This window comes from Mesobacillus sp. QJM3NY_10 (assembly GCF_056173465.1).
On record NZ_CM149675.1, the window covers coordinates 4356687 to 4472029 of the forward strand.

Sequence of the window (115343 nt, forward strand, 5' to 3'; positions counted from 1 at the left end):
TCTGCAGCCGCGGCGTCATGCAGGACAGCTTTTAATTCCGCTACATTACCAGGCCAACGATATTGTTCTAAAAGGTCGAGAGCTTCCTCTTTAATCTTAATTGGTGATGTGCCAAAGCGCTGATTTGAATCCGCGATTAAATAAGCTGCAAGCACCCTTATGTCACCATTTCGTTTCCGCAAAGGCGGCAAGTAGATCCGGGCTACGTCTGGATCAAAGACTCCTTCGCTATCCGATTGAACAGAAAATAGGATGTTGATGCCTATGCTGCAATGATAATCAGCCACCTGCTGCAGTCTCTGTTGTTCAGGAACATCCAAAGCTTCTATGCCCTGAAGGTAAATCGTTTTGATATCCTCATCAACTTCAGATTTTTTTAAAAAGTCCCTGGCCACCGCGACTGCAAAAAGTCCCTGGCCACCATGCTTCATATAATGGATATACCTTGCAATCAAACCTTTGCCAGTACCATTTTCACCAATCAATGCCCATTTGGACTTTTTAATATTTGCTCCTATAGAAGAAATACAATTCTTCATCTGCTCGCTTTCCTGAATGATTAAAGGAAGCTGAGATACACGTTCCACTTTTATCAATGAATCATCCATTGATCGTTCAAGCTTTGAAAAAGAATATAAATAGTATTTCCTGCCCCCATTAGACAGCACAGACGGTTTCACCTTGTACATATCATCGCCGGTCGTGATAACCCCCTGGGCATTCAGACTCCCGTCTTCGGATAATGCAGTTACATCTATTAGTGATGATGGGATTGTTTTCCACTGTTCGTAAACAACCGCACCGGCAGAGTCAAGGACGACAAAGTCTGATGCTGCCGAGTCCAGCACTGCCTTCATCAAGTCGATTTCTGTCTGTTTCTTCTGGTAAAAAGAATAAATAGTTCTTGCTCGCTGGAAAGCATCAAAGATTGCCTCTCTACCTGACTGAATCAGGATCCCTTCCATCCCGTACCGGTCAGCATTATGGACAGTAACGACATCCCCCATAATGACACTATATCCCTGATCCTTGAGGTCCTTTATAAGCGGTCCGACTTCTTCTGCTCTCTCAACTGTAAATACTTCAATTGGAAACTCCAATATATCAGTAATTGTTTCCGCTCCCAAGGTGATGTTCGAAAAGCCAACTATCGCCTTCTTGCCTGGAAACTCATTCGCCAGTGTAAGTACACGAAGCATATCATAACCAGAAACATGAATATCAATAACCGGCAGATTGGTTACTTCTTCTATTAATTTAGCAGTCCCTCCGCGGCTGATGATTACATCAAAACCGTCCTGTTCCGCTCGTTTAGCCAGCGGGACGGCAGAGCCAAGGTTTCCGGTCTTTACCGTAACATCCAAATCCTCAGCATCTGTTTTACATTCATCGATCAATACAGCCATCGCAGGATATGGCGCAATAAACAACACCTTAATCATCATAATCACCCGTTCTTTCCTTCCCTTCATACATAGCATAACTAGAAGAAAAGCGCAATGAACAAAGCAGGAAAAGCAGGAAGAAGAACGTGGGCACCATAGCCTTCAAGATACCTAGACTGATTTAACATTTTTATATATAAGGTTTGAAGGAAAATCAGTCTAGTTTATAGAACATCTCATTTAATGAATTTTGAACTTACAGAAAGATGGGATATTAATGAGGAAAAAAATACTCTATTTGTCTCTAGGAGTTATCCTTGTTTTAATTGCTCTTGGTGTAGCAACTTTTTATTCTGGATAAGTTTTTAACTAAATTTTGAAACGCAGGAATCTCGGAATTGGTTATTTTTTCACCTCTACTTTAATGGATACAGCTCAACGTCACCTTAAAAAAGAAGAAGCGTAAAGCTACATCGCTCCACGCCTCTCCCGCTATTTCGACTACCGAATTTCTGTCTCTTAATTCAACTCTTTTACCTTGTATAAATAAAAATCATCCAAGCTTCCCCAGGCCCCTGCACCTGCTTTTATACTTGCCCCTATGGTAATTTCCCCATCGAGCACAAGTATTTCATTAATTTCAGGGTTACTCCAGTTCACCCAGCCATTAACCGAGGTATTCATTTTGTATTCTTGGTCACTGGTTTTAGCGTAAAGATACATTTCCGATTCCTCTGCATCTCCGCCTTGCAGGAACATAGAAAGATTATAATAGCCTGGTTCCAGGCCAGTAATTGTTTGTTCTACTTTGAAGTCAACTGCTTCGCTTGAGTAAAAGTGCAACGAGTAATTTCCTGTTTTAGCATCAGCCGCCTTCTCTTGATAATCAGTATGCGGAGCGATTCCTTCTGGATAAATGATGTTCCACACGCTTCTGTCACTACCCTCGAAGCCAGGGTTCTGCACAAAATTCTCTGGCTTTATCTGCAAGTTTGCTTTTACAGTGTAACCACCATCGACAACCCCTGTGATGACATAAGTTCCAACCCCAGAGTTAATGGCTTGATTTAGGGCAGCATCGTCCCATTCGACAGCGACAGAACCAGTGCTTCCATCGTTGTATGTCGCTGTCACCGTTACTGGTAACGTAACAGTTTCACCAGCATTGGCCTGTATGGAAAGATTTTTAATTTCATCAATCCTCAAAGGGGCAACAGCACCTGTATCCACATACTTGAATACATTTAAGGAAGGCAGCGGATGTCCATAAAAATCAAACAACGCCTGATTATCTACCGCGCTCCCCCCATACCAATGTCCCGCATCTTCAGGATCGTATTCTGCAGCAAAGCTCGTAGCCCAGCCTGATCCATACTTTTCCCACAGCTTTTGATTTTTCTTTAGCTTTTTATCAGGCGCCGCTGGAATCCATGCTGGTTCCCAATAAAAAACACCAATACCTGCTTCCCCGACGTTCGCAACCGCCTCTATTACATCTCTTACCGCAGCAGCCTGACCCTGGACAGTAACTGGGTAATTTAATGTTTGTCCAGAGCTTTTCGGCGCTGTATTTCCATGACCATCTCCGTCTTCAGCTGTGTAGGTATATGATGTTTCAGCCACCATCACTTTCTTGCCATATGTGTCTGCCACATTCTTCAAGGTGGAAGTTAAATTAGCCAGTGTACCATGCCAGAATGGATAATAGGAACTGGCGAATACATCATAGTCCACACCATTTTGATCGAGGGTCCTGGCGATTGATGCATATCTTCCTGCAGTTTCAGGGTTAGTAAAATGCAAAGCGACCAAAATACTTGAGTCCGTTTCTCTTACCGCTCTGCTTCCCTCACTAAATAACTCGCTCATTTTCCCCCAGTCTTTTTCCCCTGCCAATGCTCCATTTGTTTCATTGCCTACCTGCACCATCCCAATATCGATGCCCGCATCGAGCATAGCCTGCAGACTTCCTTTTGTATATTGGTATAATGCTGTTTTCTTATCTTCAAAGCTCAAATTCTCCCATTCCTTTGGAGCCTGCTGTTTCCCAGGGTCTGCCCAGAAATCGGAATAGTGGAAGTCTACCAACAGTTTCATTCCATTTGCAGTCGCCCTTTTGCCGATTTCTATCGCTTTTTCCACATCATTATTGCCGCCGCCATAACCATTTCCGACTGAATCATATGGGTCATTCCAGATACGGACGCGGACATAGTTCACGCCAGCTTCATTTAAGGTTTTGAAGATGTCCTGTTTCTTCCCAGCTTCGTTGTAAAATTTCACTCCGCTTTGTTCGAGTGCGATAATACTGGAAATATCAACGCCTTTGATAAAATTATCATCAATGCCTTCCACTCTTTTTACAAAAATGTCAGCTTCTACAGGTTCAGGTATTTCCACATTACCACCTCCCAATGAACTTAAGTTGAAGCTGTCCAGGTAGCCCCATGCATTCGCTGCTCCGGTAACGATGGCTCCCACTTTGAAATCAGCAGCCGCTTCAGCTAGATCGAATTTCAAAACGGCCGTTCCCCATGCATTATAACCAGTCGTCACTTCAGCACTCCCTGCTGTTTCTCCGGCAAACAGTTTCACATTCCCGGCTTCTGCTCCTGCTCCTGCTCCACCCATTGTCTTCACCGAGATCTCGTAGCTTCCCGCCGGAAGAGAAGGGATTGTTTGACTAATCGTAAAGGTCTGGTTTTCACCTGCAGAATCTTTGATCCAATATTTGAATGCATAGCTGCCCTCATCTGGCGTCATCCAGGTATCATTCGCATAGGGAAACTGCTGTACATCAATACCGTCCCAATTTGATGTTTCCACAGTCCATGACCCATCATCCCAGAAATTCGATTCAAACCCGCCATTTTCAATCAATTGCTCCTGAGCAAACCCTCGATCCTGATTTGAAAAAACCGAACCAAATACCATCATGAACACCATCAGCAAAGCTAAAACCTTCATTCTTTTCACCATTCTCCTATCTCCCTTCAACAATAAAAAGTTTTAAAAGACCAACTGAAAAAGTAAGCGCTTCCTATTACCTATGGAGAAACCATCCATTCCTATAGATAGAATGGATGGTTCAGAAAGCAAAGCTGCAAGGTTTTTATCGTTTTTTCTCCACAATTCTAACTTCATATTTCTCCAGGGTCAGCTCACCTGAAACCTCTTCTCCGGTCACCAAATCTCTCACTTGTGATTCAAAGGTTACTGGCTGCTGCTCTTCCGTGAAATTCATGACAAACAGATAGTCGCTTTCCGGAGACTTTCTTGTCTGGACCGATACGCCCTTCCCGTGTTTAACATCAGCTGCTGGTTCAATCCCTAAACGAGCGATGATTTCATTGTAAAAATCACGATGGAATTGATCCTCTAAACGGCCGCCGATATAATAGGTATGTCCTTTTTCATAATGGTGGCTGGTCACGGCCGGTGTACCTGCATAGAAATCCTTCTCATAAACTCCATCTGCAGTGGCTGAATTTAGTTCAATGACTGTTGCGTAGTCTTTCAACTCGTATGATTGATTACGATAGGAGACAGAATTATGATCTTTTGGATAATAGGTATCTGTTTCTAATGGCTTCATCCCGAAAATCTCTTGCAGGTCCTTGTGCCATCCCCCTAAATACGTTAAGTCATGTTCATTGACTAACCCACTTAAATAAGTTGTAACTAATGTGCCGCCACTAGCTACGAATGATTTCAGACGAGAAATCGTTTCTTCACTCACTAGATAAAGCATAGGTACAATCAATAATTTATAGTCTGAAAAATCCTGTTCCTTCGTTATGACATCCACAGGGATATCTTGTTCCCAGAATGCACGATAATGCTGCTGCAATGTCTGGGGATAACGCTTTGTTTCCTTTCCGAATCCCTGCGCATCATTCAATGCCCAATTGCTTTCCCAATCATAAAGGATCGCCACTTCAGATGGACGATTTGTCCCTACCACTTCAGAAAGCTTTTTAAGGGTTGTCCCAACCTTCGCTACTTCTTTAAAAACTCGGTTTTCTGCACTATTATCATGGTCAACGACAGCACCATGAAATTTTTCCGAAGAGCCGCGGGACTTCCGCCATTGGAAGTACATAACACTGTCTGACCCGTGAGCGACCATCTGCATCGATGACAATAAATGCATGCCCGGCCGCTTCGCTTTGTTCACTGGATGCCAGTTCACTCCACTTGGCGTGGACTCCAGCAATAAGAATGGTTGTTGTTTCAAACTCCGGTACAAGTCATTGATAAAGCCTACTTTCATCGCTAAATCAGCCGTGGTTTCCCAATCGTTATGCCAGGCCGGATAAGCATCCCAGCTAATCACATCAAGTTTTTCAGCAAATTTACTATAGTTCAGGCCCTGGAAAGGAATTAGATCATGAGTGTCAGCCATGAAATTAGTCGTAACCAGGATATCCGGTGTCAATTCCCTGATTGGAACAATTTCATTTTCAAAAAATGAGATTGTCTGGTCGGTGACAAACCTTTTCCAGTCCAGATTCAGCCCGTGAACCATGCTTTCGCCAATCGGAGATGGTGATTCAATCTGTGACCAGTCGTTGAATGTATGGCTCCAGAAAGGCCCCCACCATGCGTCATTCAAAGCTTGCAGGTCATTATTGTATTTGTCTTTCAACCAGCCTCTGAATGCAGTCTGGCATGCATTGCAGTGGCATTCGCCGCCATATTCATTCGATATATGCCACATTAACAGCGCAGGATGGTTTCCATACCTTTCAGCCAGCAGGCGGTTGAGCTGCCGGGTTTTTTCACGATACACCTCTGAAGTAAAGCAGTGATTATGCCTGCCACCATGAAGCTGTTTCACTCTGGAGCTATTTACGCGCAATACTTCAGGATATTTTTGTGACAGCCACGCCGGACGTGCTCCGCTTGGGGTAGCCAGGATGACCCGGCCGCCAATGCTATAGATATCTTCGAAGATTTTATCTAACCATTCAAAATTGTAGACTCCTTCTTCCGGCTCAAGAGTACTCCAGGCAAAAATCCCAACTGAAAAGGCATTGCTATGTGACTGCTTCATTAACTTTATATCCTCTGCCAGGATATCAGGCCGGTCCAGCCATTGGTCAGGATTGTAGTCTCCTCCATGAAGCATGAAGTCTGCTTTCGTTGTATAAGTTTTTTCATGTTTTGACATAAGACTCTCCTTCTAACCGTTATCAACAGTTTGTTCTTCCTGTTACCCCTTCGTTCCACCAGCGGTTAATCCTGATACAAAGTGCTTTTGCAGCATCAGGAAGATGATCGCAATCGGGATACTGATAAGAAGCGCACCTGCAGCAAAGGTCGTATAGCTCGCACCCATTACTTCATTTACCAGGTTGTATAATCCAATCGGCAAAGTATAGGCTTCAGGTGATCTTAAAATGGTTGATGACAAAACAAAATCACCAAGTGGTCCTGTAAAACCATTCATCGCCACTACTGCAAGCATCGGCCTGGATAATGGCATAATGATTTGTAAAAAGATCCTTGTATTGCTTGCCCCGTCAATCTTCGCACTCTCATCCAAATCCAATGGAATTGAGTCCATATAACCTTTCATCAAATAAGTATTCATTGGGATTTGTCCACCAATATACAGCAGGATCAACAGCCAATGGCTATTCATCATTCCAAGCATTTGGGCCAGTACAAACAGAGCGACCAGTGCTGAGAACTGCGGAATCATTTGCAGCAGTAAAAATAATGTCAAAGCATTTTTCCTGCCTTTGAAACGGAAGCGTGAAAAAGCATACGCGGTGAAAGAAACACTTATCATTGAACCAACCATTGTAAAAATACTGATTTTCAAAGAGTTGAAATACCACTTTCCATACTGCAGACTTTCTTTTCCGGCAAATAACTCACGATAGTGATCAAATGTCGGGTTTTTCGGGATGATACTTGTACTGATCAGACTATTACCCGGATTAAAACTTGCCCCCACTGTCCAGAGTAATGGGTAAATAATAATGACCGTCATAAAAGTCAGGAACGTATAGGATAAAAAGAGACGGAGGGTTTTATTTTTCTTCATATTCCCCTGCATTCTTTAAACCCCCTCTTTAAATGAATTTGTCCGCCTGAATTGCCACAGGGCAATCGCGATAACAAAGATTGAAAGCAAAATAGTCAAGGCTGCTGCCAGAGAGTATTGACTTGATTGCATCGTCAATTTATAAATCCAGGACACCAGTATGTCCGTTCCACCGGCAGTTGATCCAGGGACCGCCGGGCCGCCGCCATTAAATAGATAGATAATATTGAAGTTATTAAAGTTGAACGTAAACTGGGTAATGATGATCGGAGCCATGGCGAGCAGGATCATCGGCATAGTAATGAATCTGAACTTCGCAAACATCGATGCACCATCAATTGTCGCAGCTTCATAAAGATCATCGGGAATCGACTGCAGAACTCCTGTAGTAACAAGGAAAATATAAGGAAATCCAAGCCAGCCCTGCATCAGGATCAAGGCTACTCTCGTCCAGTTTTCATCTGTCAGCCAGGCGATTGAGTCAATGCCGAATGCTGCTAAAATATCATTGTTGATTGCGCCGAAACTATCATTAAATAAACCGGCAAATATAAGGATCGTTACAAAACCTGGTACTGCCCATGGTAAAACTAAAATAGTACGATAAAACTTTTTGAACCTTAAATCCTTTTGATTCACTAATACAGCCATGAAGATTCCAATACTAACCTGGAGAGTGGAAGCAACGAGCGTCCATATGACCGTCCAGGCCAATACATCAAAGAATGTTGAGCGCCAGATGTCAACTGTGAAAATCTCTAAAAACGTCTGGAACCCAACCCAGTCAGCCAAATTAGCCGGCGGTGAATGATATAAGTCGTAATTGGTGAATGCCAGCGCAAAACTGAACAGAATCGGAAAAATCACTGCAAAAATTAATATAAACAGCGACGGACCGCTAATAACATATGGATAACCCTGTGAAATTAAATTCTTATAATCGTCCTTAAGGGAGCTCAGCGCCTGGTTGTTATCACGCAAGGCTCCATTTTTATAAGCATCTCGTAAGTTGATGTAGTAGAATGCCAGGCCAAAAAACGTGACAATTAGCGCAATGATTCCTTCAGCGAGCAGAAAAACGGAGTTGTCACGGGGCACTACTTCCCCTAGTGTAAAGAGCCCCCAAAATCCCATATTCAACAGGTCTCCAAATACTAAAAAGAAGGATACCGCGAGGAAAAGAAACACTCCACCTTTGATCCATTGCTTATTGTAAATTTGGCCTAGCCCGGGAATTACAGATAAGAGAAGGGCTAATCTGCGATGTTGCATTTTTTTCACCTCATTATATAGAAAACTCGTCTTATAGAGTCGCTGTTTTCTTCACCATTACAATAAATGGTGTCAAACAGAATGTGCGTTTGACACCATTTTTAATTGATCTATTATTTATGCTTAGCTTCAATTTGCCCTTTAATTGTTTTAACCGCTTGATTCAAAGCTTCTTCAGGTTGAGCCTTCCCTGTAGCAATTGTTTGTAACGCCGCATCGGCAGGTGTCCAAACTTCGTTCATTTGCGGAATATTTGGCATTAATTCAGAGAACTGGGACTGTTCTGCGACAGCTTGTGCTGCTTCACTCTCTGTTACGACAGGGTCATCAGCTAAAGCCGCTACCGCAGGAACCTCTTGTGTTAGTTCATAACGCTTCTTGGAATTCTCTTCATTAGCCAGGAAAGTAACTAGCTTTTCTGCAAGTTCAGCATTCTTTGAATATCCGCTGACATTGTAGCTCTTCACACCAACAAACGCACTCATGTTCTTACCATTTGAAAGCTCAGGCAATTTAGTAACACCATAGTTTATACCAGCTTTTGCAAATGGCTCGATATTCCACGGACCGGAAATAACGGCCGCAGCTTTACCTTCAGTAAATAAAGACTCTAAAACGTTAATCCCCTGCTCGCCAATGATACCAGAAGGGAATAGTTTTTCTTTATAAAACTTCTGGATATATTGAGCACCTTCAATTGCTCCCTCATTGTTTAAACCGATATCTTCTGGATTATAATTACCTTCTGCATCTTGACCGAAAATATATCCGCCGTAACCACTCATGACACTATTCGCATAATAAATTTGATCAAATAAAGCCAGGAATCCAAAATTCTTGCCATCTGTCACTTTCTTGGAGTAGTCATACCATTCATCCAAAGTTTTTGGCAATTCATCCTCTGAAATAAGATCCTTATTATAGTAAAGTACTGTCGTTTCTACCGCTTTTGGCAATCCGTATACTTTACCATCAACCATTTGTGACTGCATTGCAGCTTCAGTATAGATGGAGGTAACATCATCACTAACATTCAATTGTTTAATTAAACCCTCTGTTTTCGCTGTTCCAATCTGATCACCAGGCATAGTTAGTACATCCGGGCCTGTCCCAGCAGGACCATCTAAACGTAAGTCTTCAATTTGCTGGGCATATGGCTTTTCAACCACTTTGATTGTTACGTTGTTATCCTTTTCAAATTGAGCAATAGCATCCTTAATGCCTTCGCCTTTTTGAATATCCTCCCAAACCAGTAACTCAACATTTTTATCTTTTGGTGCTTCCTTTGAGACATCTTCTGCATTGTCCTGTGGTCCGCATGCAGCAAGCGATAATGTTAATGCGATACCGCTCATAAGGCCCATATACTTTTTGAATTTCTTCATGGATTTACATCCTTTCAAAATTAGTTAGTTTTGTTTTCACTAAACTGAAAGCGCTTTAGTATTTAAAATATAGCACCGGCAAGAAAAGATGTAAACAACTTTTTTACTAAAATAAGTAAAACTTTTTACGAAAACTAATTTCTGCGATTTAATTCGTACTTTTGCGAATGACCATTTCTGACCCAATATATAAGGTTTTCACGAGTTTCCTTTTCTCCAACACCCGTTCCAGCAATAGCTCGATTGCGTTTTTACAGATTAACTTAATATCAATATTAAAAGTAGTCAGGGGCGGGGAAACATATTTTGCAACACTGATATTATTGATACTGACAATACTGACTCGATTTGGTATCGCTAGTCCATGTTCATTTAACGCTTGAAGACAGCCTACTGCTATAGGGTCGGCTGCAACAAGAAAAGCTGTCGGCAGGTCATCCCCGAGTTCCTGGATCGCTTTTGTCATCAGGAAATATCCGTTTTCAACAGAAAATCCTCGATGCGTGAAGATGTATTGATCCTTCAATAAGCCTTTCGCTTCCATATAGCGGCGGAAAACCCGTTCGCGTATGTCCCTTTCGTCCTCATCAGTGTTTGGGTTATGATAAGTGCCACCGATTAACCCAATTTCCGAATGGCCCTTTTCCATCAAAAAATTAACCGTCCTCCGGGTAATCTGTGGTAAATCAGGCCTTACAGAATCGTAATGATCGGGATCAGGTGTTGAATCAATAAAAACACCATTGGATGTCAGGCTCCTAAGATGGGCAAGTTCATTATCTGAAAAAGTTCCCACTGCAATGAAACCCTCAATACTATCCGGGATTTGATGGATGCCGTCACTGATTTTATAAGTGATGAGATCTACATTATAGAACCTGGCTAGTTTTTCGATCTCCTCCCTCATCGTCTTATAATAAACATCTTCAAGTTCTTCTTTATCCGTTAACCAGTATAAGAAAGCAATGTTTTTAACGAGAGTCCTTACAGCTTTCTTACGGTAATTCAATTGCTCTGCCACCTCATAAATTTTTTCCCTTGTATCGTCTGAAACAGATAGACTTTGGTCGTTGTTCAGGACCCTTGAAACTGTAGATAACGAATAGCCTGCTTTTTCAGCAATATCTTTAATTGTCGCCATGTTAATTCCTCCACGTTTTATCATTAAGAAAATATATTTTAGTAAAACTTTTTACTAAATTTTACTATGCGAAATATAGATTAGTCAAGTTACTTTCTTCTCGGCTAAAATACACTGGTCCATGTACTTAACTCGTCAGATTTCATAGTTGTTTCCTTAAAAACAATCGCAGTTTTTATATATTGCGTCCCTTGCGAAATTATAGTAAACTTTATTTAACTTAATTAAATTAATTAACTAAGTATATATGAAGGTCCATTATCACCTTACTTCAAGGTAAAACTATAGGAGGCCATTATGAGCATAACAGCCGATTTAAAAAGCAAATTCAAATCTATATTTGACTCAACCGAGAATCCGAGAGCCTTTTTTGCACCGGGAAGAATCAACCTGATTGGTGAACATACAGACTATAATGGAGGCCATGTCTTCCCTGCTTCCATTTCATATGGAACTTATGCTTTAGGAAGAAAACGGGATGACCAGAAATTGCGCTTTTATAGCATGAACTTTCCCGAAACAGGCATTATTGAGGCCGACCTGTCAGACTTGGCATTTGATGAATCAGATCACTGGGCAAATTACCCTAAGGGCGTCATTCTTTACTTAAAAGACGCTGGTTATGAGATTCACAATGGAGCTGACATCTTATATTACGGAAATATCCCAAATGGAGCCGGACTCTCTTCTTCCGCTTCCATCGAGCTTGCAACAGGAGTACTGATGACCGGTCTATTCAATTTAAATATGGAACGGATTCCCATGATCCAGCTGGGGCAAAAGGTCGAAAATGATTATATTGGTGTTAACAGCGGCATCATGGACCAGTTTGCCATCGGCATGGGAAAAAAGGATCATGCCATCCTTCTCGATTGCCAGACACTAGAGTACAAGTACGCGCCAATAGCATTGGATGACTACGCGATTATGATTATTAATACAAATAAACAGCGCACACTGGCCGGTTCAAAATATAATGAACGTCGTGCTCAATGTGAGCAGGCATTAAGCGACTTGCAGCAGGAGCTTTCGATTAGCAGTTTAGGAGAGCTGACTATTGAAGAATTCGAAAACCACAAACATCTGATTAAAGACGAGATCAATCAAAGACGAGCCAAACACGCTGTCTATGAAAACGCGCGAACCCTGGAAGCCCTGGAAAAGCTGCAACAAAGGGATCTCCAGCGCTTCGGATATTTAATGAATGAATCCCATGTCTCCTTAAGAGATGACTATGAGGTTACAGGGCTTGAACTGGATACGATTGTCCAGGCTGCCTGGGAACAGGATGGAGTAATAGGCGCCCGTATGACCGGAGCAGGTTTCGGCGGCTGTGCGATCGCCATTGTTGAGAAGGAAAAAGTTGCTGATTTCCAAGAAGCCATTAACTCCATTTACCGTGACACAGTCGGTTATGACGCATCATTTTATACCGCGGCAATCGGTGACGGAGCAAAAGAACTTACTGAGGAGTGAATTAAATGAGTGTATTAGTTTTAGGCGGAGCGGGTTATATTGGTTCACACGCAGTCTATCAATTAATCGACCAAAACGAAAAAGTTGTCATCATTGACAACCTGGAAACCGGCCATAGGGAAGCGATTCATCCCGAGGCGAAGTTTTATGAGGGAGATATAAGGAACATTGATTTCCTTCGCTCAGTCTTTGAAAAAGAATCGATTGATTCTGTGATTCACTTTGCTGCCAATTCACTTGTCGGTGAGTCGATGGAAAATCCAATAAAGTATTTTGATAACAATGTCTATGGAACGCAGGTCTTGCTTAAGGTAATGGTTGAACACAATGTGGATAAAATCGTCTTCTCTTCCACTGCGGCAACATATGGTGAGCCTGAAACGGTACCTATTACCGAAACAGTTCCAACAAACCCGACCAATGCTTACGGTGAAACGAAACTGACCATGGAAAAATTAATGAAGTGGACTGAGCATGCCCATGGCATAAAATATGTTTCTCTGCGTTACTTCAATGTGGCAGGAGCAAGGGAAACGGCAGAAATCGGCGAAGACCATCGCCCTGAAACCCATCTTATTCCTATTATCTTGCAGACAGCTTTAGGCCAAAGATCACATATCACCATATTCGGTGAAGATTATGATACTCCTGACGGATCTTGTATCCGCGATTATATCCATGTTGAAGATTTAATCGATGCTCATCTGCTCGCATTAAACTATTTAAAAAATGGCGGCAATAGCAATATCTTCAACCTTGGAAGCAGCCAGGGATTTTCGGTCAAAGAAATGATCGATACAGCAAGAAGCGTAACCGGCAAAGATATTCCGGCCAAAATCGGACCTCGCAGGGCTGGCGATCCGAGCATTTTAATTGCCAGTTCCGAGAAAGCAAAACAAATACTAAGCTGGGAGCCAACCCGTACCTCCATCAAGAAAATAATCGAGGATGCTTGGAAGTGGCACTCTTCCCATCCGGATGGCTATCGGAAGGAAGTGGAATCATGATCCAGCAGTATATAGCAGGACTCATTCAAAAAGCACTGGAGACTGAACTAATTGAACCAGCAGACCAGATATATGTTCGGAACCAGGTGATGAGCTTATTGAAATTAAAAGCTTTTCCGACCGATGGAATCGATGCGGACAATGACACGATTTCAAACCTTGTGGATAAAATAATCGCTTTTGCCATTGAAGAAGGACTCATAGAAGATGTTTTTGATGAAAAAGAGATTCTGGCCGCCAATATCATGAATTGCTTTGTACCGATGCCTTCTGTCGTCAATAAGACCTTTAATGAGAAATATCAAGAGTCTCCAAAAGCAGCGACTGATTACTTTTATAATCTCAGCAAAAATAATAACTATATCCAAATGAACCGAATCGCAAAAAACATTTCCTATAAGGTCGATACAATCTACGGTGAAATGGATATTACCATAAATTTATCAAAGCCCGAAAAGGATCCAGAACAAATCAAACGTGAACGGGCGATGAAACAGACCGGAAACTATCCAAAATGTCTATTGTGTATGGAGAATGAAGGATATGAAGGGCGAACTGGATATCCAGCACGTGCGAATCACAGGATCATCCATGTACCTCTTGAAGGTGAAAACTGGTATCTACAGTATTCTCCCTACGTTTATTACAACGAACACTCTATCCTGCTCTCCGAAGAGCATCGCACTATGAAAATAGATATGGCTGCATTCCAACGGCTGCTCAGCTTTACAGATCAATTCCCTCACTACTTCATTGGTTCAAATGCTGACCTTCCGATTGTTGGGGGTTCTATCCTGAGTCATGACCATTATCAGGGCGGCAATTATGAATTTGCGATGACCCGGGCGGAGGATGCATTCTCATTCCAGCTTAAGACTTACCCAGGAATAACAGCATCAGTAGTAAAATGGCCAATGTCGGTCATCCGTTTAAAAGGACCGGACAAAGACGCAATTGCCAGAGCTGCCGACCATATTCTTCAAACCTGGAAAGGTTACTCAGATGAAGCAGCAGATGTATTCGCTTTTACTGGGGATACTCCCCACAATACGATTACACCTATTGCCAGAAAACGGGGCGTGCTTTTCGAACTTGACCTCGTCTTGAGGAACAATCGAACATCTGATGAACACCCAATGGGCCTTTTCCACCCGCATGCTGATGTCCACCATATCAAAAAGGAAAATATCGGTTTGATTGAAGTTATGGGTCTGGCTGTTTTGCCTCCTAGGCTAAAGGAGGAACTAGCGGAAATCCAGGAATACCTATTAGACAATCGAAACACTGTTGAGGATTACCATCAACAGTGGGCAGAAGAGATAAAAGCCGCTTATGGAGAGATTACTGGACGCGAACAGGCGGAGTCCATCTTACAAGCTGAGCTTGGAAAGAAATTTGTCAGATGCCTTGAAGATGCAGGTGTATTAAAAGAACGTGCAGCATTTGAGAGATTCATTGACACATTAAATAATCAGGTGGAAATTACATGAATATAGTGACGAATGAAATACTCGGGAAATGGACGGAGTATACATTAACCAATGACAACGGGGTCAGCGTTAGTGTTCTGGATTTCGGGGGTATTATTACCAAAATCAAGGCCCCTGATAAAAATGGAGAGCTGGAGAATGTTGTCCTCTCCTATAAGGATTATCAGGAGTATGAGTCAAATCCCAATTATCTTGGTGCCATTATCGGCCGTGTTGCTGGCAGGATTGAGGGAGCTTCCTTTGAACTTGACGGCATAACCTATAACCTTGAAGCTAACAATGGGCATAACCATCTGCATGGCGGATCGGGAGGCTTTCATCAAGTTATCTGGAATGTCTCTCCTTTTGAAGAGGAGTCTGAGGCTGGTTTAAAGCTAACTTTGAGAAGCCCTGATGGAGATAGCGGGTATCCAGGCAACCTTGACGTTACCGTTACCTATACTCTGAATAACCAGAACGAGCTTACGATTGATTATCTGGCATCCAGTGACCAAACCACTCCACTTGCGTTAACCAATCATTCTTACTTTAATTTGAGCGGGAACTTAAAGAACACGATTCACGAACAACTTGTTACTCTTGACAGCAGCAGCTTTGTTGAACTTAACGAAGACTTGATTCCTACCGGAAAGCTTGCTGATGTAGAGGGAACTTCCTTTGATTTTCAAAATGGCCGCATCCTCGGCAACGGCTTGAATAACTGTTCTGAACAAAATACGATTGTCGGAAATGGATATGATCATTATTTCCTCTTTAATAATGCAGCAGAATTCCAGGCAATCATCGAAGACCCTGATAGCGGACGCGTCATGACAGTAAAAACAAACCAGCCAGGTATGGTTATGTATACCGCCAATGCTCTGGAAGACGGATTGCAGCTGACAGAAAGCATTTCGCGTAAACACCATGGGGTCTGCTTTGAAACACAGGGCTCACCCGCTTCATTGCACCATAACAATTTCCCGGACATCCTTTTAAAAGCCGGAGAACGTTATCAGAAACACACTGTGTTTACTTTTTCTGTACTAAAATAAGCAAAAAATAGGCTGAACCTTTAATGAAAAGGTTCAGCCTATTTTTGTAACTGGATCAAACAGTTCAACAAGCAGCAACGATACAGCACCTAATAATGTGGCATCATCTCCCAGTCTTGTGACCGATATATCAATTTCTTTTGCTTCATCTGTCAATACTCTTTGATGAATGGTTTCGAGCAGGATTGGCTTAATGAAGCTTTCGCTCTTCATTACCCCGCCGCCTAATACAATTTTCCCCGGATTAACGAGATGAATTAAATTTGTTATACCGATTCCAAGAATCCTGCCAGTTTCCTGAAGCAGCTCGATACATGATTCATTGCCTTCTTCAGCTAACTCTAATATTTCCTTGCCTGTCAGTGTTCCAGAAATCCCTTTTATCTGTTTTGCTGCCCGTTTCGCGATTGCTTCGCCACTCACTAATGTCTGAAGGCAACCACGGTTTCCGCATTCACAAATATCTCCGTTTATATCAATGGTCATATGCCCTAATTCACCGGCAATCCCCTGTGCACCATGATATAATTTACCGTTCATAACAACACCAGCGCCAACACCACGACCAACATTGACCGCGACCATACTGTCGACATCGCCATGACCGCCGAACCATGATTCTCCAAGAGCCATGGCGCGGGCATCATTTTCAACCTTTACAGTCAAATTAAACTCTTTCTCCAGAACTTCTTTAATAGGGATATTCCTTAAATTCAAGATTGGCGCTACTAGTGAAGTTCCTGTTTCAACATCCACTACCCCGTGCATAGCAATTCCAATCCCAATGATCTTTTCCTGATCAATATCTGATATCTCTAGAATTTTGAAGATGATTTCTTTTAACCCGGAAACAAACTGCTCTTCTGTTATCGGCTTTACAATTATATTCGAGGAACGCTGAATGATTTTACCTGTCAGATCACTGAATATGCATTCTACTCTTTCCGGTCCAGCATCAATGCCAATGACATAAAAAGCCTCAGCATTAATATGCAGCATTGTAGGTTTACGCCCCCCGCTTGAATGGCCCAGTGTACTTTCCCTAACCAAATCCTGCTCAATCAGTTCCTTAACTATGCTGCTTACTGTCGGAGGAGTCAAACTTGTTTCTTTCGCAATTTGAGCTCGGGATATAGGCTCAGATGTGCGGATTTTATTAAGAATGATTGATTTATTAACAGACTTCATTAATTGAAATGTACCTCTCTGCATTTCACAGCCTCCAAGAACCTTTTCATTATATATATAATACCACACAGATACTTAATTAACTTAATTAATATAATGAGTAATCCTCCAAACTCATTAACCTCATACTCACAACCCTTGAATCAATTTAATGATGAATGAACAAGTCATCTTTATTTGATATATTATCACTCACAAAAACAACCATCCGCCTTATATGGAGGATGGTTGTTTATTAGATATCTCTCTGTTTTTTTCACAAACTTTTGCTGTTCAGAGTCTCATAGAAAAGAGCTCTAGCCCTATTAAATACAGATATGAAAAAATACCTGAAGAGCAACAATTAACGAGAAAGCAGCCTTAAAAAAGGTTACACCGGTCTATCCTTTCGTCTCATCCGTACTCTTTAAGTAAAATACCTGGGACTGATAATCCCCGCCCCTTTTAGCCTTTTTGCCATTGACTCCATTAAACTCTGTTGGCAACGGCAATCCAATGGCCATCAATTCATCGCCATAGAATGATAAATTCTGGCCTTCTGCTTGATATATTTTTGCTTCATCCAATCCGAAGAGACGAAGGGTTTGCTGCTTTGGCGGGTTGGCGGTTGCCAATACCTTATACCAGCCAACCAAGGCTTCGGATTGATCTTCACTTACAACCATCCACGCGGTTTCGTTTTCGGAGAACGGGCTCACCAGACGGTAAAACTGGCCATCACGAATCAATTCACGGTGCTGTTTATAAAATCCGACCTGCTCTTTGATTTCAATTTTATCTTCTTCGGACAGCTTCAAAGGATCAAGCTCATAACCGAAAGTGCCAAAGTAAGCAACATTTGCCCTTGTCGAAATCGGAGTTTCTCTCAATGTTTGGTGATTTGGTACTGCCGAAACATGTGAGCCCATGCTGTATAAAGGATAGGCAAAGGATGTTCCATATTGGATCTTAAGTCGTTCAATCGCATCCGTATCATCACTGGCCCATGCTTGGGGCGCATAATGCATCATTCCAGGGTCAAAGCGCCCTCCCCCGCCGGCACAGGATTCAAACAGCACATTTGGGAATTCCTGAGTCAGACGCTCGTACAAGTGATAGACTCCAAGTATATAACGATGGAAGAACTCACCCTGATCATCCGCTGCCAGTTTGGATGAAAAAGCCTCGGTAATATTGCGGTTCATGTCCCACTTTATATAAAATAAACCAGTCTGTCTGATAATCCCTGACATTTTCCCGTAGATGTATTCAACAATTTCCGGCCTTGAAAAATCGAGCACTAGTTGATTCCGCCCAAGGATATGGTGCTGCCCGGGAACACCAACAGCCCAATCAGGATGCTCCCTGAATAGTTCGCTGTCCGGACTGATCATTTCCGGCTCGAACCAAAGGCCGAATTTCACTCCAGTATCAGTTATCTTTCTTGCTAAGCTTTCCAGACCATTAGGCAGTTTATTCAAATCAACCTGCCAGTCTCCAAGTGAGGAAGTGTCATCATTGCGCTTGCCGAACCAGCCATCATCGAGGACAAACAATTCAATTCCTAGTTCACTTGCAGCTTTCGCAATATTGACCAGTTTTTCCTCATTAAAATCAAAGTAAGTTGCTTCCCAATTATTAATCAAAATTGGGCGAATTTCCTTCTTCCATTGTGACGGAATCAGGTTTTCCCGATAGAGAGAATGGAAGGCCTGGCTCATTCCGTTCAAGCCCTGGCTGGAATAGACCATGACCACTTCCGGAGTCTGGAAGGTTTCCTGGGGTTTTAACCCCCACTTAAAGCCATAAGGGTGGATACCAACCGTCAATCTCGCCACATCATAGTGGTCGACTTCTACCTGCATGAGAAAATTGCTGCTGTAAACAAAATTAAAGCCGAATACTTCTCCTTGATGCTCCGTGGCATCTGGTCTTTTCAAGGCCAAAAATGGATTATGATGATGCGAGCTTGCCCCGCGGATGCTGGAAATCGACTGGATCCCCATCTCAAGCTCCCTCTCTTTTACATGCCTTTCACGTGACCATGTCCCGCCTAAGTGAATCATTGAAAAATCCTTATCAGGAAAATCAATGGATGCCCCCATTAAACGTTCGATTGAAAAGTTTGTCTCCCCTTCATTTTTCAAGGAAGCACTTCTAGTAATGACTGGCTTGTCAGCGAAAATAGTGTAGCTTAGTACAAGCTCTGCTTGCAGAAATTCATCCCTCAATACGATTTGCAGGGTGCTTGCTTCCTTTTCCTTTTCTGTATAGGTCGCAGGCAGCCCTTCTAGACGAGGCTTGCCATCCAGTATTCTGAAAGATTCGTATTTAAAATTTGCTATATGGTTTTGGCCGGCTTTACTGATACTGATCGCCGGCTCGCGGAAATCAGAACTCCCATAGACAGGGTATTCCTGGCGGATCGTTTCCAGGCTAAATGCCGGATCATCCTCATATATATGGCAGCTTGCTGCTGTAGGTACATCATAGGTTTGCAGGTGAGCAAAATCAGCACGGTTCCTGATCGCCTTTCCGTAATACAGATGTCCAAGCTGCCCATTTTTGATAACGTGAAAAATATAGCTAACCTTTCCATTTGTTAGATGGAATTGTCTTTTCTCCTCGTTCACTTTTATTAGCATAGCGGTTCTCCTTTATATAAAGCAAAGAGCCTGGAAACCTCAAGGCTCTTTGCTTGTATTAAATTCTCTCAATCTTAAATTCGAATTCCATGTCCTGGTCGGCAGGCATGAGGTATTCATCATGGACCGGAGCACCCCAGCTGTCGTCTCCGCCCACGCCCATTTGCTTTCCGGCCACTGTGATCACACTGTAATGGATTGGCGGAAGCTCATATACGTGCTGGGCACTTTCCAGCTCGAAGGCAGTGTACGGGGAAACATTGCAGTCAAGAGGCTCACCGATAGACGAAATCCTGATTCCCTGTCCCTTTTTATTCGTGACTCTAAGCCTGCGTACCCCTGTCCGGTTTCCTGATTCCTGAGGCAAGACATAGCCTGAAAGATTATCGGCTACCTGGTTCTTGAAAATTCCCAGCCTTGCTCCCATAGAACGGTCTGAATAGTTCTCTTCAGGTCCCATTGCATACCATTCAAGCTGATCGTAGTCGGCAGAAGTCTTGAATGACAATGCAAAAATCGGCAGCTGCGGAAGATTTTGCGCACCGTGGAAAGCAGACTTCACATGGACACTTCCGTCACCTAAAACTGTATATGTCACCTTTACCTCAACCTCAGAACTGATTGAAAACTTATAAGTAAAGCCGATGCTAATTTGATTGCTCTCTTCCTCAACAGTAATTCCGACACATTTACGCGCCAGGCTTGCGGCAAACCACAGTCCTGACTCAAATCCTTGAGCAAACCCCCGGTCATTATCAGTAGTGGCCCTCCAGAATAATGGTGCCGGTGGCAGGGCGATCATTTCTCTGCCAGCATAGTTCAGTGATACCAGTGTTCCAGCCTGCTTTGAGAAAATCACCGAGAAATCACGGCCATGAACACCGATATTGACATCTCCATGAACGACACGAAGCTCACCATCAACAGTTGGCTGTTCTTTAGCTTTTACCTCAAAAACATATTGCCCAAAAGAAACCTCATGGCCTGCATCTGCCCAAACCGTCTTCTCTTTCAATTTGAAAGCAGTTTGAATGGAATACTCACCAGGAGCAGCCGTAATATCAGCAGGAAATTTAAATTCTGCTCTTCCCTCGCTTTGCGGTTTAACATCCACCCCAAGCTGATCACGGTAAATCTCTTTCCCTTCAAGCAGCAAGCTATATTCGAGAACATAATCTGCTGTATCAGCAAAAAGGTTCTCATTGATAATCGTTACACCTTCAACGTCTGGAACCAGTTTAATATTTTGATACAGGAATTTGACTTCCTGCATTTTAGGAGAGAGCTCGCGGTTTGCGTAAACAATGCCGTTTGTACAGAAGCCGTAGTCGGTTGGCCTGTCGCCAAAGTCCCCACCGTAGGCTAAAAATTCTTTTCCATAGCGGTCCTTTTTAATCAGCGACTGGTCAATATAATCCCAAATGAAGCCGCCCTGATACATTGGGTATTTCTGTTCGAGCTCCGTGTATTTATGCATGCCGCCAAGCGAGTTGCCCATCGCATGCATATACTCACAGCTGATATAAGGCTTTTCTGGATTTTCATTCAGGTAATTCTCAATATCCGCAGGTTTCGCGTACATCCGGCTTTCCATATCACTCGTTTCACGGTAATCAGGTGTATAGAATACTCCTTCATAATGAACAAGACGCCCTGGGTCCACATTTTTAAAATAACGTGAAACATTCAGAATCACTTCACCGCCATAAGACTCGTTTCCACACGACCAAATCAGGATGGATGGGTGGTTCTTATCACGTTCGTACATCGATATCGCTCTGTCCAAGACAATGTCTTCCCATTCAGGCTTGTTTCCAGGAATGTTCCAGGAAGGCTCAACCTGGCCCATTTTCTGCCATGATCCATGTGTTTCAAGATTCATTTCATCGATGACATAAACGCCATACTCATCACACAATTGGTACCAATAGGTCTGGTTCGGATAATGAGAGGTCCTTACCGCATTGATATTGTTCTGCTTAAGCGTCTTGATATCCCACAGCATATCTTCCCGGGAAATCGTCCTTCCTGTATAACAGTTGAATTCATGGCGGTTGACGCCTTTAAACACAATCCGCTCTCCGTTCAGGTGCATGATTTTATTGATCATTTCAAAACGCCTGAAGCCGACTTTTTGCGGGACGACCTCTACCAGGTATCCCTTTTCATTAAAAACGTTAATAAATAATTGATAGAGATATGGATTTTCAGCACTCCAAAGCTCTGGGTGATTGATAGCAATCGAGATTGACGCAGCACCTTTGCTAATTTCGCCATCCTGTGAAGCCACCAGATTTCCTTTTGCATCAAAAAGTTCTGCTGTTACTTTTGAAGGATCAGGCTGACCTGATGAAAACTTAAGGTCTGCCACTAGAATTCCATTTGTATAGGTTTGATCCAGTTCTCCACGGATACTCGCGTCAAAAACATGTATTTCAGGAACGGTATACAGATACACATCCCGGAAGATTCCAGAGAAGCGCCAGAAATCCTGGTCCTCGAGCCAGCTGCCCGTACTGCGCTGATAAACCTCAACAGCCAGCTTATTCTCCCCTTCTGTAATGTATGGGGTCAGGTCAAAATCGGCAGGCGTAAAGGAATCCTCGCTATAGCCGACAAATTCTCCATTTAGCCAAACATAGAATGCGGACTCCACACCCTGGAAAGAAATGTAAACAGGTTTGTTTTGCATATTAGCTGGAACAGTAAACATTTTCACATAACTTCCGACTGGATTGTGGTCGGCTGGAATTTCCGGCGGACGGATATCGGCAATACCATCCCAGGGATACATCGTGTTCACATATTGTGGCTGGCCATGGCCCTGAAGTTGAATATGCCCAGGAACCGTGATGTCTCCCCACACAGAACTATCGAAGTCTTTTTTATAAAAATGCTCTGGACGATGAGCCGGATTAATAGAGTAATGGAATTTCCAATCACCATTCAAAACATGCCTCATTGACATAGGTTGACCGCTCTTCGCTTCTTCCACTGTTTCAAAGTACTCATGGTCTGAATGGGCAGGAACCCGATTTACGGCAAAAACTTGAACATCTGAAAGCCACTCTATTTTAGGAATTGTCATTCTAACAAGCTCCCTTTCTTTTCTTTTCTAAAGTTACTATTTCACTGAACCCATCATCCCTGCAACGAAATGCTTTTGCATGATGAAGAAAATGATCGCTACTGGCAGGGTTGCAATCACGATTGCAGTCATGATGACCCCGAAGTCTGGTGAATAACTGGATCCAAGGTTTGAGATCAGCAATGGAATTGTCATGTTTTCAGGTGACTGCAGGACAACAAGCGGCCAAAGATAGCTGTTCCAGCTTGCCATGAACGTAATAATAGCCGCCGCTGCATACGTTGTTTTCATTGTCGGAATATAGATCCTGAAGAACAGTCCAAGCTCTGAGAGTCCGTCAATCCTTCCAGCTTCAAGAATCTCCTTCGGGAACATCTTCGTGCTCTGGCGGAAAAAGAAAATCAGGAACGCCGTTGTTACCGTTGGCAGGACGACTGCTGTCAGCGTATCAATTCCTACCATAGGGAAAGTTTGTGAAACAGAACCAAACATCCTGAACAATGGCACCATTAAAGCCGCGAAAGGAATCATCATCGAAAGCAGAAGGAAGTTAAAAAGAAAGTCCTTCGCTTTGCTGCGGTAGATTTCGAAACCATAGCCAGCCAATGATGCAATGAGCATAGCAAGAATCGTTGTCGAAATCGAAATCTTTGCCGAGTTCATTAAAGCAGGGACTATATCAACTGTATTTAATAGATTCGTAAGGTTTTCTCCGAAATGTGTGCCTGGTAGCAGGCGTCCCTTCGTGACATCAACCGACTTATTTGTTGCACTGACAATCATCCAAATGAATGGAAAAACAGACACGATTGAAGCGATTGTGAGAATGATATAGGCAAATACTCTTTTAGTCATTTTTATCACCTGCCACTTTGAACTGAATGATTGCCAGGATCACAATCATGATCACGATTGCATATGAGACAGTCGCTGCATATCCGAAATCAGGAGTATATTTGAACGATAGATTATAGATGTACTGGGAAATCGACATCGTGGAGTTCCCTGGCCCACCCCTGGTAATATTCATAACCTCGTCGAATAATTGCAGCGTACCGATTGTAGACGTAATGGAAGTAAAAAGAATGATTGGCTTTAGCATTGGTACTGTGATTTTGAAAAAAGTCTGAAAAGCGTTTGCGCCATCCATTTTGGCCGCTTCATAGATTGATTGATCGATATTTTGCAATGCTGAAAGAAAGAAAATCATATTATAGCCAGTCCAGCGCCAGGTAATGGCGATGATAATGGTGACCTTTGCCCAGAAAGGGTCAGTTAAAAATTGAATAGGTGCATCAACCAAAGATGTTTTTACTAGCAAGATGTTAATGATGCCATCCTGGCCGAACAAATACTTGAAAATAACCGCATAGGCTACAAGGGAAGTGACAGCAGGCAAAAAGATCGCAGTACGGAAAACTCCCTTCAGTTTCAGCATTTTGTCATTTAATAAAACAGAAAGGAACATTGCAAGCAAAAGCATGACGGGAACTTGAATGACCAGATAGATCATCGTATTTTTCACTGTTGCAAGGAATGTAGGATCCTTGAATAAACGCGCGTAATTATCGAGGCCGACAAAGGAAAGATTGGCACCGGTTCCAGATTGGAATGACAGAATGAGTGCCTGGATCATTGGATAAAAGTAAAACAAACAGATCATGACGGCAGCAACAAGAACAAAGGACCAGCCGATCAACGTACTTTTCAGCCGCGGGTTCCGGCTCGTTTTTTGAATTTGAACACCAGGGTTAGCTTTTGCCGGTATCATGTAATAACACTCCTTACCTTGTTAATAAAATTAAAGTTCCAACTGCGGAGGTGGCTTCATCCCCTGCTGCCGGTTATAAAAAGTACAAGCGCACGAGCTCTTATAAAAAGATAGCCTCGGGAAATTTCGCCTGACAAATCAGTAGCTCCGCTGAACCTAGTGGAGAAGCCGGCGAATTCCCAAGGCTTTTTACTTATCAATTTCAGTATGTGAGGCTTGCTGTTTTATTATTTAAGTTGTGTTTCAGCTTGAGCCTGAGCGTCTTCTAGCACTTGATCAAGATCTTTCCCTTTGATGTAGTTCTGTGTTTCCACTACCAGAAGATCTTCAATTGCATAAGTGTGAAGGCCGTAGTTGACTTGAGGAATTTCCTCTGTCCACTTAGAGAAATCAGAGATGATTTTTTGTCCTGCGAAAAACTCATCTGCGCTCTGGTAAGCTTCTCCTTCTGCGGCTGGCTTATAGGTACCGATTGCACCAATTTCCGTATTCAAAGTTTGATAGAAATCAGAATTAGAACCGAAAGTTTTAGCTAAGAAATCGGCTGCTTTTTCCTTCCCAGGCACATTCAGGACATACCATGAGCTTCCGCCCAAGTTTGAAGCGTTAACTGAGTTTTCAACACCAGGAAGCTTAGGGAATGGGATCACGGCCCATTTGCCTGATTGTGAAGCTTCCGCTTTTACAGAAGGTGTAATCCAGTTTCCAGTTGGTACTGTTGCCACATCGCCACTGTTAAATCCAGCAAGGAATTGGCTCCAGTCAGACACTGGCTTTACAAGATCGGCTTCTAAAAGTTCTTTATAAACTTCCATCGCAACCTTTAATTCTTCGCTGTCTTTGATGTTAGGAGTTTTTCCATCTTCCTTTGTGTACCATGATCCAGCTGATTGGATCATCATGCGGATTAGTCCAAGGTCGTTAGGGTCTTGTGTCAGCATTTGCTTGCCTGTTGCTTCTTTCACTTTCTTACCGATTTCGATGTATTGATTCCAATCGATACCCTGTAAATCTTCGACTTTGTAACCTGCTTCTTCTAAGTAATCTGTTCTTACATATAGACCAGCAACACCTGTATCGAATGGCAGACCATAGTTCTTGCCATCAAGACTTGTTGGTGCAATTTTGTAATCAGCGAAATCTTCTGCTTTGAATGATCCAGTCAATTCATGGAACATATCAGGATATGCCTGAAGGAAGCTTTGTGCACGATAATCCTCGATCAAGACAATGTTAGGAAGCCCTTTAGTCGTACCAGAGCTTAAGCTCGTGTTCAATTTCTGGATGATGTCTGCTTGTGCATTTTCAACAATGTTGATCTGCACGTCCTTGTTTTCTGAAGCGTAAGTATCTTTTGCTATATTCATAGCTTTAATATTGAAGTTTGGATCCCATGCCCATACTGTAACTTTATTCGAATCTTTTGAATCCCCGGATGCTTGGTCCGATTTTGAACCGGAAGAACAAGCTGTCAATAGCAGCATACTCACTAAAAATAGTGCAAATACTTTTTTCATCGACCTATCCCCCTATGGATATAATATTTTTGAAAGCGTTATCGCCTTATAAAAACATGATAACACCGGTAAAAGCGTTTTCATTAGGAAGATATTCTTCTGTTTTTGTAGTATTTTTGGCAAATGAATGCGTTTACAATTTCAAACTTGGATTATTTTTAGATTCTGTGATTATTTTTAGCTAGTTATATGTTTAGGTCGATCTGTTTCGAGCCTTATATGGTTGGCTATATAAAAAACCTCCAGTCATTCTGGAGGCTTTGGTTCTAATCCTGTTTAATAGGCAAAATAATATGCACCTTTGTTCCTTCCCCTACTTCACTCGAAATGCTGACGCCATATTGACTGCCATAAATAAGCTGGATTCTTTCATGGACATTCTTGACACCAATACCTGAAAACAGCTGCTGTTTACGTCTTTTCGGAGGAAGCTTAGTATCAGATGTCACTTCCATTCCGTCACCGTTATCGGCCACTTCACAAACGAGACTTTTTCCATCCTGCCAGATCAGGACATTGATGGTTCCCTCAGGCTTATGGTTGAAGCCATGGAAGAAGGAGTTTTCCATGAAAGGCTGTAAAATCAGCTTCGGAATTTGATAGTTCAGGCAATCCGGTGAGACAAAATAATTCACCTTGATGCGGTCTCCATACCGCTTTTGATTAATCAGCACGTAATTTTTTAAATTATTGATTTCCTGTTCAACGGTAATCGTTTCGCTCACATTGCCGATTGTATTCTGAAGCAGGGAAATTAACGCATTGATGGTCGCTTCTGTTTCGGCCTTTTCTCCTTGCTGGACCATGAACTTGATGGATGTCAGGGTATTGTATAAGAAATGGGGATTGATTTGCTGCTGTAATGCGGCAAGCTCCGCATTCCGCTGCTGCTTCTGGGACTGCACCAGCTGGTCGACATACTCCTGAAGTTCATCGAGCATGGAATTAAAGGCATTTCCAATTTGCCTTGTCTCATATGTACCAGTGACAGAGACATATTGATGGAAATCGGTTTTCGATGCATTTTCAATTTGCTTCACAAGCCTTGAGAGCGAATTCGTCACTCTCCTGGTAGCGAGGAATACGACGAGCAAAGCCGCTATGACAATAAAGAGCGAGATAATCGCAATCTTCTTCTTATCAATTAAATCGCCAATCGCCGCTTCCTTGTCGATGACATTGAACATATACATATCGAAATACGGCAGATACTCGGCAAGAATGATATGCTCCTTGCCCAAAAAATTCCCGACTACATAGGCATTTGGGGTTTTCTTGATATCTCTGGCATAATTGAGGAGCCCCTTTGCCTCTTTGCCAATGAGATTCGTCTGGCTGCTGGAAACAATGATGCCGTCTCGATCGACGATGAACACATCATTGCCTGGACTTGTATAGTTGTTGTATGCCTTGTAGCGAAAATCACTTTCCTTGACCGCAAAGTACATAGCACCATACACGTTTCCTGAGCTGCGCTCCATTAAACCTCTCGATGCGACGATAAACCGTTCATCACCGGTATTTGCATTTCCCCTCGCCTGGTGGTCGTAATGGTACATCAATTTCTTAGGCTGGTTCAGAGTCTGTCTTGAGAGAAGACTGTCTTTCAATTCTGCATCCGTAATCGGCCAGTAGCTGCGGTCCGTTGCAAATACCAGATCGTTTTTGCCGCTGGCAATGACACTTACATTATAGGACACAAGATATGGCTGGATTCTTTTCATTTGCTGGCTCAGCAAATAATAAGCATCCATTTTTTCCATATTCGAACCATCCTCCGACAGCACCTCCCTGACGGTACCGTTTTGGAGTAGATTATTTGAAGCGAGGACAATCGCATAATTAAAGGTCTCAAGATTGTCTTTTACCTGGTTCATGACCTTGGCATTGGAAATACTGAATTTTTCAAAGAAGAATTCCTCCGCCATTCGCACAGTGGTCCAGGTAATCGTGATGGATACGATGCTAATCATTAAGAAGGTAATAAGAAACATGATAATAAATAGATTGTTATGTTTAAAACGCTTTAGGATATATTCCATAGGTCTCTGTCTCTTATCTCAAATTTTGTTTTCTTCTGTATTGGCTTGGAGATGAGCCTGTCGCTTTTTTAAATACCTTGCAAAAATAGCTGTGGTCAGAATAACCGACCATACTGCTGATTTCCGAAATTGGGGCATTGGCACTGGTTAACAGCTTCTCGGCTTCTTCAATCCTGATTCTGTTCAAGAACTCAATGAAGCCCTCATCATTATGGGCGGAAAAGTAGCTTGAAAGATAGGAGGGATTGAAATGAAAATGCTTAGCAACATCCTTAAGTGTAAGCGGCTCTGCGTAATGATCCCTCATATATTGCATGATTTCCCTGATATTCAGATCCTCTTGTGGAGCGGGAATTGAAAAAATACAATTTTTCGCCTCATCGATAAACTGCTCCATTAAAAGCACGGTCTGTTCAGCATTAGGTGCTTCCTCAATTGCCTGGAAATAAGTATATCTGGCATTTTCAAGCTGCTTTACCTCATAACCCATATTGGCAAGAAGAACCGTCATATTAAAAATAATGTTGCCTAAAAAGGATTTAAATTCAAATACATCCGTTGTATAGCAACCGGATAATGATTCCACATGGTTTTGTAAATAACCAAAAGCGGAGTCAAAATGCTTCCGCTTGAATTCACCAGTAAACCAATCAAGATCGAAGCTGTCACATTCAGGCACTTCAGTCCCGAGGCTCATATCTGTTAGAAGCGGTACATTCGGAAAATAGAATCGATATTGGAGCAGCTTTAATAGCCTTTCCTTCACAACCTTTCCCAACTGTGAGAAATCTTGAAAATCCTCGGTTAAGACGAAACCAATCAGGGGATGAGATATGGCAAATTGTTCTGCAGCTGCAGTAAGTTCCGGCAATGAAGGCTTGTTTTGATTCAAAAGGATCCCAAGCGTATTTGGATCATAATCGAAAGAATGCGGGACAACGCCGTTTGATATGAATAATTGCTCGAGTTTTTCTACTAGCTGTATTTTAAAGTCTGCCTTCCCTTTTTCAGGATGTTTTCTTAGGTCGAGGCCAAGAATACTATAATGATCATAAGGAAAAACGCTCAGCAATTGGCTTTTCTCATATTCTGCTTCATACCCGGAAATCATTTTGCTGATGATTTTCCCTATCGACTGATGCTCGTCCGAACCTTTTTCAACTGGTTCGAAGTCTGGAATCCGGCTAACCGCTCTTTTCAGTACACTTAACAGCCCCTCAGCATCAAGCTTCGGCTTAAGAATATAATCGACGACACCGCTTTGAAAGGTGGATCTTACATATTCAAAGTCGCCAAAGCTGCTTAGGATGATCACCTCAATTTGTGGGAATCTCTCCTTGACCGTTTTCGTTAATTCCTCTCCGTCCATAATAGGCATAACCATATCTGTAAGGATTATGTGCGGGTGTGTGCTCTCAACCAATTGGAGAGCTTCCTGGCCATTCGAAGCCTCCCCGACAACAGTGAAACCTTCCTGTTCCCAATTGAGATAATGCTTAATGCCTTGCCTGATCAATAACTCGTCATCCACAATAAGTACTTTGCAAAGCTCTCCCATGATTAACACCCCCAGCTAATTGATACTTTCTTATTGCTCATTTTACTATAGAACACTACGAGTCATACAAGGTTTTATTCTCTTCGCTAATTAGAGGATATAAAAATGCGGTTGGAGAAAGTAATGGACGAAGAGTTCATGTAACAAAAAATTGCGGATACCCTTTCATTTTTAAAATCAAGGACTAACATGCACGCCTGTGCCGGTGATTATACCCATTATCTTAGTCGATCCATTAGGAATATTGATTACAAACCATCAACTCTGAAATTGCGTAATGAGGCCAGGTATTAGTTTTTAGCAAAATAGAGCGGAGATAGGAATTCGATGCAATCTCGGTCAACACACAAAACCCATGAAGAGATGCAAGCACTTCAGATTTCCAACTAATTTTACTCTTCAATATGTTGCTCCAATTCAAAAACTCAGGAAAATAGTTATACCTTTCTACTCCCCTATTTATCTATCAAAACTACCATTCTCCCAAGGTCCACTAGTCCCTTCCTCTCATTTATTTCGATAATCGAAATATTCGACAAATTGCAGCAACATTTCACTATTATACCTATTAAAATAGCCGAGAAATTACTTTACTAGTTTAAGGAGTGATAGTCGATGAAGAAAAATAAAGTAATCACCGGACTAAGTGTATTGGCATTATGTACTGCCCTTGCCTCACCAACGCTGGCAACCAACTCGCCAAATGGGAATCTCTACAATGAAAATCAGGTTTATTCTGTCAATGGATATACCGATTATGCGGAAATGGTTAAGCGACTGCAGCAAATCGAAGCGAACAGTCAGGGAAAAGTCGCTTTGGAGGTTGTTGGCCAATCTAACCAGGGAAGGGATATTTACCAGGCGAGAGTCGGGACCGGCGAAAAGGTTGTCCTGATTGAAAGCGAGATCCATGGCAATGAAAACACTGGTACCGAGGCTCTGCTTAGCATGCTTCAATATCTTGGATCCAGCAACTCGCCTGAAGCACAAAAAATCCGCGAGGAAATCACTCTTGTCACTTTGCCAAAAATGAATCCTGATGCGTCAGAGCTCGACCGCCGCGGCAATGATATGTCATGGGAAGAGGTCGTCGAGGATTTCCCTCAGCTTGCAGATGCGGCAAAACCAGCCTGGAATTACTATAACAACCGTATTATCCAGGACAGAGACTACAATGGCAGACCAGGATTTGACGTAAACCGGGACTTCAACCCTGATCTTGATTATGTTCCAAAGGCAGAAGATTTCCCTGGCACATCAAGTCAAGCTGGCTGGTACATCACGCCTGAATCACAAACCGTGCGAGATGTTTATAAAAAGCTTCAAGCAGAGTTCGGTAAAGTAGATGTCTTCATCGACCTACACCACCAGGGTCAGTATTATGTTGAAGGAACAGATGACCTTGTCACCATGTCCCTATCAGCAGACTTCGTACCGGATCCTAATACGGCAGAAGGCGCCAAATACGCTGAGTACAAAGATAACTATAATTTCGAGTATTCCAAGCAACTGAATCTCGCTGCCTACAATGCGCTGCAATCACTTGGTGAAAGCTCACCATTCAACAATATCACCCTTTACCAGCAAAGCTTGGACCTTCCTGGAACTGCACTTGGAAGCTTCGCTTTGAACGGAAGCGGGACAGTCCTTTTCGAAGTAAGAGGCCAATCACACTCATTAGGACAAAAGAAAAAAGGCCAGCTGGTCAAAGCTGTAGAAACCGGACTATATGGAATCATCAACGGGGTTGTGGATGGTTCAGTAGAGACACTGGACGCGGATGAATATGATAACATCCCACAAACTGCCTATTCACCAAGTTTATAATAGAATGAAGAAAAGCGGAGGACTGAGACCTCCGCTTTTTGATGCATCCTAAAAACTAATCAACGCCGCCAGACACTCAGACTATTTCAGATTTCCATCAATCGCTTTCCAAAACTCTTTCGCGATTATTTTATACCCTTCCTCACTGAGATGTATATCAGCTGGATTAGGCAGGTATTCATCATAATGTTTAGCGATTATTTTCTCGGTTGGAACATAGGTGTCATCGTTAGCTTTGGCAGCTTCTTCAATCGTTTGGTTCAACGTCTCTAGCAAAGGTATCAATGCAGCTTGCTGCTCCCCCGGCAAGTAGGGATATGGATTGTAATACCCCATTACATAGACATCAACATTTGGATTTAGTTTATCTATTATTTCTAAAATCTGGTTTAAATTTTCCTGCACCCCTACCAGGGCCGTTTGGATTTTAACAAAATCGTTAGTTTTTAGTACCCCTAGAAGATCATTTGCCCCAATGTCCATCACGATGACTTCTGCATCTTCTATAGATTGCTTGACATCACTATTGGTAAGTACATCAATCAATAACTGACTGGAAACATATCCTGGGACACCTTTATTATTAAAATCCCCCTTGTATTGAGATTGTTCAAACCTTGCTTTTAAAAACTCCCCATATCCTGGACCAATTTTCCGATATGGAGTCTGTCCTGCAGCCAAAGAGTCACCCAGTATTGTTAAATCTGCAACTTTCTTTTCCGGCTTTGCTAATGCTCCTCCAGGCAAGCCTACAAGCAACGTTCCCGCCAGCAAAACACTAGCAATTTTTTTTGTAAAAATCATAGTATCCCCCTCTATTCGTTCTTAATAAAGCACAACATTATTTTAACAGAGAGAAGAAGTAAAAGATAGAATATTTAGTCAACTTAGTAATTTCGAAGCAAAAGAACGTATCCTATGCCTATGCCTCTTCCTCTCCATTATTTTAACTATTCATTCTTTCACCTTACCTCGACTTCGTCGCTTCCTTCATGGCTATATCCAATATGGGACACCGGCACATTGACCCGTGGCCCTCCCAACGGCAACCGATATCATGCCTTCCCTAAAATTTTTTCACCATTCTTTTCCTTTTCATCCTATAATAAGAAGGATTATATCATTTGATGGGAATGAGTTTTATGTCTGATATTATTTTAGCTATTGGAAAACTACTAATTAAAGGCCTATTGTGGCTTCTAAATTTGATCTTAGGTGATACTTACACTCTCCTTAAGGTACGGTTCACTAGATGGATCAGGCGCAAGCTTAAGCTTGATAAAAAGAAATATGAAACAGTAAAATCGGATGATGGCCTTGCATATATCGGCGGTCGCAAGACACAGTTCGTCATTGGCGGCGGCTCTGGTGAATTTGAATATGAACGAAAGGCAATCATTGCAAAATATGATGATTCGCTTTTAGAACTTCCTGAAGATCTCCAGACAATAAGGAATCAAATCATCCAACGGGAAGAAAAGAAAAAAGAAGATGGTTTGAAGCATATGTACAATACACACCAAGTGGCATTGATTAACGCTTTCCAAACAAATTCCGATATTTTTGAACAACCCTATCCGGTTTTTCACTTTAAAAGATCGGATTACTATAATTTCCAGGCAACAATCGGAAGTTTAGACAAACCAATGTCCGGAAACAGTGAAACAATTAGACAAAAGTATATAGATAGTCTTGAAGATATACATGTCCCGTCACCGATTCTTTCTCATGGGATCGGCATTATTCTAACTGTAGTGACATCTGATGAAAAGATAGTCTTCACTCGAAGGAAAAAAGATACTGGAATAAGACCTAATGAACTGGATGTAAGTGTTGTAGAAGCAATCGATCCTTATATGGATGCAAAAGACGATGCTAATGGAGCTGAGAACAGGAATAAACCAATAGACTTACATAAGGCTGCTCAACGAGGATTAAAACAGGAATTAGGTATTGAAGTGGAAGCAAACCAAGTGCATCTACTTGGATTTGGGATGGACCTCGAATACTATCAATGGAACATAATTGGAACAGTTAAAACTGAACTTACATCACAACAAGTCCTGGAATTAAAGTCATCAGGTATTCACGGAATCAATGAACTGGCAAAACTCGAGTTTGTTCCGTATGACACCATAAAAGTAGCTGAAATCCTTAACAAAGAATCTCTATGGAGTACAGCACAAATGGCTTTATATTGGACAATGGTCTATGATTTCGGGAATCCTAACAAAGCTTCTGCAGATCGAATCTTTAAGGCGGTCATGGAAAAGGGCGGTCAAATCGCTGGATAAGGATGTGAGCTAGTTGACTTGGAAAATTAACAATAGCAGGACGGAAAAGATTCATAGGCTTGAGATCGTCATTGATGACCTTACCCTGCCTAATACGGAACATACCCAATACTCTTATATTAAATTCGGGAAAGCAGTCTGCATCCTGCCGATTACAGAGGACAATAAAGTATTATGTCTCAGGCAATATCGGCACCCAATACGAAAATGGCAATGGGAGCTGCCCGCCGGATCAGTTGGTCAAGATGACTCCGACCCACTGGCAGCTGCCATGAGGGAATTAGAAGAAGAAACAGGTTATCAGGCAAACGATTGGACTCCACTTGAAAGCATCTACCCTTCAGCTGGCGCAATAACAGAGCATACCTATCTCTTTGCTGCCAGTGGATTAGTAAAGACAAAGCAAAATCTAGAAACAACTGAACAACTTGTATTACATGAACTCGATCAAAAAGAACTCTATGAACTCATCACAAAAGGACACTTCCAGCAAGGGGCAGGGACTGCAGCCATTTTACAGTATTTATTGCGGAAGCATGGGAATTCCTTATTTCTCTGAAGAATGTAAGTAGGCGGTTGTCTACGTACTCTTTGTTTGGGTTAGGAAATAGGTAGCCCAGGCATATTTCAATTCTATCAAAAGATAACAATCCTGAAATCGGGATACATTACACTATTGAAAACCTGCTGAAATAAGAGGAGTCAATAAAATGATGAAATCAATTGTCATACAAAATATCTCATCAACAAAAGAATGGGAAAAAATCTTTCAGTTTGCCTTAGTTAATTGTGACCAGTTTACCATTACATTTCCTGACGGAGAATATGACGCATATAACCCTTTAATGGGGGGATTGAAAGAATTCAAACTTTTGAAAGACATTGAGATTAATGCAGCGCCTGGGATGGATGAAGGAGTTATATTTAGCGGCAAACTTACAGGAGAAACGGTGGCATTGTTCGAAAATAACATAGCACCGTCTTATAGCGGGTTTAAACCCTCACTGTGGAGCTTCCAATTGTTGAAGGATCACGAACCATGGCTTGAAGTATCCGATTTTACGGTCTGCCTGCTGTACATGTCTATGGAAATGGAATACTTCTTAGAAAAAGAAAGTATAGATATCAATTCATTAATAAACTAAAAAATACAGTCCTCTCAACTGCTAAAATTTCGACACTTTCTAGATTTCCTGAATCGGGCGGTGATTTTTTTCTCTGGATGCAGCACCTTTCTTTTCTGGTTAACTATTTTACTGAATGAAGGAGCAATAACTAAACTCAAAAAAAGAAGAAGTGCAAGGTCCACATCCCTCACACTTCTACTTTCACTTTGACTCCCAAAGAAGAAACGAGAACCGCGTCTCTCGTTTAACGATTAAACTACCCTTCATAAATTTTATTACCATTCAAATTAATAGAATAGAATAATCGCTTATTATTTAAATCCTCGAGATAAATAAACTCCTCTATATTTACATACCAGCCAATATTATGACTATCGACATCAAGATCACCGGTTAGTTCGATACGAACTGTATAGTTGCCATACTTATTTCGATCGAGATTGACTGACTCCAATGTCAGATCCTTAAAAGCTTCGTCTGACTGGATAACTCGTTTAATTTCACTTGCAACACCCTGCTTAATTTCTAGAGCTTTTTGATCGCTCATGTAGTAATCAGGTGTTACACCATTGTATTCCTTCAAGTACTCTTCAATTAGATTTACTCTTTCATTTAATGAACTTAAATCTTGGCTTTGACCATTCTGACCTTCTAATGAGGCAATTTTCTCGTTTGCTTTTTCCAATTCCGCCTGCAAATTATTTATTGCAATTTGCTGTTCCATTACCATATCGGGCAATCCCTTTCCGTCATTACCAGCAATAACCCAAGTCGAACTTGCTGTTACCAAAGCTACTCCCACTACCAATCCTACTAATCTTTTACCCATCATACTCACCTTTTCTTATAAATTGTTCTATAAGTCATTATCAATTATAAACTCTTCAATCTAATTCATATATCTTTAATTTTTCATGCTAGGCGATATGACTCTGAACGTCTTGCTTCTCCATACATAAAGCAAGAGCTGCTCTAATCACATTTTATTAAATATGGAACATGGTGACGCTTCTTATGTCTTGCAACAAATTAACGCCCAAACCACAGACAACACGCAATCTTTCTTTTCTTGTTGCAAATGGATGTATTTGTTCGATCTTCACCATCAGATCAGGTTACATCCACCTGCTTCTCCAGCAGCTTGGAGATCGAGGTGCAGTGAAATAAAAACAGAATAAAATTAAATACAAGAAGAAGCATAGGTTCACCCCCCTTACTTCCACTTGGGGATGTCCCGATGCTTCTTCTTTCTATAATCCTACAAATCCTAAATATATTGGTATTATCAAAATCATAATGATTACATATTTTAAGTTCCACCGAATTGAGAGTTCAATGAGATCTACCTTTAATAAATTGGCTAATAGATTATTTACTGCTGTAGCAGGAGCTACTGGATTTGTGATTCCCCAGCTGGCTAAAAGCAGTACCGCAAAATATTCTGGGCTGAATCCAATTAATCCAGGTGTTAAACTGGTTACAAAAATGGTTACCACTACAATTGGATGAATTCCAATCAATGCAGTAATAAAAACAATGAATGAAAGAAAGTACGCTGTTCCTAGATGAAAGGATCCAAATACATTTTGAATGAAATTAATTAAAGAGGTACTTAAGTCAGCGTGGATAAAAGCGCCGCTAAAGAAGCCTGCTATTAAAAATAGTACGATTTCTTTTCTCATTCGAGGGATTCCAATATAGACATGTTGCCTTAATTCTTGAAAATATAGGGTTCCCTTCCCTGACAAAACACACCAAAGTAGCGGAAAAGCCAAAGAGACTAAGCAGATCATTAAGACGATAGAGTATCCAGTCATAAATTCAAGAAATAACACAGCAGCTGTTATAACAATTAAATATGTAAAAAGCTCAAATACCTTCTTCTTCGCTTGAAGCAGGGTCTCTCTGTCATGGTTTAGTCCCCTTTCTCCTTGTTCATCCGGAAAGCTAGTCTTAATTTGTTTCCGGTCGATTATCAAACTAACCAAAATCCCTATTATTGAAAGCCCAATTGAATAAAATACAATCGACGACCATTTGATAGGCAACTGGCTTAAGATTAGAGCCATGGCAGAGAAGTAAGGAGACCAAAAAATGCTCGTCACAAATCCTCGATTTATCGCATTTGCTACAAGGCGGGGAGCTTTTATATTAGAAGCAGCCGTTAATTGGTTAACGATTGAAACTGATCCTATATTTAAAACTACACCAAGAAGATGGGTCAAAAAAGTTGTCCCAAGATAAAAAAAGTATGGTTCATTCATTTTTTTATATAAAACGATTTTTAACGCTTCAACATATCCGCCTGTTTTTACAGGTATTCCAAGCAAAGGCACTACTAGAAATATAGCCACAAGAGTTATATTTATCCGCAGGGATTTAATCCACTCGTGCGCCGGGACATGATGATAAACCATTAGTGAAACAGCTGCAAACATTAGAAACACACTAATCACAAGCGTGGTTCCCCTTATCCTCGGCATTACCAATATTATAACGGCAAGTGCGATAAAGCTTACGAACCACTCTACCTCTGTAACCGGGAGCAATTGAAGAAGGATAAAACCGATGGCGAGAAAACCAATGAGAATGCCTTGTACCTTATCTCCACTCTTTATTGAAATACGGGCTTGGTGTTGGGCAGAAACAGACGATTGTCCTTTCACGGTAACTCCTTTCCATACGCACCACATTATTAAGTTGGTTCCCATCTATGTGAGTTGTTATTATCATTAATTTTTAATTAAAGCCGAATTTCTTATCTTTTAAAAACTCAGCCATATGAACTCTTCTAGGCTCCTTGTATAACTCCGAAACATAATTAGTCCATGTCTGACTTCGCTTTGCTGATGTTCTATTCTCATAATAATGTTTCATCGTATCATTGTATTCCTGAATTAATCCTGCTAATTTTACATTGTCATATTGTTCTGTATGAACCACAGCACTTAATGGCATTCTAGGCTTTTGCTCATTGACCTTTTCAGGGTATCCAAGGCACATCCCGAATAACGGGAAAACATGTTCAGGTATGTTTAATAGATCGCACACTTTTTGAGGATTATTACGTATACCACCTATAAATACACCACCCAAGCCGAGCGACTCTGCAGCAAGGAGGACGTTTTGCCCAAATAATGCCGTATCCACAGTGGCAACTAAAAGAGGTTCGACAAGATTAAGATTCATAGACTTTTTTTCAAATTCATGGCTTAGCTTAATACGGTTTAAATCTGCACAAAAGACCAAAAAGACAGGACATTCAGCAATATGGGCTTGATGACCACTCAATTCTGATAGAGACTTCTTTCTATCCTTTTCTCTTATAACGATGACTGAATAAGCTTGTAAGTGATTAGAAGTTGATGCCCATTGGCTGACTTCAAAAATCTGATTCATAAGATCAGAAGATATATCTTTATCTCTAAAATTTCGAACGGATCGGTGATTTTCCATAACATCCAATAAAAAATTCATAACGCCGCCTCCCTACTCTAGGTTAACCCTACATACATGAGAAGGAGAAAAAGCTACAGCAGCTCTTTCTCCTTCAGTTGGTCCTTTGATTACTTGATGATTCCCGCAGCCTTTAAGACCTCTTTATTAAGATCATAGTCTTTCTTCATAATCTTAGCGAACTCTTCTGGACCAGCATAGCTTGGCTGAACTCCAAGCTTAGCAAATGTATCGATAACTTTTTGATCTTCTAATGCTTTCTTAAAAGAGTCATGCAGTACATTTATGACATCTTCCGGGGTATCTGGCGGTGCGATAAGCCCTGTCCAAACGTCAGAAGCAACATCGACCCCTTTTTCCGTTAATAATGGAACATCTTCTAATCCAGACGATTTAAACGACCCTGTATTCACGAGAGCACGAATTTCACCTGATTCAATTTGGGGCATTGCTTCTACGGTCTGAATAACAGCACCCTGTACGTGTCCACCCAGCAATGCTGCTAGCGCTGGTGCTCCTCCTTCATAAGGAACGTGCTTTAACTTGGCGCCAGTCTTTGCAGAAAAAGCTTCCATCGTAATATGCTGTGTTAAACCCGCACCAGTTGTTGAATAAGTAAACTTGCTAGGATTAGCTTTCACATATTCAAACCACTCTTCATAGGTTTTCCATGGTGCATCTTTCTTTACGACTAAGACGTTAGGGGTTGCAACTACTTGAATGATTGGTTTTACTGTTTCTGGTGAATAGGCTGTTTTGTCTGTATGCGGTTTAATTGTCATTGGCCCTACCGTTGTCATGCCGATTTTATAGCCATCCGGTTTTGCATTAAATACCTCTGTTGTACCAATAACGCCAGCTCCGCCTTCTTTATTGACAACTGTTACATTGTAGTCGTTCGGAAGATATTCGGAAATAACTGATGAAAGGGCTCTGGATGCGGTATCAGTCGTACCTCCTGGTGCATAGGGAACGATGATCTCGATATCACGCTCAGGAAAACTTGCAGCAGCCTCCCCATTATTAGTTACATCACTTTTTGAACATCCTGCAGCGAGCAAGGCTGCAAATCCGACAACAGCTAATTTTTTAAATACTAATTTCATCAATTTCTCCCCCTTAAATGTTATCTTATTGGTGAATCATTAAATCTTAAGCAGGAATATCTTCTTCCAAACTGTCTTTACCTTTAGTTCTTCTCCAAAAGTCCTTGATCAGAGGATAAATAAAGCTCACAATTGCTATTCCTAAAAAGACTGCAGATATTGGTCTTGTAAACAAAACGGTAAGATCCCCACTTGATTCGATAATTGTCCTTCGTAGATTTGACTCAATGATAGGCCCCAGAATAATCCCAAGAATAAGCGGCGGCAGTGGATAATTGAATTTCTCAAGTAAGTAACCAATTACGCCAAAGACTAGTGCTATCCAGACATCGAATAGGTTATTGGATAGAGAGTAGCTGCCAATGAAACATAGAGTTACAACAATTGGTAGTAATATATTCTTCGGAACATCGACTATTTTCCCTACAAACCTGACAGCAAATAGCCCGATTAACAGCATGAATATGTTCGCAATAATTAATGTAATGAACAAGCTATAAACCAGCGGACCGTTATTTTGGAACAATAATGGGCCTGGTGTTACACCTTGAATCAATAGTCCCCCTAGGATAACAGCTGTTACCACATCACCAGGAATACCTAGTGTAAGAAGAGGGATAAGAGCTCCACCAGTTACCGCGTTGTTTGAAGTTTCTGTAGCAATAACCCCTTCAGGAATCCCAGTTCCATATTCCTTACGTCTTTCAGGCTTAGCAAAACGCTTAGATTCGTTATAACTTAAAAATGTTGCAATGGATGTCCCGGTACCAGGGATGATTCCTATAAAAGTACCGATAGCAGAAGCACGAAGGAATTCTTTCCAATAAGAGAACGTTTCTCTTAGCGAAATACGTTCACGCTTATATTTAATTTTCTTCTTAAGCCCTTCTGTAGCTTTTTCCTCTATTTCCTTAATGACCTGTGAAACGGCGAAAAGACCAATTAAAGCAGGAATGAAGGAAACTCCACTAGTCAAGTTCACACTACCGAATGTAAACCGGGCTACACCACCAATCGGATCCATTCCGACCGTTGCGATCATAAGACCTACAGCAGCTATCATCAAGCCCTTTACAACGTTTTTACCTGATATTGTACCGACAATACTTAAGCCAAACACTGCCAGGGCGAAAAATTCAGCAGGACCAAATTTCAAACCAAAAGCGGCGAGCTGGGGCGCAATCAGTATTAGAACGATGCAGCTTAAGATGCCGCCAACAAATGAACCTATAGTAGCATAATTTAGCGCCTTCCCTGCTTGTCCCTTTGCGGCCATCGGATACCCATCTAAAAGGGTAGCTGCGGCTGAAGGCGTTCCCGGCGTTCGAATCAGGATAGCTGTAATGGATCCTCCATACATTCCCCCAATATAAATACCAAGCAGCATACTTATAGCAGGGACCTGAGGCAAACTGAATGTATAAGGAATCAATAAGGCTATCCCCATGGTTGCCGTTAAACCTGGAATGGCACTAAATACAACTCCCAGGAAAACACCAGCAAACACCAGAAGCAAAGTTTGCACTTCGAATACTTGTGCTAGCACTTGTTCCATTTAACATACCTCCTTTCTTGTTAGATATGAACATTGAGAAGTATCTCAAAGAGCAGAAAAATCGTACCGACAGAAATGGCTGAAACTGAGAGTAGCAGCTTATAGCTTTTTACTCCGAGCAATAGCATAAGTGAGAAAATCAATAAAAATGTTCCAATTTTATAGTCAATATAAGAGAGACTCAGAACGTAACCCGTCATAATGGAAATCATTGTTATAAATCGGCCTAGCTGAAAATCGGAGTTGTCACTCGAGGCCTTCGATTTTGAAAAAAACAATAGTAACAGCTGCAGAACATTAAAGAATATGATCGTATATAAAATCAGCTTTGGATAGAATCCAGGACCCAACTCTTGTGTAGCATTCGGCTCCGGTAATTGATTCACCATATAGAGCATGAAAATGCTTAAAATTAGCATAATTAAATTGACTAGTCCTTCTTTTTTCATCAAAGTCACCTCCACGTCGTATCCATATTAATCAGTTCAACAATTAAACAGTATAGAAGGGCTGTTCTTTCTGCCAGCGAGTCAATCCACAAAAACTCTTCAGGAGAATGTGCACCTCCACCATAAGCTCCTAGACCATCAAGGACGGGAACTCCTGTCTCAGCCGCATAGTTCCCATCACTCCCACCGCCGACCATTGCTTCATCAATAGAAAAGCCAAGAATATCCGCTTTCCTTTGTACTATTTGAAGAAGTTGATCAGTAATTTCCGTTTTTATAAGAGGAGGCCGATAAACAGAACCCGAAACATTGAGTTTAGTACGTGGGTTTCGGGCTTTTAGGTTGCCGAAGGCCTGCTGGATTCTTTGGACTTCACTTGATTCCGAGACCCGTACATCAATTTCAGCTCTGGAAAATTCAGGTACTACATTGAATAAGTTACCGCCCTTTATTTCACCTGTATTAATGGTTGTTCCCTTTGAATGGTCCGCCAGGGTGACAATATTGGTGATTTGAAAGGCCAGTTCTTCTATCGCATTAGCTCCATCCTGCGGATTAAGTCCTGCATGCGCAGAGATTCCCTTGACTTCAATCGTATATTTCCCTCCGCCTTTTCTTGATGTTTTTACAGCTCCGGCATCGGTTGCTGGCTCAAGGACAAGGACTACTCTGCTTTTTGCCGCTTCCTTTTTCACTACATCCCTGCCAGCAGGGCTACCAATCTCTTCATCTGATGTTAATAGCCAAACGATTTGATAGTCTCTCAGATTGATATCTTGCAAGAGTTCAAAAAGATGATAAACCATGACATAGCTCGCCTTAATATCAATGACTCCCGGCCCTTTAACCTTGTTGCCTTCTATTCGAAAGGGCATTTTCTTGATTGATCCTTTGGGATATACGGTATCTAGATGACTTAGCAATAAGATTTGCTTTTCACCGGTACCACGCTGAAACCGCAGATGATTTCCATAATGCTCTTCTATCAAGCTTTCTGCTGTGATTGGATATTTCGAAAATATCTTTTTAAGATGAGCACCTAATTCATCAATTCCATCTTTGTCATGGGAAAATGACTCTCTCTCGACAAACTCCTTTAACAAGCGTAAGGATTCTTTTTGTTTTTCTTTTAGACGTTTTGAAATATCTAACATCCAATTCTCCTCTATATTATTTATGAGGTAACAAGATAATCAGCCCGCTTGCCTTCCAGCACGTCTATGACATTTTTGGCTGTCAGCATTCCAACCTCTCTTAATGCTTCTTCAGTATATCCAGCCATATGAGGAGTTGCGATGAAATTTGGCAGCTCTAGCAATGGGGAATCAAGCAATGGTTCTGTTTCAAATACATCCATTGCCGCACCTTTTATTAACCCTGCCTTGAGAGCTTGATACAAGGCATTCTCATCAATAATTCCCCCGCGTGCGGTATTAACAAGGAAAGCGTTATTCTTCATGTAAGAAAGTTCTTTCTCTCCGATCATTGCTTTGGTCCCTTGGTTTAAATCTGTATGAATAGTTATAAAGTCAGACTGCTTCAGCAATTCATGAATAGTTACATATTTTCCTATGCCTTGCTGTTCAAGCTGTTTATCCTGGTAGACATCATAACAGAGCACCTTCATATTAAAGCCCTGCGCGCGACGGATGACTTCCTTTCCAATCCTTCCAGTGCCAATAACACCAAGAGTCTTTTGAAATATTTCATTGCCTACAACACGAGGCCACTTTTTCTCTTTTACTTCTTGAACAGAAAAGGGAATCTGCCGGGCAATTGAAAGGAATAAACCAAATACCAGCTCCGCTACAGCATGCTTGTTAGCACCAGGGGCATTAGCCACAAGAATACCTCTCTTTGCTGCCTCATTAAGATCAATATTGTCCACTCCTGCCCCATGTTTAGCAATGACCTTTCATTTTGTCGCATACTTTAAGACTTCTTGGGTAATATTTTCTACTCCTACAACTAAGGCATCAGCATCTGAAAGAGCTTTTGCGAATTCCTCTTCATTTGAAGTAATATCTTTTGGCAGAATCTGAACCTGGCATCCTTTTGATTTGAGTAGGTCAATCGGATCCTTTGAATACAATCCAAATGTAGGGGATGAAGATACGACTTTAAACAATATTACTACCTCCCTGGTCGGCTTTAGGCAAAAGTCTAGCGGAAAAATTATAAGCACGTTCGAAATAGTTATAACTGATTAGACTTTCGCGCTCCCATTGTTATCCCATGAACCTTCCGCCATTGACGTCAAGTACAGCACCAGTCATATAGCGTGAGTCATCTGAAGCAAGAAAAACAGCGGCCTTAGCGATATCTTCCTTTTCCCCCAGAGTTTTTAACGGGATTTCCGATAAAGTTTGTTTCCTTTGTTCCTCTGAGTTTTCTTCATAAAATAAGTGATGCATTCGTTCTCCACTTATGATTAATCCAGGGGCTATGACGTTAACATTGATTCCAAACTCCCCTACTTCTTTTGCCAGCCTCCTTGAAAAGTTGATGACTCCTCCTTTGGCTGCTGCATAAGCTACACCTGTAATTAAACTGGCTGTTCTTCCACCAATGGACGACATATTGATGATTTTCCCACCGCCGCGTTCTTTCGTGTACTTGACAAAAGCCTGTGAGGTCAGGAAAGTACCCTTTAAATTCACACCGAGCACCTTATCCCAGTGCTCTTCTTCGATTTCCTCAAGAACACGAGGGGTGTGCAGGCTTCCTCCTGCATTATTTACCAAAACATCAATTTTGCCGAATGCATCAATAATTTGAGCAAACATCCTCGTGACGTCAGCCTTATTGGAGACATCGCCAACAACGTAACCAACTTCGTATTCCGCTTCCAATTTTGATGCTGATTCCTTCACTAGCGTTTCATTCACGTCGTTCAGGATGATTTTCGCCCCTTCTTCCGCTAGATGAATAGCAATCTGCAATCCTAGTCCACCGGCAGAACCAGTTACTAGGGCTACTTTGCCGTCTAGTTTCCCCATGTAATCACCTCTTCCAGCCTGTTAATAGAGAGCATTGCACCTTCTGACACTTTAATAGTGATAGGTGGTATTTATTAAACCTGGACAAAAACAGTTCCTTCTTCCTCTAGGACCTCAAAGGTTTTAACGCGCACATTTTCTGGATCAAACAGTGAGCATCCGGTTTTAATGTCAAATTCCCAATTGTGCCAAGGACACTTGATCACTTCTCCGACTTTTTCCAAGTTGTACTCGCCAGGTTCTGATGCCATACACGTTCCATCAAGCGAACCGTCAGAAAGGGCAGGTCCTTTATGCGGGCAAACATTTCGCAGTGCGTATATTTCACCATCCTGTGACCGAATGACAACAATGGATTTCCTTTCAACTGTAAAGGCTTTCATTTGTCCTGTCTTTAATTCCTCTGCTTTACAAACGGTATATTTCAAAGAGACTCCCTCCTTTTAAAATGAATTGTCAACACTACAGCTTATATAACTCTCTAGCATTTTCATAAAGTATTTTATTTTTTAAATCATCAGAAATCTTAGGAGGCAATGTACGTTTTGGGGCATCGAAATCCCAATGCGGATAATCAGTTGAGAACATCAGCATTTTATCCGTCCCCATCATGTCAATGATATCTAAGAAATGCTTGGCAGAAATATCATGCCATGGCTGGGTACTGAATCTCATGTTATCCCGGAAATAATCGCTTGGCATACGCTTGACCCAAGGCGTTTCCTGTCTGAGTCCCTTATAAGCTGCATCCATCCTATTCATCATAAATGGAACCCATTCAAACCCACCCTCAATAAGAGCAACCTTCAAATCTGGATATTTATCAAAAACTCCATTTGTAATAAGGCTGATGACTTGTGTCATATAGGCTTGAGGATGTGCGGCACGCCAAGCAACATAGTACCTGAGGAAATCTCCGCCCTGGAAATTAATATCTGCTGACAAATGCATACCAATTGCCAGCCCATGGCGATTAGCAGCTTCAAAGATTGGATGATAGTAAGGATCTCCCCAGGCAAAGTTCCCGATGGACAACATGACCTGTACCATTTGCGGATGCGAGCCGACTCGCTCAATTTCACGGACAGCTGCTGTCGGATCAGCCGGAATCGTTATTGAACCCAGTAATCGTTTATCCTTATTAAGCCATTGTTCAATTGTATAGTCATTGTAAGCAGATGCTCTCGCTGCCGCAAACTCAAACCAGCCTGTGGCAACAGTCGCTTCATGAAACCATCCGCCAAGAACAGCATAGGTAATTTCGTGGTCATCCAACAGTTGCTTTTTTAATAGGTCAAAATCGGATCCTGGCGGTTTTTTATTTTCACCGAATGAATCTCCTCTATATTTCGTACCGCTGCGGACTTGGTGGAAAGGAGTAGTTTTAATCGGCTTCCAATTGTATTCTGTGATATAACGCTTCCAATGATCTGATAAATAGGGAACCAAATCCTGTACAGATGCTATATCATGATGGACGTCTGTATCAATGACTTTAAACTTAGTCTCTTCTTTGGTGTTTTGCTGAGACAATACTGTATCATTCATTGTCATCCTCTTCCTCCTTATAAAAATTTCATCGACTCTATACGTTAAGTCCTTCAACTCCAAGATTCTTAGCTAATTCATTTAAGTTATGGAAGGTTTGCTCCTCCATTGGAACTCCAGCCTCCAAATTCTTCTTCTCCTTCAAAAACTCTATTTCACCGGGCAGGTATATTTGGTCCGTTCCAGCTGCTTTTTTCGAGTTTTTAATGTAAGAAACGAGTTGTTTTATCCCGCTATAGTAAATCTCTAAAGGGACCAGCTGTTTGATATCAATTGTCAGCATGAAATGCGAAATAGATTGTTTCTGGTTCAAATCGTACATTGAAGGAATCATTTTCGAAAAATGCCCGCCGGAAAGAACTCCAGTTAAAATCTCTGCCATAAGTGCTAAACCAAAGCCTTTTGGCCCGCCAACAGGAGAAAGGAAACCACCATTTATGACATCATCCGGATCAGTAGTAGGTAAGCCCTTGGCATCTACACCCCAGCCTTCAGGGATTGACTGATTCTTTTCTTTTGCAAACAAAACTTTGCCAAAAGCAGTATTGCTTAACGCCATATCCAAAACGATAGGATCTCCCTCAGCAGATGGTGCTGCAATTGAAATCGGGTTATTGCCGATTACCTTTTCTGCTCCCCCAATCGCAGGCATTAGCGGTGAAACATTGCTGATGACAATCCCAATTTTATCTTTCTTAGCCGCCATCAAAGAATAATAAGCCGTGATTCCAAAATGGTTGCTATTTTTAACAGCGACTAATCCAATACCGGATTCTTCTGCCTTTTCAATCGATTTTTCCATAGCTTTGTATGCAACAACTTGCCCAGCCCCATAATTTCCGTCCAGAAGAGCCAGTACAGGGTTTTCCTGCTCTACGTTTATATCAACCTTATTAGTAATCATCCCTTTTTGGATCCGCTCTATATAGATGGGAAGCCTTAAAAAACCATGGCTATGTATCTCTCTTAAATCTGCTTCCAGTAAAACTTCAGTAATGATTTCTTCCTCTTCTTGAGGTACATCCACACTCATTAATAATTGATTGGAAAAATGCCTTACCTTTTCTGGATTGATATTCATTTTGATCCCCTTTGCCAAATGATTTCTTTACGCTGAATGAGTCTCCTCTGCCTGAAGGCCTGCTTCTTTTGTTCCATCCACAACTTTATTTCTTAACTTTCCAATTCCTTCAATCTCAAGCACTACCTCATCCTCAGGCTTAAGCGGTCCAACTCCAGATGGTGTACCAGTTATGATAATGTCACCTGGATTCAATGTCATAACATCAGAAACTTTCACAATAAGAGATTCTATATCGTGGATTAAGTCATCAGTATTTGAATGCTGTCTAACTTCACCGTTTACCGTTAATTTAATTTCAACATTATTTGGATTTAATTCTGTTTCAATTACAGGACCTAGCGGTTTAAAGGTGGCAAATGACTTAGCTCTCGTAAATTGTCCATCCTTCTTTTGCAAATTACGATCTGACACATCATTGCAGGCAGTATAGCCGAACACATAATCCAGTGCTTCTTCTTTTTTAACACCCTTTGCCTGCTTGCCGATTACGACAGCCAGTTCTGCTTCATAGTCAATTCGGTGGTCAAGATTAGGCAGAATAATTTCCTCTCCATCCGGTACGATAGCCGTTGGAGAAACCATAAAAATCATTGGTTCATCAGGAATTGCTTTTCCGCTTTCTTCCGCATGGAGTGCATAATTCAGGCCAATGGCAATAACTTGACCTGGATTTACTGGTGGAAGCAGTTTCACGTCCGAGAGCTGGAATACCTCTCCTGTAAACTTTGCTGATTCATTCAGAAAGTCTGAATCTAGTTGTCTAATACTTTCTCCCTCTAACACTCCAAATAAATTCTGACCATTTTTAACAAAACGTAAATACCTCATTTAACCTTCCTCCTTAAGAAGTAAATCATCTACTGTGATTTGGGATAAGACTATTGATCTTGTCATAGTAATCTCTTTGATTGCGCCTGAGGATTTCTCTTCCAGCCCTTGTCTTATGCTTAATCATATAGCTTTCGGCAAGCATACTATCTTTCTCCAACAATGCATTGTAAATCAACTCATGCTCTTCAACTGACGCCTGAATGTGTTCGTCATTCCCTTTGAATAACGATGGGTAGCGTTTAGTGTTTGCCCAAAGGTCGTCAATCGTTCGGATCAATAGCTGGTTATTACAAGCAGAGTAAATCTTATTGTGGAACTTAACATTCAAGGATTCATATTCGCTGTAGTCCTTCTCTCCGAATGCCACAACTGAATCGTCTAAAATCTCCCTCAACTCCACTAAGTGGTCTTCCTTCAAACCTTCTACTGCCAATCGGGTTGCAAGCCCTTCCAATTCTACCCGCAATTCAAAAATCTCCTGAATATCCTTAGACGATAACGTGCTGACAACCGCACCAACATGAGGTTTAAACTCGATCAGCTTATCAGAATCCAATTGACTAATCGCTTCCCTAACTGGAATTTCACTACTTTCGAATCTAATAGCTAGACGACTGATAACAAGCTTTTCACCAAATTCGTATTGACCATTAAGTATTTCTTCTTTAAGCGTTTGATAAATCATTTCTTTTTTTGTTCTGTACATACGAGACTCGCCGCTCCTTAAAATTCAAATCATATATGATATATGATATATGATACACATTAACATTTATTCAGTCAACAGTGAATATTTAGAATATTATTTAAATTAAAAAGATACATTTGCATTGCCCAATTGTATAGCTAATATAGGTAACGGTAAAAACGTGAAGTTTCTACAGTTATGCAAAATAAAAATAGATTGGAATAAGAACCAAAAATTAAAAGGCACGATGAGCTAATAAACACCGCTCAACGTGCCTTTTTTCGTGAAAACCTTCCGATTGTCCCGTTTGAGACATAGGGACTCATGTGTCTCATTCCTGTATCTCATTGTCTCATTTGATATATAACTGCAGAAACAAAAACGCAAATCAAACAGAGAAACTCTTAATTATAAAATGAGAATATTGTTTAGCTAAAAACCAACAGTCAAATTGGAGGCTGTAGCTTTGATCTATTTAATTCTTCCATTGCGAAAGTAATTTCTTCTATGGTATTTACCAATGGATTGTTTTGAGTATAGACATACTTCGTCCTTCCTCATCAATCTTAGTTGATGGCCTTAAATTAAAAAGCTTTATCTCTATACCAAGAATCTGCTTGCTTGCATCAGCATATATCATGGATGGTTTCATATAGTAATAAAACCATCAATACCAGGACAACCTAACCGTCAGCAAACTATTTTGACATCCACAAATACCTAGAAATCGTCCATTTTATTAGAAATCACGTAAGACGAAAGAAGCAAAAGGTACGTCCCCACGCTTCATTTGTTGTAATTGAAAATTGATTGTTATAGTCTAATCACTATGTTGGTTCTTACAGGAATCGACCTTTTCTCAGAAATTTCGTAAGGCGAAAGAAGCAAAAGGTACGTCCCCACGCTTCTCTTCATAAGTCAGGAGGGAAATAATGAAGATTTTTTCTAGAATACATAAGCTTTTTCTTTTATTATGCCTTATGGTATTTGGTACCATGGTTAGTGTTTTACCTGTATTTGCTGATGATTTCGGTCCTTCAGAATGGAGCCAATACAGATTGAACCCTGAGAATAATCCAGTTTACCACAGTGAGTTCGATTCTATATTAAAAGATATTATTAATACCAGTGATGAAGTTCGTTCAACTCCAGTTGTTGTTGGAAATAATGTTTTCATAGGAAATCATAATTCTGGAGACATATACTCTTATAATTTAATTAATAAAAAAATGAACTGGCAAACAAAAGCACCCAATTGGATTCATTCTGAAATTATATATGTAAACAATCAATTATTTGTTGGTTTCGGAAATCGTTTCTATCAAGAAGATGGGACGAGAGGTACAGGGAAAAGTGGGCTGATGAGTCTAGATCCTAAATCAGGAGAGATTTTATGGACTTTTGAAACAAAAGGTGAAGTAATGCCAACCCCTGCGTATTATGATGGTACTGTTTTTATAACTACAGGTGATAAGCATCTATATGCTGTTGACCCCAAAAGTGGTACGGAAAAATGGAAATTAAAATTAGGTCATGTAGTTAGCATGTCTTCACCTAACATAAAGGATGGAATATTATATGTTGGTGGCGGTCTTCCCCATCCATACAGTTTCTTTGGGATTGATTTAACTACTAAGCAAATATTATGGGAGACTGAATTTAATAATGTATATGCGGGCTTAGATGATGTACCACCGGCTATTTTTGAAAATTTAGTAATAACAACAGCACTAGAACGAACTGATAAAATATTAAGTGTGAGAGAAGTATACGAAAGAAAAGGAACAATCCAAGCCTATAAACAAATGATTAAACTTGCAATAGGAGACTTCATTAACAAACCTCCTCTGTCATTACCGAATCATGTAATCTATGCTATGGATATTAAATCTGGAGAAGTTGTTTGGAAAGATAGTCTCGGTATTGGTCCTATGGTTTCCAATAACAAATCTGGTGCACCTATTGTATATGAAGGAAAAATATTCGTTGGGAGCCCAATTAACGAAACTTTTTATTCCTATGATGCTAAAACAGGAGAAAAGCTTTGGGCCTATAAAAGTAATGTAAACAAGGTACCACCAGTAGCAGATAAAGGAGTAGTATATTTTACAGATACCAAAGGTCTGGTTTATGCTTTTAATGTGGAAAATGGTGAGTTACTAGGAAAGAAATATTTAGGCGGAAAGCTGTCGCCCTCTGGACCTGTCCTTATGAATGACCATTTAATTGTGGGGAGCCAAAATTCAAATGTCTATGTTTTACCTACTAATGAGATCATTGGTGAAAATGATAGTACTCCTGAGCATCCTAATGTCAATGAGCAGACAAAGAAAAGTATATATTCATTTATCTTTTTAGTATATATCGTTCCAATCATAGCTCTCATAATCTTCCTGGGAATAACCATCTTTGTTATTAAAAAACTTAGAAAATAAATATAAGAAAACACCAAGTTGTTCTGTTAACACTGAATAACTTGGTGTTTTTCAAATTTTATAATTCTTACCTGCTTTTAGCTTAAACTCAGGAATATAGGAGATTGATCTTTCAGATAAAACAGGCACTTATTCCTTGGGTAAAACTATCTTTTAGACTATCCCATATGTCACGAGAAACAGCCCTACCTATGAAAAATCAAAAAGAAGCAAAGGGTACGCCCTTATACATCTTTCGTAACACGAAAGAAGCAAAAGGTACGTCCCTATGCCCCGTCATTCGTCCCAATACCAATCAGCAGGTTAGAGAAAAAGGCTGCTCGTTCAGGGATTTGACTGATGATTATGTGTTCGTTTCTTGCATGGATTCCATCTCCAATGGTACCTAGGCCGTCTAAGGTTGGGACTCCCATACTGGCTGTGAGGTTTCCATCACTTCCTCCCCCAACAGAAGCTTCTTTTAACTTGATGCCTTCTTCTTTTGCTGCTTCTTTGGCGGTCTGGAATAGATCTTTCGTATCTTGATTTCGTTCCATCGGCGGGCGGGAGACGCCTCCTCTAACGTCGAGACTTGTCCCCTCTGTGAAAGGTGTCAGCCCATGAATTATTTCATCGATTCTTTCTTGTTCTTCACTTGTTCCCGCTCGGACATCGATGCCAATCTCTGCATGGTCAGCCACGACATTAAGCTTGCCTCCGCCTTTAACAAATCCCACATTGACGGTGGTTCCAACTTCGTAATCTGTTAATGACTCTAAAAAATCGATGGCCTTGGCAGCCTCTTGAATAGCACTAGCTCCTTCATGATGGTTGTTGCCAGCGTGGGCAGCCTTGCCTGTAATATCAATATAATAGCGCGCTGAACCCTTTCTTTCCGTCTTTAAGGCGCCCGTCCGAACAACAGGTGGTTCCGTAACTAATGCATAATCACAATCCTTCGCTATCTCTTCAATGACATAGCGTGATTTCGGACTGCTCACCTCTTCATCACTGGTAAAAAGGAAAACAATCTTCTTTGAGAACGGAATTTTCAGTTCCTTAATGGCTATTATTGCCCAAATCGCTTGTACAAGGCCTCCCTTCATATCCAGGATGCCAGGCCCGTATGCACGATCGCCCTGGATTTTAAACTCTAAATCTCCAGGCTCCCATACTGTATCAAAATGGGAAAGGATTAAGATTGTTTCGCCTCCTTCCCCGTATTCAAATTTTAAATGATCTCCGTATTTCTCTTCTTCAATCACCTCTGCCCGTTTACCAAAGTAGCGGGATAAAAGCTCCTGGATCCTCTCTCCACACTGGTCTACGAGTTTTTTATTTAATGATGGAGAATCACATTCGACCAGAAACTTGATATCCTCTAAAATCTCTTGCAAATGGTCCTCCATAAACTGCCTTATGGAATCCATTATTATCACTCTGCTTTCCTATATTAATAATAAGGATGCATAATATCTATGCAGCCCCAGAATATAACTATTTTACTATTATATCATTCACATTATTAGTTTGTAGCCTGTCATCATAGCGTTTCTAATCATAATCGTAGAAACATCGGGACGGTGTTTCATCCAAACTAATAATCCAAATAGGGTGCGCCCTATTTGGATTTCATATTTCTAGGAGTAGCCACTTTTTATTCTGGGTAAGTTCTTCTAAATGGAAGTGAATCCTTGTGCCTCCCCCATTGTATATTCAACCCAGTCCCTCCCAGAAACTAACTCCTGGGACTCATACTTTATTTAAATCTTTTTCTCATGACTTGAGAAACCTTCCCACCTATGAAAATCAAAAAGAAGCAAAGGGTACGCCCTTATACATCTTTCGCAACACGAAAGAAGCAAAAGGTCGTCCCTACGCTTCCCTTAAATATAACAATTATGGGAATTTTGTAGAAAAATGGCGAATTTATGTTTAACATAGGTATTAAGTATTGCGGAGGTTTTTTACTATAAATAAAAGGAGGAGAGAGTTTTATATGTTAGGAAGGATTTCCGCCTTTATTCCTTGATTTAAGGCTGGGTGTAATACCATCCTTTTTTCATCAGGCCTTTGTGGGTTCTGGCGAATGATATTTTTCAACACCATTTTACTAGTAACATTTTTACAGACTTGTGGGAAGTAACAAACTGCTTACCTACTATTTATTAAAGTATTTAATTTGAGGGGGAACAAATTTTGAACAGGGTATTTTTCTTATTTTTAGCATTTTTAGCATTGTCCATATTCCCAACAGACGCATCTGCTCAGGAATTGGATCGTATTGCCGGGGACAATCGTTATGACACGAGCTTGGAATTTTCAATGCGTATTCCAGCTAATAGACTGGATTATGTGATTGTTTCAAGCGGGAATAACTTTCCTGATTCGTTGGCGGGAGGAGTATTAAGCAATACTTTAAATGGAAATGTTATTTTAGTAGATGATAGTAAAGTAAGTAAGGTCATTACCGAAGCTGAACGGGTGTTGAAGAGTAACGGAAAAGTCCTCATCCTTGGTGGAGAGATGGCTGTTTCAAAAAATGTAGAAAATGCACTAAAAAAACATTTTAGTGTAGAACGTATTGGCGGGGTTAATCGAGTTGATACTTCGATAAAAATCGCTGATCGCGTAAGCACAAGTCCACCTGAAGTTATCTTAGCGAGCGGCAATAATTTCGCAGATGCATTATCAATCGTACCATATGCAGCTATACGCCATACTCCTATTCTATTAAATACAAATTCAAACGATTTGAACCAAGAAATAAAAGATTACATAGAAGCACATTCTATTTCAAAAGTAACCATTATTGGTGGTGACGCTGCGGTACCAAATCAAGCACAAAAGTATTTAGAAAATAAAGATATTGTCGTGGAGAGGGTAGCGGGCAGCAATCGATATGATACATCTTTAGCAATTGCAAATACCTACTTCCCTGGAGTGAAAAAAACAGGAATAGCAAGTGGGACCAATTTTCCAGATGCACTTAGTGGAAGTGGACTAGCGTTAAAAGAACTCATGCCTATTTTATTGACTCATCCTGTTGATAGTAATAACGCTGTACTTAACTATATGATAAAGATGGATAGTTTATATGTGTTTGGAGGAGAAGCGGCCTTACCAAATAAGGCGGTCGGCCGTTATACAGTGTTAGACATTCCGTTTAATGCCAGAACGGAGTTAACTTATTTTCATAAAGACCTTGGAAATTTGACAATGGTTTTTGACCCGAAGTTTGCCAAAGATAAACCTACTCTAGAAGGTAGAGGAATCAAGACTATAGGAGTCAAAGGAAATGGAGTAGCAAAGAGCTATTATGAATTAGATGATAAATTAATAAGACGTGAGGTTTTTATTACTCTTGAAGGGACCTTAGAAAAAGGTGATTTTGGAGTTGGAATTGATGCCCAAATAAATGCAAGCAGGAAAAGGGAAATAAGAACTGATGGCAAGCTAACTCATATAGATAATGCTACCATGAAAATGCAAAGTGTCTTTTGGGATATAGTATACTTACAGAAAACGACTCGAAATGGTACGACTGTATATACGGGTACGATCAATAACCATCCAGATTTTATTTTAAACTAAATTAAAACTTTATCTTTTGTGTAAAATCAAGATCTTGGTAACCTTCGTTTTAAGCATGAAAAGCTTGAGGAGCTCTGGATAAGTTGTGGACCTTTTCATGAAAAATTGGTACTCGAACTCCCAATAGGGCGAACCCTATTGGGATTTTATTTATTACAGCAATTAAGTTTTCCATACACGAGTATACACCAATGAAGAGATACAACACCAAAGGATTCTTTTTAGACTCAATGTCGTATGCTGCGGCGTTCGCTCTAAAGCTGGTCCTATTCCACATCATCCGTCTCATCAAAAAATTTCATCTGGAAATGAAATCCTTCATAGCTCTTAACCATCTCCCCTAATTGCTCCCATGGGGAGACGTAGGGACGGTGGTCCCGTCCCTACCTGTTTTCACCTTTGAAAAGAGTTATCTTTTCTTACAGTTTTACTTACATCAGTTAGTAATCCAATAAATGGAATTAAATTTATTATAGAGAATATTGCTAATATGCTATATAAAATTATTAACCATGTAGGCTTATGTAACTCCCTTGAGAGCATGTATGCTACTACACCATTGGTCAATAATAGTATTAATATGAACACCTTGGATAGCATAGGGTCCAATCCAAAAATAAGCATAATTATATAAGGGGTTAAAGTAGAGAATATAAAGCACCCTTTTAAAAAATTCAACTCTTCATTATCAGTGCCTTTAGTTACTGTATTGTCCTCGCTTAATACCATTTTTTCCGAATCTAATACGGTTCTTTTATTGATCTTCTTACCGCAATTAAAGCAAAAGTTTGCAGTCTGTTCATTCTGTTCTCCACATTCAGTACAATACACTCCATATCACCTACCAATAAAATACTATTTAAATTGTATCATATCTGTAATAGACCTGAGACAGATCTTTCTTTTAACAAGAATAATTCATCCCAATTGCCGAATAAAACAAAAGAAGCAAAGGCTACGTTCTACTATCAACGTCCCCTTGCTTCAACCCTACCTCTCTACCCTCTCCAAACCAGTAAACGTATAATCAGGCAGTCCCTCTGCTTCAACAGTTAGCTTTTCTTGAAATTCCTCAATGAACAACTGGATTTCAGAATTTTTGTCGATTAGCCTCGTAATCAGTTCGCTAAAATGGGGATGTATTTCTTTCTCTAAAGAATAGATTACTTCTTCATCTAGCTTCATTAATAAATCCGTGAATTTTTCTTCACTCTCTCCAAGTTCCTTAAGAGTTAACAACGCTTTTAACCTTTGCTTCGTAGCCAATTCATTAACTGCATTCGTATACTCTACCGAATCTTTGACCATATTCAATGTTGCTTGTTTTTTTAGCTTCAATAATTGATGCATGTACTCTATACGATTGCGTGGATTGTCTATAATCTCACTATGTTGCAACCCAGCAGTAAACTTTTTCATTTCTTCTGATAAGGAAACAAGATAGGTTTCGTAAGACTGCATCTTTCTATACAAACTCATAAATAAAAGATGGGACTTGCTATTATCAAAGAGATCAAGAGAAATATTTATTAATGGTAAAGCGAATTGTTCTAAATAGTATTGATAAATAGTTAAGCGTTCAGGATAACTAAGCTTAGAGAATATCACCTCATCAGTTATGTAAACAGGCCCAGTTACCTTTGCAACGTCCTCATAAAACGAGCGTGTGTATTTCTTTATAAATTCCCAGTCTTCTGCCGCCTGTCTTTCATCTTTTAAAAACTTCTTTTGGAGAAGAAATACCTTATCAATTTCATCTTGTTGAGCTTTTCGATAATACCAGCGGAAATCGTAAAGTAAAATTTCATTTCCACTTTTAATCAGTGTGTCCATCCTGGTCATAAGCCGAATGCTAGCCGGATAGCGATCATAAAATCTTTCTATTTGTTCAGTTAAGAGTTGGGCAGAAGCAAGGTTCACTTCCTTCTCTGTGTTCAGAGCAGATTTTTCGGCAGCTAGGGCACTCTTTTCAGCAATATTTGTAGCAGTGTCCGCTGTTTCCTCAGCCCTCTTGGAAATTTGATAAACCCGGTCACTAAAGAAGTACGTGACATAAACTCCGATTCCTGCTATGAGCAAACTGCTCAATGCTATGGCCGCTGCTATGAAACTTATAGTTGCTTCTGGGTTCGTCAGTTCAGTCTTTGGGGCGTCTTTCCCTTTTTCATCAATATTCTCGTTTGTTAGAAAGAGGTTATTAAAATCTTCCTTAATCGTTCCTTCTGAAAGAATAAAATATGGGACAGTGGCTAGAATCGTAATAGCAACAGCAATTAAAGTAAAAATAATAATCCATCTTCGTAAATTGGGATCCTTAAAATCCCTTGAAACATGCTCCTGCTTACTTCCGCTTAGAGTCTGATCCGACAAATTCAACACCTACTAATCTTAATAAACTTAAATTGTACTCTTTTAGAAACTATTAAATCCTTCTCTAATCCCATATAACTTGGTAACGAGGACAGAGTGAATTTAAGAACACAACAAACGAGACATCACTACGAGTGTATAATCTATACAGTACAGTCTCCTTTATTCTAAAGTAGCTAAGGGTACGTCCCCCATCCTTGCTTCAGTTTCCACTCTCGAAGAAGACACGAGAACCGTCTACGGTGTCGTCCCTTGTATGTGATTACTTAAATTGAACTCCGTGCGTCTAACTTTATCTTGTAACATATATTCACCCGAAACCCAGGGTAATAGCACATTACCATCTACTCCTAAACCTAAAGACTGCATAAGATTCTCCAAAGATACCAAGAATCGTCCATCTTCTCAAAAACTTCGTAACACGAAGGGAGCAAAAGGTACGTCCCCATGCTCCCTCCTCCCTAGGAGGTATGATATTAATTACATACTCCTTTTATATGTCTGTAGATGAAACCAAATAAGCCCGCCAAGCCTCTGGCTCAGCGGGTATATTTTCACTAATCCCTACTAAATAAATCCCTAGTATATACTTTATCCTCTACTTCACGTAGATCATCAGATAATCGATTCGCAACAATTACATCTGATACTCTCTTAAATTCCTCAAAATTATTTATTACTCTAGAATTAAAGAAAGTATCTTCATGAAGTGCTGGTTCATACACAACAACTTCAATTCCCTTTGCTTTAATGCGCTTCATAACACCTTGAATTGCTGACTGCCTAAAATTATCAGAATCCATTTTCATTGTAAGTCGGTATATGCCTACAATTTTAGGACTCCTTTGAATAATCATTTCCGCGATATGATCTTTTCTTGTACTATTCGAATCTACTATTGCTGCCATGATATTATTGGGCACATCTTCATAGTTAGCCAGTAATTGCTTTGTATCTTTAGGAAGACAATACCCTCCGTAACCGAAGGATGGATTATTATAATGACCACCTATTCTCGGATCTAGACCCACACCATCAATAATTTGTTTAGTATTAAGGCCTCTAATTTCTGCATATGAGTCTAACTCATTGAAAAATGCCACTCTCATTGCAAGATAAGTATTTGCAAATAGCTTTATAGCTTCAGCTTCTGTAGAATTCGTAAATAACACATCTATTTTTTCTTTAAGAGCGCCTTCAACTAATAAATCAGCAAACACTTTAGCTCTTTCAGACTGTTCTCCAACAACAATTCTTGAAGGGTATAAGTTATCATATAATGCTTTACCTTCTCTTAAAAACTCTGGAGAAAAGATAATGTTTTCAGTATCGAATTTTTCTCGTACTTTTTCTGTATAACCTACCGGAACTGTAGACTTAATAACCATCACTGCATTTGGATTAATGGATAGAACGTTAGCAATAACAGCTTCAACAGTTTGTGTATTAAAATAATTCTTTTCTGGATCATAATTGGTAGGTGTAGAGATAATTACATATTGAGCATCTTTAAATGCTTTATAATTATCAGTTGTTGCGGTTAAGTTCAATTCTTTTGTTGATAGAAACTCTTCTATTTCATTATCTATAATTGGAGATCTCTTATTATTGATCATATCTACTTTCTCTTGGATAACATCTAATGCAATTACTTCGTTGTGTTGAGCCAGTAATATAGCATTTGATAATCCTACATAACCTGTTCCAGCGATCGTAATTTTCATCTTAACAATACCTCTTCCAAATTAGAAAACTTTAATCAATTTCACTTTCTCGTCTATTTATCAATGCTGTATTGCTTCTCAAAATAATTCTGATAATCGCCACTAATAATCTGCTCCCACCATTCTTTGTTATCAAGATACCATTGAATAGTTTGAGCAATTCCTGTTTCAAAATTATACGTAGGTCTCCAACCTAAATTCACCAACTTGGTAGGATCAATTGCATAACGCTTATCATGTCCTAAACGATCCTTAACAAACTCAATTAATTCTTCTGATTTCCCTAAAGTTTTAATTATTGTCTTAACAACCTCTAAATTTGTTCGTTCATTATGTCCACCAACATTGTACACTTCTCCATTTACACCTTCATGCATAACTAAATCAATCGCAGCACAATGGTCAATTACATGTAACCAATCACGAATGTTTTTTCCATCCCCATAAACTGGTACCTTTTGGTCGTTTAAGACACGAGAAATTGTTAATGGAATTAATTTTTCTGGAAAGTGATATGGCCCATAATTATTGGAACAACGAGTGATATTTATAGGTAAACCATATGTTTCGTGATATGCCCTAACTAATAAGTCAGATGATGCCTTGCTTGCACTATATGGGCTATTCGGTTGTAACGGTGTTTCTTCTGTAAAAAATGTATCTAGATCAAAATCTAATTCACCATATACTTCATCTGTTGATACATGCACAAATTTCGTTACTTCAATCGCTCTTGATGCATCTAATAAAACCTGTGTTCCAAGTACATTCGTTTGAACGAAGATTCCTGGGTCAGTAATTGAACGATCAACATGACTTTCGGCTGCAAAATGAACAACATAATCAAATTTTTCTTTTTCAAAAAGAGCTGTGATTGTTTCTCGGTCACGAATGTCAGCTTTTAAAAAATAATAATTATCTTTCTTCTCAATATGTTTATGTTTAGTTAAATCCCCCGCATATGTTAACGAATCTAAATTGTAAATATCATATTGAGGATATTTATCGACCATAAATTGAACGAAGTTCCCACCAATAAAACCTGCCCCACCGGTAACTAAAATTTTCATTGGGATAAGTTCACCTCTTTTTTACCTGCCGAACTAGCGATTTCTCTTAAATATTGCCCATACTCTGTTTTCAGTAAAGGTTCAGCTAATTTTCCCAATTGTTTTTGATCGATGTATCCTTTACGAAAAGCAATTTCTTCAATACAAGAGATATAAAGACCTTGTCGTTTCTGTACAGCCTCTACAAAATTTGAAGCTTCAAGTAACGATTCATGTGTCCCAGTATCTAACCATGCTAGTCCTCGCCCAGCAAGCTCAACGTTTAGTAATCCACTTTCAAGATAATGATTTAAAACTGATGTAATTTCTTTCTCTCCTCTAGGTGAAGGTTTTACATTTTTTGCAATGTTTACAACATTATTATCAAAGAAATATAATCCTGGAACAGCAAATGACGATTTAGGATTCACTGGCTTTTCCTCAATGGAAATCGCTTTTGATTTTTCGTCAACTTCAACAACTCCATAAGCTCTTGGATCTTTCACGAAGCATCCTAATATGGATGCTCCTTCTTTTAATTTCGACATTTCTTTTAGACGATTACCAAAATTTGACCCATAAAAAATATTATCTCCTAATACAAGCGCAACCGGAGAGTTGCCAATAAATTCTTCACCAATAATAAACGCTTCTGCAAGACCATTGGGCCTTTCCTGAGCAGCATACTTAAAATCCATACCAATTCCACTACCATCTCCTAAAAGTCCCTCAAATACTCCTAAATCTCTAGGAGTAGAAATAATCAACACTTCCTTTATCCCTGCTAGCATTAAAACAGATAAGGGATAATATATCATTGGCTTATCATAAATAGGTAGAATTTGTTTTGAAATAGCCTTTGTGAGTGGATAAAGGCGCGTACCAGAGCCACCAGCTAATATTATTCCTTTCATCAAGACACTCCTTTTCTTAAGCTAATCAATCTTTTTATATCTTTTAGATAAATAATTGTAGTCAACCCCATTGCCGCCAAACCAACAATCTGCACATTTATCAATTGGTAAGGAAATATCGTATAGCTAGCAAAAGAAATTAAAACTGCAATAGATGCATAAATTTTTCTTAATCCATAAGCTACTTTGAAATAATGTAAAGAAATTGATGTTCTAAGTGAAAAAAATAAAATGTAGGAAATTCCAGTGGATATTGATGCTCCCATCCCACCATATTTCGGAACTAGCAAATAATTCCCAATAATATTTGCTATACAAACAATAAAAGCTATAACCACATGCCACTTAACTTTTTTGTGGAAATTTATACCAATAACTGTAGTTTCTGAGATAGTGTACATAATAGGAATGAACACCAAAAAAGGTAGCATAGTACTTGCACTTTCATAATCAACGCCTAATAACATAATAATTACATCTTTCATCATGATTACAACGATACCCACAAATATCATTAAAAAACTAACTATCCTTGAAATGTTAGCATAAAATGCAGTATTATTAGAATCCTTCTGGTATGCTTCATAAGCAACTGGGGTCCAAAAAGTAGCAAAAGCAGCTTGAATTATTAAAAGAAGACCTACAACTTTAAATGCTGCTGCATATAGCCCTAATTCATTAAAAGTAGCCCATTTTCGAATAGCAAATTTATCAAAACCCTCAAAAATCCACATAATTGCAGTTGTAAAAACTAATGGATAACTGTAAGTGAATATTTCCAATTTAGAATGGTGAGTTGATCTATTACGGTTATTAAAGTTCCAAAAATCTTTTTGTGTCTTAATAAGAAAGATACTAAGAATAAGAAAGCTAATTACTGTTGCATAGATGATTATTTTGTATGTGTTACCGATTATACTAAAAAAAATTAAGACTCCAATTAATATGGTTGATTTATTTAGGATTTCAAGTATAGAAAAAAGATTTCCTTTTTGTTGCATTCGAATGAGTAAAGTTCCAAAACGAAACACGACTTGGATTACAATGGACATTAGAAGAGCTATAAAAATCAATACATTATACTCAGAAAATAAAAAAATCAGTAATTCAACTCGAAATAAAAGTAATATAATCAATAAAGGAATAAGTATTATTAATGATACTTTTAAACAATTATATAATAGAGCTCCTCTTCTATTTTCTTTCTCTTCATAGAAAAAGCGAACGAATGCCTGATCTGTCCCAAATACAGCTATGATCATTGCTATACCAACAAACATGGTGAACATGGAGAATTTGCCAAATTCATCAGGTGATAAGATTCTTGTGGTCAACATTGTTGTAAGGAATGCAATTGCGGCTCCAAATACACTTCCATATGAAAAGGAAAGAAATTTTTTCAAAAGTTTATTTTGCAAGACTATCACTCTTTATCATGAAAATAAAATTGCTTCACTAATTTACATACCATTATAATTTCTGACTCTTTTAATCCATAGTATAAAGGTAGCCTTAATAACCTTTCGCTCTCAACAGTTGTATAACGGTCTTCTCCATGAAAATGTCCATTTTGCAGGCCTGCAAGAGAAGAATGTAGTGGGACATAATGAAATACAGATAAGACCCCATGTAACTTTAAATAATCAATTAAATTGGATCGCTCCTCTATATCACGGCATTTAATATAAAACATATGTGCATTATGATTACATTCTTCTGGAATAAAGGGAAGATCAATGAAACCTTCGTTAGCTAAGTTCTTCAAACTTTTATAGTAAAATTCCCAGCTTTTTAACCTGTCATTATTAATGGTATGTGCCTCTTCTAATTGTGAATATAAATATGCAGCATTTAATTCACTTGGAAGATAAGAGCTACCAATATCCACCCATGTATATTTGTCTACTTGTCCTCGAATAAATTTACTTCGATTGGTGCCTTTTTCTCGAATTATCTCAGCACGTTCTTTGAATTTATCATTTTGAATAAGAATAGCTCCACCCTCACCCATAGAATAGTTCTTTGTTTCATGAAAACTAAAGCAGCCAATATCACCTATAGTTCCAAGTGCTTTTCCTTTATAAGTAGACATTACACCCTGAGCTGCATCTTCTATCACATATAGATTATAACGCCTTGCAATATTCATTATTGTATCCATCTCACATGATACTCCTGCGTAGTGAACTGGAACAATTGCTTTCGTCTTGTTTGTAACTGCCTCTTCTATTAATTTTTCATCAATGTTCATGGTATCCGGACGAATATCAACAAAGACAATCTTTGCACCACGAAGAACAAAAGCATTAACTGTTGATACAAAAGTGTAAGATGGCACAATCACCTCATCTCCTGGTTTAATATCAATAAGAATTGCTGCCATTTCTAGTGCATGTGTACAGGAAGTCGTTAGAAGTGCTTGTGGTGTATCAAAGTTCATTTTAAACCATTCATGGCATTTCTTCGTAAAGGGACCATCACCACTATGTTTTTGGTTTTCGATAACTTTTTGAATATAATACAACTCTTTTCCTATTACAGGTGGCATATTAAAAGGAATCACGATTTATTACACTCCAAATCTGCTTCTAAATTTTTTAAAGGGAATAACACTATTTTTACTATTATCAAAAGCACATTTAACTTTTATTAACCCTTCCCCACAAACAACTATAGGTAAGCCCTCTTCTATAAAAATAACTTTTCCTGGATTTCTATTTTCGATCATAACATCTTGCACTACTTCAACTTCAGTAATTGTAATTAGTTCACCATTTAAATATGATTTCGAGCTCAAGAAAGGAAAGCCTAATGCATCGACGGTTCGTTTTATGGTTGATGAATCTAAAGACCAATCTAGAAGATAGTCCATTTCATCACGCCACAAACTATAAGTAGCTTGGTTATGGTCTTGTGGAATACCAATCAGAATTCCCTTTTCTATTAATCTTTGATATATCGAATTGACCAATTCTGAATACAAGAATGATACTTTATTGATCGCCTCATGTATTTTAATAGGATACTCTATTTCAATTACTCTTTGATCAATAATGTCTCCCTCGTCATAAGATTCAGATGCAAATAGAGCAGTAACACCAAGTTTTTTCTCGCCATTTATAAGCATATTGACCAGTGGAGCAAATCCCCGATACTTTGGGAGAATAGAGTCATGCATAACTATTAATTTTGATGTATCTCGCAATAACCATCTCCATCCAATTGCAATTTTATACCCAGCAAAGTTTGGAATGTTATCTACTCTATCAAAAAACGTAACGTTATTATCATTACAAACTTTTTTGATTTCGTTATAGTAATCTTTTTCTACATCCTTATCTTGAGACACAACAACATATTCAATTGAAGAAGCATTATACTTATTTAGAAAATCCTTTAATACCGTATAACCTTTATGATTCATTAAATAAAAAACCAGTTTCATATTCACTCAATTCCCTTCAAATATCAACTTCCAATCTCTCATAAGTTTCTCTTCAGAGAACTGTTCTTTCATTCTATCTCTATTCTTCTCCTTAACCTCTTGAGAAATTGGCTTAAATACTGTATGAATATTACTATTTGTACTATAAACTTGTAACCCATGATCTTTACAAAATCTCCATGTTGTTATATCGTCACGAACATATACTTTCTTACCAAAGCTAAGCAACGTTGTTATATTACCTACAGCCTGCTGCCTTTTATGGTTGAAGATTGCAACATCAATTTCAGATAATACCTCTAGATATTTATCGAATGATAAAAAATCTGTTAAAGGAATGAAGTCCTTCCCAAATAACTCTTGTCCTTTTTCAATTACATACTGTGCATAGCTTGAATCACCATAAGATAAGGGACAGATAATTTGAAAATCCTCATCAATAAACTCTATTAATTTGTTAAATATTTCAACATGGTTATTAGAAGGATCTGCAGAATTACCTACTTGAATATAAGTCTTGCTTGTATGATCAGACTTTTTTAACAGATTGTAATTTTTATACATGTTACTTGGATACATAAAGGAATAATAGTACTTACCTTTAGTACCATACCACGATTGTGCCAACTCGTAGTCACCCTTTATATGCGTAATTAATCCTCCTAAATTCCTAATCACAACACGCCGCATAATTTCTTGAACTTTTTCTTTCAGGGTCGTTCTCCTCTCTCGGTAGCAATAAAGATCTCCTCCCCAAATAACCCAATAACATTTTTTTAATAGCATTGGCTGAGTGAATAATAATGTAATAATAGGTTTCAAGAATAGGCCATGAAGAATTATCTTATCATGTTTGTGCATTTCTTTAATTATTAACCAGAGGCTTTGTATATCTTTTTTTATATTTATAGCATTAGAAATATTTTTATAACTATCTTCTTCTTTATCGTTAGAGCCAACTACTATAAATAGATGCTCTTTAGAAGGAAAGTGGTCATTTATAAATTTGATAAAAGGCATGGTAAATTTACCATTTACCATGACGTGTAATTTTTTCAAAAACATCACCTGTATTATGAATTAAAATTATAAATAGACTTTTATTGAACTACTTTTGCAGGAACCCCAACAGCGACTGCTTCACTAGGAACATTATGAACAACGACAGAACCAGCACCTATTCTTGAATTATTACCAATAACAACTGAACCAATTATATTGCATCCTGCACCAATTTCAACATTTTCACCTATTATAGGATAAGATATTATTGTTCCATTCTCTGATCTTTTTTTACCATTTCCACCTATTGTTACATTTTGAAATATAATGGTATTTGCTCCAATTTTAGCTTTATTATGAATAACAATGCCTAACCCGTTATGTGCAAAAGTAACTGTTGGATGTATATCAGCTGTGTATGGAATGTCATTAGAAAAAAGAACTCTGTTAATACCCCAAAGCAACTTAGGGATAACAGGAATTTTCTTCAAATAAAGACTTCTGGATAAATTAAAGATTAGTCCAGCCTTATTTTGTTTCATAACTAAATGAACTCCTATCTAATTAATTCAAAAATTCACCTAATATAAGAATTACTGAAGTAATATGACTTAAATACTTCTACTTATATAGAAGTTTTCTAAAAATTCAGCGGTGCTTTTGACATCAAAACCTTTTGCTACAACTACCTCCTCCATACTTTTTCTCTCATATCCATCTACATACTGTAATATATTTTCAGCCCAAAAAACTGCACTTTTAGATAATGATATATGTTCAATATTATTTGTTACGTCGACAGATACAGGGACACCTTCTGAAACAACACATTTTAACCCTGATGTTTGTGCTTCCACTGCTACTGTACCAAATCCCTCAAAATGAGATGGAAATAAAAATACATCCATACATTGAAGATAATCTTGTACATTTTCTTTTCTCCCTAAGAAAATAACTCTTTCTGTTAAATTCATATTTTCGACTTTTTTTCTAATATCATCTTCGGTGGATCCTTCACCAATTAAGAGTAGTTTCGATGCATTATGTTTTTTACATATTTCGTTGAATATGTCAATTAAAAAAGAATGGTTTTTTTGTGAAGAAAACCTACCAACATTTCCTATGACAAAATCGTTATTTAGATTTAATTCATCTCTTAGTTGGTTCCTAATATTAACATTCAATTTAAACTTATTTGTTTCAATACCATTATCAACTACTATAATTTTTCTGTCTGCTTCAGAGCTTTCTCCAAATAGCCATTCCCCAGCTTCAACTGAACATGCAAAATAATCTGTAGCATAATTAGGTGAAGCCTTCTTCAAATAGTTCCTTAGAGTCATAAAGGAGCTATCTGTATTAAATTGAGTTGTCCTAGAGTGTAGAACTCTCGTAGCAATACCAAATTTTTTTGCATTTTTCAAGATAAAATATCCCGTATCAGGGGAATGACAATGAACCACATTATAATCTTTATGTTCTAAAAAGAATTCTTTTAATCCTTTATAAAATAGTAATAATGTTTGCATTGAAAAAGGAGGAATTGTGTAAACATTTCCTCCTAGCTCTTTAAATTCTTCGATAAGTGGGTTATCTTCCTCTTGAGTTAGCTTAAGAATATCAAATTGTACTCTTTCCCTATCAATATTTTTATACCAATCTATTAACCTAGACTCAATTCCTCCAAAACTAAAACCAGGAATATAATGTAAAACCTTTATCTTTTCTTTCATTATCTATCTCCTCATATTTATTTAAATTGGATGATAGGATGCCTTGATAGAATCCATCTCAAATAATAGTTTTTGTTGTTTTATTATCTACTACATATGATACTATAGATAAAATGATTAAAACTGAAAAAAAACGGGAACTAGGCAAATCTGGTATAAACATTGCTCCAATTAATACAGTTAATAATATCCAAAAATACTGATTTTGAACTCTTACATACTTATAGTAAATAACTAGTAAATTCGAGAAAAAAATGATTGAACCTATTAATCCAAATTGAGCTAAATATTGTGCTATTAAATTATGAGGAACATACATTCCCGTTGTTGTGTACAGATTTTTCAAGCCAAACCCAACCCCTATTAATGGGTGTTCAAGAAAGACTTGAAACGCACTATTAAGTAACTCTATTCTTCCAGAGCTATCAAACAAAGACTGGCCCCCTCTACTTTCAATTATATATGAAAGTATGCTTGGAATAGGTACTAATAATGCTATGGAGATAATTATTGATTTCAAATTTCCTTTTATCACGTTTAAAAATAAATATACCAAGGATGTGAGCGCGAAAGCTACCAATCCTGTTCTTGAGTTAACAATTAACATCGCAGTTACTAAAAGAGTTTCAATCCCAATAAAATAAAAAATATTAAAACTTTTACTATTAATATATTCAATAACTAACATAATCGCACCAGTTGCGATATATAAAGTTGCAAAGCTATAATCATTCATTAACCCAGCATATACAGTTCTTCCCATACCCAATATATCCTGGTAACCAACTACAATATTTAATAGGCTACATACTTTTTGTATCAAAATGACAATTGAAAAAGAAATAACACTAATCAAATAAAATGACCTTAACTTAGTATTGTATTCTATACTTGCGTATTTGCGTAGAAACTCTCCAATAAAAGGAGCGATTAAAAACAATATTATTGTTAATAACTGTTTTATAGAATCCACTAAATCTAAACTTTTAGTAAGTGTAAGTAATCCAAAAATCATCATTAATATTGGCGAAAAAAAGAAAAAATTCATTTTAAAACCTTTAAGTAAAATTAATACAAATAGTGTGATCGTTATAAGATTAAACCATGTGATTGGGAAAGTACTATAACTTGTTCCAATAATTGAAACAAAGGAAGTTGGTATATAAATACATAGCAAGAAGGACATAATTTGGAAAATATTCCACTGTCTCTTAAACCAATGAAAAAACAAAAATAAGAATATCACTCCTATTAGCATTACAATTATTGGACCGACTGTTTCATAAAAGAGCATAAGAATGTTATAGATAATTATCCAAAAGTAACTGGTAACATCCCTGTTTTTTTCTAATTTAATCTTCATTTTTCAACACCTAATGTACTATATACATTAATAATTCTCTTTTGATATTCCTCAATATTTTGTAAAAATTCCGATCTACTAATAGAATGTTCTACCTTCTTTAACCAATATTGTTCATTAGTTAATAGTTTATTAATTTCTTCAACAAAATCTTCGTCAGAGAAACACAATTCCCCACAATTGTTACTTACAATATTAGGAAGCCCACCCACTGAAGTAGATACTACTGGCAACCCTAAAGATAACGCTTCTACTGCGGCAAGGCCATAGCCTTCCCACCTTGAAGTTATACATAATACTTTCGCCTTTGATAGTAAATGATAAGGGTTGTCCAGGAAGCCCGTGATCTTAATATTATCTTTTAAACCTAAATTTATAATATGTTTTTCACATTCAGTTCTTAATTCTCCATCACCAATCATTATAGCTGAAATATTTTCCAGCTTAGTTTTTAAACTACCTATTAAGTTAATAAATCTTATTGGATTTTTTGGATATGCCAACCTTCCAAGGAAAACAATATCATACGATCTTTCTTCTGTATTTATATCCATTAAGTTAGCTTTTACTTTTATACTTTGTATATCAATTGGATTATCTATTGTAACAGTTTTCTCTCTTAGCTTATTTCCGTAAACGTATTCGTTCATTATTGACTCAGACACCGTCAGTATTTTATTAAACCTAAATGAAGACAAGTAATATACAATTGAATTAAAACTATTTTTTTTTATCCAAGGTGGATTTGAATGTAAATGACTAATAATACGATAATTTCTACTTAACAAAGCACTAATCACACTTGCACTAGCATCATGTGCATGTATAATATCAGGCTTATATTCCTTAATTACTCTCTTTACCTCTTTAAATGAAAGCTTGGACATAGGATAGAAAGGAATATTGTATTTTTTTATACTTTCACGTATTGGGCCGTCTTTACTACTGTAAGCCATTTCTATCTGTTCATCATTTTTAAACATATCTACTATTTGGCATACTACATTTTCCGCTCCAGAAAATCTGTCGCTCTGTAATAGATGTAGCACCTTTATTTTGTTATCCATTTTTACTCCTCATTCAATTCTTTATCAATTCACGAGATGTTTTATCTAAAACTTTGTCTAAAGTTCTTTTTGTATCCAGGCCAGCAAAATGGAGATGTTTTCATATCTTCTAATTAGCTTGTCATAAAGAATTCGTTCACAACTATTTATAATCTCAATATGCTCGCCTAATTGCTAATATTTAAAACTTTACAGTAAATTTTTTTCATCTCTTCCTTAATATTATCTAATGAATATTTTGTTACTAACTTTAAATTCCTTTCCCTATAGCTTTCTCTTAAACTTTCTGACTTATAAAGGTTAATAATTGCTTCTGAGAAACCAATATGATCGTCTAAGCTGACAATATTACCATTAAAGCTTTCTTGAACTAAATCCCTATTTCCTCTACAGTTTGTTACCACTAGCGGTAATCCTGTAGCCATAGCTTCCATCACATTAACCGGTAGCCCTTCTTGTCTTGAGGCTGAAACAGCGATATCTGATAATATCATTAAATTTGGCACATCATTACGATAGCCTAAAAATAATACAATGTCTTCAAGTCCTAATTCTTTCACCATTTGTTTATATTCATCCTCTAAAGCGCCCGTACCAACAAGAAGAATCTTTAGATTATCAATCTTATCCTTAAGAATCGCTGCTGATTTTATAATAAGATCTTGTTGTTTTCTATAACTTAATTCGCCAGCATATATTAAGATAAAATCCTCTTCCCTAAAACTATATTTCTTTCTCATTTCATTTTTTTTATGAATTGTTTGTGGTGGAAATTTAGTTAAATCAATTCCAACACCATAAACATGCTCAACTTCTTTTGCTTTTAACTTTCTTTTAGCATTATCAAAATCTTCATTATTTATAGCAACGATAACATCGGTATAGTTACTTAATAACTTTTCAATAGAATAGTATAGCAGCCAATTTTTCTTTGATGAACCATTAAAAAAATGAAATCCATGGGCTGTATAAATAACTTTTGTATTCACTACTCTCGACCTTTTTGCTGCCAATCTGGTTACTGCCCCTCCAGAAGGTGATTGTGTATGAATTAAATCGTAATTTTGTTCTTCTATTAATTTTTTCAGTTGATAATAGGCTTTTACATTTTCCGTGCTGTATGGATTTCTAGCAAAATTAATTTGATGTTTAATAACCATTGGATCTTCAAAATTATCTACCTGGTCTTCAAAGTTGGCTGCAATATGCACTTCGTGACCAAGTTCAAGCAAAACTTTATAATCGTAATGTCCGAAAATCCTAAAATGTCTACCCAAATGAGCAGTTACCAAAACTTTAGCCAAGATCTAAATCCCCTTCATTAAGTTTATTATTATTCTTCTATTTCTATTGAGATTTGTGATAATATATGTTCGGCTTCCCTATTGAGAGCTTTACGATTTTCACCTGTTAAAATAAAGTAACCAATTCTTTCTGAACTTGACGTAACCTGGCCATGAATTTCACCGATTGTTTTTGAAATCATTAAATCAACAAAAAACGGAGAATTTCTTATACTTTCTAGACCTTTTATATTAGTGATCAATCCATGTTTTTCTTTATTTAAGTACTTAATTAAGGAGTATTTGTTAAACAATTTTCTTTCTTTATTTTCCCTATTAATTGTACAATTTATTGATGCTTTAACCATATTATATCCAGTTGAAAGGGGAACTAAGTGTGTTGTAATATTATCTCCACCTAACCTAGCCCCAATTTCAATTATTTTAGGTCCTGAACTGGTTAACATGACTTCACAATGTGATGGCCCAGTATTTATATCCAAAGCTAAAATGGTAGATTTTACTAGATTGACTATTTCTTGTTCTTCTTTTTCCGAAATGTTAGCTGGAACTGTATGTCCCATTTCTACAAAATATGGGGCTCCTGTTGTTTCTTTTTCAGTTATTGCGATTATTTGTGGATTCCCATTTTGTGAGATTGATTCAACACTAAATTCTCTACCTTGCAAAAATTCCTCAATAATTACTTCTCCAGTCCTAGAATGCTTACTTGAATATAAATATGCCTCTTCTAGATTATAAAAATCTGTTTTTAATTGTACCCCCCGACTGCCTGAGCTATTGGTTGGCTTAATTATACAAGGAAAATTAACTTCTTTAATAAAAGTTTCAAATTCATTATAATTATTTGCAACAGAAAATTTTGGTATTGGAATATTATTCTTTTGTAGGATATTCCGCATAATACCTTTATTTGTTGTGCTAGTGGCCACTTTTTCAGAAATTACATTTAATCCTAATTTATTGCCAACATATGCAACTGTATTCATGGGCTGATCACTTGCTAAAGTCATAATCCCATCAACATTTAATGATGTCGCAATTTTAAGAATATTTTCTTTATCTAGCGTACTTATTTTAAAAAATTTATCAGCGTAATCCTTCCCAATAGCATTGTCATCCATATCTATAGAAATAGTATATAAACCCATTTCCTTAGCTGTAACAATTGCAGGCAATTGAAGATTACTTGCACCAAGAATAATTATTTTTCCCAAAGCTATTTACTCCTTATTTTTCCCATAATAAATTTATTGTGAAATTTACCATGACGATAAACAGTATCAATTAGTTCTCCTTCTATAGTAAATCCTATTTTCTTATACATATTTATTGCTTTTTTATTATATTCAAATACATAAAGATAAACTTTATGTAGATTTAGCGTATTAAAAGCAAAATTAACCACCTCTAAAGTCGCTTTACTCCCAATTCCTTTTCCCCAATAATCTTTCTCCCCAATATAAATAAATAACTCTACATTACTATTTATATAATCAAAATTCTTTAACCCCACCGTTCCAATAGGTTGATTATTTGCAGTGGAATAAATGATCCACATTCTTTCCGTAGTACTAAGAGCTTTAGTCTCAAACCATTTGTCATGTTCAATATGAGAAGCAGGGAAAATAGCACCAGTTAAATCTCTAATTTCCTCATCCCTGTTCCACTTTAACAAGTATTCTTTATGGCATGAGTCTAATGCTTTTAAACAGTAAGTACTTTGGCTCATTTAACTTCTCCTTTAAAAACATTCTTTCGTAATAATACAGTTTCTATAGTTTTTAAAATAATTTTTAAATCTATATTTATCGAAATGTTTTTCGCATAATATACATCTTGGTTTAATTTGTCCGATTGTGTAACTGAATTCCTATAGTATGCTTGAGAATAACCTGTTATCCCTGGACGTATAGATAACTTGATTTTCTCTTCTGCAGTGTATAAATGTTTTAATTCAGGTAAATCTGGTCTAGGGCCTATAATACTCATATCGCCTTTAATAATGTTTAACAACTGTGGTGTTTCATCAAGGCTTGTTTTACGTATAAACTTTCCGATCTTAGTCAATCTAGGATCATCTTCTGCATTAAAAGTTGATCCATCTTCATTTCTAAGGTCTGGAGCATTCATTTTCATTGAACGAAACTTATACATCTTAAATACTTTACCATCCTTGCCAAGCCGTGGTGCATTATAAAAAATAGAACCTTTATCTTGAAGATAAATAATTGGTCCAATAATTCCTAGGATAATAAACCATACTGGTAGAGCCACTATAGCTATTAATAAATCAAATACTCTTTTAAAAAAGTGTTTATACATCTTGTAACCCACCTGAAATTTCGTTAATTATCTTTTTTAACTTCTCAACTACGTAATCTACATCCTCATCACTTAATAAAGTGTGAAGTGGAAGGGTAACTTCATTTGCATATTGTTCGTAAGCATTAGGATAATCCTTTATATCAAACCCTAAATTCTTGTATGCTGTAAACATAGGTAACGGCTTGTAGTGAACATTGCATGCTACACCCACTTCAGCCATTTTAATGATGATTTCATTTCTATTTTCTTCAGTGATTTCAGGAATTCTTAATAAGTAGAGATGCCCTGAAGAAGAAAATTCTTTACCGTAATGCTGAAGGCTTTGAGCACCTAATGGTAAAAGTGCTCTATCATACATTTTTATAATCTCTCTACGTCTTTCTAGTAATCCTTCATATCTATCTAATTGTTTTAATCCAATACTAGCCATAATATCTGTCATATTACATTTATAGGCAGGGTAAACAATATCATATTCCCATGCACCTTTTTGAGTTTTGGCAAGCGCATCTTTTGATTGACCATGAAGGCTATATAACATGAACTGCTTATAAAGCCATTCATCATCTAAACTACCATCATTACGCCATACAACAGCTCCACCTTCAGCAGTTGTAAAATTCTTTACAGCATGGAAAGAAAAGCAAGTAAAATCAGCAACTTGTCCACAATTCATTCCTTGTCTTCTTGCTCCAAAAGCATGTGCACCATCCGTCATAACAATTACTCTATTAAATAACCACTGCAAAGCATTTTTGGGCTTGAATAGCTCTTTCTTGCTTTCTACTATTTCAAAGATAGTATCGTAGTCACACATCTTCCCTGCAATATCAACTGGAATTATAGCTTTGGTCTTTTCAGTTATTGCATCTGCTAATTTAGAATAATCCATCTCAAAAGAATCTGGTGCCGTATCAACTAAAATTATTTTCGCGCCAACATGCTCTATAACTGAAGCAGATGCAGTATAGGTATACGCTGATGTAATAACTTCATCGCCAGGTCCAATACCTAAGATCCGAAGGGTTAGCTCCATAGCTGCGGTTGCTGAATTTAAGCAGACAGCTTTGTTTGTGCCAACATATTTAGCGATTCTTGATTCTAGTTCTTTAGTTCTCGGTCCAGTCGTAATCCAGCCCGACTTCATTGCTTTTATTACTTCTTCAATCTCCGCTTCTTTTATATCCGGTGGAGAGAATGGAATATTTCTCAAATCAGTATAATTCATTTGAATTTCCCTCACTTCATTTTGTTTAATTTAAAGCATATAATTTATATTTAGTTTGTTAGGAATCATCTGGAAATCAACCCCTCTCCAACTAACTACTAACAAACCAAATCCAATCTACTTAAGATAATCATCTGAAGACCGAATTAACCTTGACATATCTATTACTCTCATCCTTGAAGTGCCCAAAGCAGGAATTGCGATGAAAGTCCCTAAAGTTACAACAGCCGAAAATTCAACTATTGTGCAACCTCTAGAATCTCCATACTAACTCTCAGGTAAATTCTTTAGAGTCTCAAAAAACACCCCAGGCCCATAATAAACTCTACATGAACCCGGGTACCATAAAATTATCTAACTTTCTCCTTATCCATAACTTCATCAAGATAAGCCAGCAACTCAGATCTCAATCCTTCATCCTGCAGTGCAAACTCCACAGTAGTCTTCACAAACCCAATCTTCTCACCAACATCATACCGCTTGCCCTCAAAGTCATAAGCAAAGACACGCTGTATCTGATTTAGCTTCTGAATCGCATCCGTCAGCTGAATCTCTCCGCCAGCACCAGTCTCCATCTGATCCAAAAACATAAAAATTTCAGGAGTAAGAATATACCTACCCATGATCGCAAGATTAGATGGCGAAGTACCAGGAGCAGGCTTCTCCATGAAATTCTCAACCTGATACCTTCTTTCACTCTGAACTGAAGGTTCAACGATCCCATAACGATGTGTCTCCTCATCCGGCACCGTTTGCACACCGATCACAGAAGAATGCGTTTCTTCATATTGCTCAATCAACTGACGTAGACACGGAGTTTCACTCTGCACAATATCATCACCAAGCAGCACTGCAAAAGGCTCATCCCCTATAAAGTTACGCGCACACCATACCGCATGCCCCAATCCCTTTGGTTCCTTCTGCCTGATATAATGAATATCAGCAAGATTAGTTGAATAACGAACCTTCTCAAGGATATCCAGCTTTCCTTTTTCCAAAAGATTTTGCTCAAGCTCATGTGCGAAATCAAAATGGTCCTCAATTGCACGTTTACCCTTACCAGTAACAATGATAATATCCTCAATACCTGAAGCAACTGCCTCTTCAACTATGTATTGGATCGTCGGTTTATCTACTATCGGCAACATTTCTTTTGGCATTGCCTTCGTTGCTGGAAGGAAACGTGTTCCTAATCCTGCTGCTGGAATAATTGCTTTTCTAACTTTTCTCATCTGTTTTTGCCCCCAATTACTTTGCAACAAGGAAAATTTTATTTTTCTTTCTATTTGCTAGATTAATCACATACTCTTTCAGCTGCGGAGAAGTGAAATTCTCAAATCGCTCTAAAAGATAACTGATTTCCTCTTCCTGATCCAGCACAGCTTTCCCAATGAAAATTTTAGGGAAAATCGGCTCTGGATGAATCTCTTTTTCATTCAACAGCTCTTCGTACATTTTCTCGCCAGGTCTTAACCCAGAGTACTTGATTCCGATTTCTTCTATTGTATAACCAGATAGTCTGATTAAATTTTTAGCCAGGTCTGTGATCTTTACAGGTTCGCCCATATCTAGTACAAATATCTCCCCGCCGCGAGCTAGTGATCCAGCTTGAATTACCAACCTGGACGCTTCAGGGATGGTCATAAAGTACCTTGTCATATCAGGATGGGTAACCGTAACCGGACCACCTGCCTGAATTTGCTTCTTGAATAGAGGAATAACACTTCCACGGCTTCCAAGTACATTTCCAAAACGGACAGCGACGAATTTTGTCTTGCTGTGCTGGTCCAGTTTTTGGATATTCATCTCAGCGATCCGCTTTGTTGATCCCATGACATTTGTAGGGTTTACTGCTTTATCTGTAGACACAAGGACAAATGTTCCGACCCCAAATGTATCCGCTGCTTCGGCAACATTCTTCGTTCCAAATACATTGTTCTTTACTGCTTCTCTAGGGTTGTACTCCATTAAAGGCACATGCTTATGCGCAGCTGCATGATAGACGACATCCGGTTTATGCTCTTCCATTACTTCAAACATCCGGTCACGGTCTTGAACATCACCGATGACTGGAATGATTTCGATTGCTTGTCCATACTGATTTCTTAGTTCCATATCAATTGAATAGATACTGTTCTCACCATGGCCAACAAGCACGAGCTTACCAGGATTAAATCGGCAAATCTGGCGGCAGATTTCTGATCCGATCGAGCCGCCTGCACCGGTAACAAGGACTGTTTTACCTGAAACATATTCAGAAATGCCCTCGATGTCCAGCTTGATTGGTTCACGCCCAAGCAGATCTTCAACCTCTACATCACGGAACTGGCTAACTGCTACCTTGCCAAGCATGACGTCTTCGATTTTCGGCATGATTTGTGTCTTTATATTAGTTTTTGCACACTCTGCAAAGATACGATTTAACTCTTCTTTCTTTAATGAAGGAATCGCAATGACAATTCGATCAATTTGGTACTTTTCGACTGCCTCTACGATATTCTTTGAAGTTCCTGCTACCGGAACCCCTAATACCTGAAGCTTGTATTTCCTTGAATCATCATCTATAAATGCAGCTGTTATCATCCCAAGTTCAGGGTTGTTCTTCAGCTGCCTTGCCAGTAAAGAACCAGCTTGACCGGCACCGACGATCAATACTCGCTTCGTATTATCATCAGGCTTGATATAACGGTCACGATAGACTCTCCAAAGAAAGCGAGATCCGCCAATTGTCAATATAAGAACGGACCAGGCACTAAACAGCACTCTTCCGTAGAAAGGAACATTGAATGCGAACTGGAACAGAGCTACTGTAAGAATTGCCAGTGTTACTGCCCTGAAGATTCCGACCAATTCTCCAATGCTCGCATACTCCCATGCTTTGTTATAAAGCTGAAGAAATGATGCAAATAAATGATAGCTGCTGACCAAAACAATCGCACTCAAAAAAAGATGTTCATAACTAAAGGTTTCAAGTGACGGATGAAGTGGTATGTAACTTAAGTAAATCGCAGATAAAACAATGATCGAATCGAGACCTGCTAAAAAAAGCAGACGTTTATGGTAACTCATCGTATTCCCCCTCTATTATTAACGCTCTACAACACTAAAGGCTAACTGACAAAAATAAATATCTAATGAAAACCCACGTCCAGACATGTACTTTCATCAGATATCTATTAAGCTTGCTTCCAATTAAATTTGACTCACAATACTTTTAATAACTTATAGGGAGAAAGTCTCCCCATAAGCAAACAATGGGCATCTAACCCGCCCTCACATCATGCTATTGACAACGTGCGCGTCTAAGGCTACCCATCTCAGGGTTCCCACAGCATGATCGAGTGCCCCCATGGGTAACGGGCAGGAGGCATCGCCGGTCAGTCTCACTGACATTTAATATGTTGATTCTGGATGTAGGCTAAAAAATCCCGAGGAACTTTTTCTTTTTTATTGGTTCCGGAGTTTCCTGGTAGACATGATTCCCTTGAACCAATAACTCAGCATTTTCTTGAAAGTAGTAGACTAGGTCGATTCCATATTTTGATTCAATCAAATCCATCGTTTCGGCCATTTTGAATCCCCGGTTCCCGACATTATGGGCATCAGAAGCAATGAAGTGGGTAAGGTTGGCTTCTATCAATTGATAGGAGAAATTCCTGATTTTCTTCCCGAAGTGACCGCTCACGCTCGATGCTGTCACTTGTGTCAACGCGCCTTTTTTGACGAGATTGTATAAAACCTCTGGACGCTCGATGATTTCCTGATTCCTTTCAGGATGGACAATGATCGGTGTGATTTCTTTCAATTGCAGATCGAACAAGAGTGTTTCGGCGTATCGTGGCACATGGTTCGAAGGAAATTCAATGAATAAGTACTGAGTATGATTCAAGCTCAATATTTCATCTTTTTCAATTCCCTCGATGACGTCACCATAGAGCCGCACTTCCTGTCCAGGAAGGACCTTCAAATCGACTCCCTCGTTCTTTAAGACAGTATTCACTTCGTCCACTCTAGGAATAATGAACTCTTTCGGATTATCATACTTGCTATTTTTATGGTGAGGAGTGGCGATGATTGTATGAATACCTTCGCCGACTGCAGCACGGGCCATTTTGATGGTATCTTCCATACTCTGTGCACCGTCGTCAATTCCTGGCAATATGTGACAATGTATGTCAATCATCGCTATTCTCCTTCCTTTTAACTGTAAATTTTCTATGACTTTTCTAATACTAGCATTCTATTGATATACCTACAAGGGGATGTTTTTGTCGAATCGTGTCAGTTTGCCCCGTAATAATAATATTGTTCTTTTCCATCCATCTTTTTATTGTTAAGAACAACTCCCAGCAGCTTACCCTTTGCGGAAGTCAGCATATCTTTCGCTCTTAGCGCCTGATCTTGTTCAGTTACCCCAGAGCTAACAACAAGAATCGTCCCATCACACTGGTTCGCAAGGATTTGTGCATCCGTCACCGCTAATACAGGCGGAGTGTCGAAGATGATCACCGAAAAATCTTTTGATGCTTCTTCAATAAACTGCTTCATTGCCCGCGAAGACAATAACTCTGACGGATTTGGAGGAATTGGACCACTTGAAAGCACCATCAAATTCGCAACATCCGTCAGTTTGACAGCATCCATCAAAGGAGTCTGATTTGTCAGCACACTTGTCAAGCCGACAGAATTCGTTTGATTAAAGGTATAATGCACTGTTGGCTTCCTCATATCCGCATCGACAATAAGGACCTGCTTTCCTTGCTGTGCAAAGGTAACGGCAAGGTTTGCAGCGGTAGTCGATTTCCCTTCTCCTGGTCCAGTTGAGGTCACCATGAGAGTATTGATCTCTTTATCAATAGAAGAAAAATGGATATTCGTCCTGATTGTCCTGTACTGCTCAGAGATTGGGGACTTAGGATCCAGCTTCGTAACCAACTTCCTTTTATTATCCATAAGTTTTTTCTTCGTGTTTTTTTTATTTACCATGCGACTCACCTCTTACCCTGCTATTGCTTTCCTGACGGCTAACTCTTTCCTTCGTATCGCTGATTGTAGCGACAACTCCGAGCACTGGCATGCCAAGAACTTTTTCTATATCTTGTTCTGTCTTGATTGTGTTATCGAGATATTCGATCAGGAACGCGATTCCTACACCAGCCATTAAACCAACAACCAATGCAATCGCGATGTTAAGCAGCGGCTTAGGTTTGATTGGGGATTGGTTATCAACGATTGTTGCTTTTGCCAGAATGCTTACATTATCGACATTCATGATTTTCACGATTTCTCTTTGGAATACTTCAGCTGTTTTATTCGCGATATCAGCAGCCTTTTTCGCATCCGGGTCTTGAACTGTGATATTTACAACCTGTGAATTTTGCTCACTCTGAACATTTATTTTCCCATTCAATTCGCTCGCAGCCATGTCTAAATCCAACTCTTTGCTTACCAATTCCAAAATAGCCGGGCTCTTAATGATGACGTTATACGTATTGATTAACTGAAGATTTGTCTGTACCTCGGCGACATTATAGGAAGCCTGGTCATTCTTTGTCTGGTTGACTAATATTTGTGTAGATGCCTGATATATAGGTGTCAGGAAAAAGAAACTGATGATCCCGCTGATCAGTACTGCAATCAATGTCACTACTAAAATCAAATTCAATCTTTTCCTTAATGTCTGCATTAATTCCTTTAAGCTGATAGTCTCTTCCATTTGCTCCTCCATTAATTCTGAATTAAACCTCAGTATTATATCATAAATTGTTGTTTTTTTTGGATTTTCTTGTCATAATTTTAATGATATTGTAATTTTATTAATCTACTTCTTAATTTAACAGGATATGTAAGTAACGTGAAGAGGTATTTTGTCATTGGAATTATTTTCAAATTTTAATGTTTCGAGATATGGTTAAATAAATATTTTTGGAGGCTGTTATGAAATCATTTCTTACTACTTTACTGGCAATCATATGCGGAGCAATCTTGCTGTGGGGAAATATCCACTGGAGCAACAAGACTGCTGTCAAGGTGGACGGAGCTAGTGTAACGAAGGCGGTTGAAAAACCTGCTGAGAAAAGTACAGAAAAGAGCGAAGATATACCAGGGCAGGAAGATGGGCTCCTGTCTCTAACTAAAAACTGGCCTGCAGAGGCTGTAGAAACCTTCAAGAAGGCTCAAGAAGATGGACAAGCATATAAGGTGCTGATTGTCGGATCTGACGCTTTAGGAGACGAACCAAACGGCTGGGCTTACCAGACGAAGAACGGACTGACAGAAGCATACGGTGATGAGAACCTGATTGTTGAAATTTTGAAATATGATACCACCTCCCTGAATTTTGTTCAGGAAAACCATCAGGAAGATCTGGCAGCGGCTGAAGCAGACTTAATCATTTTCGAACCATTCACTTTGAATGATAATACGAATGGTGTCGGTGCGGAAAATTCACTGATCAATGTCCAGCGGGTTTTAGATCATATTGAAGAGGTAAATGCCAATACAGTGGTGATCCTGAATCCTCCTAATCCATTATATAATGCTAAATATTATCCGCTTCAGGTGGATGCATTGAAGGAATATGCTGAGGAAAACGACATTCCATACCTGGACCACTGGACAGCATGGCCAGAGCTGGATTCACAAGAAATGAATGACTACTTGACCAACGGTTCGCCAAATGAAAAGGGACATGAACTTTGGGCTCAGTATATGCTGGATTATTTGGTTGCTAAGAATTAATTATATCGGAGAACAATGCTCTTCCATTTGGAAGGGCATTTTTTATTTAAGTTTTCTTCATACGTGTCGATAAAAGGAATGTTATGGAAGAAAAATAAATAAAATGGGGGTCTTTTTTTGTCGAAATTTAAGTTTTCTGCCTTACTTGTCTTTTTACTTACACTGACTGGATTTGTCGCCGCTTCCTCTCAAGCGTCTGCGGCAGCAAATTATGAGAGGATTGCAGGTTCAAACCGGGTCGATACTTCTGTACAGATTTCTAATATGGGCTGGGAGCAGGCGGATGCTGTCATCATTGCCCGTGCTGATAACCCAGCGGATGCTTTATCATCAGCTTCTCTGTCAGGGGCTGCTGATGCGCCAATCCTGCTGACATATCCTAATAAAATTTCTCAATCCGTCATCGATGAGATTGAACGATTAGGTGCTACGAAAGTTTATATTTTGGGAGGCACCGCGGCCATCAGCACTACGGTTGAAAGCACACTGAGGAAGCTTGATATTAAAATCATCAGAGTTAGCGGAAAAAATCGTTTCGAGACTGCAGCTAATATTAATAAGACAGCTGGAAGTTCATTAGGAACCAAAGCAATCGTCGTTAACGGCATGGCCGTAGCGGATGCACTATCCGCTTCAAGCAACTCTGCTATTAACCAGATTCCAATTTATCTTGCGAACAAAACGAGTCTGCCAGTCAATTTGCCAGCCAATATTAAAGAAGTCCTGATCTATGGCGGAGAAGGCGTAGTCGGAAAACAGGTTGCTCAGTACTTGCAAAACCAAGGAAAAAAGGTGACCAGGATCGCTGGCAGCAACCGATATATGACCAATCTTGCAGCGGCTGATCCTGCCTTAGGTAATCATGTCATTATCGTTCGTGGAATCAGCACAAGCCCAACAAGTGAGGAATATCCTGATGCAGTCGCTGGAGCTGGGTTATCCCACAAGATTGACGCGAATATCATCCTAACCCACCCTGATACTCCTGTATCGGCTACATTAGATTATTTTAAGAAGAACCGTTACTGGGGATATTTCATTCTTGGCGGCGAAAAGGCTGTATCTACTAAAACCGCAATCGACTTGAGCTTTCATCCGGATTCAAAGGTATTGAAAACCTTTGGGCACAATATCATTGCTTCTGCGATGCACCCGACAAGACCAGTTTTATATTCTTTAAGCGATGACGATAATAGCCTGCACTCCTATAACTATGTAACTGGAGAGCAGAAATCGGTAAGATTCAAAAATATGCCGGAGCAGCTATATGTTGCGAACAACAAAGTCTATGTTACGCTCGTTCATGGAGAGCATGACGATTATTGGTTCGATGACCAATCAGGCGGAATAGCCGTCGTTGATGCAGAGCAATTCAAGCTGGAGAAAGAATTCGAAATTGCACTTGATCCATTTGATATAGTTGTCGACCAGCAAGGTTTCATCTATGTTTCCGGTGGGTCCGGCCAGTGGACTGAGCTAAAAAGCTACTCAGGAGTAACGGGAGAAGAACTATCGGGAAAAAGGATCTACCAGCAGGGTTATCTTGAGTTAAGCCCTAACCAGAGCAAAATATATTCTATTGATACAGGTTTATCTCCTCGTGATATAAGCGAATATTATATTTCAGAAGGAATGATCACAGGGGAAAAAGATTCTCCATATCATGGTGATTATGATTTAGGAGATTTTGATACTATTACAAACATCAAAGTTTCTCCTGATGGCAAATATATATTTAATAATATGGGCCATGTATTCAAAGGGAATTTAGACTATGCTGCAGAGCTGTTTTTCCCATACGATGATCTGGCATTCGACCTTGATCGGAATAGATTTTTCACAGGCATCAGCAGCTTTATCTTCAAGCATGATTACTCTGACTTTATGTTTAACCGTTATTACCAGCTTCATGGAGAACTAGAAGCGATATATCAGAAAGACGGAAAGCTATATGTCCTTTCTTTACTTGAAGTCAGCAGCACAGGACTTCAAAAACATGCACTTGAACAGCTTGATCCCGCCAAAGGTGTGCAACTTAAAATCAACACACAATCAACAGAGTCTGCAGAAAAGACGCTTCAGAGCCTTATGAAATAGGCTCTTTTCTCAAACTTTGTTGCTATTCAATACAAAATTGGATTGAATCACCTATATTCCTTCTTAAAGTTGCCGCTTCTTATGAGAAAAGAGCATGAAAACTAATACCGAACTAAAAATGGGGATACATTACGTTAAAATCGGGTTTAGGATTTTAACAACAATCTCTACGAAAATAGCAATGAAATAAAACAAAAAAATGAGTGTGAGGGTGACCTCGCACTCATTTTTTCATTAACCGCCTAAGAAAAGATAGGATATGGAAATAAGTATGTACCGCTATCCCGAAAACAAGCCAGCCTTGATACTCAATAGTAAACATAGTTGATGAAACAATTACAGCGGATATACTATATAGAACGAATTGTAGTATATAAGCATACTTATTTATTTTTGCTTCTTTAATAATCAAGTCAATCAATAACGTTGTAGGAATGCCGAGTATTAAATAGAAAGGAATCTGATAGACCGTTAGGATCAGAATGGTGTCCAAATAGGGGTTATAAACATAATACCCTGTCTCCTGGCTTGCACCAAATGTTAAATAGCCGTAGAAGGTGATCAGTGCAGCAGATGTGGGAGCAGCTAATATAATGGACAGCAGTATTTTTTTCACCCTCTCCCTCCTTTCTGTGCATGTTAAACCTACTCACTCTATTATATACTCATCAAACGATGGAGCAATTACAGGGTTAGTTTTGTCTATGATAATGCAGAGGGAAAACTGAAAAGTGAGGGATTACTAGCGAGAGAAATCAATGAATACAAGTCACATATGAAGAATTAGTATAGAGGGAATATTCATATAAAAACGTCGTGCCAACCCTGTTGGCACGACGTTTCCACTGATAGCTTCTACCCTGGATATTTTCTCTATTAACTTCTAAGCACTCCTCTATATAGAGCCAAAATTATTCAGATCAATGCTGATTTGGAAGATCTTGAAGAATTTCAATAATTTGAGTAACCAATTCTCCATTTATAGTTACAGCAGCCATTAGTCCCATTGCTAGAAACATACTAACTATCTTTTTCATAATTCATCACTCCCCGTTGTTCTTATATAACAATAATATATCATTAGGATATTTTTCTGATTCCCCATTTTAAGAAGTTAATAATGAAATACCACTGTAAAACCCTAATATTTGTAATTATTCTGGTAAAATATAATCATAGTTATATTTGAGGGAGGGAATAGTCAGTGGACAGGGCAGACATAATCGGCAAGCAAATCAAATACCTTCGTAATCAAGCTCAAATCACTCAAAGCCAGCTAGCAGAGGGAATCGGTACCCAAGCGCAAATAAGTAAGATCGAGAGCGGCGAGGTTATTCCTTTATGCACTACCTTATATGAAATCGCATATAAGTTAGGGGTAGATGTTAACTATTTCTATAATCAAGCCTATCATCCAAGGTTTGATTACGTTAATGAAATAAAATATCAAATCAGAAAATCAATTCGGGAACGTAATTATGAAGAAGTAGAACAACTCATAAGAACAGAGGAAGCTCACCTGTCGTTTAAGATGCCGATCAACCATCAATTTATGCTCTGGCATAAGGGAGTAGTAGAGTATTATATAAGAAAAGATGTTAATAAATCATTAAGTCTATTAGAAACAGCTTTTATGATTGGAAAAGGGAAGAATAGCAACCTTCCCATTTCCATACAGGACATTGAAATCTTGAACAGTCAAGCGATCATTTATAATGAAATTTCCGACTTCAATCATTCTGTAAAAATATATAAGAATGCCCTGAACTACTTAAAAAACATGCCGGAAATACCCGATAAAAGAGTAGTCATTCGTCTATATTACGGAATCGCTAAGTCCCTTTTTAAATTAGAATTATTCAAAGAATCCATTTCATATTGTAACAAAGGAATTAATCTTTGCTTGAATGAAGAGTTGCTGTACTTATTAGGAGAACTTCATTATGAAGCTGGCCAGAATTATCAGGCTTTAGACAACAACATAAAAGCCTTAGAACATTATAGTCAGGCCAAGGAAACATTTTATATTTCTAAAAGAAAAAAGTTTCTTGAGGCTACGGAAAGAAAACTAATCCAAATTCAAAATTCAGGACGGTAATGTCTTTCAAGTATTTTTTTAACATATAACGGGACAGCAAAATGATTTGCTGTCCCATTCATTAATTTATATTTGATGTGCTTAATAGCCCTCTACTGTGCCTGAATATCTTGTTGATTTCGCCCTGTAAAGAGGTGGCTTATCGTACCCTGTCGGCACTGCAAGTTCGGTTACAACAATTCTCCAATCTCCACTTCCTGCACTACTGTTCATAGTTACCTGTGATGTAGAAGTAACTGTCTTACTCACTTTAGTAGACCACCAAAGTCCATTACTTCTTTGTAATTTCACTGTTACTCCTTGTTTACCTGCGGTTTGAATGAATTCATCAACCTTAAATTTCACACTTACGCCTTCCTTCATGGAGTAAAAGTGATGATAGTTTGAAGGTACAGAAGTAGTACTAGGGGTGGTAGTACCACTGAAATTCGTTATAAACATATTAGCAGATGCTGGACTTACAACCGAAAAGATTACTAGAAATGCTATAAGCAGAGAAGACAGTTTAATAGACATTTTTTTGACCAACTTTAACAACTCCTCATTGAAAATTATGATGTGATTTTTGCAGTTACAATTCTATAGTCGCGATTAGGAGCATTGACATCAACTACTAGAGTAGTGTAATAGCTAATAGGTAAGTATTTTAGAGCGGTAAATTTGCCATTGCTAGTGACTCTTGCCACTTTCGCTGAAGTCCCATTAATTATTCCATCTAATCCTGTCACGCCCGTTGATTCAGATCTAGAATACATAGTACCCGTTGTTTCTGCGCGCGCGGAGACCGCTGTTAAATAATCACCACTCCACGAGAAGGTTCCACCAACTGCATGAGAGAAATTCCACCCATTTGTATTAGCTACATATGCCTGATACTCTTTAGAGCCAACTGAAGCTATTGCCATTGCAGAATAGTTTAATTGACCTTCTTTCACACTAGCAGGAACCACGTTCTTTTCCTTAAAACCAACTTTTAGATTTTTGCCTTTTACTTCAAAGTTCTTTTCACCATTAGCCAACTTTTTGTTAGCTTTATCTACTAGTACTTGAAGTTCTTGGTTTAAGACATCAATCTCCTTGGCCGTAGGATAATAATTTTTTTCAGCAGCACTTGCACCATTGGCTGATATAAGTAAGATCAATCCAAAAGTTAAGAGAAACAGAATCTTCTTCACTATATTTCCTCCCCATTCTTTTCAAAGGTATACCTTTATTAAGTTTTGAGCTCATTACCATTATCTAGTGTATTCTAGTAAATTGTCACCGCAATTTGGTCCAGGTTCTCCGCAAGTTTTGCATGTGGAGTTTTCTAATTTTGTTGAGTACACCAATATAAATATAGTTATATTTCTTTTATATATAGGGTGAAAAACAGATATTTTATCTCGTTGCTTTTAACATAAAGCCCAAAAGTCTAAATTTGCGGATTTCACTAAATTACAATGTTCTATTAAGATTAAAGTGAGTAAAGGGGCAATTAACAAATCTATTAAGGGGATGTGAAATGTGACGAGGGTATTAATCATTAATGAAAACGAACTTTTCGGGCAAGGAATAAAACAGCTTTTGGAAAAAGAATCAGATTTTATAGTTACTTTTTTACAAGAGTGTAATAACACGAAAGTCATTTCTGGATATGATGTTTATCTATTAGAAAGCACTGCCTTAAGCCTGGAAATAGTGAATAGAATTTTTAAAATAAATGTTAAAGCTAGAATCGTTATGTTCTATGATAAATCCATCTCACATCTTAAGCAGCTTGCCAGCTTAGGCATAAGTGGATTTATAAAAAAATCAACCTCCATTACCGAACTTGTATTAACATTACAGCTTGTGAAACATGGCAATGCTTCGTTCCCTCTACCACTACTGGAACAACTTATTGCCACCCAAAGGCATACTAGCCCGGATGGATATAACGTGGATAATGTCTTGTCAAAAAGAGAATTGGAAATTCTAAATTATATATCTGCTGGTAAAAATAATCGGGAAATCTCTGAAGAATTATTTATGAGTGTCCGCACCGTTGAATACCATTTATCAAAAATATTTAAAAAGTTGAATGTAAGTTCACGTTTAGAAGCTCTATCGAAAGCTATAAGTCTCAATATAATTTGTATTAAATAAAAGGAAACTAAACTGAAAGTATATATCTAGGAGGAAAAAACCATGGAATTATATATGATTATATTTGTATTCTTTGCATGCTTTATCATTAGTGCCGTTTTAAATGTTCTCCTCAAAATGACCGGAAAAATTAATTGGGTAATGTCATTTCTTCTAAGTCTATTTCTGTCGATTGTTTTCGTTGCAGTACTAGGGGTTAAATAGGTCTGTCTCTAAAAGCCTTTCAGTTGCTTCAAGATCCAAAAATGCTAACTTTAAAATATGTTTAAAGTTTTACAAACGAAAAGTCCTTCCCAAATAGAGAAGGACTTTTGTGTTATTTAATGAATCGATTTAATTGTTTCTCTACATCTGGTGAAACCGCACCTGTACCACCAAGAATATATATATTATCGATTTCACTGCTTTTTGCTGTTAAGAATGCACTCACTTTACTATGCATTTTATTTGCAGGGGTAAGGATTACCGGCGCATAGAACATGTTTGCCAGAGGTGCCCCCGAAAGTGCATCCGGGAATAGATCCCCGCGGGCGAACGTCAGCGTACTAGCGTCCATTCCAAGGTGTTTTATACCGTAATTCGCCACATTCACAGACACCTCATAACGGTCACTGCCTCCAATACGTTCGACCTCTGCACCTGGACGTATACGTTTCAATTTTGTAGCCACTGATTCATTTACTGCAGCAGGACCACCTATGATAATAAAGTTCTCTATGTTTGGATTATTTTTGATGAACGTTTCAATAGGTGCCGGCACGCCGTCCTTCTTTACCAGCAGGATTGGCATTCCTGATGGGCCTGCAATCGTTGAGGCTGAGAGCGCATCCGGGAATGCTTCGCCGCTGGCAATGATGGCTGTCCCTTCATTCCATTGATCTGACACTCTTTCTGCAATGCTGGCAGAAACAGCATAACGATCATTTCCTCCGATTCGATCTACCTCTATCCCAAGGGTTTCCAACTGTTCTTCTACATCAGGAGATACGGAAGCTGGTCCCCCAAGAATGATCGCCCGTTCAGGCTGGATATTTTCAAGTTCTGTCACCACTGAGTACGGAAGGGACTTAGGATTCGTCAGCAGGATTGGAGCGTCCTCTGTAAACGCAAGAGGACCGCCTGAAACCGCATCAGGATATAAGTCGCCCCTTGTTATAACTACTGTCCCGCTTCCATAACCCCAATATCTAAGCGTACTGCTAACATTGCTTGACACATGGTAGCGGTCATTCCCCTGGATTCTTGATACTCCCGGCAGAGTAACAGAATAAAATGAAATAACCTTATTTCCACCTAACTTCATCGCTTCGAAGGTAATGAAATTATATCCCTGGGCCAGGACTAAATGATCCCACTTAAATAAACCAGGTGCTTTTAAAGCGACTTCCTGCTCAAAATTGAGTGTAACATTCAAAGAGACGGCATCTGAACTACCGGATATTGGATAATTGGGCGCAGAATTCTTAGGAAGTCTGGTATCTGCAGACGCTGGATTGTTCACTGTCAATTTTGGCAATACAGAGTCCGGTGCAGTAGAGAACGCACCCTTAACACGGTATTGATAGCTTCTCTTTTCTTCGGAATAGCCCATCACCACAAGATAATAAGCTCCCTCAGGCAATTCGAATGTAGCATCATTTATAGGTTCAATTATTTCCTCTGAGTTCATTTCGTAGATAAAATAATCAGGACCAAAAGGGTCATCAGCATTTCCATGAAGTGCTTCTACAGTGAATTCTCCGCCTTTTGTCGTAAAAAAGTACTCGTGAATCTGGTTATAGTCAATCTGCTGTTTATACTCCGTCTCAGTCACGACGGTTTGCGAGGATACGGACTGGCTTTGGAATTGATATGATTGGGAATTTTCCTGCTCTAGCTGCTGAATCACAAAGCTTTTTCTCTCTTCCATTCGGTCTTTCAAGAGACTTTCCTCGGCACTTACGAATGGAATCGATAACGAAGTGGACACCATTGCAACGACTGTGGCTGTAGATAACACTTTTAAAAACGCCTTCAATATTAACGCCCCTTTTTTTCAATTAAGTTAACAAGCTAATATTATTTGATTTTACAATATTTGTAACGGGTCTATTCTACTATTAATAATGAATTTCACTAAAACCCTAATAAACGATTGTTTTCCTTCGAATAATCTGGGGTATATAAAGATACCAATACTTCCAGGAGGTAAGCTGACATGAAAAAGCTTATTTACCGCGTTAAGTACCATTGGCATTCTTATCAGCATGGCTATAATAAAGCTCTTATTAAAGATTGTATCTGCCCTAAACTGCGCAATAAACTTGCGATGAAATTAGAATTCCACGAGAAAATGGCTATCGAACACCATCGCCAGCTTCAAAGCTTACAAACTACTTTTTCATAAGAAAAAGGAGGCGGAAATCCGCCTCCTGAAATTTTATATAGTGATGATATTCTTTAAGTCGATCTTTAATTCTTCCAAGATTTTTTCAACAGTCATCTCTTTGTCATTCAAGCCTTTTTCATAAGCGTTCTTTAACACTTCGACAAAATCAAGATTACTAGCCTCTTCCACTTTCATATCTCTCAATGAATAAATCCTCCGCGTTCGCTAAAATATGACATTATTCTATTAAACTTCCAGACATTTGTAAATATCTTTCCAGTAACATTTTGTTACATTTTAGTTAAATTTGTGTTTTTTTCACAAAAAAGACAATGAGTGCTACACTCATTGTCTCGAATTACTTGCTCTACTTGATAAGTTCAGCTAGTTCATACTGGATATTCATGACGTTGTCTCCACCCAGCAGCGTGTAATGCTTGTAATCCTGTTGGATAATCGTGTTACGAACAGCCCATGGAATGTTGTCTGAGTTTGATAGCAACAGCGGGGCATTATTTTTTGCCGCCAAAACCGCACCTGTCAACGCATCCGCGAAGCCCATTCCATTGGCAATGTACGCCTTCTCTTTTCCAAGTGGAAGCCTGCTTACAATATCAGCATTCGTTGCGTAGCGATCACTGCCGCCATAACGTGTTTTATTAGGGATGCCACTGAGAATCTTGCTGTTAATTACATCTTCGCTTCCTACTACTATGGTGCGCGTATATTTCCTTAATTCGTTAAAGGTAGCAGTATTAAGCGTCGATTTATCAGTCAGGAAGATCGGGTAGTTATTTCTTGCCGCATAAGCAGCAATCGATAAAGCATCCGGGAAATTGAATCCGTAAGCAAGTATTGCCGTATCCCCCTTCACTGGAAGTTTCTCTGCGATTGTAATCGCCGTAGCGAAACGGTGACTTCCACCATAGCGTTCTACCTTCAGATCCATTTTTCTAAGTTCTTCTTCAACCTCAGGACCGATCGCCGCTGAGCTTCCGAGCAGAATCGCTCTCTTCGCCCCCAGGTTAATGATCTCTTTCTTTGTCGCAGAAGGTAGTTCATTGGTTGCTGTTAAAAGCATCGGGGCATCTAGCTGGTATGCCAGCGGAGTTCCTGCCAATGCATCCGGGAAATCAAATCCCTTTGCCAGGACAACTGTATCCGCTCCGTCTTCCCAGCCCTCCTGTGAAATGGCAGCAGCTGTCTCATAACGGCCAGAACCTGATAGCCTGCTGGCAATGTGCTTGAGTTCATGGGAAGATGTGTATCCGATGGTGCCATCTTTTGCTTGAACTTTATACCAGACATATTGACGATAGTCCAGTATGTTTTCAGTCACTTTGGATTGATCGTAGTCGAATTTTTTTAAAATTGTTACCGGCTCGCTTACATCACTAGGAAGAGTTTTCAAAGCTTTTGAATCCTGTGTTGGTGCTGTACGAATATTGGCACCTTCAGCAGAGAACACAACATCTTTAGGCTTGAAGAAGTATTTACTCTCAGTTAGAAGCTGATCAGGCACTTCATAGTGGTCTTCTTCAAAAATCAATTCATAATCCGGTGCTCCTGAATAAGTGAAATCTTCGACCTTAAATTCAAAAGGCAAAGGATAGACTCCAATTCCCTGGTTGTAATTATCTATATATCGATAGACTTCCTCTTGGTATGCCCCTGTATTCGTTTTACCGGTCGCCTTAAAGATCGGACTATTGCTCTGCACCTGACCATTGTAAGCGAGGACTGCAAAATACCAACTTTCGAGGATATACCGGTCATTATTATTGACTGTTGGAAGCTTGTTGCTGTTGATAGCACGGAATTTCTCGTCAAGAATTTGAACTCCAGCTTCAATATTGTACTTAATATCTGTTCCAAGTTTATTAATGTCAAAGCGGGAATCATTCGTTATCTGCATGATGCCGATGCCTTTACCGTCGACCTCTGAGATAAAAGGCTTTCCGTCCTTAAACTGCCTCCAAGCGCTTTCCTGCATAGCTATCGCTTTGACGATTTCCGGCGGCACATCATGGTCCAGCGCTGCCTTTGTCAAATACTGGTCAATGACCTTTAATGGCGGGTTTTCATAATACTCGGCTCCTTCTGCTTGAATACCTTGAAACGGCACTGTAATCAGCAAAATGGCGAGCATGATTGTTACTAATCTATTCATTCCCCTTCTCCTCTCAATCTATCATTCTTGTTAAATGGTAACATTCTTCCAATCTTCTTTCTATACAAAATGCTCTTAAAATAGAAAATCGAGAATTCACTTATTTCGTATATCCCTAAAACCCTTCTCATATTATTGGAATAAGCCATCCACATTAAAGGAGTCCCACCAATGCATAAGAAAAAGCAGCAACACCTTGTCCTTTTCATAACTCTTGCGATCCTACTGTTCTTTGTGTTTCTCGGATCCCGCTTTTTGCTGAGCTCGCCCTCCAGTCAGGCAAAAGCAGTTGTCGACCAGTTCTATTCCTTCGAGCAGGATGCGAACTTTTCTGGTTCCTGGAAACTATTCCACCCATATATGAAGGAGAAGTTTCATAAATCCGCATACATCCAGGATCGATCACATGTATTTATTGGCCATTTTGGTGCAGAAACATTTTCATATGAAATCAGCGAAGCGGAAGAGCTGAAAGGATGGAAAGCAGCCAAGGGCGAAAAGCCATTTGATACTGCCTTTAAGTTTGAAGTCACACAAAGATATACAGGGAAATATGGGAGATTCAGCTTTTTGCAAGAGGTGTATGTTGTTGAATATAAAGAAGATTGGGTTATCCTGTGGAACTTTAATCACTGATAAACGGAATAAATATTGGTAAAATTAAAAACAAATGGTTCTTTTTACCCTTAAAACCTCCATAAAAAGACAATTACTAACAATTTAATCATGAATACTAGCCAAAAAGCTCACCCTTCGTCGTTTTTTATCGAGAACATTTCGTTTATTTTCGTTCTTTATTTAGTTACAATCTATGTATACTATTACACGGGAGGGTTTTGAGATGCCATTAGTACAAATGAAAGAAGTGTTCACCCCATTGAAGTTCATAGGAATAAAACTTTATAAGAGTAAAGAGGGACATACATTTATCAAAGTAGGCAATAAACCCCGAAAGAAGATCTTTGGCTGATATCATTTCCGCACAGATGGAAACAGAGTATTTCCCTATCTTGAATAATAGTAGTCATACAGCTTGTTGCCCACGGTAACCGGCTTTTTATTTTTTCATGACCTTTCACCTATATAACTATGTTATCATTTAATTAGTATATTTTTCCATTAGGTGAGGAGGGCATATATTGAGCTTTTTTAAGAAATTAGTTGAACAAGGCACTTTTGATTTCATTGCTGACTGGGCAGATGAGAGTAGCAAACAACTAGATGAGCTAGATGAAAAAGTAACAAGAAAATTTGATAGACTAGGTGATGAACTAGAGAAAATTGGTGATAAGGCAGATGCGGTCCTTGGCACCGGTGACTATGGAAATAGCAGTTTTGATGACAGAATGAGAGCTCTGGAAGGAAAGAAACGCAAGAGGAGGTCCCAGGCTCAAAAGGGTGATGTGTTAGGGATCAATAGGATTGGCGGGTTCTATGAACATTATGGGATTTACAGTGGCAGAAACAAAGTCATCCATTTTACCTCACTGGACTCTGATATATCTGGCGAAAATGAGATCACGGAAACAGATATGGACCATTTTCTGAGAGATGAAAAGGAATTTTTTATACTCGACTTTGACAATGTGTCCCGGCATAGGCGGCCAGAAAAAATCCCTGTAACCTCGTCCCTTGGTGGTATTCCTGATGAAGAAATGATGACGATTTACTCTCCAGAAGAAACAGTAAAAAGAGCGAAATCCCAATTAGGTAAAAAAGAATATTCCGTTATATCTAATAACTGTGAACACTTTGCAATTTGGTGTAAAACCGGGGTACATAAAAGCTATCAAGTAGAGGATGTATTAGGTGAAGTTACACCCATTCAAAAGGCAGCGCCCAGACTGAAATGTTCAATATAGAAAAACGAACGGGAATTATGAATTCCCGTTCGTCTTTTACTTATCCTTTATCTCCAACAGCTTCAATCTCAACTCATTCTCCATTGAAGCCAAATCCTGTTCTGCCTGGCGCCTCTTCGTCCGGCCTTCTTCCTGGATCCTCAATGTCTCTTCCAGTGTCGTGATCAAGTTTTCCTGCGTTTTCTTGAGCGTTTCGATATCGACAATGCCACGCTCGTTTTCTTTAGCTGTTTCGATGGTATTTGTCTTTAGCATTTCGGCATTTTTCAGCAATAGTTCGTTTGTTGTCTTGGACACCTGCTTCTGTGCCTCAACAGCATGCCGCTGTCTGATCAGTGTCAGGGCAATCGCGACCTGGTTTTTCCAGAGCGGGATCGCTGTCACGATCGATGACTGGATTTTTTCCACCAGTGCCTGGTTGGTATTCTGGATCAGGCGAATTTGCGGCGCACTCTGGATCGTGATTTCCCTGCTTAATTTAAGGTCATAAAGGCGCTTATCCAGACGGTCCGCAAACTGGATCATGTCGTTTACTTCCTGGAACTTCATCTGGTCCTGAGATGTTTCCGCAGACTTTTTTAACTGCGGAATTGTTTTCTCATGCAGCTCCTCAAGCTTCAGTTCTCCAGCGGCAATATAAATGTTCAATGCATTGAAATATTCCTTATTTGTTTCGTACAATTTCTCGAGCATACCAATGTCCGACAGCAGGACATTTTTACTGCGGTCGAGTTTCACGCTGATTCGGTCAATCTGTGCCCCAGTCTTTTGGTACTTGGAGAGGATCTCCTGGACAGACCCCGAAATCTTGCCAAACATCCTGGCAAAGAAAGATTGCTTTTCAGTGCTAAGCTCCTCCGGATTCATATCATTGAGATGCTTCATCAAATCATTGATGATTTCCCCTACTTCGCCGATATCCTTCTTCTGAACATGGTCAAGCATCGCATGCGAAAAAGTCAGCAGTTTCCCCTGTGCCTGGGTACCATATTGAATCATTGCCTGGTGATTTTTCGGGTCAATCTGCTCAGCCAATTGATAGGCTCGCTGGCGATTTTCCTCTGGAATGACATCAATCAGCTTAACAGGCTTGCTGTCCTGTTGCTGCGGGCTGGGCTGCAGCTGCAGTTCCGGTGAATCGCCAAACGGGTTCGTTAAGATATCATCCATAATATTTCCGGTATTTTTTAATAGGTCAGGATTTTTTTCCGTCATTATTTTAACCTCCTGGTTTCATCAGGAATTTCATTTCGCTTCTTGATTGAATGCTTTGCCACGTCTATTTCAAAATTCAAATGGTCAAGATCTTCTTCCAGCATATAATTCAAATCTTTCTCAACGATTTTCGTAAGATCCTTTAAAGTGTCCTGTGTATCATGTAAAGATCGCTCCAGTTCGCGGTTTTTTCCGGGCTGTGATGAAAGGAAAGCATACTTTTCACTTAATTCCGTTATCGAATCAAGATGTGAGAAATAAAACTGTTCCGCCTTGAAAAATCTTCTCGGTTCGCGATTGCTCAGCTTCTGGATGTTTTTCACAAGCCGTAATAGCTCCATCCTTTGTTTCAGCGAACGGATATGCCGGACGGAAAAGAGCGACTTCTGGATTCTGTTGATCTTCACATTCGCTTCTTTAAGATTTCTCTTAATATATTTGTATTCCTTCATGGTCAGCCTGTTTTTTTCCAAAAAGCGTCCTTGCATGTATGAACCCAGTCCAAAAAACATCACTCCGCCGCCAATAAACCCATAAAGCGAAGACATCCAGAACGTCTGGTCAAAACCTGCATAAGCCAGCAGCCAGATGAACGACGAAAAAGGGATTGCCGCACCAGTTTGCATAAATCGTAAAAGGAATTTATTCATTAGTATCGACTCCTGTTTTGAATCTTCCTATCTATACGAATAGAAGATACAGAATGTTTCATTCACTGTAAAAAAATGTTTTCTCCCTTATACAATACTTCAAAACAAGCTATTTTTCTACAGACTCAGTTTGTACTGTGTTCTAGGTCTCGAGACCGAGATGATTCCAAACTGGAAAAATTTAATATCCTTGAACAATGGCATTTCGACAAAAGATGTGGACTAGCTTGTAGAATTACCTGGTAATTTGTAGGAATTTTTGTTGTTTCATTTTTTGAAAAAGGCGGTATATAGGGATTACAGAAAGCAATAGTAAAAAAAATACATCTGATAAGGAGTGTTTAAATATGAAAGTTAAAGCAGGAAGCTGGAGCATGTTGAGTCCCGAGGAAAAGTTATGGTTGTTAAAAGCAATTAGTAACCAGTCCAAAAAGCCAAAAATCAATGAATAATGAAATTGGAGTGAATTCCGCTGGAATGAGCATAGAAAAATGGTTGTCATCAATAGAAGGAAAGACTGCTGTTAAGAACCCTTAAATAGCAGTCTTTCCATTTAGTAAACTTTTAGATCATATGAAACTGAAGGACAACAATGTTCAGCTACTTCCATTCCCCTTATCCCCCCTTCTTGATATCTTTCTATCTAATTCGTCATACCACTTGGAATTATTGTCGTAAATTGTAATATAAATGTAATTCCACCGTTATTTGTTTGTAACCCCTTTCGCTATATACTAGGTTTAACTTTTAATTAACGGGGGTAAAACTACTTGTTTAAGAGAATCCTAGCATCTATGTTGCTCTTCGCTTTAGTAGCTACTGTCGCACCGTCTATCGATCAAGCCTCTGCCTCTGGAACGACTTATTATGTAAAAGTTAACTCTGGATCATTAAATATGCGCAATACACCTGCTACTTCCGGAAAAATTGTAGCTAAACTTCCTAAGAACCAGCTCGTAACTGTTTCTTCCCAATCAAAAGGTTGGGCAAAGGTATCTGCAAAAGGGAAAACAGGTTTTGTAAGCTCTAAATATATTGCACCAAAAACTACTAAAAAAGCAGCTGCACCAAAACCTGTTACTAAGACAGCTGATTATAAAGCTAAAGCAATCTCAGTTGCGAAAAGCAATTTGGGAGTCAAGTATAAATGGGGTGGCAACACGACCAGCGGATTTGACTGCTCAGGTTTGGTAACATACTCATTCGACAAAGCTGGAGTAAAACTACCTCGTACAGCATCAGAAATGTATAGCAAGGCAGGTACCAAAGTTACTTCCTTCCAGCCAGGCGATCTATTATTCTACGCAACTAGTGGTGGCAAGAAAGTAACCCACGTAGCCATTTACATTGGAAACGGACAAATGATCCACTCTGCGACTTCAAAGGGTGTATCAATCGTAAGCATCAATAATTCATACTGGAAGCCAAGGTTCATTGGCGCTAAGAGAATATAAATTAAAATTATGTAAAGCAAATAGACCATCAAATTGAGAGGTAATTCAATTTGATGGTCTATTTTTTGTAATTGATTTTCTTCAAACCGCTAAATAGAAAATGATCTGGAAGTAAACTGTGAAAACCATGAGTGAACTTAACACTAATATGGCCCTTTCATTGTTAATATAACTAAACACCAATCTTGTCAGTAAGCCAGCCTTCAATAAATTGCTTCAAGGAAGCTGCTACCCATGTCCGACTATCATCCTCGTGATTCCAGACGTATATATCGTTCTTTTCAATGTTCCCATTTTTTAATATTGCGTAGCAAAATAAATCTCCGTTACCAGCTTCCGAGAAAAAGAAAAGATGATCAAATGGCATATAAATGTCTTTATAGTCTTCAAAATTTCTAAAGAAAAGATTGTCTTTGACAATTTGAGAAGTAGACCAAAGCAGCGGACAATTCCAATTGTCGAAAACACCATTTGTTTCATTCAATAACTCAGCTAATTCTTCAGGCAATTCAACATTCTATTCTTTTTGGATTTGATCAATTTCATACTTTGTTGCAGGTTCTTTAAAATAGTGTTCGTTCGAAATAGAAGTCACAAATTCTTTCCACATATATTTGCTCCCTTAATTGCAATTTAGTTGCCTAATTTTATTTTCGACTCCCTTAATGAAAATCCCTCTTCAACTGCTAGTACTGCTTCGTTTAATGAGGAAGTAAAACCTTCAAAGTAAAAATGATTTTAAATACAAAAATAAAAGGACCAATCGCTAGCATAGCAATTCGGTCCACATAACCAGTGAAATTTTTATATACAATAAAGATTAATTTTCTAAATATAAATCTACTTTCTGGTCTGAACCTGTTACTTTTCGCCACTTTTTGTTGTTCAAGCACCTGGCCGTTCGATCCATCCACCGAAATGCATCGCAATCAATGCTACTTCATCATCTGATACCCTTTTGCCAATGGCCTCTTCAAGGTAATGTATTACTTTTTTTGTTTCCTTGTACAGATCCGGGAAATTGCTGATGATGGAGTCAGCCAGTGGATTGTCGTATTCTAGTCCATAAATGATCCGATAATAGGCGGACTTCAGATGAAAATATAGACTGCGTTCAAGAACATCCCTATCACGGAAAGCGAGGTGAAAATCCTCTTCAAAATCACTTACCATCTTTTTAATTATTTTTTTCAAGAGTGCGAGCTCGGCCTCTCCTGCACTGCTTGGACAATACTCCTCAGTCTTCGCCCCCATCAGGCATACTGTGATATAACAAAGTTCATCATCTGGAATGCTCAAGTCGAACTGTTTCTCAATTTGATTGCCGATAAATTTAGCTGCCGAATATTCTTCGGATGGCTTTAAAATGACCTTTTCCATCGGATCCATGTGCATCGTCTTTCCCTGACGATATCTTTTTAGCAAGAACAGCAGGTGAACGCTCAGGATTTCCATCATGTCATCGGGATAATGGATATCGAGATATTTCTCAGATTCAATTAAAATACGGTAAACTCCAGCTGCTTCTGGTGAAGCAAATAATTCAGTCGTCCAAGTTTCATCTGAGATTTGTTGTTCCAAGCTTAACCAGTGACTATCTTTTAAAGGATGAATTCTGGCTAGGAAGTGGACAAGGCTGCTCCGTTTATCCTCCTCTGCCCCTACGATATGGTAACCCTGCTCTTTTTCTTTCTGCAAATCCAACCGATGGCGAAGAAGCCTCGCCTTTAATTCTTCTAAATCTCGTAAAATCGTACTCCTGCTTACATTAAGCTTTTTCAGCAAATCCTCCAGAAAGACTGGCTTCTCCCTGGTTAATAGCAAGACGCCTATCCAGGCTCTTCGTTCTTTCGCTGAAAGCTGGTATTCACGGTCCAGTGTAAGGCGTCCAAGTTTACTCTTTATTGATGTCTTTTCAGCAGGATCCAAATAAAACCCTTTATTCCGTGCATGCTGAACAGGCTGCAGATGATGTCTCTCCAGCCACTCATTAATCTTCTTTATATTACGGTAAATCGTGCTCCTGGTGATACCCAGTTCTTTGGTGAGTGTTTCCATAGAAATATATAGATCCGTTCGAAATAACATGCTCAATATCTCTTTTTTACGTTTATTTATTGTCATGAAAGAGGCTCACCCTTTTTTAACTGACATACCAAAAACGAAAAAAACTCTACTTGATTTCATTATAAAGGGTAGTGCATTATTTTCATACCCCAAGGGTATTCGGGTTCAATAAGAAAACACTTTTTTTGAATATTGACTATTGCAGAGCGGGATATGACGAAAACGAAGAGGTATATGATGTATGGATTGGTTCGGACATAATTACTTTCGTGAGCGCGGGTTTTGTCCGAAGGTGAGGGTGGTTCGGACATAATCACTGGCTGTGGCGCCGGAATTGTCCGAAGTCGGGGGTAGTTCAGACAAAGTTACTGGAGTTAGCGTTGGTTTTGTCCGAAGGTGGGGGTGGTTCGGACATAATCACTGGAGTTGGCGCTGGATTTGTCCGAAGTCGGGGGTAGTTCGGACATAATCACTGGCTGTGGCGCCGGAATTGTCCGAAGTCGGGGGTAGTTCAGACAAAGTTACTGGAGTTAGCGTTGGTTTTGTCCGAAGGTGGGGGTGGTTCGGACATAATCACTGGAGTTGGCGCTGGATTTGTCCGAAGTCGGGGGTAGTTCAGACAAAGTTACTGGAGTTGGCGCTGGATTTGTCCGAAGTCGGAGGTAGTTCAGACAAAGTTACTGGAGTTAGCGTTGGTTTTGTCCGAAGTCGGGGGTAGTTCGGACATAATCACTGGAGTTGGCCTTGGTTTTGTCCGAAGGTGAGGGTGGTTCGAACATAATCACTGGCTGTGGCACCGGATTTGTCCGAAGTCGGGGGGAGTTCAGACAAAGTTACTGGAGTTAGCGTTGGTTTTGTCTGAAGGTGGGCGTAGTTCAGACATAATTACTGGTCTTGGCCATGGTTTTGTCCGAAGTCGGGGGAGTTCAGACAAAGTTACTGGAGTTAGCGTTGGTTTTGTCCGAAGTCGGGGGTAGTTCGGACATAATCACTGGCTGTGGCGCCGGAATTGTCCGAAGTCGGGGATAGTTCAGACAAAGTTACTGGAGTTAGCGTTGGTTTTGTCTGAAGGTGGAGGTAGTTCGGACATAATCACTGGTGTTGGCCCCTGGTTTTGTCTGAAGATGAGGGTGGTTCGGACATAATCACTGGCTGTGGCACCGGATTTGTCCGAAGTCGGGGGTAGTTCAGACAAAGTTACTGGTGTTAGCGTTGGTTTTGTCTGAAGGTGGAGGTAGTTCGGACATAATCACTGGTGTTGGCCTTGGTTTTGTCTGAAGATGAGGGTGGTTCGGACATAATCACTGGTGTTAGCCTTGGTTTTGTCCGAAGTCGGGGATGATTCGGACATAATCACTTGCTGTGGCGCCGGTTTGTCCGAAGCTGGATCAGGTTCAGAGATGTAAAAAAGTAGAAATCAGGACAAAAGACCTATTGAAAGTTTTTTCATAATTAGGATATTTTTATATAGGGCAAAATCATTGAAAAATGATGACGCAAAGCTATAGGGACCTCTTTCCATTGGAAAAAGTCTGCCAGCTACCATCGATATTAAAGGAGAATAATTGATGTCTAATAACACTTGGCTAACGCCAGAGGAAATGCAGAAGAAAAAAGCAAGACAAAAAACCATTCTATATGCAACATTACTACTAGCTACTGTAGTGCTCAGTGCAGCAGTCACAGTGCTTGCTAATCAAATTTAAGAACGAACGAAAAGCTCCGGTTATCCGGAGCTTTTTGATTTTCGGGAGGACCCCCCTCCCGCTGCAAAACAGCTGTAAAAAAGCGGTCCCCCCATACAATTCTCTTGTTACTTCTTCTTCGTCTTATTCGCTATCTCAATTGCCCTGTCTGTTCCTTCTGCTGCCTGGTCCAGTGCTTCTTGTAGCGGTGTTCCCTGGTACATGTTTTCAAGTGCGGTTACTACCTGCTGGCGTGACTCAGGGAAGACGGAAATCAATGCACCCTGTGTCGCGAAGGATGGTTTTGTATCCTGCAGCTGATCTACAGTAACCTTGAACTGCGGGTACTTTTCCCATTCCTTCTTCACGATGTCTTCTTCATATGCTGCAGGGTTGATCGCGAAGTAGCCTGTTCCGATATGCCATTTTGCCTGACTTTCAGGTGATGCGAGGAATTTCATGAATTCCCATGCTGCCTGCTGCTTATCTTCGCCAATCCCTTTGCTCATCCATAATGATGCTCCACCAATCGCGACGCCCTGTCTCTCGACTTCATCCGGATAAGGGATATAGGCAACACCGACATCAAATGAAGAGTTATTGATCGCGCCGGCAACACCTGCTGATGAATCCATGTACATGGCGACTTTTCCTGTCTGGAAAGCGGCACGGATGTCATCCCAGTTCGTTCCGTAATTGCCGAAGGTTCCGGCTTTGTTCATGTCGTCAAGGAACTTGAAGACTCGCAGACCTTCTTCTCCATTGAACACAGCTTTTGTTGCGTCATCTGAACGGCCGTTGTCATTGTCAACATACAGTCCACCCTGTGTCGCAACAAGCTGTTCAAAGAACCAGCCATATGTCAACATCGAGAATCCAAAGCGTTCGTTTTTCTTCGTCAGTTTTTCAGCAGCCGCTTTTACTTCACTGAATGTTTGCGGCGCTTTTTCCGGATCAAGACCTACTTCCTTAAAGGCATCCTTGTTATAGATCATCACCGGTGTCGAAGAGTTGAACGGCATTGAATACAGCTTGCCATCCACCTTATAGTAGTTCAGGATGTTTTCCTCCAGCTGGGACAGGTCGTAATTGTCCTTATCGATGAATGTTTGCATTGGCTCGATGAATCCACTTTCAATCATGTACTTTGTTCCGACTTCAAACACCTGCATGATGGCCGGCGCGTTATCGGTGCCGCCGACACTGCGCAGCTTTGTTAGCGCTTCTTCATACGTACCCTGGAATTCTGCATTGACCACAACTTTATCCTGAGAATTGTTAAAATCCGCGACAATACCATCAAGCGCTTCCTGGCCCGGTCCGGACATCGCATGCCAGAACGAAATTTCTGTTTTCTCACCAGGCTTCGTGCCGCCATCCTTCTCCTTGTCTTTGTCATCTCCCTTGCTAGCATCATTGGAACATGCCGACATGACTATTAAGCTGAAAATTGCACTGATCACGAGGAACCATCTGAACTTTTTCATCATCTTGCTGAACACCCCTTTTATTAAAATGCTTCTGGATACCAGAAGTTGAACCCTAAATGAATTACTTCAGCGCTCCCTGGGTCAGGCCTTTTTGGAGCTGCTTCTGTCCTGCAAAAAGCAAGAGCAGTGTCGGGATGATGACCACGATCACTCCCGCCATGACGACGCCCCATTCTGTCGCAACTTCCTGGGACTGGAGCTGCTTCAAGCCAATTTGAACTGTCCTTACCTGGCCCGTGCTTGTGACAAGCAATGGCCATAAGTACATATTCCATGTCGTCAGGAACCCGTAGGCACCGAGCGTGACAAGGCTGGTTCTTGACACAGGAAGGATCACTCTCCAAAAGAAGGCGAACTTACCGAGCCCTGCCACCTCTGCCGCTTCATGCAGCTCTTTTGGAATAGTCTTGAAGTGCTGCCGCAGCAGGAAGGTTCCGAATGCCAATGCGAAAAATGGCACGGTCAATCCTTGATATGTGTTCATCCAATCAAGCTTTTGAATGGTAAAAAAGTTAGGGATCATCGTCGCTTCCCATGGAATCATCATTGTTGAAATGAAGAGGAAGAAGATGAAATCCCTTCCCTTAAACGGAATAAACACAAAAGCATAGGCCGCCAGACTGCAGACGACCAGCTGGCCGAGCATGACCCCGAACGACACTATGAAACTATTGATCAAGTAATTCATCAGCGGCAGCCGGTCGAACACTTTTACATAGTTATCAAAATGAATCGATTCAGGAAAAAACTTTCCCTGGAGGATTTCCCCGCCAGACATGAAGCTGATCATGAAGGCATACATCACCGGGAAAAAGACCAGGAAGGCAGAAATGACCAGCAAAATATAAAACAGGATTTTTTTCGGTGTCGACATCATCATTGATAGTGCACCTTCTTTTCTCCGAGCTTAAATTGCAGGATCGTCACGATTAAAATACAGATGAACAAAAAGACAGCCTGCGCGCTTGCCGTACCGAACTGGTAGTTGATGAATGCCTCCCGGTAAATAGAGTAAACAATCAGGTTTGTCGCCTGGGAAGGCCCGCCTTTCGTTAAAATATCGACCTGCCCGAAAGTCTGGAAGGCATTGATTAGAGAAATAGTGATGATGAAAAACAATGTCGGCGACAGCATCGGAATCGTGATCCTGCGCAGTTGATACCAGTAGCCGGCACCGTCGATCTTGGCGCTTTCATATAAATATTCATCAATATTCTGTAGTCCGCCAAGCAGGATCAGAAACGAGAAGCCGATATTCATCCAGATCGTCGAGATTGAAATCGACACGAGCGCCCAATCAGGATCAAGCAGCCACTGCACGCCCGGCAAATTCATAACATTGAGCAGCCTGTTGAACATGCCGATGCTTGGATGGAACAGGAACAGCCAGACAACAGAGGAGGCCGCAACGGAGATGCCCATTGTCGATGAATAAACAGTCCGGAAAAAGCCAATTCCTTTAAGTTTTTCATTCGCGATCAGCGCCAAAAAGAGCGCAATGATGACCCCTGTCGGAACCGTGTAGAGAACAAACAGTACCGTTGCCTTGATACTGTTCCGGAATTCCCTTGACTCGAATAAATAGGCATAATTTTCAAAGCCGACAAACAAAGCTGCCGCACCCTGCTGGTCAGTCAAAAAAAAGCTCAGATAAATCGTCCGGAACATCGGATAAAAGATGAACACCGCAAACAGGAGGATCGACGGAAACAGGTATAAAAGAGCTGTACGAGCGTTTAGCGACTTCCTCCAAAAACCGAGATTTCGTGGAGCGTCTGCATTCATATGAACACCTCTTTATCAAAAACATGGTTCTCGATATCCGATGGAGTTTTGATGATTTTTTCCGTCTCACTGTCAAACAAACAAACGGAGTCGTAATTGATGACAATTGAGACCATGTCCCCAACACCAATCCGCCATTGGCCGGTCCATTTCGCCATCCATTCCTTGCCCCCCATATCGAAGGAGAAGATCGTTTCATTTCCAAGGACCTCTACATTGGTTGTTTTTACATAAACCTTATCTTCTGCTTTCGTCTCTTTTGTCGCCGCCTTTAAATGCTCAGGACGGACGCCGATGATGATTGTGTCGGATTTTAATAATGGCCGATCTTTTTCCGGAACAGCTATTTTTGCATCCTCGCTGAAAACAATCACCTTTTTTTCTGTGTCGACCTTCCCTTCGCCAATATTCATCGGCGGCGAACCAATGAAGGTCGCGACGAAAGGATTGGCCGGATTATTATATATATCGATTGGCTGGCCAATCTGCTGAATCTTTCCATCATGGAGAATCATGATCCTGTCCCCCATCGTCATCGCCTCGACCTGGTCGTGGGTGACATAAATCATGGTGATACCAAGACGCCTTTGGATCTGCCTGATTTCCGAGCGCATATGGGCCCTTAATTTAGCGTCCAGGTTTGATAAAGGTTCATCCATCAGGCAAATCGGTGCCTGGTTGACGATGGCCCTGGCCAGAGCAACCCGCTGTCTCTGGCCGCCGGACAGCTCACGGGGTTTCCTTTTCAAATAAGGAGTTAACCCCAGCATTTCCGCCACATCGTCGCAGCGTTTTTTACGTTCTAGCTTTGGCACTTTTTTTACATGGAGTCCGAAAACGATATTCTCTTCAACCGTTAAATGAGGGTATAAGGCATAGTTCTGGAAGACCATCGAAATATCCCTTTTGCTAGGAGGGAGCCAGTTCGACTCGACATCGCCGATTTTCAGCACACCGCCCGTGATCTCTTCCAAGCCGGCAATCATCCGCAGCATCGTACTTTTTCCGCAGCCTGAAGGACCGACAAGCACAAAAAACTCTCCAGGTTCAATCGTGACAGTAATATCTGAAATGACTTCTGTTTTTTTGTCGTAGGATTTCGAAACACCAACCAATTCTACTTTTTTCATGCTCGCCACCCTTTCTCTATAAATCCTTTTCCTGAAAAAAGAGACCACAAATAATGCCTATCCAAACAGGCAGTAGCTGTGGTCTCCTGGTCTCCGTCACAAAGTATTAACTTGTAAAGTTTGCATATATATTGGGAGTATATGTTTTATATTTTGCTAGTATGTTAGGAATTTACATTTCAAATATAGGTGAGGGAAATCATGAGAAATATATCGCTATTATTCTTCTGTTTGATTTTGGTGGCAAGTGCCGGTTGTGAGAATCAAAAGGCAGCACCTGCTTTTGTTTTAACGGAGGATTTCATCATCATCGCTCATAGAGGAGCATCGGCCTATGCGCCTGAACACACATTGCCTGCGTATGATCTGGCAGTCCGCTCAGGCGCCGATTATATCGAAATCGACCTGCAGATGACGAGAGACGGGGAATTGATTGCCCTGCATGATTCGGAGGTAGACCGGACGACGAATGGTTCAGGACGAGCAAGCCAGATGACATTGAAGGAAATCAAAGCGCTCGATGCCGGGTCATGGTTCAATGAGCAAAACCCGCAATCCGCTGATCCCTCCTATGAAAATTTGGAGATCCCTACACTTGAGGAAATTTTTCAGCGGTACGGGACGACTGTAAATTATTACATTGAAACTAAATCGGTGGGTATGGAAAATAAGTTGATCACACTGCTAAGAGAGTACTCCATCATCGGCTCTGAGTCGAAAGTAATCATTCAATCTTTTTATAGTAAAAGCCTGAAAAAGACTCACCAGCTCGAACCCGGGATTTCGCTGATCCAGCTTTACAGATATAAGGAAAAAGCAAAATTATCAGACAGTGAGTTAAGGTCCTTAGAAAAATATGCGGCAGGGATAGGAGCAAACTTTGATATGGTCGATGAAGAATATATTGAAAAAGCCCATAGTCATGGGCTTGCAGTACATCTTTTCACCGTAAATGCCGATGAGGAAATCAAACGTGCTGTTGAGATGGGAGCCGATGGAGTGTTTACGGATTATCCTAAAAAATAGCCAATCATTTCAGTATTTAACCTAACTTCTCGGTCAAAGGTTGGATGATCAATCTGGAGAAATTATAAAAAACCCCAGCAACAGAATGATTTATTGCTGGGCATTTTTATAGCTTTCTTCCTCTTAAGTTACCATCCTGCTAATCTTTTAATAGTTTTGCTTGTCTCTCTTGGATTGCTGCTCCCTGTAATTGCGCTTCCCACAATTGCGATGTCTACTCCATTAAGGGCCTGAATTGTCTTTTCAGATATGCCGCCAGCGATGGCTACTTCTATATTTCCGAGCCCCTCTACGAGCTCATAAAGGGAGGAATCAGCCAATGCACCTTCCTGCTGCATGTCTTTGCCTATATGGAGGCAAAATAGATTAACGCCTAATCCATGAAGCTCCCTGACCCTCATCTCGTCGGTAACACCCAGCAAATCCACCATAATTCTCTTACCATACTGCCGTGCGGCCTCAAGTGTTTCTGCGACAGTATTATTATGTGAGAAGGCCATCACAGTAATAATATCCGCTCCTGCTTCAAAAGCCTGCTTTGCTTCGTGTCTCCCCGCATCACATGTTTTCATATCGGCTACTTTTGTTTTTTGCGGATAGGCTCTGCTAATTTCACTAACAATCTCCATTCCATATTCCTTGATGACTCCTGTACCTATTTCAATCCAATCAATATGGTCTGCTGTCTCTTCCAATATCAAAAAGCATTGTTCCCTTGTTAATCGGTCTAGTGCAAGCTGAATTTTCATAGCTGCCTCCTAAAATAGCAAACATCCACAGGAACAAGTCCCGTGGATGTCTCTGCATAATTAAACTCCTGAATAAGCCATGAATCCCCCATCGACTGGCACGGTCACCCCAGTCACAAATCCGGAGTACTCTTCATCTGTCAGCCACAACAGTGCGCCTAACAGATCCTTCGGCTGCCCGAAGCGCTTCATTGGCGTATGGGCGATGATTTTCTTTGAACGATCTGTATGCGTTCCGTCTTCGTTCAGCAAAAGGTTGCGGTTTTGCGATGTCAGGAAGAATCCTGGCGCAATCGCATTGACACGCATACCAGTTTCAGCGAAATGGACAGCCATCCACATCGTGAAGTTGTTGATCGCCGACTTGGCCGCACTGTATGCCGGCACCTTTGTCATCGGTGAATAGGCGCTCATAGATGAAACGTTGATGATGACCGGAGCCTCCTGTTTCAGCAGCTCCTTGCCAAACACCTGGCACGTTAAAAAGGTGCCGATGAAGTTCGTGTCAAACACTTTGGAGAATCCGCGTGCATCCATATCGAAGAAGGATTTTTCAGTTGAGTCCTCTTCATATGTCTCCACTGCTGTGATTGCGTCAGGATGATTTCCGCCTGCTCCATTGATTAAGATGTCTACACGTCCAAATGCCTCGACAACCGTAGCTTTTGCACCTTCAAGTGAATGCTGATCCAGCACATCAGCAGCCACAGCGATTGCTGACCCGCCAGCTCCGTTGATTTCTGCTGCGATTGCTTCTCCTTTTTCCACCGTGCGGTTCAGGATTGCAACATTCACGCCATGCCTTGACAGCTCACGTGCCATTTCGGAGCAAAGCACTCCACTTCCTCCCGTAACGACGGCTGTTTTACCCTTTAAATTTTCATGGATCGGAAACATCGTATCCCTCCTATTTTGAAGCCTGGTATGCATCCCACAACCCATGAAGATACATGATGCCAAGCGCCCTGTCGTATAATCCGTATCCAGGCCTGCATACCTCTCCCCAAAGGTGTCTGCCATGGTCCGGACGAACATATCCTTCGTACTGGATATCAGATAACTCTTTTACAACGCCTTTGATATTAATCGAACCATCTGTTGTTAAATGCGATGTTTCGATAAAATCGCCATTTTCAAAGATTTTCACATTACGGATGTGCGCAAAAGGTGACTTATGAGCAAACTCAGCTGCAAGTGCCACCATATCATTTTTAGGGCTTGCCCCGAGTGATCCTGTACAGAAGGTAATCCCATTGGATGGAGAATCAGAGATTGATAGAAGCTTCTCCAGACTCTCTCTGCCTGTCATGATGCGTGGCAGTCCGAAAATCGTCCATGGTGGATCATCTGGATGGATAGCCATTTTGATACCAGCCTCTTCTGCAACCGGCAAAATTTCATTTAGGAAATCGCCTAGGTTCTCCCATAGGTCTTCCTCTGACACACTTTCATATGCCGCAAATAATTCCTTGATGCGGGCCATTTTTTCAGGCTCCCAGCCAGGCAGCGTTAAATCTGAAGCAGAAGCGACTGTGTCGATTAACTCCTGCGGATCCTGGTTTTCCACTTTAGCTTTTTCGAAAAATAAAGCAGTTGACCCATCAGGAAGTTCCTTATACATTTCGGTACGCGTCCAGTCGAAGATCGGCATGAAATTGTAGCAAATGACCTTGACGCCAACTTCTCCCAGATTCCTGATTGTTTGCTTGTAATTCTCGATGTATCGGTCACGGTCTTCATTCCCAAGTTTAATCGCTTCATGGATATTGACACTTTCAACCACGTCACCATGAAAGCCAAATGATTGAATATAGTCCATCTCCGCCTTGACTTCTTCTTGTTCCCACACTTCACCGACGGGCTTTTGGTGCAATGCCCATACGATGCCTTTTACGCCGGGGATTTGTTTTACATGGTCGAGGGTGACAGTATCATTATCACGACCATACCAGCGAAACGTCATATTCATGATGCATTCCCTCCTTTTACTGCTTCGGTGTACTTACGGCAGAGCTCTGTTACGCCTTCTTTTCCAGCAGAACGGTACGCCTTGTTCAGGTCACTGCCGATTCCAGCCGCGACTGCGCCAGCACCTAGCCAATCGTTGACATTATCGAGATTGACACCGCCTGTCGGCATAACGCGCACCTGTGGCAGGGGACCATTAACCGCACCAATGAAAGATGGGTCAAAACGATTTGCCGGGAACAGCTTCACGATGTCACAGCCGCTTTCAATCGCCGTAACGATTTCGGTAATCGTCATGCAGCCTGGCAGATAGGCAACAGAGTAACGGTTGCACAATACAGCAATGTCCTTGTTAAAATTAGGACTGACCACGAATTTCGCTCCGCTTAAAATAGCATGGCGGGCTGTCTCTGGGTCCAGGACTGTTCCTGCTCCTAAAATTGCATCCGATCCTGAAAGTGCCTCGAATACTTTGGCAACATCCGGAGTCGTATATGTTAATTCAATGGCCCGGAAGCCGCCTTCGATGGCAGCTTCCGAAATTTGAATGGCCTCTTCTGCTGTTCCGCCGCGAACGACAGCAACGACCTTGGATTCTGACAATTGCTGTAGTGTTTCTATTTTCAAGTTCATCAAATCGCCCCTATTCAAAAACAATCACTGCTTTCCGTACTTCACCCGGGTTCTTTTCTACAAATGTAAAAGCTTCTTTTACCTGCTCAAGTGGGAATTGGTGGGTAATAAAACCATTCCCCTTCAATTTTCGTTCATTAAGTAAGGAGACGACCTTGCCAAACTGATTCGTCTGCAGACGAGAGCCGACAATCGTCACTTCCTTTTTGGTAATCGGCAGCTGAGGAATTTGGGATGGGCGCTCATCAAAACCGAGAACAACTACTGTCCCTGCCGGAGAAACGACACTGACTCCCAATTCAAAAGTCATAGGCAGGCAGACAGCATCGATCACCACATTCGGACCTTCTCCATCTGTAAGCTCCATTACCCTTTCTTCTACAGAAGCTTCACGGGCATTAATGATTTCGTCCGCTCCATTTTCCTTCGCAAATGCAAGTCTTTCTTCTTCCAAATCAGTCATAATGACCTTTGCACCTTGCAGCTTTGCCATTTTTAAAATACAGATTCCAATCGGGCCAGACCCCTGGATTAAAACCGTATCTCCTTCTTCAACCCCGCCACGCCAAACGGCCTGAGCACCAATCGTGAAAGGCTCGGCTAAAACGGCCTCATCCCAATCAAGGGCTGGATCGACTACATGAAGCTGCTTTTCAGGCAGCACGAACGATTCGCGCATTCCGCCATCTTCGTGGACACCAAAAACCGACAATGACTTACACACATTCGGGCGGCCTTTGCGGCAGGCGTAGCACTCGCCGCAATAGCGGATTGGTTCGACAACCACATGGTCTCCGGGTTTTACATTTTTAACAGCCGAGCCCACTTCAACCACTTCCCCGGCAACTTCATGGCCAGGGATGCGTGGATAGGTAGCAAGAGGGTTCGTACCATGGTAGATATGCATATCAGAACCGCATATACCAACGCGCTTAACTTTGACAAGGACATCATCAGGGTTTTTAATCGCGGGCTGTTCTAAATCTTGAATTACGAGTTCCATTGCTTCAGGAATTTGGACTGCCTTCATGCTAAAACCACCTATTCAAATAAACTTGGTAAATAAAGTGATACCTGTGGTACAAACGCAACCAGCATCAATACAATAAGGCTTACTCCAATGAAAGGTACAAGCTCTCTTGCTGCCCTTCCGATTGGCACCTTTCCGATCTGGGATGCCACGAACAAACACACACCAACTGGCGGTGTAACCAGACCGATTACCAGGTTAAGAACCATCATGACTCCGAATTGGACTGGATCCATTCCAACCTGTGAAGCGACTGGCATCAATACAGGGAACAAGATGACAAGTGCAGCGATCGTTTCCATAAACGTACCTACGAACAGTAGCAGCAGGTTGATCAACAAGATTACAATAATTGGATTTTCAGAGATTCCAAGAATAGTATCAGCAACAAGCTGTGGAATCTGTTCGCTGACCATGATCCAGCCAAACAGGTTCGCGAAACCGACGAGCAGCATGATGGAAGCCGTCGTTGTCATGGTAGAAAGCATGATTCCAGGAATCTTTTTGATCGGCAATTCTTTATAAACGAAAATTCCGATGACAAGTGCGTAGATTACCGCAATTATGGATGCCTCTGTTGGCGTGAAGTAACCGCCAAGAATGCCCCAAAGAATGATGACTGTCATGAACAATGCCCAGAAGGAGCCCATGAAGCTTTCGAAAATCACTTTTAAGGATTTTCTCTCTCCTTTTGGATAGTTACGCCTAACTGAAATGATATAAGTAGGAATCATCAATCCGATTCCAAGCATTAGTCCCGGAAGCGCCCCTGCTAAAAATAGGTCACCGATCGAAACAGACGCTAATGTACCAACGATGATCATCGGCAGGGACGGAGGAATGATTGGTCCGACTGTCGATGAAGATGCAGTGACTGCCGCAGAAAAACCAGCTCCATAACCTTCCTTTTTCATCGCAGGAATCATGATAGCACCGATGCTTGCCGTATCTGCAAGTGCCGTTCCCGAAATCCCCGCAAAGCCCATGGAAGAACCAACATTCGCCAATCCCAGGCCGCCACGAACATGTCCGAAGAGGTTATTCGCAAACTTGATAATCCGGTCAGTGATCCCGCCGGCGTTCATCAGGTTACCCGCCAGGATAAACCCTGGGATACACAGCAGTACAAAGGAATTTAGTCCGGCAAACATTTTTTGAGGAATGATGGTCAGAGGAATATCTGCCAGGAACAAATAGACCAAGGAAGACAAACCGAGGCTAAAAGCAACCGGCACGCCCAAAAAGATCAGCACTATGAATGAAATGAATAAAACGGCCGCCATTATAACTCTCCTCCATCGATGTCTGACTTGAAGTCTACTTCGTTACGAAGCAACTTAACGATGTTCACAATAGAATAAAATGCTAAAAGCACTGACATAATCAAGATTGCCGCATGGATCATAGACATTGTGAACGGCATCGTCGCTGAAGTTTGTGTCCCGACCAGCGTGAAGTCATAGCCAGTCTTGATCATCACTCCGAATAGCACGATTAACACAACATAAATCCCGATTTCGTAAAAACGTCTGAAATTATTAGACATTTTCGCAAGAATCATATCGACATTGATAAATTCTCCACGGAGCAATGCCAGCGGAGCACCAAAGCAAATGGCATAAATGAATAAGTATCGTGTCAGTTCCTCGGTCCAGATGGCTGTATAAGGCAGATAACGGGACATAATTTGAACCAGCACGACAACGATGACACCAGCAAAACTGACAACAGTCAAAATGGAAAGTAGTGTTTCCAGCCATTTACGTATTTTCATGGTTTCATCCCTTCCTTAAAGGAAAGGCACAGCCGGCTTGAATCGCCGGACAGTGCCTTCATCAGAATTACTTCGTTTCAAGAATCTTTTCGTATAGTTCGAACTGTTCAGGCTTCAAAGTTGCTTTGATTGCAGGAATCATAGCTTCGCGGAAAGCATCCTGGTCCACATCCACAAACTTCATGCCTTCGCCTTCAAGGTCTTTTTCAATCTGCGAGATTTCCTTGTCATACAGGTCTGCGCCAAACTTCTGTGCTTCAGCAGCTGCTTCAGTTACAGCTTTCTTCTGATCGTCATTTAACGCGTCAAACTGCTTGTTGCCAACAAGGATGTAGATCCAAGAGTAAACGTGTTCAGTACGATTCACATAGTCCTGAACTTCATATAGAGCTCCACTCTTGATTAGGTCAACCGGGTTTTCCTGTCCATCGATAACACCTTGCTGAAGACCAGTAAACACTTCGTTGAAGTCCATTACCTGTGGCTTAGCGCCAGCAGCTTCCCAAACCTTCAGGAACAATGGAACGTTAGGTACACGCATGCTGAACCCTTTAAGGTCTTCTGGAGATGTGATTTCTTTGTTGGATGTCAGGTTACGCGGTGCGCGAGTATGATAGTACAAAGGTGTCAAGCTAGCCTTTTCAGTGATTTCTGCTTCAATTTGCTCACCGATTTCGCCTTCGACAACTGTCTTAACATGGTCCAAATCACGGAATGCATATGGAACAGCCATTAAAGCCGCTTTAGGAGCCCAGTTTTGCAAGGTCTCACCTGAGATGACCATGTCTGCAGTTCCAGATTGGATTGCGTTGATTGTATCTGTTTCTCCGCCAAGTGAGTTGTTAGGATAAATTGTGATATCAATGCTGCCGTCAGTTTTTTCCTCAACAAGCTCCTCGAATTTTTGTGCAGTTTTATGCCAGATGTGATTCTCATCAGCAAGATGGCCAAACTTCCACTTGATTACTTCCCCTTTGCTTTCCCCGCCAGCTTTTTCAGAATCACCTGAGCCACATGCAGTTAAAAGAAGTGATGCTGCTAAAATACCTGATAAAAATTTTGCTTTCTTCATAAAATAGTTCCTCCCCTTAAGTCCAAATATTTATTTTGTTAAAAATTGATGCACAGTAGAAGCAATGGTAATGCCATTTTCAAGGTTTTTCTCTTCATTCATTTGCTCAATCTCACCCGGAACGAATACCTGTGAGAATCCTGGTGCAGGTGGTGCCTGGCGAATTTCAGCCATCATCTGGTCCATGTTTTCCAGGAATGCATCGGCATCAGTAAAGAATGCTGGATTGATGGCACAGAAGTAATGCCCAAGCTTTCGCTTCTGATCGAGGTCGCCATACATCTTGGAGATATGAGGTCCGAATGCTGCCCCTGCAAGCAATCCAGAGAAGATGTCCACAATCATCGATAGGCCATATCCTTTAGGGCCGCCAAATGTCTGAAGTGCAACTACTTTAGCTGGATCCGTTACAGTTTCACCATTCTCATCCACACCCCAGCCAGGCGGAATTTCCTTGCCCTCTTCTTTGTATTGAAGGATTTTACCCAGCGCTACATTTGATGTAGCCATATCCAAAATGAACGGCTTGCTTGTTTTAGCAGGTACTCCATATGCAATTGGGTTCGTCCCGAGGAACGCTTCCTTACCGCCAAACGGAACGACGATTTTATCCGTATGGGTCATTGCGATTCCAATCACGTTCTGCTCAGCAGCTTCCTGGACAAAGTAGCTCAGTGCGCCGCAGTGGCTGCTGTTAATCGCTGTCACCATGCCGATGCCGTTTTCCTTCGCCATTTCGATCGCCTGCTTCATCGCAACATCTGCAATGACATGGCCGAAACCGTCATCACCGTCGACTACGCCTGTTACAGGGCCAGTTTTATTGAATTGGATATTTGCGTTTGGGTTGATTCCCCCGGCATTCAGACGGTTCACATAATGCTCTGTGCGCAAAACCCCGTGGGAGTTAACATTTCGAAGGTCAGCGTGCACAAGGATTTCCGCTACTTTCTCTGCATGCTCATTGTTCAGTCCAGCCTCGGTAAGTTTTTTTACTGCTAATTCTTTCGCTTCTTGATGCGGAATGGTTACTGTTGACATTCCTTCTCCCCCCTATTCCAGATTGGAATGCTTCTTTCTTAATTCCTCGTTCGTCTTTCCTTTTGTCAGGCTATCAATGATTGCTGCATCCATTACGAGATGGGCTGCCTGGTCGAACTGGTTTCCAAGCGGCTGGACTGTTTCCGGTTCACCCGCGAGGCGATATTTCGTTGCAGCCGGTATTCTCATCCCGCCTGATATAAATGGCAGCTGAAGCGCTTCCTCATTTGTCGTGATCATGTATACTGCTGCACCAGATCGATGGGCGCTCTCAGAGATATTCAAGGCTTGAGCAGTTTTGCCTGAGCCTGATAGGACTATTAAAATATCATTCTCCTGAATCGCCGGGGTTGTCGTTTCCCCGACAACAAAGACCGTCTTTCCACTATGCATCAGCCTCATGGCGATGGCTTTTGCTACAAAGCCCGAACGCCCTTCTCCTGTAAAAAAGAAACGCCTTTCTTCTTTTAGCAAATGAACGAAGGAATCGTATTCTTCAGAATCCACATCCATGCAGACTGTCTGCATTTCTTTTAAAATCGTTGAAATTGTCGTCATGGTCCCCCTCCAATCAGCGCT

At 40.0% G+C, this 115343-nt stretch carries 101 protein-coding genes, 1 pseudogene and 1 riboswitch (2 of these 103 cut by a window edge); of the genes and pseudogenes, 21 read left to right on the forward strand and 81 right to left on the reverse strand.

The features are described from left to right. The 7 genes from AC0VX7_RS21905 to AC0VX7_RS21935 all read right to left on the reverse strand — a co-directional run. Positions 1–1445, reverse strand: the 5' portion of a protein-coding gene (locus AC0VX7_RS21905; RefSeq protein WP_475428221.1) for a PrpR N-terminal domain-containing protein. It extends 220 nt beyond the left edge of the window; 1445 of the gene's 1665 nt are visible here — the first part of the coding sequence; the start codon lies at positions 1443–1445; its stop codon lies off the left edge, out of view. Positions 1446–1904: 459 nt separating this feature from the next. Next, positions 1905–4364: a glycosyl hydrolase 53 family protein gene (locus AC0VX7_RS21910; RefSeq protein WP_475425904.1), complete on the reverse strand. Its 2460-nt coding sequence runs from the start codon at positions 4362–4364 to the stop codon at positions 1905–1907. Positions 4365–4497: 133 nt separating this feature from the next. Continuing rightward, on the reverse strand, positions 4498–6558 hold the full coding sequence (locus AC0VX7_RS21915) for a beta-galactosidase (RefSeq protein WP_475425905.1): 2061 nt from the start codon (positions 6556–6558) through the stop codon (positions 4498–4500). A gap of 42 nt (positions 6559–6600) precedes the next feature. Further along, positions 6601–7452: a sugar ABC transporter permease gene (locus tag AC0VX7_RS21920; RefSeq protein WP_475425906.1), complete on the reverse strand. Its 852-nt coding sequence runs from the start codon at positions 7450–7452 to the stop codon at positions 6601–6603. A 3-nt stretch (positions 7453–7455) separates the two neighbouring features. Continuing rightward, positions 7456–8712, reverse strand: a complete 1257-nt coding sequence (locus AC0VX7_RS21925; protein ID WP_475425907.1) for a carbohydrate ABC transporter permease — start codon at positions 8710–8712, stop codon at positions 7456–7458. A 113-nt stretch (positions 8713–8825) separates the two neighbouring features. Continuing rightward, positions 8826–10097, reverse strand: a complete 1272-nt coding sequence (locus AC0VX7_RS21930) for a sugar ABC transporter substrate-binding protein (RefSeq protein WP_475425908.1) — start codon at positions 10095–10097, stop codon at positions 8826–8828. 148 nt (positions 10098–10245) lie between these two features. Next, a complete protein-coding gene (locus AC0VX7_RS21935) occupies positions 10246–11238 on the reverse strand; it encodes a LacI family DNA-binding transcriptional regulator (RefSeq protein ID WP_475425909.1) in 993 nt (330 codons plus the stop codon). A 297-nt stretch (positions 11239–11535) separates the two neighbouring features. Here AC0VX7_RS21935 and AC0VX7_RS21940 point away from each other — a divergent pair, with 297 nt between their 5' ends. From AC0VX7_RS21940 to AC0VX7_RS21955, 4 genes are read left to right on the forward strand one after another with little or no spacing between them, the layout of a single operon-like run. After that, positions 11536–12714: a galactokinase gene (locus AC0VX7_RS21940; RefSeq protein WP_475425910.1), complete on the forward strand. Its 1179-nt coding sequence runs from the start codon at positions 11536–11538 to the stop codon at positions 12712–12714. 5 nt (positions 12715–12719) lie between these two features. Next, positions 12720–13721: a UDP-glucose 4-epimerase GalE gene (galE, locus tag AC0VX7_RS21945; RefSeq protein WP_475425911.1), complete on the forward strand. Its 1002-nt coding sequence runs from the start codon at positions 12720–12722 to the stop codon at positions 13719–13721. Beyond that, the gene (gene galT, locus AC0VX7_RS21950) at positions 13718–15211 is read left to right on the forward strand and encodes a UDP-glucose--hexose-1-phosphate uridylyltransferase (RefSeq protein ID WP_475425912.1); all 1494 of its coding nucleotides are present in this window, start codon (positions 13718–13720) and stop codon (positions 15209–15211) included. The genes galE and galT overlap by 4 nt, the downstream gene beginning before the upstream one ends. Continuing rightward, positions 15208–16245 carry an aldose epimerase family protein gene (locus tag AC0VX7_RS21955; protein WP_475425913.1) on the forward strand — a complete coding sequence of 346 codons (1038 nt, stop codon included), beginning with the start codon at positions 15208–15210 and terminating at the stop codon, positions 16243–16245. The genes galT and AC0VX7_RS21955 overlap by 4 nt, the downstream gene beginning before the upstream one ends. A 33-nt stretch (positions 16246–16278) precedes the next feature. On the opposite strand, the gene AC0VX7_RS21960 is transcribed toward AC0VX7_RS21955, so the two are convergent. The 8 genes from AC0VX7_RS21960 to AC0VX7_RS21995 all read right to left on the reverse strand — a co-directional run bounded on the left by AC0VX7_RS21960 (position 16279) and on the right by AC0VX7_RS21995 (position 30033). Continuing rightward, entirely contained in the window at positions 16279–17457 is a 1179-nt protein-coding gene (locus tag AC0VX7_RS21960) for an ROK family transcriptional regulator (protein ID WP_475425914.1), read from the reverse strand. A gap of 356 nt (positions 17458–17813) precedes the next feature. After that, positions 17814–20057, reverse strand: coding sequence for an alpha-galactosidase (locus tag AC0VX7_RS21965; RefSeq protein WP_475425915.1), 2244 nt, complete (start codon positions 20055–20057; stop codon positions 17814–17816). A 58-nt stretch (positions 20058–20115) separates the two neighbouring features. Beyond that, positions 20116–23145 carry a beta-galactosidase, LacZ type gene (lacZ, locus tag AC0VX7_RS21970; RefSeq protein ID WP_475425916.1) on the reverse strand — a complete coding sequence of 1010 codons (3030 nt, stop codon included), beginning with the start codon at positions 23143–23145 and terminating at the stop codon, positions 20116–20118. 36 nt (positions 23146–23181) lie between these two features. Continuing rightward, positions 23182–24000 (reverse strand): carbohydrate ABC transporter permease, encoded by an 819-nt coding sequence (locus AC0VX7_RS21975; protein WP_475425917.1) that lies wholly within the window; start codon positions 23998–24000, stop codon positions 23182–23184. Beyond that, positions 23993–24916, reverse strand: coding sequence for a carbohydrate ABC transporter permease (locus AC0VX7_RS21980; protein ID WP_475425918.1), 924 nt, complete (start codon positions 24914–24916; stop codon positions 23993–23995). The genes AC0VX7_RS21975 and AC0VX7_RS21980 overlap by 8 nt, the downstream gene beginning before the upstream one ends. A gap of 227 nt (positions 24917–25143) precedes the next feature. Further along, a complete protein-coding gene (locus AC0VX7_RS21985) occupies positions 25144–26433 on the reverse strand; it encodes an ABC transporter substrate-binding protein (protein WP_475425919.1) in 1290 nt (429 codons plus the stop codon). Between the two features lie 266 nt (positions 26434–26699). After that, complete coding sequence (locus tag AC0VX7_RS21990; RefSeq protein ID WP_475425920.1) at positions 26700–28475, reverse strand: cache domain-containing sensor histidine kinase; 1776 nt, start codon at positions 28473–28475, stop codon at positions 26700–26702. Positions 28476–28488: 13 nt separating this feature from the next. Continuing rightward, the gene (locus AC0VX7_RS21995) at positions 28489–30033 is read right to left on the reverse strand and encodes a response regulator (RefSeq protein ID WP_475425921.1); all 1545 of its coding nucleotides are present in this window, start codon (positions 30031–30033) and stop codon (positions 28489–28491) included. A gap of 615 nt (positions 30034–30648) precedes the next feature. Between AC0VX7_RS21995 and AC0VX7_RS22000 the strand changes: the two genes are divergently transcribed. Continuing rightward, complete coding sequence (locus AC0VX7_RS22000) at positions 30649–31860, forward strand: M14 family zinc carboxypeptidase (RefSeq protein WP_475425922.1); 1212 nt, start codon at positions 30649–30651, stop codon at positions 31858–31860. An 81-nt stretch (positions 31861–31941) separates the two neighbouring features. Here AC0VX7_RS22000 and AC0VX7_RS22005 read toward each other — a convergent pair whose 3' ends face one another. Then, complete coding sequence (locus tag AC0VX7_RS22005; RefSeq protein WP_475425923.1) at positions 31942–32664, reverse strand: GDSL-type esterase/lipase family protein; 723 nt, start codon at positions 32662–32664, stop codon at positions 31942–31944. A 338-nt stretch (positions 32665–33002) separates the two neighbouring features. On the opposite strand from AC0VX7_RS22005, the gene AC0VX7_RS22010 reads away from it, so the two are divergent. The 3 genes from AC0VX7_RS22010 (at position 33003) to AC0VX7_RS22020 (ending at position 35299) form a co-directional block, all read left to right on the forward strand. Continuing rightward, positions 33003–34154 carry a hypothetical protein gene (locus tag AC0VX7_RS22010; protein WP_475425924.1) on the forward strand — a complete coding sequence of 384 codons (1152 nt, stop codon included), beginning with the start codon at positions 33003–33005 and terminating at the stop codon, positions 34152–34154. A 13-nt stretch (positions 34155–34167) separates the two neighbouring features. Beyond that, positions 34168–34713: an NUDIX hydrolase gene (locus AC0VX7_RS22015; RefSeq protein WP_475425925.1), complete on the forward strand. Its 546-nt coding sequence runs from the start codon at positions 34168–34170 to the stop codon at positions 34711–34713. 151 nt (positions 34714–34864) lie between these two features. Continuing rightward, entirely contained in the window at positions 34865–35299 is a 435-nt protein-coding gene (locus tag AC0VX7_RS22020) for a hypothetical protein (protein ID WP_475425926.1), read from the forward strand. 238 nt (positions 35300–35537) lie between these two features. Here the strand turns inward: AC0VX7_RS22020 and AC0VX7_RS22025 are convergent, their stop codons facing one another. The 15 genes from AC0VX7_RS22025 to AC0VX7_RS22095 all read right to left on the reverse strand — a co-directional run bounded on the left by AC0VX7_RS22025 (position 35538) and on the right by AC0VX7_RS22095 (position 49015). Then, positions 35538–36110, reverse strand: coding sequence for a hypothetical protein (locus AC0VX7_RS22025; RefSeq protein ID WP_475425927.1), 573 nt, complete (start codon positions 36108–36110; stop codon positions 35538–35540). Positions 36111–36531: 421 nt separating this feature from the next. Further along, a complete protein-coding gene (locus AC0VX7_RS22030) occupies positions 36532–37947 on the reverse strand; it encodes a hypothetical protein (RefSeq protein WP_475425928.1) in 1416 nt (471 codons plus the stop codon). Between the two features lie 73 nt (positions 37948–38020). Then, positions 38021–38758, reverse strand: a complete 738-nt coding sequence (gene nfsA, locus AC0VX7_RS22035; RefSeq protein ID WP_475425929.1) for an oxygen-insensitive NADPH nitroreductase — start codon at positions 38756–38758, stop codon at positions 38021–38023. An 89-nt stretch (positions 38759–38847) separates the two neighbouring features. Then, a complete protein-coding gene (locus tag AC0VX7_RS22040; RefSeq protein WP_475425930.1) occupies positions 38848–39843 on the reverse strand; it encodes a Bug family tripartite tricarboxylate transporter substrate binding protein in 996 nt (331 codons plus the stop codon). Positions 39844–39889: 46 nt separating this feature from the next. After that, positions 39890–41398 carry a tripartite tricarboxylate transporter permease gene (locus AC0VX7_RS22045; protein WP_475425931.1) on the reverse strand — a complete coding sequence of 503 codons (1509 nt, stop codon included), beginning with the start codon at positions 41396–41398 and terminating at the stop codon, positions 39890–39892. 20 nt (positions 41399–41418) lie between these two features. Then, the gene (locus AC0VX7_RS22050; RefSeq protein ID WP_475425932.1) at positions 41419–41847 is read right to left on the reverse strand and encodes a tripartite tricarboxylate transporter TctB family protein; all 429 of its coding nucleotides are present in this window, start codon (positions 41845–41847) and stop codon (positions 41419–41421) included. Positions 41848–41852: 5 nt separating this feature from the next. Continuing rightward, entirely contained in the window at positions 41853–43001 is a 1149-nt protein-coding gene (locus tag AC0VX7_RS22055) for a M20 family metallopeptidase (protein ID WP_475425933.1), read from the reverse strand. Positions 43002–43021: 20 nt separating this feature from the next. Continuing rightward, on the reverse strand, positions 43022–43756 hold the full coding sequence (locus tag AC0VX7_RS22060) for a phosphoglycerate dehydrogenase (protein ID WP_475428222.1): 735 nt from the start codon (positions 43754–43756) through the stop codon (positions 43022–43024). Between the two features lie 6 nt (positions 43757–43762). Next, the gene (locus AC0VX7_RS22065; RefSeq protein ID WP_475425934.1) at positions 43763–43975 is read right to left on the reverse strand and encodes a hypothetical protein; all 213 of its coding nucleotides are present in this window, start codon (positions 43973–43975) and stop codon (positions 43763–43765) included. A 100-nt stretch (positions 43976–44075) separates the two neighbouring features. Continuing rightward, a complete protein-coding gene (locus tag AC0VX7_RS22070) occupies positions 44076–44846 on the reverse strand; it encodes an SDR family NAD(P)-dependent oxidoreductase (protein ID WP_475425935.1) in 771 nt (256 codons plus the stop codon). Positions 44847–44920: 74 nt separating this feature from the next. Continuing rightward, on the reverse strand, positions 44921–45274 hold the full coding sequence (locus AC0VX7_RS22075; RefSeq protein WP_475425936.1) for a Rieske (2Fe-2S) protein: 354 nt from the start codon (positions 45272–45274) through the stop codon (positions 44921–44923). A 34-nt stretch (positions 45275–45308) separates the two neighbouring features. Further along, positions 45309–46400 carry an amidohydrolase family protein gene (locus AC0VX7_RS22080; RefSeq protein ID WP_475425937.1) on the reverse strand — a complete coding sequence of 364 codons (1092 nt, stop codon included), beginning with the start codon at positions 46398–46400 and terminating at the stop codon, positions 45309–45311. A 31-nt stretch (positions 46401–46431) separates the two neighbouring features. Then, a complete protein-coding gene (locus AC0VX7_RS22085) occupies positions 46432–47475 on the reverse strand; it encodes an Ldh family oxidoreductase (RefSeq protein ID WP_475425938.1) in 1044 nt (347 codons plus the stop codon). A gap of 27 nt (positions 47476–47502) precedes the next feature. After that, complete coding sequence (locus AC0VX7_RS22090) at positions 47503–48306, reverse strand: fumarylacetoacetate hydrolase family protein (RefSeq protein ID WP_475425939.1); 804 nt, start codon at positions 48304–48306, stop codon at positions 47503–47505. Between the two features lie 25 nt (positions 48307–48331). After that, positions 48332–49015 (reverse strand): GntR family transcriptional regulator, encoded by a 684-nt coding sequence (locus AC0VX7_RS22095; RefSeq protein ID WP_475425940.1) that lies wholly within the window; start codon positions 49013–49015, stop codon positions 48332–48334. A gap of 914 nt (positions 49016–49929) precedes the next feature. Here AC0VX7_RS22095 and AC0VX7_RS22100 point away from each other — a divergent pair. Beyond that, on the forward strand, positions 49930–51432 hold the full coding sequence (locus tag AC0VX7_RS22100; RefSeq protein WP_475425941.1) for an outer membrane protein assembly factor BamB family protein: 1503 nt from the start codon (positions 49930–49932) through the stop codon (positions 51430–51432). Between the two features lie 266 nt (positions 51433–51698). Here the strand turns inward: AC0VX7_RS22100 and AC0VX7_RS22105 are convergent, their stop codons facing one another. After that, entirely contained in the window at positions 51699–52808 is a 1110-nt protein-coding gene (locus AC0VX7_RS22105; protein WP_475425942.1) for a M20 family metallopeptidase, read from the reverse strand. A gap of 802 nt (positions 52809–53610) precedes the next feature. Here AC0VX7_RS22105 and AC0VX7_RS22110 point away from each other — a divergent pair. After that, a complete protein-coding gene (locus tag AC0VX7_RS22110; RefSeq protein WP_475425943.1) occupies positions 53611–55005 on the forward strand; it encodes a cell wall-binding repeat-containing protein in 1395 nt (464 codons plus the stop codon). A gap of 266 nt (positions 55006–55271) precedes the next feature. Here the strand turns inward: AC0VX7_RS22110 and AC0VX7_RS22115 are convergent. From AC0VX7_RS22115 to AC0VX7_RS22230, 24 genes and pseudogenes are all read right to left on the reverse strand, one after another. Next, positions 55272–55349: pseudogene (locus AC0VX7_RS22115) on the reverse strand (DUF7713 domain-containing protein); the annotation flags it as partial. Positions 55350–55398: 49 nt separating this feature from the next. Then, positions 55399–55836: a zinc-ribbon domain-containing protein gene (locus tag AC0VX7_RS22120; protein ID WP_475425944.1), complete on the reverse strand. Its 438-nt coding sequence runs from the start codon at positions 55834–55836 to the stop codon at positions 55399–55401. Positions 55837–55995: 159 nt separating this feature from the next. Beyond that, on the reverse strand, positions 55996–57375 hold the full coding sequence (locus AC0VX7_RS22125) for a hypothetical protein (RefSeq protein WP_475425945.1): 1380 nt from the start codon (positions 57373–57375) through the stop codon (positions 55996–55998). Positions 57376–57932: 557 nt separating this feature from the next. After that, positions 57933–59099: a nucleotide sugar dehydrogenase gene (locus AC0VX7_RS22130; RefSeq protein WP_475425946.1), complete on the reverse strand. Its 1167-nt coding sequence runs from the start codon at positions 59097–59099 to the stop codon at positions 57933–57935. Between the two features lie 53 nt (positions 59100–59152). After that, positions 59153–60169, reverse strand: coding sequence for a dTDP-glucose 4,6-dehydratase (gene rfbB, locus AC0VX7_RS22135; RefSeq protein ID WP_475425947.1), 1017 nt, complete (start codon positions 60167–60169; stop codon positions 59153–59155). Continuing rightward, entirely contained in the window at positions 60166–61062 is an 897-nt protein-coding gene (rfbA, locus tag AC0VX7_RS22140) for a glucose-1-phosphate thymidylyltransferase RfbA (RefSeq protein WP_475425948.1), read from the reverse strand. Before rfbA ends, rfbB begins: the two co-directional genes overlap by 4 nt. Beyond that, positions 61062–62480: a lipopolysaccharide biosynthesis protein gene (locus AC0VX7_RS22145; protein ID WP_475425949.1), complete on the reverse strand. Its 1419-nt coding sequence runs from the start codon at positions 62478–62480 to the stop codon at positions 61062–61064. The genes rfbA and AC0VX7_RS22145 overlap by 1 nt, the downstream gene beginning before the upstream one ends. Positions 62481–62485: 5 nt before the next feature. After that, positions 62486–63625, reverse strand: coding sequence for a dTDP-4-amino-4,6-dideoxygalactose transaminase (rffA, locus tag AC0VX7_RS22150; RefSeq protein WP_475425950.1), 1140 nt, complete (start codon positions 63623–63625; stop codon positions 62486–62488). 6 nt (positions 63626–63631) lie between these two features. Then, entirely contained in the window at positions 63632–64507 is an 876-nt protein-coding gene (locus AC0VX7_RS22155) for a formyltransferase family protein (protein WP_475428223.1), read from the reverse strand. A 6-nt stretch (positions 64508–64513) separates the two neighbouring features. Next, positions 64514–65566, reverse strand: coding sequence for a TDP-N-acetylfucosamine:lipid II N-acetylfucosaminyltransferase family protein (locus tag AC0VX7_RS22160; protein WP_475425951.1), 1053 nt, complete (start codon positions 65564–65566; stop codon positions 64514–64516). A 41-nt stretch (positions 65567–65607) separates the two neighbouring features. Beyond that, on the reverse strand, positions 65608–66051 hold the full coding sequence (locus tag AC0VX7_RS22165; RefSeq protein WP_475425952.1) for a serine O-acetyltransferase: 444 nt from the start codon (positions 66049–66051) through the stop codon (positions 65608–65610). Positions 66052–66120: 69 nt separating this feature from the next. Next, positions 66121–67242: a glycosyltransferase family 1 protein gene (locus tag AC0VX7_RS22170; protein ID WP_475425953.1), complete on the reverse strand. Its 1122-nt coding sequence runs from the start codon at positions 67240–67242 to the stop codon at positions 66121–66123. Positions 67243–67300: 58 nt separating this feature from the next. After that, positions 67301–68605, reverse strand: coding sequence for an O-antigen ligase family protein (locus AC0VX7_RS22175; RefSeq protein ID WP_475425954.1), 1305 nt, complete (start codon positions 68603–68605; stop codon positions 67301–67303). Then, the gene (locus AC0VX7_RS22180) at positions 68602–69672 is read right to left on the reverse strand and encodes a glycosyltransferase (protein ID WP_475425955.1); all 1071 of its coding nucleotides are present in this window, start codon (positions 69670–69672) and stop codon (positions 68602–68604) included. Before AC0VX7_RS22180 ends, AC0VX7_RS22175 begins: the two co-directional genes overlap by 4 nt. Positions 69673–69839: 167 nt before the next feature. Then, positions 69840–70976, reverse strand: a complete 1137-nt coding sequence (locus tag AC0VX7_RS22185) for a glycosyltransferase family 4 protein (RefSeq protein WP_475425956.1) — start codon at positions 70974–70976, stop codon at positions 69840–69842. Between the two features lie 29 nt (positions 70977–71005). Continuing rightward, positions 71006–72193, reverse strand: a complete 1188-nt coding sequence (locus AC0VX7_RS22190; RefSeq protein WP_475425957.1) for an ATP-grasp domain-containing protein — start codon at positions 72191–72193, stop codon at positions 71006–71008. A 2-nt stretch (positions 72194–72195) separates the two neighbouring features. Next, a complete protein-coding gene (locus AC0VX7_RS22195; protein ID WP_475425958.1) occupies positions 72196–72708 on the reverse strand; it encodes a GNAT family N-acetyltransferase in 513 nt (170 codons plus the stop codon). Then, positions 72705–73301 (reverse strand): sugar transferase, encoded by a 597-nt coding sequence (locus AC0VX7_RS22200; RefSeq protein ID WP_475425959.1) that lies wholly within the window; start codon positions 73299–73301, stop codon positions 72705–72707. Before AC0VX7_RS22200 ends, AC0VX7_RS22195 begins: the two co-directional genes overlap by 4 nt. Next, the gene (locus AC0VX7_RS22205) at positions 73294–74532 is read right to left on the reverse strand and encodes a DegT/DnrJ/EryC1/StrS family aminotransferase (RefSeq protein WP_475425960.1); all 1239 of its coding nucleotides are present in this window, start codon (positions 74530–74532) and stop codon (positions 73294–73296) included. The genes AC0VX7_RS22200 and AC0VX7_RS22205 overlap by 8 nt, the downstream gene beginning before the upstream one ends. Positions 74533–74882: 350 nt before the next feature. After that, positions 74883–75764: a UTP--glucose-1-phosphate uridylyltransferase GalU gene (galU, locus tag AC0VX7_RS22210; RefSeq protein ID WP_475425961.1), complete on the reverse strand. Its 882-nt coding sequence runs from the start codon at positions 75762–75764 to the stop codon at positions 74883–74885. Positions 75765–75780: 16 nt separating this feature from the next. Beyond that, the gene (locus AC0VX7_RS22215) at positions 75781–77601 is read right to left on the reverse strand and encodes a polysaccharide biosynthesis protein (protein WP_475425962.1); all 1821 of its coding nucleotides are present in this window, start codon (positions 77599–77601) and stop codon (positions 75781–75783) included. Positions 77602–77950: 349 nt separating this feature from the next. Next, positions 77951–78715 (reverse strand): tyrosine-protein phosphatase, encoded by a 765-nt coding sequence (locus AC0VX7_RS22220; protein ID WP_475425963.1) that lies wholly within the window; start codon positions 78713–78715, stop codon positions 77951–77953. A gap of 98 nt (positions 78716–78813) precedes the next feature. Further along, complete coding sequence (locus AC0VX7_RS22225) at positions 78814–79518, reverse strand: CpsD/CapB family tyrosine-protein kinase (protein WP_475425964.1); 705 nt, start codon at positions 79516–79518, stop codon at positions 78814–78816. After that, positions 79508–80248, reverse strand: a complete 741-nt coding sequence (locus AC0VX7_RS22230; RefSeq protein ID WP_475425965.1) for a YveK family protein — start codon at positions 80246–80248, stop codon at positions 79508–79510. The genes AC0VX7_RS22225 and AC0VX7_RS22230 overlap by 11 nt, the downstream gene beginning before the upstream one ends. Positions 80249–80469: 221 nt before the next feature. On the opposite strand from AC0VX7_RS22230, the gene AC0VX7_RS22235 reads away from it, so the two are divergent. Together AC0VX7_RS22235 and AC0VX7_RS22240 are read left to right on the forward strand one after the other, a co-directional pair. Continuing rightward, positions 80470–81273: an SGNH/GDSL hydrolase family protein gene (locus tag AC0VX7_RS22235; protein WP_475425966.1), complete on the forward strand. Its 804-nt coding sequence runs from the start codon at positions 80470–80472 to the stop codon at positions 81271–81273. 117 nt (positions 81274–81390) lie between these two features. Next, complete coding sequence (locus AC0VX7_RS22240; RefSeq protein WP_475425967.1) at positions 81391–83370, forward strand: cell wall-binding repeat-containing protein; 1980 nt, start codon at positions 81391–81393, stop codon at positions 83368–83370. Positions 83371–83593: 223 nt separating this feature from the next. On the opposite strand, the gene AC0VX7_RS22245 is transcribed toward AC0VX7_RS22240, so the two are convergent. Beyond that, a complete protein-coding gene (locus AC0VX7_RS22245) occupies positions 83594–83986 on the reverse strand; it encodes a hypothetical protein (RefSeq protein ID WP_475425968.1) in 393 nt (130 codons plus the stop codon). Positions 83987–84574: 588 nt separating this feature from the next. Between AC0VX7_RS22245 and AC0VX7_RS22250 the strand changes: the two genes are divergently transcribed. Continuing rightward, positions 84575–85468: a helix-turn-helix domain-containing protein gene (locus AC0VX7_RS22250; protein WP_475425969.1), complete on the forward strand. Its 894-nt coding sequence runs from the start codon at positions 84575–84577 to the stop codon at positions 85466–85468. An 81-nt stretch (positions 85469–85549) separates the two neighbouring features. Here AC0VX7_RS22250 and AC0VX7_RS22255 read toward each other — a convergent pair whose 3' ends face one another. Together AC0VX7_RS22255 and AC0VX7_RS22260 are read right to left on the reverse strand one after the other, a co-directional pair. Then, a complete protein-coding gene (locus AC0VX7_RS22255) occupies positions 85550–85717 on the reverse strand; it encodes a hypothetical protein (protein WP_475425970.1) in 168 nt (55 codons plus the stop codon). 302 nt (positions 85718–86019) lie between these two features. Further along, a complete protein-coding gene (locus tag AC0VX7_RS22260; RefSeq protein ID WP_475425971.1) occupies positions 86020–86643 on the reverse strand; it encodes a hypothetical protein in 624 nt (207 codons plus the stop codon). 331 nt (positions 86644–86974) lie between these two features. On the opposite strand from AC0VX7_RS22260, the gene AC0VX7_RS22265 reads away from it, so the two are divergent. Continuing rightward, on the forward strand, positions 86975–87595 hold the full coding sequence (locus AC0VX7_RS22265; RefSeq protein WP_475425972.1) for a response regulator transcription factor: 621 nt from the start codon (positions 86975–86977) through the stop codon (positions 87593–87595). A gap of 316 nt (positions 87596–87911) precedes the next feature. Here the strand turns inward: AC0VX7_RS22265 and AC0VX7_RS22270 are convergent, their stop codons facing one another. Further along, entirely contained in the window at positions 87912–89612 is a 1701-nt protein-coding gene (locus AC0VX7_RS22270) for a cell wall-binding repeat-containing protein (RefSeq protein WP_475425973.1), read from the reverse strand. Positions 89613–89792: 180 nt separating this feature from the next. Between AC0VX7_RS22270 and AC0VX7_RS22275 the strand changes: the two genes are divergently transcribed. After that, on the forward strand, positions 89793–89981 hold the full coding sequence (locus tag AC0VX7_RS22275) for a hypothetical protein (RefSeq protein ID WP_475425974.1): 189 nt from the start codon (positions 89793–89795) through the stop codon (positions 89979–89981). A 33-nt stretch (positions 89982–90014) separates the two neighbouring features. Here the strand turns inward: AC0VX7_RS22275 and AC0VX7_RS22280 are convergent, their stop codons facing one another. Together AC0VX7_RS22280 and AC0VX7_RS22285 are read right to left on the reverse strand one after the other, a co-directional pair. Then, complete coding sequence (locus AC0VX7_RS22280; RefSeq protein WP_475428224.1) at positions 90015–90158, reverse strand: YwzD family small protein; 144 nt, start codon at positions 90156–90158, stop codon at positions 90015–90017. A gap of 172 nt (positions 90159–90330) precedes the next feature. Continuing rightward, positions 90331–92133, reverse strand: a complete 1803-nt coding sequence (locus tag AC0VX7_RS22285; RefSeq protein ID WP_475425975.1) for a cell wall-binding repeat-containing protein — start codon at positions 92131–92133, stop codon at positions 90331–90333. Positions 92134–92304: 171 nt separating this feature from the next. Here AC0VX7_RS22285 and AC0VX7_RS22290 point away from each other — a divergent pair, with 171 nt between their 5' ends. From AC0VX7_RS22290 to AC0VX7_RS22300, 3 genes are all read left to right on the forward strand, one after another. Further along, positions 92305–92769 (forward strand): hypothetical protein, encoded by a 465-nt coding sequence (locus AC0VX7_RS22290; RefSeq protein WP_475425976.1) that lies wholly within the window; start codon positions 92305–92307, stop codon positions 92767–92769. Positions 92770–92974: 205 nt separating this feature from the next. Beyond that, complete coding sequence (locus AC0VX7_RS22295) at positions 92975–93103, forward strand: hypothetical protein (RefSeq protein WP_475425977.1); 129 nt, start codon at positions 92975–92977, stop codon at positions 93101–93103. Between the two features lie 169 nt (positions 93104–93272). After that, positions 93273–93995: a lecithin retinol acyltransferase family protein gene (locus tag AC0VX7_RS22300; RefSeq protein ID WP_475425978.1), complete on the forward strand. Its 723-nt coding sequence runs from the start codon at positions 93273–93275 to the stop codon at positions 93993–93995. Positions 93996–94031: 36 nt separating this feature from the next. Here AC0VX7_RS22300 and AC0VX7_RS22305 read toward each other — a convergent pair whose 3' ends face one another. Together AC0VX7_RS22305 and AC0VX7_RS22310 are read right to left on the reverse strand one after the other, a co-directional pair. Beyond that, positions 94032–95210, reverse strand: a complete 1179-nt coding sequence (locus AC0VX7_RS22305; RefSeq protein WP_475425979.1) for a toxic anion resistance protein — start codon at positions 95208–95210, stop codon at positions 94032–94034. Beyond that, positions 95210–95860, reverse strand: a complete 651-nt coding sequence (locus AC0VX7_RS22310) for a 5-bromo-4-chloroindolyl phosphate hydrolysis family protein (protein WP_475425980.1) — start codon at positions 95858–95860, stop codon at positions 95210–95212. The genes AC0VX7_RS22305 and AC0VX7_RS22310 overlap by 1 nt, the downstream gene beginning before the upstream one ends. A gap of 770 nt (positions 95861–96630) precedes the next feature. On the opposite strand from AC0VX7_RS22310, the gene AC0VX7_RS22315 reads away from it, so the two are divergent. Next, positions 96631–97314, forward strand: coding sequence for a C40 family peptidase (locus AC0VX7_RS22315; protein ID WP_475425981.1), 684 nt, complete (start codon positions 96631–96633; stop codon positions 97312–97314). A 172-nt stretch (positions 97315–97486) separates the two neighbouring features. On the opposite strand, the gene AC0VX7_RS22320 is transcribed toward AC0VX7_RS22315, so the two are convergent. Both AC0VX7_RS22320 and AC0VX7_RS22325 read right to left on the reverse strand, forming a co-directional pair. Then, on the reverse strand, positions 97487–97822 hold the full coding sequence (locus AC0VX7_RS22320) for an SMI1/KNR4 family protein (protein ID WP_475425982.1): 336 nt from the start codon (positions 97820–97822) through the stop codon (positions 97487–97489). 377 nt (positions 97823–98199) lie between these two features. Then, positions 98200–99438: a BglG family transcription antiterminator gene (locus AC0VX7_RS22325; protein ID WP_475425983.1), complete on the reverse strand. Its 1239-nt coding sequence runs from the start codon at positions 99436–99438 to the stop codon at positions 98200–98202. A 1404-nt stretch (positions 99439–100842) separates the two neighbouring features. Next, positions 100843–100928: riboswitch (cyclic di-GMP riboswitch) on the forward strand. A gap of 21 nt (positions 100929–100949) precedes the next feature. On the opposite strand from AC0VX7_RS22325, the gene AC0VX7_RS22330 reads away from it, so the two are divergent. Continuing rightward, positions 100950–101087 (forward strand): hypothetical protein, encoded by a 138-nt coding sequence (locus AC0VX7_RS22330; protein WP_158651612.1) that lies wholly within the window; start codon positions 100950–100952, stop codon positions 101085–101087. Positions 101088–101194: 107 nt separating this feature from the next. On the opposite strand, the gene AC0VX7_RS22335 is transcribed toward AC0VX7_RS22330, so the two are convergent. From AC0VX7_RS22335 to AC0VX7_RS22350, 4 genes are all read right to left on the reverse strand, one after another. Continuing rightward, complete coding sequence (locus AC0VX7_RS22335) at positions 101195–102553, reverse strand: ABC transporter substrate-binding protein (protein WP_475428225.1); 1359 nt, start codon at positions 102551–102553, stop codon at positions 101195–101197. A 64-nt stretch (positions 102554–102617) separates the two neighbouring features. Next, positions 102618–103430, reverse strand: a complete 813-nt coding sequence (locus tag AC0VX7_RS22340; RefSeq protein WP_475428226.1) for a carbohydrate ABC transporter permease — start codon at positions 103428–103430, stop codon at positions 102618–102620. Positions 103431–103432: 2 nt separating this feature from the next. Continuing rightward, the gene (locus AC0VX7_RS22345) at positions 103433–104341 is read right to left on the reverse strand and encodes a carbohydrate ABC transporter permease (protein WP_475425984.1); all 909 of its coding nucleotides are present in this window, start codon (positions 104339–104341) and stop codon (positions 103433–103435) included. Next, the gene (locus tag AC0VX7_RS22350; protein WP_475425985.1) at positions 104338–105471 is read right to left on the reverse strand and encodes an ABC transporter ATP-binding protein; all 1134 of its coding nucleotides are present in this window, start codon (positions 105469–105471) and stop codon (positions 104338–104340) included. Before AC0VX7_RS22350 ends, AC0VX7_RS22345 begins: the two co-directional genes overlap by 4 nt. A 201-nt stretch (positions 105472–105672) precedes the next feature. Here AC0VX7_RS22350 and AC0VX7_RS22355 point away from each other — a divergent pair, with 201 nt between their 5' ends. Next, positions 105673–106497, forward strand: coding sequence for a glycerophosphodiester phosphodiesterase (locus tag AC0VX7_RS22355; RefSeq protein ID WP_475425986.1), 825 nt, complete (start codon positions 105673–105675; stop codon positions 106495–106497). A gap of 128 nt (positions 106498–106625) precedes the next feature. Here AC0VX7_RS22355 and hxlA read toward each other — a convergent pair whose 3' ends face one another. The 11 genes from hxlA to AC0VX7_RS22410 all read right to left on the reverse strand — a co-directional run. After that, a complete protein-coding gene (gene hxlA / locus AC0VX7_RS22360) occupies positions 106626–107246 on the reverse strand; it encodes a 3-hexulose-6-phosphate synthase (RefSeq protein ID WP_475425987.1) in 621 nt (206 codons plus the stop codon). Between the two features lie 60 nt (positions 107247–107306). Next, a complete protein-coding gene (locus tag AC0VX7_RS22365) occupies positions 107307–108143 on the reverse strand; it encodes an SDR family oxidoreductase (RefSeq protein ID WP_475425988.1) in 837 nt (278 codons plus the stop codon). Positions 108144–108153: 10 nt separating this feature from the next. Further along, entirely contained in the window at positions 108154–109215 is a 1062-nt protein-coding gene (gene uxuA, locus AC0VX7_RS22370) for a mannonate dehydratase (RefSeq protein ID WP_475425989.1), read from the reverse strand. After that, positions 109212–109847, reverse strand: coding sequence for a bifunctional 2-keto-4-hydroxyglutarate aldolase/2-keto-3-deoxy-6-phosphogluconate aldolase (locus AC0VX7_RS22375; RefSeq protein ID WP_475425990.1), 636 nt, complete (start codon positions 109845–109847; stop codon positions 109212–109214). Before AC0VX7_RS22375 ends, uxuA begins: the two co-directional genes overlap by 4 nt. A gap of 10 nt (positions 109848–109857) precedes the next feature. After that, complete coding sequence (locus tag AC0VX7_RS22380; RefSeq protein WP_475425991.1) at positions 109858–110877, reverse strand: zinc-binding alcohol dehydrogenase family protein; 1020 nt, start codon at positions 110875–110877, stop codon at positions 109858–109860. An 11-nt stretch (positions 110878–110888) separates the two neighbouring features. Then, positions 110889–112163, reverse strand: coding sequence for a TRAP transporter large permease (locus AC0VX7_RS22385; RefSeq protein WP_475428227.1), 1275 nt, complete (start codon positions 112161–112163; stop codon positions 110889–110891). Then, positions 112160–112651, reverse strand: a complete 492-nt coding sequence (locus AC0VX7_RS22390) for a TRAP transporter small permease (RefSeq protein ID WP_475425992.1) — start codon at positions 112649–112651, stop codon at positions 112160–112162. The genes AC0VX7_RS22385 and AC0VX7_RS22390 overlap by 4 nt, the downstream gene beginning before the upstream one ends. 67 nt (positions 112652–112718) lie before the next feature. Further along, positions 112719–113723 (reverse strand): TRAP transporter substrate-binding protein, encoded by a 1005-nt coding sequence (locus tag AC0VX7_RS22395; protein ID WP_475425993.1) that lies wholly within the window; start codon positions 113721–113723, stop codon positions 112719–112721. Between the two features lie 30 nt (positions 113724–113753). Further along, positions 113754–114764: an ureidoglycolate dehydrogenase gene (gene allD / locus AC0VX7_RS22400; RefSeq protein ID WP_475425994.1), complete on the reverse strand. Its 1011-nt coding sequence runs from the start codon at positions 114762–114764 to the stop codon at positions 113754–113756. A gap of 12 nt (positions 114765–114776) precedes the next feature. After that, positions 114777–115322, reverse strand: coding sequence for a 6-phospho-3-hexuloisomerase (hxlB, locus tag AC0VX7_RS22405; RefSeq protein ID WP_475425995.1), 546 nt, complete (start codon positions 115320–115322; stop codon positions 114777–114779). Positions 115323–115335: 13 nt separating this feature from the next. Further along, on the reverse strand, positions 115336–115343 hold the end of the coding sequence (locus AC0VX7_RS22410; protein ID WP_475425996.1) for a sugar kinase. The gene runs 949 nt beyond the window's last position; the window shows 8 of its 957 coding nt (coding positions 950–957); its start codon lies off the right edge, out of view — the gene reads right to left on this strand; the stop codon is at positions 115336–115338.

Coding starts and splice junctions, on each gene's coding strand:
- AC0VX7_RS21910 (WP_475425904.1), bottom strand. CDS start 4,364: ATGGTGAAAAGAATGAAGGTTTTAGCTTTGCTGATGGTGTTCATGATG.
- AC0VX7_RS21915 (WP_475425905.1), bottom strand. CDS start 6,558: ATGTCAAAACATGAAAAAACTTATACAACGAAAGCAGACTTCATGCTT.
- AC0VX7_RS21920 (WP_475425906.1), bottom strand. CDS start 7,452: ATGCAGGGGAATATGAAGAAAAATAAAACCCTCCGTCTCTTTTTATCC.
- AC0VX7_RS21925 (WP_475425907.1), bottom strand. CDS start 8,712: ATGCAACATCGCAGATTAGCCCTTCTCTTATCTGTAATTCCCGGGCTA.
- AC0VX7_RS21930 (WP_475425908.1), bottom strand. CDS start 10,097: ATGAAGAAATTCAAAAAGTATATGGGCCTTATGAGCGGTATCGCATTA.
- AC0VX7_RS21935 (WP_475425909.1), bottom strand. CDS start 11,238: ATGGCGACAATTAAAGATATTGCTGAAAAAGCAGGCTATTCGTTATCT.
- AC0VX7_RS21940 (WP_475425910.1), top strand. CDS start 11,536: ATGAGCATAACAGCCGATTTAAAAAGCAAATTCAAATCTATATTTGAC.
- galE (WP_475425911.1), top strand. CDS start 12,720: ATGAGTGTATTAGTTTTAGGCGGAGCGGGTTATATTGGTTCACACGCA.
- galT (WP_475425912.1), top strand. CDS start 13,718: ATGATCCAGCAGTATATAGCAGGACTCATTCAAAAAGCACTGGAGACT.
- AC0VX7_RS21955 (WP_475425913.1), top strand. CDS start 15,208: ATGAATATAGTGACGAATGAAATACTCGGGAAATGGACGGAGTATACA.
- AC0VX7_RS21960 (WP_475425914.1), bottom strand. CDS start 17,457: ATGCAGAGAGGTACATTTCAATTAATGAAGTCTGTTAATAAATCAATC.
- AC0VX7_RS21965 (WP_475425915.1), bottom strand. CDS start 20,057: ATGCTAATAAAAGTGAACGAGGAGAAAAGACAATTCCATCTAACAAAT.
- lacZ (WP_475425916.1), bottom strand. CDS start 23,145: ATGACAATTCCTAAAATAGAGTGGCTTTCAGATGTTCAAGTTTTTGCC.
- AC0VX7_RS21975 (WP_475425917.1), bottom strand. CDS start 24,000: ATGACTAAAAGAGTATTTGCCTATATCATTCTCACAATCGCTTCAATC.
- AC0VX7_RS21980 (WP_475425918.1), bottom strand. CDS start 24,916: ATGATACCGGCAAAAGCTAACCCTGGTGTTCAAATTCAAAAAACGAGC.
- AC0VX7_RS21985 (WP_475425919.1), bottom strand. CDS start 26,433: ATGAAAAAAGTATTTGCACTATTTTTAGTGAGTATGCTGCTATTGACA.
- AC0VX7_RS21990 (WP_475425920.1), bottom strand. CDS start 28,475: ATGGAATATATCCTAAAGCGTTTTAAACATAACAATCTATTTATTATC.
- AC0VX7_RS21995 (WP_475425921.1), bottom strand. CDS start 30,033: ATGGGAGAGCTTTGCAAAGTACTTATTGTGGATGACGAGTTATTGATC.
- AC0VX7_RS22000 (WP_475425922.1), top strand. CDS start 30,649: ATGAAGAAAAATAAAGTAATCACCGGACTAAGTGTATTGGCATTATGT.
- AC0VX7_RS22005 (WP_475425923.1), bottom strand. CDS start 32,664: ATGATTTTTACAAAAAAAATTGCTAGTGTTTTGCTGGCGGGAACGTTG.
- AC0VX7_RS22010 (WP_475425924.1), top strand. CDS start 33,003: ATGTCTGATATTATTTTAGCTATTGGAAAACTACTAATTAAAGGCCTA.
- AC0VX7_RS22020 (WP_475425926.1), top strand. CDS start 34,865: ATGATGAAATCAATTGTCATACAAAATATCTCATCAACAAAAGAATGG.
- AC0VX7_RS22025 (WP_475425927.1), bottom strand. CDS start 36,110: ATGGGTAAAAGATTAGTAGGATTGGTAGTGGGAGTAGCTTTGGTAACA.
- nfsA (WP_475425929.1), bottom strand. CDS start 38,758: ATGAATTTTTTATTGGATGTTATGGAAAATCACCGATCCGTTCGAAAT.
- AC0VX7_RS22040 (WP_475425930.1), bottom strand. CDS start 39,843: ATGAAATTAGTATTTAAAAAATTAGCTGTTGTCGGATTTGCAGCCTTG.
- AC0VX7_RS22045 (WP_475425931.1), bottom strand. CDS start 41,398: ATGGAACAAGTGCTAGCACAAGTATTCGAAGTGCAAACTTTGCTTCTG.
- AC0VX7_RS22050 (WP_475425932.1), bottom strand. CDS start 41,847: ATGAAAAAAGAAGGACTAGTCAATTTAATTATGCTAATTTTAAGCATT.
- AC0VX7_RS22055 (WP_475425933.1), bottom strand. CDS start 43,001: ATGTTAGATATTTCAAAACGTCTAAAAGAAAAACAAAAAGAATCCTTA.
- AC0VX7_RS22070 (WP_475425935.1), bottom strand. CDS start 44,846: ATGGGGAAACTAGACGGCAAAGTAGCCCTAGTAACTGGTTCTGCCGGT.
- AC0VX7_RS22080 (WP_475425937.1), bottom strand. CDS start 46,400: ATGACAATGAATGATACAGTATTGTCTCAGCAAAACACCAAAGAAGAG.
- AC0VX7_RS22085 (WP_475425938.1), bottom strand. CDS start 47,475: ATGAATATCAATCCAGAAAAGGTAAGGCATTTTTCCAATCAATTATTA.
- AC0VX7_RS22090 (WP_475425939.1), bottom strand. CDS start 48,306: ATGAGGTATTTACGTTTTGTTAAAAATGGTCAGAATTTATTTGGAGTG.
- AC0VX7_RS22095 (WP_475425940.1), bottom strand. CDS start 49,015: ATGTACAGAACAAAAAAAGAAATGATTTATCAAACGCTTAAAGAAGAA.
- AC0VX7_RS22100 (WP_475425941.1), top strand. CDS start 49,930: ATGAAGATTTTTTCTAGAATACATAAGCTTTTTCTTTTATTATGCCTT.
- AC0VX7_RS22130 (WP_475425946.1), bottom strand. CDS start 59,099: ATGAAAATTACGATCGCTGGAACAGGTTATGTAGGATTATCAAATGCT.
- rfbB (WP_475425947.1), bottom strand. CDS start 60,169: ATGAAAATTTTAGTTACCGGTGGGGCAGGTTTTATTGGTGGGAACTTC.
- rfbA (WP_475425948.1), bottom strand. CDS start 61,062: ATGAAAGGAATAATATTAGCTGGTGGCTCTGGTACGCGCCTTTATCCA.
- AC0VX7_RS22155 (WP_475428223.1), bottom strand. CDS start 64,507: ATGAAACTGGTTTTTTATTTAATGAATCATAAAGGTTATACGGTATTA.
- AC0VX7_RS22165 (WP_475425952.1), bottom strand. CDS start 66,051: ATGAAACAAAATAAGGCTGGACTAATCTTTAATTTATCCAGAAGTCTT.
- AC0VX7_RS22170 (WP_475425953.1), bottom strand. CDS start 67,242: ATGAAAGAAAAGATAAAGGTTTTACATTATATTCCTGGTTTTAGTTTT.
- AC0VX7_RS22175 (WP_475425954.1), bottom strand. CDS start 68,605: ATGAAGATTAAATTAGAAAAAAACAGGGATGTTACCAGTTACTTTTGG.
- AC0VX7_RS22180 (WP_475425955.1), bottom strand. CDS start 69,672: ATGGATAACAAAATAAAGGTGCTACATCTATTACAGAGCGACAGATTT.
- AC0VX7_RS22195 (WP_475425958.1), bottom strand. CDS start 72,708: ATGAGCCAAAGTACTTACTGTTTAAAAGCATTAGACTCATGCCATAAA.
- AC0VX7_RS22200 (WP_475425959.1), bottom strand. CDS start 73,301: ATGTATAAACACTTTTTTAAAAGAGTATTTGATTTATTAATAGCTATA.
- AC0VX7_RS22205 (WP_475425960.1), bottom strand. CDS start 74,532: ATGAATTATACTGATTTGAGAAATATTCCATTCTCTCCACCGGATATA.
- galU (WP_475425961.1), bottom strand. CDS start 75,764: ATGAGAAAAGTTAGAAAAGCAATTATTCCAGCAGCAGGATTAGGAACA.
- AC0VX7_RS22215 (WP_475425962.1), bottom strand. CDS start 77,601: ATGAGTTACCATAAACGTCTGCTTTTTTTAGCAGGTCTCGATTCGATC.
- AC0VX7_RS22220 (WP_475425963.1), bottom strand. CDS start 78,715: ATGATTGACATACATTGTCACATATTGCCAGGAATTGACGACGGTGCA.
- AC0VX7_RS22225 (WP_475425964.1), bottom strand. CDS start 79,518: ATGGTAAATAAAAAAAACACGAAGAAAAAACTTATGGATAATAAAAGG.
- AC0VX7_RS22230 (WP_475425965.1), bottom strand. CDS start 80,248: ATGGAAGAGACTATCAGCTTAAAGGAATTAATGCAGACATTAAGGAAA.
- AC0VX7_RS22235 (WP_475425966.1), top strand. CDS start 80,470: ATGAAATCATTTCTTACTACTTTACTGGCAATCATATGCGGAGCAATC.
- AC0VX7_RS22275 (WP_475425974.1), top strand. CDS start 89,793: ATGAAAAAGCTTATTTACCGCGTTAAGTACCATTGGCATTCTTATCAG.
- AC0VX7_RS22280 (WP_475428224.1), bottom strand. CDS start 90,158: ATGAAAGTGGAAGAGGCTAGTAATCTTGATTTTGTCGAAGTGTTAAAG.
- AC0VX7_RS22285 (WP_475425975.1), bottom strand. CDS start 92,133: ATGAATAGATTAGTAACAATCATGCTCGCCATTTTGCTGATTACAGTG.
- AC0VX7_RS22290 (WP_475425976.1), top strand. CDS start 92,305: ATGCATAAGAAAAAGCAGCAACACCTTGTCCTTTTCATAACTCTTGCG.
- AC0VX7_RS22295 (WP_475425977.1), top strand. CDS start 92,975: ATGCCATTAGTACAAATGAAAGAAGTGTTCACCCCATTGAAGTTCATA.
- AC0VX7_RS22305 (WP_475425979.1), bottom strand. CDS start 95,210: ATGACGGAAAAAAATCCTGACCTATTAAAAAATACCGGAAATATTATG.
- AC0VX7_RS22310 (WP_475425980.1), bottom strand. CDS start 95,860: ATGAATAAATTCCTTTTACGATTTATGCAAACTGGTGCGGCAATCCCT.
- AC0VX7_RS22325 (WP_475425983.1), bottom strand. CDS start 99,438: ATGACAATAAATAAACGTAAAAAAGAGATATTGAGCATGTTATTTCGA.
- AC0VX7_RS22330 (WP_158651612.1), top strand. CDS start 100,950: ATGTCTAATAACACTTGGCTAACGCCAGAGGAAATGCAGAAGAAAAAA.
- AC0VX7_RS22335 (WP_475428225.1), bottom strand. CDS start 102,553: ATGAAAAAGTTCAGATGGTTCCTCGTGATCAGTGCAATTTTCAGCTTA.
- AC0VX7_RS22340 (WP_475428226.1), bottom strand. CDS start 103,430: ATGTCGACACCGAAAAAAATCCTGTTTTATATTTTGCTGGTCATTTCT.
- AC0VX7_RS22345 (WP_475425984.1), bottom strand. CDS start 104,341: ATGAATGCAGACGCTCCACGAAATCTCGGTTTTTGGAGGAAGTCGCTA.
- AC0VX7_RS22350 (WP_475425985.1), bottom strand. CDS start 105,471: ATGAAAAAAGTAGAATTGGTTGGTGTTTCGAAATCCTACGACAAAAAA.
- AC0VX7_RS22355 (WP_475425986.1), top strand. CDS start 105,673: ATGAGAAATATATCGCTATTATTCTTCTGTTTGATTTTGGTGGCAAGT.
- hxlA (WP_475425987.1), bottom strand. CDS start 107,246: ATGAAAATTCAGCTTGCACTAGACCGATTAACAAGGGAACAATGCTTT.
- AC0VX7_RS22365 (WP_475425988.1), bottom strand. CDS start 108,143: ATGTTTCCGATCCATGAAAATTTAAAGGGTAAAACAGCCGTCGTTACG.
- uxuA (WP_475425989.1), bottom strand. CDS start 109,215: ATGAATATGACGTTTCGCTGGTATGGTCGTGATAATGATACTGTCACC.
- AC0VX7_RS22375 (WP_475425990.1), bottom strand. CDS start 109,847: ATGAACTTGAAAATAGAAACACTACAGCAATTGTCAGAATCCAAGGTC.
- AC0VX7_RS22380 (WP_475425991.1), bottom strand. CDS start 110,877: ATGAAGGCAGTCCAAATTCCTGAAGCAATGGAACTCGTAATTCAAGAT.
- AC0VX7_RS22390 (WP_475425992.1), bottom strand. CDS start 112,651: ATGAAAATACGTAAATGGCTGGAAACACTACTTTCCATTTTGACTGTT.
- AC0VX7_RS22395 (WP_475425993.1), bottom strand. CDS start 113,723: ATGAAGAAAGCAAAATTTTTATCAGGTATTTTAGCAGCATCACTTCTT.
- allD (WP_475425994.1), bottom strand. CDS start 114,764: ATGTCAACAGTAACCATTCCGCATCAAGAAGCGAAAGAATTAGCAGTA.
- hxlB (WP_475425995.1), bottom strand. CDS start 115,322: ATGACGACAATTTCAACGATTTTAAAAGAAATGCAGACAGTCTGCATG.